Genomic DNA, 115,343 nt, shown 5'->3' on the forward strand with positions numbered 1-115,343 from the left:
AACCGGCGACGGTGTCGCCTGAGCGGCCTACGGCCGAAAACAAAGAGACTCAACCGACTAGGGTGCTTTACATGGATCGTTTATCCTATAGGTCATGCATCCGAATAAGCCCATCAAACAACTCTTCAATGCCAACGATACTTGGCTGAACTACCTCAATAAGTACCGAGAAACCCTCCGAACCGTCGTCATTGAAAACGTCACCAAGATGCTCGCTTGCAGTACCGCTGCTTTTGGCTCTAAAGAGTATCGATGCACTCATGCTGACTGCACCCATCACAAATACATTCACCAGACGTGTAAATCTCGCTTTTGCAGCAGTTGTGGCATAAAAGCCACAGAGCGGTGGATACGAAAGCAACAACATGTCTTTCCTGAGTGTGAGTATCAACACGTTACGTTGACGCTACCACACACGTTGTGGCCCATCTTTCGGGATAATCGTTTTCTTCTCAATCATCTCTTTAGCTGCGCAGCCAAAATCTTCTTAGGATGGGCAAAGCAACTCGATATCGATATTGGCGTGTTCTGTGCACTTCATACCTACGGCAGAAAGCTGAATTGGAATGTGCACATCCATTTGTCTGTCACCCGTGGGGGTTTATGTAAGAAGACTGGTCTATGGAAGCCGATTTTCTTTAAAGCTAAGACCACTGAGAAGTGTTGGCGCGGTGCCATCACTCAACTTCTCAGCTCCAATTACTCAGAGTTAGACTTGAGTGGAGAGGACTGCCCTTTCATTCGTAATGAGCAAGATTGGTCCCGATTTTTAACCAGCCAATATTGCCGTCGATGGAAGCTGCACTTTGCAAAGAAAACAGCCAACGTGACGCCAACCATGACTTACCTGGGTCGATACCTAAAACGGCCACCGATATCGGCGTCGCGTTTACGACATAACTTCCAGGGAGGCTTGGTGACGTTTGATTACCTCAACCATAGGAATGGTCGAACGGAATCCCTCATTTTGAGTCCAGAAGCTCTGATAGAACGCATGATTGAGCATATTCCAGATAAGCACTTCAAAATGATTCGATACTTCGGTTTTCTATCAAACCGACGTCGTGGTGAGATGCTCCCTAAGGTCTACGGTGCCTTGGGTGTCGCACCTAAAGACGCACCTGAAATGCCCGGTTACGCAGCTATGCTGAAAGGGTATGTGAAGGTTGATCCGTTTGAGTGCATTCTTTGTGGGCACCGTTTAACGTTTCTTCGCTTTAGGGCTGGGGAGCCGCTGTCAGAGCTGGTCCACCATGCTCTGGTTCAAGCCCAAATCAGGTCAATTTAGGCGTTTCACAGGATGGGTGTATCTGAAATAGCGAAAACAGCATGAAAGTGTTCAACAAACATCCGTGTTTAGATTGTAGAGCAGAAGTTAGGTCTGTCCGGGACTCATTCTGACGTGAGTTATGCCGCGATTGTTCAGGTCAGGAAACATTGAGATTCCTTACCTGAACCGGCGACGGTGTCGCCTGAGCGGCCTACGGCCGAAAACAAAGAGACTCAACCTACTAGGGTGCTTTACATGGATCGTTTATCCTATAGGTCATGCATCCGAATAAGCCCATCAAACAACTCTTCAATGCCAACGATACTTGGCTGAACTACCTCAATAAGTACCGAGAAACCCTCCGAACCGTCGTCATTGAAAACGTCACCAAGATGCTCGCTTGCAGTACCGCTGCTTTTGGCTCTAAAGAGTATCGATGCACTCATGCTGACTGCACCCATCACAAATACATTCACCAGACGTGTAAATCTCGCTTTTGCAGCAGTTGTGGCATAAAAGCCACAGAGCGGTGGATACGAAAGCAACAACATGTCTTTCCTGAGTGTGAGTATCAACACGTTACGTTGACGCTACCACACACGTTGTGGCCCATCTTTCGGGATAATCGTTTTCTTCTCAATCATCTCTTTAGCTGCGCAGCCAAAATCTTCTTAGGATGGGCAAAGCAACTCGATATCGATATTGGCGTGTTCTGTGCACTTCATACCTACGGCAGAAAGCTGAATTGGAATGTGCACATCCATTTGTCTGTCACCCGTGGGGGTTTATGTAAGAAGACTGGTCTATGGAAGCCGATTTTCTTTAAAGCTAAGACCACTGAGAAGTGTTGGCGCGGTGCCATCACTCAACTTCTCAGCTCCAATTACTCAGAGTTAGACTTGAGTGGAGAGGACTGCCCTTTCATTCGTAATGAGCAAGATTGGTCCCGATTTTTAACCAGCCAATATTGCCGTCGATGGAAGCTGCACTTTGCAAAGAAAACAGCCAACGTGACGCCAACCATGACTTACCTGGGTCGATACCTAAAACGGCCACCGATATCGGCGTCGCGTTTACGACATAACTTCCAGGGAGGCTTGGTGACGTTTGATTACCTCAACCATAGGAATGGTCGAACGGAATCCCTCATTTTGAGTCCAGAAGCTCTGATAGAACGCATGATTGAGCATATTCCAGATAAGCACTTCAAAATGATTCGATACTTCGGTTTTCTATCAAACCGACGTCGTGGTGAGATGCTCCCTAAGGTCTACGGTGCCTTGGGTGTCGCTCCTAAAGACGCACCTGAAATGCCCGGTTACGCAGCTATGCTGAAAGGGTATGTGAAGGTTGATCCGTTTGAGTGCATTCTTTGTGGGCACCGTTTAACGTTTCTTCGCTTTAGGGCTGGGGAGCCGCTGTCAGAGCTGGTCCACCATGCTCTGGTTCAAGCCCAAATCAGGTCAATTTAGGCGTTTCACAGGATGGGTGTATCTGAAATAGCGAAAACAGCATGAAAGTGTTCAACAAACATCCGTGTTTAGATTGTAGAGCAGAAGTTAGGTCTGTCCGGGACTCATTCTGACGTGAGTTATGCCGCGATTGTTCAGGTCAGGAAACATTGAGATTCCTTACCTGAACCGGCGACGGTGTCGCCTGAGCGGCCTACGGCCGAAAACAAAGAGACTCAACCGACTAGGGTGCTTTACATGGATCGTTTATCCTATAGGTCATGCATCCGAATAAGCCCATCAAACAACTCTTCAATGCCAACGATACTTGGCTGAACTACCTCAATAAGTACCGAGAAACCCTCCGAACCGTCGTCATTGAAAACGTCACCAAGATGCTCGCTTGCAGTACCGCTGCTTTTGGCTCTAAAGAGTATCGATGCACTCATGCTGACTGCACCCATCACAAATACATTCACCAGACGTGTAAATCTCGCTTTTGCAGCAGTTGTGGCATAAAAGCCACAGAGCGGTGGATACGAAAGCAACAACATGTCTTTCCTGAGTGTGAGTATCAACACGTTACGTTGACGCTACCTCACACGCTGTGGCCCATCTTTCGGGATAATCGTTTTCTTCTCAATCATCTCTTTAGCTGCGCAGCCAAAATCTTCTTAGGATGGGCAAAGCAACTCGATATCGATATTGGCGTGTTCTGTGCACTTCATACCTACGGCAGAAAGCTGAATTGGAATGTGCACATCCATTTGTCTGTCACCCGTGGGGGTTTATGTAAGAAGACTGGTCTATGGAAGCCGATTTTCTTTAAAGCTAAGACCACTGAGAAGTGTTGGCGCGGTGCCATCACTCAACTTCTCAGCTCCAATTACTCAGAGTTAGACTTGAGTGGAGAGGACTGCCCTTTCATTCGTAATGAGCAAGATTGGTCCCGATTTTTAACCAGCCAATATTGCCGTCGATGGAAGCTGCACTTTGCAAAGAAAACAGCCAACGTGACGCCAACCATGACTTACCTGGGTCGATACCTAAAACGGCCACCGATATCGGCGTCGCGTTTACGACATAACTTCCAGGGAGGCTTGGTGACGTTTGATTACCTCAACCATAGGAATGGTCGAACGGAATCCCTCATTTTGAGTCCAGAAGCTCTGATAGAACGCATGATTGAGCATATTCCAGATAAGCACTTCAAAATGATTCGATACTTCGGTTTTCTATCAAACCGACGTCGTGGTGAGATGCTCCCTAAGGTCTACGGTGCCTTGGGTGTCGCACCTAAAGACGCACCTGAAATGCCCGGTTACGCAGCTATGCTGAAAGGGTATGTGAAGGTTGATCCGTTTGAGTGCATTCTTTGTGGGCACCGTTTAACGTTTCTTCGCTTTAGGGCTGGGGAGCCGCTGTCAGAGCTGGTCCACCATGCTCTGGTTCAAGCCCAAATCAGGTCAATTTAGGCGTTTCACAGGATGGGTGTATCTGAAATAGCGAAAACAGCATGAAAGTGTTCAACAAACATCCGTGTTTAGATTGTAGAGCAGAAGTTAGGTCTGTCCGGGACTCATTCTGACGTGAGTTATGCCGCGATTGTTCAGGTCAGGAAACATTGAGATTCCTTACCTTCGAGAAGCAGCACAGGCTACACCTTTAGAATGCAAACAGGATCGTGCGGGCAGTAAACGCTACACCTTTGAAGAAAAGCCAGATAGTGAGTTGCAGTTTGGGATACACTCACAACAGTCTATATTACAGTAATGGTTACACCAGGTAGCCATTACTGCAATATAGATCAAGTAGGGGGGGTTACTTAATCTCAGGTAAAGCTTTGTTGCGTTTAGTGATCTTATAGGCCCACTCACCATGCCAGGTCGTTACTTGCCCATGCAAATAACCAATTGATTCCAAGCGTTTTATTGCGTTTTTAATCGCCCTATTTGCTTCTTTTGTACTCATGTTTAGGGCAAGGCGATCCCTCATACGACTGAGCGATACGGGAAAGGGATCTTCAGGAAGACAAGCAAAAAACAAGTATAAGCACTGAGCAGTTTCCGCCCTTGGTATCGATGACAGCGTTCGCATGCTAATTAATATTTGTCTATCAATACGGTAAAGCTCCCATAAATCTGGATCACCTTCCAATATGATCGTGTCTGTGTCGATGTCATAAACAAATTTCTTAAGCAATGAAGTTGAAGTTGCTTTAGAGCCATCTTTGGTGGCCATGCTTATCTTTTGGCTTTGAATCCTCTCTAGAGAGTCTTTTATTCGCTTGCGGAACTTCGTATTTAACATCTGAGTACTAAACCCACAAAACTTTGTAAATTCAGAGAGCTTCATTGTTATTCTGTCGGAGTCATACCCATACTTTGAGAAAGCAAAAACAACCCCACACCAAACCTTAAAGTCAGTCCGTACATTAAGCCTTTCACCTTTGAGCGAAGCGTATTCATATCCTTCACGCTTATATAAGGATATGTCCCGAAATTCGTCGCTTACATTATGCTTTACGACGGTAAGATCATCACTCTTGTTGCTGTTCTTAGCAATTGGGGTGAAAAGGGCTGTACGAATTAATATGTTAGGCTGAATAGAATGTGTATCAGATATTACTAGTCCATCACTAATCACCGATAAGAGTTTGTTTTCCATAGATAATATCCAAAATTAGTTACTAACATGCTTTGCAGTACATGCTACACCATACACAGTCTACGCTACACCGTCTACAGTAAAGGCTACACCCTTTACGGTTTATGCTACACCAATCACAGTTTACGCTACACCCCAAACCTTGATGAAGCCAGTTCTGGAAAGGCTTCAGAGCTACTAAGGATCATTTAGGATCTATTAGGTTCATATTAGGTTCAGTTTAGGATAATTAGTCCTGTGGATAAGTGGATAACTTTGATTTATAAAGCAAAAGCTGACGGGGAACGCTTTGGCGTTCCTGTGTCGGATTTGGGCGATGGACAACTATTCGCTCGTACCTCACGAAAGTTGACCACACACAAATCTAGAATACAGAATCAACACAATATTTGTGGAAGGTCTTTTAGTTTTGTTGTGTATTGAGGTGACAGAAATTCTCTACTCATTTGCCAATGTTGCGTAGTTCCTTGAGCTGCAAGAAAAACAGCATCACGTCCAAATTTAACGTTCAAGGTAAGGAATCTCAATGTTTCCTGACCTGAACAATCGCGGCATAACTCACGTCAGAATGAGTCCCGGACAGACCTAACTTCTGCTCTACAATCTAAACACGGATGTTTGTTGAACACTTTCATGCTGTTTTCGCTATTTCAGATACACCCATCCTGTGAAACGCCTAAATTGACCTGATTTGGGCTTGAACCAGAGCATGGTGGACCAGCTCTGACAGCGGCTCCCCAGCCCTAAAGCGAAGAAACGTTAAACGGTGCCCACAAAGAATGCACTCAAACGGATCAACCTTCACATACCCTTTCAGCATAGCTGCGTAACCGGGCATTTCAGGTGCGTCTTTAGGTGCGACACCCAAGGCACCGTAGACCTTAGGGAGCATCTCACCACGACGTCGGTTTGATAGAAAACCGAAGTATCGAATCATTTTGAAGTGCTTATCTGGAATATGCTCAATCATGCGTTCTATCAGAGCTTCTGGACTCAAAATGAGGGATTCCGTTCGACCATTCCTATGGTTGAGGTAATCAAACGTCACCAAGCCTCCCTGGAAGTTATGTCGTAAACGCGACGCCGATATCGGTGGCCGTTTTAGGTATCGACCCAGGTAAGTCATGGTTGGCGTCACGTTGGCTGTTTTCTTTGCAAAGTGCAGCTTCCATCGACGGCAATATTGGCTGGTTAAAAATCGGGACCAATCTTGCTCATTACGAATGAAAGGGCAGTCCTCTCCACTCAAGTCTAACTCTGAGTAATTGGAGCTGAGAAGTTGAGTGATGGCACCGCGCCAACACTTCTCAGTGGTCTTAGCTTTAAAGAAAATCGGCTTCCATAGACCAGTCTTCTTACATAAACCCCCACGGGTGACAGACAAATGGATGTGCACATTCCAATTCAGCTTTCTGCCGTAGGTATGAAGTGCACAGAACACGCCAATATCGATATCGAGTTGCTTTGCCCATCCTAAGAAGATTTTGGCTGCGCAGCTAAAGAGATGATTGAGAAGAAAACGATTATCCCGAAAGATGGGCCACAACGTGTGTGGTAGCGTCAACGTAACGTGTTGATACTCACACTCAGGAAAGACATGTTGTTGCTTTCGTATCCACCGCTCTGTGGCTTTTATGCCACAACTGCTGCAAAAGCGAGATTTACACGTCTGGTGAATGTATTTGTGATGGGTGCAGTCAGCATGAGTGCATCGATACTCTTTAGAGCCAAAAGCAGCGGTACTGCAAGCGAGCATCTTGGTGACGTTTTCAATGACGACGGTTCGGAGGGTTTCTCGGTACTTATTGAGGTAGTTCAGCCAAGTATCGTTGGCATTGAAGAGTTGTTTGATGGGCTTATTCGGATGCATGACCTATAGGATAAACGATCCATGTAAAGCACCCTAGTCGGTTGAGTCTCTTTGTTTTCGGCCGTAGGCCGCTCAGGCGACACCGTCGCCGGTTCATACAAAAGGTCAGTTTACAGATTATTGGTTGACAGAAAATGGGGCAATTGAAAGCGTAAAAGAAAGATCTATACAGAGTCATGTTGTTAGCCTCCTTATGAATATGGGGAATACACAGAGCATGGGGGCGCAATTAAGTAAAGAGTTTGATATTCCATTTTCATATCCTAAGCCTCTTTCTTTGTTGAAACACTTAATTTCAGTAGCTTGTGATGAAAAAGATAGTCTTATAATGGACTTTTTTTCTGGTTCAGGTACCACAGCTCACTCTGCAATGGAGCTTAATTGTACTGAAAATTCATCAAGAAAAACGATTTCAATTCAGCTTCCTGAGTTGACAGATGAAGAAAGTAACGCATATAAAGCTGGTTATAAAACCGTATTTGAAATAACCAAGCAAAGACTTGAAGGTAAGGAATCTCAATGTTTCCTGACCTGAACAATCGCGGCATAACTCACGTCAGAATGAGTCCCGGACAGACCTAACTTCTGCTCTACAATCTAAACACGGATGTTTGTTGAACACTTTCATGCTGTTTTCGCTATTTCAGATACACCCATCCTGTGAAACGCCTAAATTGACCTGATTTGGGCTTGAACCAGAGCATGGTGGACCAGCTCTGACAGCGGCTCCCCAGCCCTAAAGCGAAGAAACGTTAAACGGTGCCCACAAAGAATGCACTCAAACGGATCAACCTTCACATACCCTTTCAGCATAGCTGCGTAACCGGGCATTTCAGGTGCGTCTTTAGGTGCGACACCCAAGGCACCGTAGACCTTAGGGAGCATCTCACCACGACGTCGGTTTGATAGAAAACCGAAGTATCGAATCATTTTGAAGTGCTTATCTGGAATATGCTCAATCATGCGTTCTATCAGAGCTTCTGGACTCAAAATGAGGGATTCCGTCTGACCATTCCTATGATTAAGATAATCAAATGTCACTAATCCTCCTTGGAAATCATGTCGTAACCTAGACGCCGATATCGGTGGCCGCTTTAGGTATCGACCCATGTAGGTCATGGTGGGGGTCACATTGGCCGTTTTCTTAGCAAAGTGCAGTTTCCATCGTCGGCAATATTGGCTGGTTAAAAATCGGGACCAATCTTGCTCATTACGAATGAAAGGGCAGTCCTCTCCACTCAAGTCTAACTCTGAGTAATTGGAGCTGAGAAGTTGAGTGATGGCACCGCGCCAACACTTCTCAGTGGTCTTAGCTTTAAAGAAAATCGGCTTCCATAGACCAGTCTTCTTACATAAACCCCCACGGGTGACAGACAAATGGATGTGCACATTCCAATTCAGCTTTCTGCCGTAGGTATGAAGTGCACAGAACACGCCAATATCGATATCGAGTTGCTTTGCCCATCCTAAGAAGATTTTGGCTGCGCAGCTAAAGAGATGATTGAGAAGAAAACGATTATCCCGAAAGATGGGCCACAACGTGTGTGGTAGCGTCAACGTAACGTGTTGATACTCACACTCAGGAAAGACATGTTGTTGCTTTCGTATCCACCGCTCTGTGGCTTTTATGCCACAACTGCTGCAAAAGCGAGATTTACACGTCTGGTGAATGTATTTGTGATGGGTGCAGTCAGCATGAGTGCATCGATACTCTTTAGAGCCAAAAGCAGCGGTACTGCAAGCGAGCATCTTGGTGACGTTTTCAATGACGACGGTTCGGAGGGTTTCTCGGTACTTATTGAGGTAGTTCAGCCAAGTATCGTTGGCATTGAAGAGTTGTTTGATGGGCTTATTCGGATGCATGACCTATAGGATAAACGATCCATGTAAAGCACCCTAGTAGGTTGAGTCTCTTTGTTTTCGGCCGTAGGCCGCTCAGGCGACACCGTCGCCGGTTCAGCCAAGTATCGTTGGCATTGAAGAGTTGTTTGATGGGCTTATTCGGATGCATGACCTATAGGATAAACGATCCATGTAAAGCACCCTAGTCGGTTGAGTCTCTTTGTTTTCGGCCGTAGGCCGCTCAGGCGACACCGTCGCCGGTTCGAAATGTGTGTTCAGCGATATTCATTAGATCAAAGACGGCGATGCGCGTCTACCTCATTGTTTTTATGCCTAATTATGAGGGGATTCGTTCACTCTCAGAAACCGCGATGTATCGAATCAAACAGCTGCTTGATGGTCGTTTAAGTTTAAGAAATTACAATGCCCAGGTGGGTGAAACTTACGCGATGATAAAAGCGTTAAACAAGCTTACTGGGTTAGGTATGCCTGAAACTTGTCGTATTGACTAAGAAACACACGAAACGGGTGGCTCTGTCTCTAAACTGAATTACGCAACAAAGCCCAAAAAAACCTCAATCCCCTTAACCAATAATGAAGCTGAGCGATGTATTAGAGGCTTTGTCACTCAAAGGAAAATCAGCTTCGGAACGGCCTCGGATGCAGGCGATAAATTCCGTAGTCGCATCCATACACTTGTCGAAACCTGCAAAAATCGGGGTCTATCAGCAATGTCAGTGTTGAGTGAGATCATCACGTCAGTCGTTGAAAAGAAACGGTACCCAAACGTCTTTAATCTGTAGTATCGATCCTCTTAGTCATAAAAAGTCAAGCTGCCTCGGTGAACGGTTACGTTTGATTTTTAAGGGAAAAATTAAACAAAGCAAATCTAAGGTTAGTAGCTATACTAAAATTACTGGTTAAATGTAAAATAAATCTAATTTCATAATATGTAATCATTTAAAATATACAAAATATTAAAGGGCTCTTATGTTAAATGAAACTCAGCTTTTCCATAGTATTTCATATATTTCAACATTGAATCAATCTCACATAGAACATGTTCTCCTTAAAGAGGCAGTTGAGGAGTCAAAGTCTAAAGGAAATATTAAAGAAAGAATAAAAAAAATAGAGAGTTATATTAACATTAAGTCTTCTGAATGGAGAGAGGACTTTACGCCAGAAGTTCTTCCAATTATTTACTTTAAACCTCAACAAGATGGTAAAACCAACTCTATTTCATGCGGTGTTATATTTGGTACTGATTCTGACGGGAATTTAATAACTAAAAAGTGGTCACCTCATAATGGGCGATGGGAAGAAGAAGTGATTAATAAGTCTTCAGATTTGTTGTTTTATTCTCCTTCTTTTTATACATCATCAGAAAAAAACAAAAGCGAATCATTTACGCTAATAAAAAAAGCTTTTTTAAATGAGTCCAACCTTATTTTCAGCTTGATAGTTGTTGGTATCGTTATTAATTTTGTAGCGTTGGGAGTTTCCTTTTACACAATGCAAGTGTATGATAGAGTTTTACCAACTGGAGCTAATCAGACCCTTTTTGTTCTCAGTGTTGGTGTTTTTTTGGCTATTGTTTATGAGTTTATTTCTAAGTCACTGCGACTTCATGTTTCAGATAAAATAATAAATAAAGCTGACAAAAAAATAAGTCGCTCAGTGTTTTATCGGCTTCTGCAAATAAGGCTAGATCAATTACCTTGCTCTTTGGGTACTCTTTCATCCCAGATTAAGGGTTATGAAATTGTTAGAAACCTTTTATCAAATATGATTCAAAGAGCTTTTGTAGATATACCTTTTTCTATTTTGTTCTTATCTGTGATATTTTATATATCAGGTTTTTTGGTTTTAATTCCACTGTTTTTTTTAATTCTGACATTATCTTTTGGGTTAATTTGTAAAAGAAAGACAGATAAAATATCTTCTGACCTTACCAATGCAACTAATCTCAAAATGGGTTTGCTAGTTGAATCAATAGAAGGTGCTGAGAGTATAAAATCTGGTCAAGCCGGGTGGAGGATGCTCTCAAAGTGGACGAACCTATCAAATCAAGCCAGAGATGACGAGTCAACAATTCGCTTAATAAGCGACCGAACTTCAAATATTTCAGCATTGTTTCAGCATTGCTCATACATATCGCTAGTAGCAGGAGGAGCTCTTTTAGTTCAACAGGGTGGTTTAACTATGGGGGGGATAATTGCCTGCACGATATTATCAGGAAGGATATTTCAACCTTTATCAGCAGTCCCTTCCTTAATGGTTCAATGGTCTCACAGTAAAGCAGCTTTAAAAGGTTTAGACGAACTTTGGGCATTAGAATGTGATCATCACGGTCAAAATCAGCCTATTGCATTAGAAAATATATCAGGTGACTATTATTTAGAAGGTGTAAAGCACTCTTACAGCGACATGTTATCAATACAAGTAGATCAATTAAAAATAAATTCAGGAGAAAAAGTAGCAATACTAGGACCTATAGGTTCTGGAAAAACAACTTTCCTACGACTACTTTCAGGAATCTACAAACCAACCTCTGGTCGAGTATTAATTGATGATGTTGACATTAACTATATATCTAAAGTTCCTTTGTCTAAACATATTGGTTTTGTTATGCAAGATAGTCGGCTTTTCGCTGGTACGGTGAGAGAAAATCTTCTTTTAGGAATTCAAGATCCCGGAGATTCCACAATATTAAATGTAGCAAAGTTAACAGGGCTTTCATCCTCCTTACTGTCCAAGCATCCGAAAGGCCTTGAGATGGAAGTATCAGAAGGCGGTAGAGGGCTTTCCGGAGGACAGCGACAACTTATAAATCTTACTAGAATATTTCTAAGGTCCCCTTCAGTATGGTTACTTGATGAACCTACATCTTCTATGGATGGTGCATTAGAGGCTAGAGTTAAACAAGCTTTACGCTCTGAAATTAAAAAAGAACATACAATGATTCTTGTGACACATAAGTATGATATGTTAGATTTGGTCGATAGGATTATTGTATTGGTCAACAACAAAGTTGTATTAGATGGAGATCGCGACGCTGTTATAAAAAAATTAAATTCAGACAATAAAGGAGAAAGTAATGGTTTGGCATAATAAGAGAACATCAATTGAAATTTGGGTATTTATGCTTTTCATCTTCCTTTTTTTGTTTTTTTTATGGTCATTTTTTTTCAAAATAGATCAAACAGTAAGGAGTAGCGGTGTAATAATTTCGAGTGATAGAAATCAAATAATTCAAGTTGCTGATGGTGGGGTATTAGTCAAGTTATTAGTGAAAGAAGGTAGTTACGTCAAAAAAGGGCAATTATTGGCTACGCTAGAGAAAGAAAGGGCTAAAGCACTTTATGAAGAGAGCTTATCAAGACTACATTCTTTGAAAATACAGCTCAAGCGATATCGCTCCGAAATTTCTGGAACTCATCTTGAATATGGTGATGATTTTGAAGGTTATGATGATTTAATTAAATCTCAATATAAATTATATGAACAGAAAAAAAAGAGTCTAGATGATGAAATTAACCACCTAAAAGAACTTCTTTTTATAGCAGAGAAAGAGTTAGTTATGAACCAGAATCTACTATCGAGTGGCGATATTAGTCATTTAGAGGTGATGAGAACAAGAAGGCAGGTAATAGATTTAAAAGGTAAAATAAAAAATGTAAAAAACAAATATTTTGATGATTCTTATAATAGTGCTGCGGAAATTGAGTCAAAAATAGAAATAGAGAGACATAAGCTTTACGAAAGAGAGGATATATTAAATCATACTAATGTATTATCACCCGTTGAAGGGATTGTTAATTTCATTTCAGTAACTACGATAGGAGGTGTTTTACGACCAGGAGATGAGCTTATGCAATTATCTCCTACAAATGATGATATTTTTATAGAAGCTAAGATAAGACCAATGGATATCGGAAATATTAAGAAAGGGCAACGAGTTAATATAAAACTTAGTGCTTTTGATTTCGTTATCTATGGAAGTTTGTTAGGTAAACTTAACTATATTAGTTCAGATACTTTAACAGAAAGTATTGATGGTAAGTTAGAGTCATATTATACTGTTCATGTTCTTATAGATAAAGAACATAAAAATTCGCTTTCTAAGTTTTCTGATATTAAACTAAAACCAGGAATGGGAGCATCTATAGATGTAATTACTGGCGAAAGAACAGTGCTTTCGTATATTACAAAGCCTATTGTAAGGGCTTTCTCTGGCGCTTTGGGCGAAAAGTAAGGACACGAAGGGCAAGAGCATGAAAAACTCTTGTGGAACAAGAGTCTTGTCGTAAATTCTGATAAAGACGTTGCGGAGCCATTCTCCAGGCGTAATTATCCTACGAGTGGGCGTTGTTGATCAAATCAGGCAGAAGATCAACGACTCCATGTATAACTTACCGTTAGTTTCTTACGGGCATACCTAGTCCTATGACTTTGTTTATGGCTTTAACATTCGCCATGATTTCACCAACTTGAGCGTTGTAACATCTCAAGCTCAATTTACCGCTTGTTAGTCCTTTATATCGAGACATTGCAGTCTCAGATATTGAGCGATAGTGATAACCAGATTCGGCTTTCCACTTTGTTATTGTGCCATTTTTCAGAGCTATTACCGCTTCGTTTCTGGGATGGCCATCTTCCCAAAGTGCTGCATTCTTTCGAGGCGGGATCAACGGAGTACAACCTTTCTTTTTCAGGATCTCATGGCAATTTTTGGTGTCATAGGCTCCATCTGCGGATACGGCAACGATCTTTCTGCGTAGTGGATTGAGCAGCGTCGGTAACACTTCACTATCGCCAACATTTACAAGGCTGACTTCCGCACTAACAGCTTCGTGAGTATCCACATCTGTAAGCGTCTACGAACCGACTCATTGACTTTCTAATATCTACGCAGATACCGCCAACCGTCATTCCGCAGCCAATTCTAGATTTTAATCCGACATTCCGCACCTCATTTAGGAATAAATTGCTTCATATAGCTTACCTAGCAATTGAAGCAATCTCCTCTGATGGTCTTGAATGCCGGTGATAAACCATTGTTCGCCGAACTCAAGTGTATCGACCCCTTCAAATTTTAAAAACACCCAGCGAGCAGTTGGCTTAGATGTGGTTTTGTTCTTAACCATGCTTGGAAAAAATTCTTCAGTAACAGCCAACTCTTCACGTATCTTATGCTCGAGTCCAGCATAAACCATTAGGCTTAAGGTCATTATCATGAGTAAAGCTTCGATGCGTTGTGGTTTTTTTAAGAAGATAGATGATGTTAAAAACTCAGGGCTTTTAAGGAAGCGAAAACCTCGCTCGACTTTCTGTTGTGACTTGTAGTGTTCCAGTAACGCAGCCATATCGAGATCGGTACTTTCAGTATCATTGGTCGCAAGAATGAACATACCAACTTTAAGCTTCGCGAGTTTTACTTTTTCTAAATCAGTGAACGGATTTGCTTCAATTTTGTAGTGGTATCCAGTTGGAACCTCATCTTTTTTAGGGCGCCCTCGGCCAGCAAACTCGGGCACTTGCCGTATCTCACTTTGCTCGAAACTCAACAGTTGGCATTGACTCTGAAATTCATTCATAGCCTTTTGTGCATCAGTCGCACAGGCAAATTGTTTCTTAGCTAATTGAGCTAGAGATTTAAGCTCTTTGGTCAGATTTTTATCCAAATTTTTATAAAAAGTGGCTTCTTCTCGCTTTGTCGCTTGCTCGCTGTTCACTAACAACCATCGCTGCTTCACGTTGCCATAATCAGATTCAATCCAGTGCCCCGAATAACCATTACCGATAGGCTCTAATTGCGCTGGCGATAATGCCAGTAGAGCTTGTTTGGCCATTTTAATGGTCATTGGGACGCGTGTAATGAACTTCTGCTTTTGTTCATCAAGTGAGCAAATACTGTCTGACGTGTATAAAGCTGCATCAGCAATAAAGTAACGACTATTTTGCGCGGCTTTAAGACAGTGAATATGGCGCTTAGTGACCTCTGCAAATGCTTTTGCATCGTTCGTGTTTCCACTGAGAGCCTGCATATAAACAGGGAGCCCTGCTTGATTTTCACAAATTAATTCAAGGACAACCTGATTCAATTTAGGTCGGTGATCTCGACTATAACCTTTGACGAGTTGAATAGAATTAATGTCATCCTCTGCTGATTGAGCATATTCACCATCAACATGGAAACTCGTTATATCAAGGTGGACAGACTCTGTCTTGAGGCCCAATTTTTCAACGGTATGCTCTGCAATAACTTGATATAAAATAGATACACCCGAATTCAACCCCGAAGTGCGACACTCTCCAATATCAAGCAGCCAATACCATTTCTTTAAAGACAATCGCTGGTTGCTTGAAGTCTAAACACTTTTTCGGTCGATAATTTATCCGTGATACAGCGAATTCAATATCGCTGTCTGTTACCGTTGTTAAGTCGGTTCCTTTCTTCACATATTGCCTTAAAAGCCCGTTAGCATTCTCATTGGCTCCACGCTCCCAAGAACTATAAGGGTGGGCAAAGTACACATCAGCCTCCAACGCCTTTGCGATGGTTTCGTGGCCTGCAAACTCTCTCCCGTTATCTGCCGTGATGGTATGGACATGTTCCTTATAAGGCATGAGTAGCTCGATGGTGGCTTTGGTGACATCATCTGCTGACTTCGATGGCACTTTCTTGACCACGTAAAATCGTGTTTTACGCTCTAAAATTGTCACCATAGCACCAGTGCCATGTTTGCCTAATACGGTGTCGATTTCCCAATCACCCAATCGCTCCTTACTGTCAACGATGCTTGGCCTATCATCGATAGAAACAGCATTCTTGATCGCTGGCGCTTTCTCTTTTCTACCGCGACGATACCGCTTGTGACCTTGCCTCAAGTGGCGATATAACTTGCCTCCCAAGCGTTTATCCTGCGCAACAAATCGGTAGATCCACTCATGGCTGACAGCGGCACCGACTCTCGTTAATACACTGGAAATCTGCTCTGGACTCCAATCCGATTCCAAAAGGAGACGGATAAAATCAACACGCTCCTGAGGTATTCTGTATTTACGAGCTGATGTGCGTTTTTTGATTGAGAATACCTGAGCTTCGCTTGGGCAATAATGACTGCCTCTACTGCCGCGTTTAAGCTCACGATATACCGTAGAGCGATGGCACTGAACAGTTTTAGCTATTTCAGAAACCGAAATCCCCCGTTCCAAAAGAGCAGAAATCTGGTATCTTCTGCCCTCGGTCAACTGCTGATAATTCATGGTAGTACTGCTTGTTTCTTTGGCGAGAAGAGCGTACCACTTTCAGCAGTTGGCTTCCTCTTCTACACCTTTCCATGAATGTCGCACTTATTATCTGAAATCGGGCATCAGCTTCAAATAAAGCATCTAATGTGCGCCCAAGAACATCATCAGTTAAGTGGTGCGCTTCTATGTTTTTAGCAAGCAGCTTTGATATTGGCTTTGTCTCGAAAAAGTCAGAAAACATATGCAATGTTCGACTATGGAAGCCCAAACCGTTCAAAATCATGGCTAGAACGGCATCACCGTGTGAGACATTATGCTCTGAATACTTAGGAATTATGCGGTCGATAAGCCCGGGTAAATCAATCTCATGACAGAATGCAGCGATTAATCCAAGATGATCTAAGCGTTTTATGACAGGTTGAGGAGCAGACATCGCAAGTTACCGGCAAATAAAAGTAATAGATCAAAACGGGGGATCTGCGTCAAGTCTCAACTGCAATCATTATTGATAAATGATCGTGGGATCACACTAATTAAAATCTAGAATTGGCTGCGGAATGACGGGTATAGATACCCCGAACATGCGTAGGGCGATTGACATCACGTATATCTCGATGGCTAAGGGGTTCCTGTATTTAGTCGCCATTATCGACTGGTATAGCCGAAAGGTGCTGTCTTGGCGGCTATCCAACACGATGGACACGAGCTTTTGTATCGAAGTCCTTGAAGACGCGCTTAAACATTATGGGCCGCCAGATATCTTCAACTCAGATCAAGGAAGTCAGTTCACCAGCACCGAATTCACACAGAAGCTAATCGACCATGGAGTCAGGATAAGTATGGATGGGAAAGGACGCTGGGTCGACAATGTTTTCATCGAGCGATTATGGAGAAGCCTGAAATATGAGGAGGTTTACTTAAAAGCTTATACCACGCCCCGAGAAGCAGAGCTTGAAATCGACCACTACATGGTGTTTTATAATGAGGAGCGTAACCATCAGGGACTCATTGACCTCACCCCTGATGAAGCCTACTTTGGTAGGCAGAGATACGCTGCATGAGCTGGATCAACCTCTTAATAATTGGCATTCATCCACAGGTAAACACGTAGTTTTCTGTATTTACAGAATAAAGTTATTATTTTCCAAGTCATCTAGCGTTAGTGGTGATGCTATTGAAGTAATATAGTTGTCTAAATAGATTTCGACATCAGGTGACACAAAGTTATTACCACCATCACTATCTATTTTTAAAGTAATTCTTGTACCTTCATTGGTAAATTCAATAAAATCACTTAAGGTGTCACCGTGGCTAAAACTTAACAGTTCGCTTAAATCAATCTTATCCCCGTCAACACTAGCATCAAACTCATGTATTGTGTCCTTACCATCCAGTCCTTTATAAACAAAAATATCTTGGCCACCTCTTCGATCACCACTCCCCCCAAAGAGGTCATCATCCCCTTGATTACCATAGAACCAGTCATCATCACTTGATCCGAGCATCATATCATCTCCAATTGTGCCTCCTTCGACAATGTTTCGACCTTCAGTAAGGTTAGTTGTAGAAGCATCAGTGACTGATACCGTTACTGATTGAGTCTCTTCCTTATAACCAGAGTTCGAAAGGGTCACATCAAAAGTAATACTTGGTTCAGTATCAAAATCTAATGACTGCCCTGCCTTTAGCATTAACTTATCGCCAACAACTTCAAATCTCGAGTCAGATAACACCCAAGTATACCCTAATTTAGCATCTCCAGAGCCGTCAAAGGTAAGAGCACCAATCTCAGCTCCAAAAGAGTTGGCTTCACTAACACTCGCTCCCGTTGGCACTGTTACTTGTGTTTGGAGCTCATAACGTTCAGTTGCACCTCTACCATTTAACAAGTTTAAATCTATAAAGGTATTATCTGCGACGGAAATGGAAATAACACCATCAGACTCAGCAGTGCTCGCCAGTGGGGAAAGCATCGCAGTGTACTCAACTGTGCCGTCAGGATTTACAGTCTCAGCGCTTAATGTCGTTAAGTTCCCTCCAGTTACGACAATATCACTATCAGTAAACCCTTGAACAGGCTCAGAGAATTGGAATGTTATGGTCGCACTTTCTGATGGAAGGAATATGTTATCTGCGTCATCATCCAGGATGAACAATTGTGGAGGCGTATCAACATCTTTAACAATAGTCTTACTAACAGGAGAAGCTGGATTTCCAGCCTGATCCGAGACACTCGCTTCGACAGGTAGGGCGTTGTTATCTTTTAGTAAAGAGACATCAGCAGTACCTTCAAAAGTTCCATCAGCCTCAACCAAAGCATAATATAGCAACCCACCGATAGAAACCGTTACTGTTTGACCTACCTCAACACCTGTGGTAGTGCCGTCAAAGGTCACGCTCGTTAAATCGGTATCCCCACTATCGATGATGTCGTCGGTCGACACACTCACGCGGTCAATGCTTGGCGCGGCCGTGTCTTTCGCAATGGTGCTAGTAAAGGTTGGCGCCGCATTGCCTGCCACATCACTCACATTCGCCTGGACCGCTAAGGCCGCCCCATCGCTCACTTCCGTTAAATTCACCGTGCCGCTGAACGCGTCACCGCTCACAACGGCCGTCACTTCGACGCCCCCTATATCTAGCGTCACCGTCTGACCGTCCTCAACCCCAGTGGTCGTGCCGCTAAAGGCCACCGCCGCCACGTCACTACTGTTCACCACGTTATCGCTGGACACTACAACGCTGTCTATGCTCGGCGCGGTCGTGTCTTTCGCAATGGTGCTAGTAAAGGTTGGCGCCGCGTTGCCCGCCACGTCCTTCACGTCCGCCAGAACAGCAAGCGTGGCTCCATCGGCTAATGCGCTCAAGTCGGCGGTGCCGCTGAACGCATTACCGATCACTTCCGCCGTCACCGGGAGGCCCCCGATATCTAGCGTCACCGTCTGATCGTCCTCCACCCCAGTGGTGGTCCCTTCAAAACTCACGCGCGTTAAATCGGTATCCCCACTATCGATGAAGCCGTCGTCTGAGATCTTCAGCTCGGTAATCGTTGGCGCGGCCTTGTCTTTCATGATGGTGCTAGTAAAGGTTGCCGCATTCCCTAATGCATCACTCACGTCCGCCTGCACCGCTAAGGCCGCCCCATCGCTCACTCCCGTTAAACTCACCGTGCCGCTGAACGCGTCACCGCTCACAACGGCCGTCACTTCGACGCCCCCTATATCTAGCGTCACCGTCTGACCGTTCTCAACCCCAGTGGTCGTGCCGCTAAAGGCCACCGCCGCCACGTCACTACTGTTCACCACGTTATCGCTGGACACTACAACGCTGTCTATGCTCGGCGCGGTCGTGTCTTTCGCAATGGTGCTAGTAAAGGTTGGCGCCGCGTTGCCCGCCACGTCCTTCACGTCCGCCAGAACAGCAAGCGTGGCTCCATCGGCTAATGCGCTCAAGTCGGCGGTGCCGCTGAACGTATTACCGTTCATTTCCGCCGTCACCGGGAGGCCCCCGATATCTAGCGTCACCGTCTGACCGTCCTCCACCCCAGTGGTGGTCCCTTCAAAACTCACGCGCGTTAAATCGGTATCCCCGCTATCGATGAAGCCGTCGTCTGAGATCTTCAGCTCGGTAATCGTTGGCGCGGCCGTGTCTTTCACGATGGTGCTAGTAAAGGTTGCCGCATTCCCTAATGCATCACTCACGTCCGCCTGCACCGCTAAGGCCGCCCCATCGCTCACTCCCGTTAAATTCACCGTGCCGCTGAACGCATTGTCGATCACGACGGCCGTCATTGTGACGCCCTCGATATCCAGCGTCACCGTCTGACCATCTTCCACATTGCTGGTCGTGCCGTTAAACGTCACCTTATCCTCTGGGTCCTCTCGGTTCACGATATTGTTATCAGAGATCGTCAAATCATCAATACTTGGGGTGGTGGTGCCTTTCGTAAAGCTGCCTGTCTTCGTCGCCTCGTTGCCCGCCACGTCCATCACATCCACCTGAACAGGAAGGGTGGTCCCATCGGCTAAGCTGCTTAAATCGGCGGTGCCGCTGAACGCGTCACTGCTCACGACCGCCGTTGCTTGGATGCCCCCTATATCAAGGGTCACCGTCTGGCCGTCTTCGACCCCGGTAGTGGTACCGCTAAAGGCCACTGCCGCCACGTCATCCTCAAGGTTCACCACGTCATCGGTGGACACCACAAGGCTGTTTATGCTCGGCGCGCTCGTGTCTTTATCGATGCTGCCACTGAAGGTGGGCGCCGCATTGCCCGCCACGTCCATCACATCCACATGAACAGGAAGGGTGGTCCCATCGGCTAAGCTACTCAAATCGGCGGTGCCGCTGAACGCGTCACTGCTCACGACCGCCGTCGCTTGGATGCCACCAATATCTAGCGTCACCGTCTGGCCGTCTTCGACCCCGGTAGTGGTGCCGCTAAAGGTCACCGCCGCCACGTCATCCTCAAGGTTCACCACGTTATCGCTGGACACCTCCAGCGTCGCAATCGTTGGCACGGTCGCATCTCTATTAGTCGCATCTCTATTGGTCGTATCTTGATTGCTACTGCCATTAGAACTAATTGCTAATGCGGCGATGCCCAGCGATGCAGCGCCAACACCAATTTCTATGATATTGCTTCCAAAAGCAGGGGTACTAGTGAGCAATGAACTAGGGTTATACAGTAATTGCCCCCCTCCTATATCGCTCCCTTGAAGAAGGCTTAGAGAGAAGGATCATTAACTAATCCAGTTATAAGCTCACTATCGCCTGAAGCATATACCAAACTTTCCCCACTGATTCCTAAGGGCTCCCCGACACTATCAGGAGAGAGAGAAATAGCCTCCCCGGCTCCATCGGGAAGTAGCACTTGACAACTACTTGCCGCTTCTCCAGAACAAACCAAATAGTAATCTTTTATAACGACTTCGCTTCCATCTGCATATTTTAAGATTAAATCATCGCCTTTTCTTATCGCTATCACATTTTTTTTCAGCAAATTGTTACTGTTTACAGCTTCAACAGTTAGAGGCGAATTTTCTAAAGTCGGCGGCAGCTGTTTATCTAAAACAACATAGTTTTGATTTTCTTGAGCATTTATAACTGTTTTTAATACTTCACCGCTAATAGCTAGCTGGTTATTGTTGGAAATACTAGCATCCATAGTGACCTCTAAAATAAAAAATATTACTACTGATTAACATTGTTAGTTATAGGCGCCAAAAAGTAAAAAGTAAAAGGTCAAAGTAGATACCCCCATGCATGCCCGGGGTACTTACTGTTACAACTCCATGCGGAGTTGAACAGAATCCTTTTCGCCCTGTGTGTCGTGTAAGGAATCGTTTTTATTTTTTTATTTTTTTATAGACATTTACTCTGCTATAGTTATCTTTGATTCCATGGGCAAATCTTAAAGGTAACTCAACAGTGGCGGTATAACCGATAATTTCAAGTTGGAATACTCCTATCAACTTCTCTTTATCATATATTTCTTGTTGACCTTGTAAATCTATATAAGGTGAGTATCTAGAGTATAATTCTAAATAATAATCATAATTGTTGTTAACATGATCGTTTATTGTGACTTGGTATCTAAATACGAATTCATTACTACCTATTAGGAATTTAGAGCTATGCGGTATTTTTTTTGAACCTTCTATATCAAAAATATTAGTATGTGTCATTAAGTCTTGGCGCATATAGCCCCAAATTCGTAATCTTAAAAAATTCTGGTCATAATATCTATCATTAATTTCATGATTATCAGATAAGTAATCATAAAGCATAATCTCTATATTAGGTGTTTTTTTTGTTATCATTCCAAATAAACCAGCCATTATTAGACTAGTATGACTACCTGCGTCTCTTATAATATGAAATGACTTTTCTGAATCTACCCACTCATCAACAGCATAACGCTCCCTTTCTGAAATTAAAGAATCAGCATCTCTAAATATGACACGGGATATATCTGGGTCATCTGCAGCTAAAAACCTCCATGTTGTGCCTGGTAGTTTTTTTTGGTTACTATTAACTAAAATCAATTCTGCACCCAAATCAATTAGCCTTTCTCTGATACTCATTGGTACTGTGTTATCTATATAAAATCTACATATCCAATCCGGATATATCCTCTTAGACAATATAACATTGAAAATGGCGGTGATATTATATTTAGGGTCAGTGCCGTAAAGAGAAAATGAGATAACATTAATCCCATTCTTTTTTGATTTATTGTCAATTAAATTGTATCTTGCGTTTTTATTTTCTTTAATGTGTATTTCATCTTTAATTTTTAGTGACTTTGAACCATATTTTCTAACTGAATACATATCTTTTTTAACATGTGAGGCATGACTCAAACCGTCCAGTGCATTTCTATGCTCGAAACTTAACCTGTCTGAGTTTTTAAGTATTATCTTTGATTTTTTTATAACCTCATCCCATTCTCCTAAAAATGTCATACATGTAACAGCATCACTAAGGTGTACTAATCTATTAGTTCTATAAAAAAGTTCTAAAGCGTTTTTTTTTGCGTGAGAATAATTTTTTTTTAAAAATTCTGTAATTAATTCGTTTTTAATTTTTTCTAAATATTTTTCAGGCATGAATATCTCCTTTGTTTTTCAAGGTAGTTGTCATCATTTGCTTACTTATTAAGCAACTTCTCTTTCTGGATTTAGGTGAACGTCACCAACAGGCGCACAGTTTCTGATATCACCTGGCCAGCGTTCAGGATTTAGCTCTTTTGCAGCGAGTAGTACCTCTGCTCGGAGCTTCAAGATCTCTTTATCTTTTCCATTGTGACGCTCTGAAGGCGTAACGTAATTTAGCTTACTGTGCTTGTGCTCGGTGTTGTACCAGCGTACGAAGGCTTCAACCCAACTTCGGCTACTATCGAGAGTTTCAAAGCCCTTTGTTGGCCAGTTAGGCATGTACTTTACTGTACGGAACAATGACTCGACATACGGGTTATCATCACTGACTCTTGGGCGGCTATACGATGAGGTAATACCTAACTCTTCCATTTTGGCTTTGAACGTCAACGACTTCATCGGCGCACCATTATCTGAGTGAAGAACCAGCGCTTGATTGAAGCACTGCTCTCGCATCATCGTTCGTTGCAGAAGCTGTGACGCCAGCTCACCGCATTCATGCTCATACACCTCATAACCCACGATTTTTCGACTGTAGATATCCTCGATGACATACAGGTAATAGTGTTGGCCTTGAACTTTTGAAGGTAAGTAAGTGATATCCCATGTATAGACTTGGTTCGAGTCTGTAGCTGTATAACTTGTTGGTTTCGCACGCTTCTGCCTACTTCTATGACGACCTCGTTTGTTTAGTTGCCCCTGTGCACTCAGTATCCGATAGTAACTTGACTCAGAGGCGATATACTCACCTCTATCAAGCAGTGTCGGGACTATTTGAGTCGGAGGTAAGCTTGCGAACTCAGAGCGGTTACACACCTCAATAATCGCATCACGCTCTTGTTGAGATAGCTTGTTAGCAGGCTCAGGCCTGAGACATATTGTCCTTTTGTCAGCTTGCACTTCACCTTGTTGGTACCAGCGGCGATACGTTCTCAAGTCGATTTGAACTTCATGGCAAGCTGGCTCTAAACGACATCCGCATTGCTTCGCTTCAAGGATAAGAGTCACTATGGTCTGCCTTTCATCGGTTGAGGTTAGTCGTCCTCTGGCTCTTCCCCGTAAAAGGCTCTCAGCTTTTTTCTTAGCACCAAGAGGGCGGCCGTTTCAGCGAGTGCTTTTTCTTTGAGTCGTAAATCTTTCTTCAACTCTTTGATTTCAAGTTTGTCAGCTTTAGTCTGCTTCTTTGCTTCAGCTTCCTGCTCTTTACTCGACTTAAACCCTTGCATACATTCGCTGCGCCAGCTTTGGATTTGTTCTGGGAAAAGACCTTTTTCACGACAATATTGGCTGAGTTCACTTTCTGTCATTGAGTAGGTTTCAGCGACAATGGCAAGTTTAGTTTGAGCAGACCACTGCTCTGATGAAGTATGGCTATTTGGCACGGCGGCTCCTGAACGTCTGAGTTGCTGACGCCAATGATACAAGGTCGCAGTGCTAATTCCTTCCTCTTCCGATACTTCTTTCACTGACATCGAATAGGGAGGCAACAGCTTCTTAATATAGCTTCTTTTCTTTCTACTGAGATACGAGACACAATTACTCTTTATCGCCCAAACTGGTTAAATTTTAACAGTGACAACTACCCTGCCAGATAGGGATCTCCTTTGTTTTTCTTTGAATATATATTAATTAGGTATAGCTACATGTACTATTGAAGTCAATGTTGAGTAATGACTCCAACCCGTTGATTGCATGATAGAATCTTCCTGAACTTTTTATAGGTGTTTCAAGGCCTTGTTGCTTAAATCGATGGAACTAAATCAGGAAGCTACGATCTGATCGGATACACCCATCAATCGTCGTAGTCTCATGCCTAAACCTCGTTACAAAACAACTAACTGGAAGCAGTATAATAAAGCCTTAATCAACCGTGGCTCTCTGACCTTTTGGATTGATGAGGAGACGTTAGCCGAGTGGAAGCAAAACAAACAAGGCAAGCGTGGTAGACCTCGCCGATTCAGCGACTTAGCCATTACTACCGCTCTGATGGTGAAACGCGTTTTCTCTATGCCATTGAGAGCGCTGCAAGGTTTTCTAGACTCCGTCTTTAAGCTGGCTAACATCCCTCTGGTTTGCCCACACTACACCTGTATAAGTCGTCGATCTAAGGATGTTGAGGTTTCATTTAAAACTAAAACCAGAGGTGCGATACAACACCTAGCCATTGATGCCACTGGTCTCAAGGTTTATGGCGAAGGTGAATGGAAGGTCAAGAAGCATGGAACTGATGGGAAGCGAAGAGTCTGGCGTAAGCTGCACATCGCAGTAGATACAAGCACCCACGAAATAGTCGCAGCAGAGCTGAGCTTATCTAACGTAACCGATGCCGAAGTGCTCCCCAACTTACTCAATCAGACACGTCGGAAAATCATTGAGATATCAGGTGATGGCGCTTATGACACAAGGAATTGCCATGATGCCATACGGATCAAGCGAGCTGTTCCGCTCATCCCACCAAGAGAAGGGGCTGCCTTCTGGGAGCGTGGTCACCCCCGAAATCTCGCCGTGGGTTGCCAGAAGTTATATGGCTCAAATAAGTATTGGAAAGAGCGGTATGGCTATCATAAGCGCTCTCTATCAGAGACCGCGATGTACCGAGTAAAACAGCTGCTAGGTGGGAAATTAAGCCTGAGGAACTACAACGCTCAAGTTGGCGAGACTTACGCTATGATTAAAGCCCTGAATAAGCTTACAGGGCTTGGTATGCCTGAAACACAGTATATCGATTAAGAATTAAGCACAATGGGGCAGGCATGCCTTCTCTCTGAATTAAGCAACAAAGCCGTGTTTCAATGGCTATCATCCAAGTAAACTGCCGTTTTTGCAATCAAACTGAGCATGAACGGAAACATGGTACTGGGGCTGCTGGCTTTCAGCGATTAGTTGCCTTGAAGGTAAGGAATTTGAATGATTTCTTACCTGAACGATCGCGCCATAACTCACGTCAGAATGAGTTGCTGACTGATCTAACTTCTGCTATTGAATATAAACACGGGTTTTTGTTGAACACTTTCATGCTGTTTTCGGAATTTTAGATACACTCATCCTGCGAAATGCCTAAATTGACCTGATTTGGACTTGAACCCGAGCATGGTGGACCAGCTCTGACAGTGGCTCCCCAGCCCTAAAGCGAAGAAACGTGAACCGGCGACGGTGTCGCCTGAGCGGCCTACGGCCGAAAACAAAGAGACTCAACCTACTAGGGCGCTTTGGATGAATCGTTTATCCTATAGGTCATGCATCCGAATAAGCCCATCAAACAACTCTTCAATGCCAACGATACTTGGCTGAACTACCTCAATAAGTACCGAGAAACCCTCCGAACCGTCGTCATTGAAAACGTCACCAAGATGCTCGCTTGCAGTACCGCTGCTTTTGGCTCTAAAGAGTATCGATGCACTCATGCTGACTGCACCCATCACAAATACATTCACCAGACGTGTAAATCTCGCTTTTGCAGCAGTTGTGGCATAAAAGCCACAGAGCGGTGGATACGAAAGCAACAACATGTCTTTCCTAAGTGTGAGTATCAACACGTTACGTTGACGCTACCACACACGTTGTGGCCCATCTTTCGGGATAATCGTTTTCTTCTCAATCATCTCTTTAGCTGCGCAGCCAAAATCTTCTTAGGATGGGCAAAGCAACTCGATATCGATATTGGCGTGTTCTGTGCACTTCATACCTACGGCAGAAAGCTGAATTGGAATGTGCACATCCATTTGTCTGTCACCCGTGGGGGTTTATGTAAGAAGACTGGTCTATGGAAGCCGATTTTCTTTAAAGCTAAGACCACTGAGAAGTGTTGGCGCGGTGCCATCACTCAACTTCTCAGCTCCAATTACTCAGAGTTAGACTTGAGTGGAGAGGACTGCCCTTTCATTCGTAATGAGCAAGATTGGTCCCGATTTTTAACCAGCCAATATTGCCGTCGATGGAAGCTGCACTTTGCAAAGAAAACAGCCAACGTGACGCCAACCATGACTTACCTCGGCCGATACCTAAAACGGCCACCGATATCGGCGTCGCGTTTACGACATAACTTCCAGGGAGGCTTGGTGACGTTTGATTACCTCAACCATAGGAATGGTCGAACGGAATCCCTCATTTTGAGTCCAGAAGCTCTGATAGAACGCATGATTGAGCATATTCCAGATAAGCACTTCAAAATGATTCGATACTTCGGTTTTCTATCAAACCGACGTCGTGGTGAGATGCTCCCTAAGGTCTACGGTGCCTTGGGTGTCGCTCCTAAAGACGCACCTGAAATGCCCGGTTACGCAGCTATGCTGAAAGGGTATGTGAAGGTTGATCCGTTTGAATGCATTCTTTGTGGGCACCGTTTAACGTTTCTTCGCTTTAGGGCTGGGGAGCCGCTGTCAGAGCTGGTCCACCATGCTCTGGTTCAAGCCCAAATCAGGTCAATTTAGGCGTTTCACAGGATGGGTGTATCTGAAATAGCGAAAACAGCATGAGAGTGTTCAACAAACATCCGTGTTTAGATTGTAGAGCAGAAGTTAGGTCTGTCCGGGACTCATTCTGACGTGAGTTATGCCGCGATTGTTCAGGTCAGGAAACATTGAGATTCCTTACCTTCAAGGCCGGCTGCATATTCAAGTTGATTCGGTATATGTTCCAGTAATTTTCGATACTATCAAAATAGATCAATCACTTAAAGTCATGTCAGAAAACCGGGGCTACTTCTCACTTTACAAGTTAATTTATTAGAAAAAGTCATATTATGTTGTTTGCCTATCAAAAAAGTACTAAAAATATTTGTATGCTTTTAAAGCACACTGTAAGGTTATAAAATATTGATAAATATGATTTTAACAAGGAGGTGTTGATATGAATAATGGTAAAAGTTTTTACTATTCCAGTCTATTTGTGCTGGTAAGTTCTGCTTTTTTGTTTGAAGCATATGCTGAACCATATAGTTGTGAATCATACTTAAATCCACAATCAGGCTTGGAAGAATTAGCTACCAACTGCCCAGTAGGTAAGTTTTTTGCTGAGAGAAGTAAAGAAAGAATACAGCTTGAAAGTGAGTTGTTCTGGGTACAATGTGGTTTTTTTAAAAACTCTTTAAAAAAAGAAAGCATAATAAAAGTTTATGATGCTTTTCCTCGCTCTACATGGTTAAAAAAGGAAAAAGGTTACTCTCGTTGCTTATTAGGCCCGTACAAAGGGGTTAATGATGCAAAGAATGCTTTAAAAAGAACATCGACTATTTCCGGATTTGAAAAGGCCTTCTTAAGAAACATAGATGGCTACTCAGATATAAAAATAAAAAGAAAAGAAGAAGTTGAGTATGAAGTTGAGTATAAAGAAAACATCTTTGATAGTAATCTTGTTGTCTTTTATGAGGAAGAAAATTCTGAAGAAATTAATGAATTAAATGGTTTACATGAATTTATTCTGCAGACTATAGAAAAACATCCTATTGTTAAAAGTTCACAAGCTAGAGTCGAATCATATCGTTCAGCCTTAAAAAGCGCCGACTGGGGCTACTTCCCGACGCCGGACTTGTCTATTGTTGGGGGCTCTTCATCTACAAGAAACTCAATGCCCGGTGTTGACTATGAGGTTGTCTTTGGGTTAAATCAACCAATATGGACTGGCGGAAGAATAACATCAGGAAGAGAGCTTGCTCTTGCTGAACTAAACTCATCTATTGCAGTAGCCGATAAAGAAAAACAAGATCTAACTCTCAAGGTTATTGGAATATTCGGCGAGTGGTATTCTGCCAACCTAACTTTAAAAGCGCTGAATAACAGTCGTAGAGAGCATCTGGAATTTATACAGCAATTAGAACGCAGGTTGAAGCAAGGGGTAGCATCTGAAAGTGATCTTGTGCTTGCAAAATCAAGGTATTCATCAGTTTTAGCTAGTGTGTTAACAGCAAAAACATCACTAGACTCATCAAGAGAACGATTGTCACAACTCTCAGGTCGTAGTTTATCTAATGCTGAATTGAGTAAATTTATTTCAAAGCCGCTCTCTCTATCAAAGGAAGATAGCGTGTTGGTCAATAGTGCTTTAAAGCTAGACCCGAATATAAAGTTAGCTGAGGCACAATTATTGGTAGCCGAATCTGAACTATATAGGGAAAAATCAAACTTATATCCAGATATATTTTTTAGAGCGGAGCACCAAGTTGGGAGTTTATATTCCACATCACTACCTGATGAAAGCCGCTTTTTTATCAACTTTAGAAGTAAGTTAGGTCCTGGGCTATCTAACTTTTCTAATGTGAAAAATTATTCTTTTAGATTAGATAGTGCAATAGTTGACGTTGAAGAAAGAAAGCGAGAGGTTGTTGAGATTCTTAGCTCAGATCTATTAGTAGTTAAAAAGTTCGAAGAAGAGATTGAAGAGCTAGAAAGCTCTATAGTTCTAATGAACAATCTCTCCAGTTCATATAAAAAACAGTTTCTTGCTGGGAAAAAAAGTGGTTTAGATGTTATGAACCATGTACGAGAGGCATCAAACATAGAAGTTAGGCTTGGTCGGCAGAAAGCCATCTATTTTACTAAAACTTGGGAAATAGGGGTCGCTACCTTAGGTTTTGATAATATTTAAAAACGGAAAATAACTCTATATGGCTCTGTTGCAAATACTGATAAAAGACGTGGCAGAACCATTCTTCAGGCGCAATTATTCTGCGAGTGCATAAAATCGCTCACAGGCTGTTTGGCTTTCAGCGATTTCGCTGCCTTGATTGCAAACGTTCAAAGGTAAGAAATCTGAATGATTCCTTACCTGAATGATCGCGGCATAACTCACGTCAGAATGAGTCGCTGACTGATCTAACTTCTGCTCTACAATCTAAACACGGATGTTTGCTGAACACTTTCATGCTGTTTTCGGGGTTTTAGATACACTCATCCTGCGAAATGCCTAAATTGACCTGATTTAAGCTTGAACCAGAGCATGATGGACCACCTCTGACAGCGCTTCTCCAGTCCTAAAACGAAGAAACCTTAAACGATGCCCACAAAGAATGTACTCAAACGGGTCAACCTTCACATACCCTTTACATGGCGGCGTAGCCGGGCATTTCAGGTGCGTCTTTAGGGGGCATCGTAGACCTTAGGGAGCATCGTAAGCGCTCCATAATACCGGTGTTTTTCAAGGTAGTTGTCATCATTTGCTTACTTATTAAGCAACTTCTCTTTCTGGATTTAGGTGAACGTCACCAACAGGCGCACAGTTTCTGATATCACCTGGCCAGCGTTCAGGATTTAGCTCTTTTGCAGCGAGTAGTACCTCTGCTCGGAGCTTCAAGATCTCTTTATCTTTTCCATTGTGACGCTCTGAAGGCGTAACGTAATTTAGCTTACTGTGCTTGTGCTCGGTGTTGTACCAGCGTACGAAGGCTTCAACCCAACTTCGGCTACTATCGAGAGTTTCAAAGCCCTTTGTTGGCCAGTTAGGCATGTACTTTGTAAGCGTCTTTAAATCGACTCATTCAATCCTTTTAATAAACGTCGTAACCTTTAACTTTTATCGTTAAAGGTACTCGAAAATGTCTCAGCATAGATCTCAGCAAGAATGGCTACGCCTTGTTCAGAAGTATTACAATAGTGAGCAGTCTGCCGCTCAGTTTTGTTTAGAGCACAATCTTCATCCAAAAACATTTGATAACAACCGTCGCAAACTACACCACTTAGTCAACCTGCCTAAAAAACGAGAAGATTCACTTTCTGAATGCATATTTCGGAGCTATCCGACCGCCTATTTCGGTTTTAATCGACCACCAAATCCGTTTTTAACCGACCACTCATTTCGGTTTTAATCATCCACTTTTCGGTGTGTTTCCGAAATCGATGGTCGATTTACCGAAATAAACCTCTTTTCTCTTTTAAATCAATAGGTTTAACCTGAGTCTTTCATGTTGAGAGCACTAAGGATAAATCATGCCGAAAAAGAGAATGCCAATGAATAAAATTAAGGAAATATTACGCCTCCGATACGAGTGCAATCTTTCTAATCGACAGATCGCCGCTTGCCTCAATATTGCTCATTCCACTGTATCCCAGCATCTATCCCGATTTAAATCCAGTGGACTCACGTGGCCACTGGAAGAGACTCATCATGAAAATCAAGTCACCCAAGCTTTGTTTGATGGTCGCTCATCTTCTCAGCATAAAGTGATGCCTGATTTCACTCTCTGCTACTTAGAATTGAAGCGTAAAGGGATGACTAAAGCTTTGCTTTGGGAAGAGTATTGTCATCAGCATCAAGACAAAGCCTATGGCTATACACAGTTCTGCGAACTGTATAGACGTTGGCTAAAGACACAAAAACGCAGTATGCGCCAACTTCACCATGCTGGTGACAAGCTCTTCATTGACTACTGTGGCCCAACGATCCCTGTTGTGAATCCAGATACAGGAGAATGCAGACATGCTCAGGTATTTGTCGCCACTTTAGGGGCGTCAAATTACACCTATGTCGAGGCGAGTGAGAGCCAAGGGCTTGAACACTTCCTCATGGCTCATGTGAATACCTTTAATCACTTTGGTGGTGCTCCGAATCTACTTGTACCTGATAATCTGAAATCTGCTATAACGAAAGCAGACCGTCATAGCCCTATCCTCAATGAGAGCTACCGAAAACTGGCACAACATTACGGCGTTGCTGTGATGCCAGCCAGGCCCTACAAGCCTAAAGATAAAGCCAAAGCTGAGAACGCAGTTCTCATCGTAGAGCGCTGGATAATGATGCGCCTTCGCCACCAAGTGTTCTATACAATGGCTGAGCTGAACCTGGCTATCCGAAAGCTGATGCATGACTTAAACCAACGAGAGATGAAGCAGCTTGGTGTCAATCGACATGACTTGTTCAACAAAGTTGACCGTCCAGCGTTAAAACCACTGCCATCGCAACCATATGTGTATATCGAAACTAAACGAGCAACCGTCTCCCCTGATTATCACATTCAATATAAAAAGCACTTCTATACCCTTTCAACTTGAAGATGCAGGTATCAGTACCTGAAAATTATCTGTAATTCTGGATACAAGTGAGCCTGCAACTTCTGGTAACGTCACATCGAAAAACTTTTTGATAGCAGAGGTGAATGCTGTTTTGGAGGGAAAATAGACATTGTTCCTCACATGCTCATTCATTACTTTCCAAAGCCGCTCTATTGGATTTAAGTTTGGGCTGTATGGGGGTAAGTAATGAAGCTCTATATTGAGTACTTTTGCCGCATTCCTAAACATTTCTGACCGATGGTAGGCTGCACCATCAAGCACAATATGCACGGTTTGCTCTAGTGGATAATGCTCTTTCTTGAGTTTCCAAAAGAAGCGAACAATACTCTCGCTATCTATCGTTTCATAAGTATCTGTGATCGTTGCGCTGATGTTTTTCAATGACAGAGCACCGATTAGATTCACTCGAGTGCGGCTACCTGTCGTTTCAATTAGCTTATCCTGTCCCTTACGGATCCAGCCACAGCTAAGTTTTGTTGATTGAGTTGGATGAACGGCGTCCATGAAAAGTACAGGCGCATCCTTGGGCTTAAGTACCTCGTTGTAATACTCGATAAATGCTTGCTGCTCTTCAGGCTTTAGTTTATGTGGTACACCTTTGGGCTTTTTGTATGCAAAACCGTGGTGATGTAACCACTTATTAATCCCAGAAACGGTGTAGCTCACACCGAATTCAGCTTCGACGTAAGTAACGATTTGACGCGTATGAAAATAGGTTTTCTCAGTCAAATGCTCGATGAGCTGCATCGTCTGAGTATCAGAAAGTAGACTCTGGCTCCCGCCATTCTCAGGTTTAAGTTTTTCAGATAGAGCATAATCACTAAGATGACGAGCAACTGTAGATTCATGGATACGAAGGGCTTGAGAGATCATAGGCGGGCTCCAACTTTCGGAAGCTAGCAAGACCGCTTTTATACGGTCGCATACTCGACGATCACGCTCAGTATTGTGCATCTGTTCGAGTTGTTGTTTTTGCTCAGGAGTTAGTACCATTTTCATGGTGAGTAGCATGATCCTGATTTCATTGAAAATCAAGCATCTTCAATGATCACGGGTATACTCTGTGCCGCACCAACTTGTTGGGCAACAAGTTGAGCTTGAAGCAACGCATCAAATAATACGTATCTACCACAAAGGGAGCATTGTTGCTCACCACTGCACAAGCCAAAAAGAATATGGTCTCTCTACCGTTTACGAGCATATGCCAAGCAACCATCAATACCAATCATGGACACCCGAGCGTTTTATCCGTTGGGGAAAATCTATTGGGCCAGCCACAGGTGAACTGACTCAGATGTTGCTCAAACGCCCAGAGCATGAAGCATTGGCCTTTAGAAGTTGCTTTGGGTTACTAAGTCTTGCCAAAAAGCACTCAGACGCACGGTTAGAACAAGCTTGCCGAGATGCCTTAGTGACAGAGAAGCCATACCTTGGCTTCGTCAAAAACTTATTGAAGAACCATCGTGAAGGCACTCTCTCTCAGCCTTCCACTGATACACCAAACCTTAAACACACTAATGTTCGTGGTTCCAACTACTACCACTAGGAGAAACAATATGGACGCAATAATCCAACAGTTAAAATCACTACGCCTAAGTCATGCTTCTGATGCACTGGAACAGCAAAGAATACACCCCGCGACCTATGCTGAACTTGGCTTTGAAGAAAGGTTAGGACTCATCCTTGATCATGAGATAGTGAACCGAGATCAAACCAAAATCCAACGACTTAAACGGCAAGCCAAGCTGCGCCTAAGCGCTAGCGGTAATCAACTGGACTACCGCCCAGAACGAGGCTTAAAAAGAGCAATGATGGGAGAGTTATTATCAGGCACTTATTTACAAAAGCGACAGAATGTCCTGATTACAGGTGCAACAGGTGCAGGTAAAACCTATGTTGCTTGTGCGCTCGCCGAGCAGGCGTGTGAGCAACACTGCCCAAGTCGTTATTATCGCCTAAATCGTTTACTTGATGACCTGAGTAGTAGCCGCCTTGATGGCAGCTATCAAAAGCTACTACTGAGCTTGTCTAAGAAAAAACTGTTGGTTATCGATGACTGGGGAATGGAAAAACTCAGCCAAGAGCATGCAAGTAATCTTCTCGAAGTGCTAGAAGATAGATACCAAGAGTGCAGTACGATCATTATCAGCCAACTACCTGTAAAAGAATGGCACGAGATGATCGACAACTCGACGATCGCTGATGCGATCTTAGATAGGTTGGTTCATCAAAGTCATAGAATCGAGTTACGAGGGGAATCAATGAGAAAACTGGCTTAAATCGACCACTTGGAGTAAAACTAAGGAAGAGAAAAGAGAGGCTTAAAAAGGTGGTCGATTAAAAACGAAACTAGGGGTCACATCAGCCGAAATACGCACTGAATTCGTTGTTGTTGAAAAAATAGCCATACTAAATACCAAAACCGAGCAACTGCCTCCCTCTACGTTACCTACGGAATTACGCCTTGAAGCGGGAGCATGCTCTCTTCATGTACCTCGTGATGTAGCACCTCAGTGGCTCGGTCTTCTATTGAAGGAGCTTGCTGTTGTATGAAAATGTTCCCTGATATCTCTGTTATCTATCTCCACAAGGCGCCCGTCGATTTTAGAAAGGGCGTTAACGGCTTGAGCTTTATTGTTGAACAGAATATGAACCTTAATCCCTTCTCCGAAGCGCTATTCGTCTTCTGTAATCGCACGCGGGATAAGCTCAAAGTTCTCTACTGGCAGCGTAATGGCTTTTGCCTCTGGCAAAAGCGACTCGAAAAAGACAAGTTCGCTTGGCCAAGAAGAACCGGCGACGGTGTCGCCTGAGCGGCCTACGGCCGAAAACAAAGAGACTCAACCGACTAGGGTGCTTTACATGGATCGTTTATCCTATAGGTCATGCATCCGAATAAGCCCATCAAACAACTCTTCAATGCCAACGATACTTGGCTGAACTACCTCAATAAGTACCGAGAAACCCTCCGAACCGTCGTCATTGAAAACGTCACCAAGATGCTCGCTTGCAGTACCGCTGCTTTTGGCTCTAAAGAGTATCGATGCACTCATGCTGACTGCACCCATCACAAATACATTCACCAGACGTGTAAATCTCGCTTTTGCAGCAGTTGTGGCATAAAAGCCACAGAGCGGTGGATACGAAAGCAACAACATGTCTTTCCTGAGTGTGAGTATCAATACGTTACGTTGACGCTACCACACACGTTGTGGCCCATCTTTCGGGATAATCGTTTTCTTCTCAATCATCTCTTTAGCTGCGCAGCCAAAATCTTCTTAGGATGGGCAAAGCAACTCGATATCGATATTGGCGTGTTCTGTGCACTTCATACCTACGGCAGAAAGCTGAATTGGAATGTGCACATCCATTTGTCTGTCACCCGTGGGGGTTTATGTAAGAAGACTGGTCTATGGAAGCCGATTTTCTTTAAAGCTAAGACCACTGAGAAGTGTTGGCGCGGTGCCATCACTCAACTTCTCAGCTCCAATTACTCAGAGTTAGACTTGAGTGGAGAGGACTGCCCTTTCATTCGTAATGAGCAAGATTGGTCCCGATTTTTAACCAGCCAATATTGCCGTCGATGGAAGCTGCACTTTGCAAAGAAAACAGCCAACGTGACGCCAACCATGACTTACCTGGGTCGATACCTAAAACGGCCACCGATATCGGCGTCGCGTTTACGACATAACTTCCAGGGAGGCTTGGTGACGTTTGATTACCTCAACCATAGGAATGGTCGAACGGAATCCCTCATTTTGAGTCCAGAAGCTCTGATAGAACGCATGATTGAGCATATTCCAGATAAGCACTTCAAAATGATTCGATACTTCGGTTTTCTATCAAACCGACGTCGTGGTGAGATGCTCCCTAAGGTCTACGGTGCCTTGGGTGTCGCTCCTAAAGACGCACCTGAAATGCCCGGTTACGCAGCTATGCTGAAAGGGTATGTGAAGGTTGATCCGTTTGAGTGCATTCTTTGTGGGCACCGTTTAACGTTTCTTCGCTTTAGGGCTGGGGAGCCGCTGTCAGAGCTGGTCCACCATGCTCTGGTTCAAGCCCAAATCAGGTCAATTTAGGCGTTTCACAGGATGGGTGTATCTGAAATAGCGAAAACAGCATGAAAGTGTTCAACAAACATCCGTGTTTAGATTGTAGAGCAGAAGTTAGGTCTGTCCGGGACTCATTCTGACGTGAGTTATGCCGCGATTGTTCAGGTCAGGAAACATTGAGATTCCTTACCTTCGAGCGCACAGCACGTTCAACGATCGGACTAGAGATATCATTTTTTGGTGAGCTTTCGTGCCCAGCGGCGAAACGCTGGTCGCTGAGCATGGGTTTAGAGAGAGTTGGGCTTGAGTGTCGTTGTGCCATGAGGAGTTCCCTTTTTGTTTGAGTATCACTTTTATGGAGCCGCTTGGCTGTCCCTGCTTCAAACAGGGTTCTTCTCTGCAGGGGCGCGCAGCGTTCATTTACCCTTGATTTACCCTTGCAGATAAGGTTCTGATTGAGGAGGGTTAACAGCCTGCGAGCACCATCAAAAGATGCCAATCGAAAGGGAAATCGGCACATAAGGCAACACGCCCTTACTCGAACTTAATCTATGTCAGTGAAAGGAGTGAGGAGGCACGACGAACAGTAACGTGGAAGAATGACGAGGCGCAACGAACGCAGTGAGAGAAGTGCGTTTCGGATTGCAGCGATATCTTTTGAGATAGGGTCTGTAGAGAGGCACATCCAGGTGCGGCACGCAGTGACTCACCAGAGTGATGCCGCTCTTAGGCCATAACTGAAAGATACGAGCGGGATGCCGCCCAGCGAAAATCCTTGCCCGAAGGGTAAGGCTCAAAGTAAAGCTTGCTTCAATGAAAGGCGACTTGTAGCGTTGATAGCTGCGAGCGGCCTCTCATTGTGATGTTCATAACTACTAAAGAAAAACTAACACGTTAAAAACAAAAAAAAGTGTCGTAACCAATTGCTTTTAAAGGAAAATAAACATTTCACATTTATAAATGTGAAACACTTTTACTACCATTAACAAGTTTCTCTATCGCCTCTAATACATCCTTTTCGAGATCTCTAGGTAAACCCTGTAGGGTAATATGACTTCCTTTTTTCGTTCGTTTCACAAAAGCTTTCGTTTCTCCAGACTCAAAGACTGGTGTAACACTTTTTGCTTTCTTAGCACTGAGTTTTTTTGCCAGTTCATGCCACTTATCAACCACCATCTTAGACTGTTTATCTAACGACACTGTTTCGATACCAAGCATTGCCTCTTTTAGATCTTCTATTGTTTCATTGAGCAAATTTTTACTCAGCACAGCTTTTGTCGCTGAATTAAATTTTAATACATATGCCTGCGGCAGTGTTTTAACAGGTAGCAACTCAAGCAAAGGTGTTGGACAGGAATAATAAGCAATACTGAGGCTTATATCTTGTTGGGTATACCCACGTTCCCTTTCCAGTTCGGCTTGAGTCCAATTGTGTGTTTCCATCAGTTTAGTGTAGAGCTTACCTTTTTCGTAATAGGAGAATCCTTTCTTTCTATCTGAAGTTTCAACCACCCACCTAATCGTTTCTAGATTTGGTTTGCAGTCAAATATATCTACCGTTAAACCTACCTTACGATGCAAAGCAGAAGCGAAGCGTCGAGAGCCTTCCATAATTGAGTGCTTTCCGTTTTTATCAACATAAGCGATGATTGGCATTAGTTGAAGCCCCATACCTATTTCATCAATAATGTCAGATAATGCTTCTTCTGTACGTTCGGAGATATCTCTAACGTTATCGCTATCAATAATGCAAAGCTCTTTTAACTGCTCATACGACATGTACGATGTAGCGACTGTATAAATTTCACCAGAAGGGGTGGTCAGTTTTCTCTCTGGTTTAGACAAGACAATACCGGAATGTTCTTGGAGAAAAACACTAAATGAGGTGCCGGCTTTATCCAAACTATCAGATAACTTCGAGTAATTAAGCTCTACATCAATCTTTGCTTCAGATACACTATCGATATCCCCAGAAGGCATGGAAGGCACTTTGGTTGGCTTCGCAGCATTTTTGCTGGCTAGGGCTGCTTGAATAGCCGCTCGTCGTTTGCTCATTTTAATTATCCCATATTTTTCTAACTTGAAGCATTATATCCATAAGTATCTGGTCAGCATTCAGCTTCGCATTCTTAAACGTGCTTTTATGACCTGAATACATAGATTTAGATAAATCGTAAACCGTATTTCTATCTAACGAACATAATCTAACTGCTTCTGATTTCTTAAAGGTTGTAGAAAATAAGTATCCGTTGAATTGCTCGTTAAGTTCCTCTCTTACTTCGAGTGAGGAAGCACTATTTTCCTCATAATTGGTCAACAAGAACTTGATAAAATCATAGCCCTGATGACCTTGTGCAATAAGATTTTTATAAATTTTAGGTAGGTAACTGAGATACTGAAACGTTGCATCTGTATCGTTTTGGTTTGCACCGAGAGGGACTATTACACTAGTAGCAGCATTGTAAGCATTAATTGAGGCGTAGCCCAACGAAGGGGGGGTATCGATCAAAACGATATCCACGTCATCACTGATTGCATCGATGACCGATTTCAAACGCGAGTATGGTGAAGATATTGAGTTAGAAAATACACCTTCATGAAAAATAGCTTCGATATCCCTATCACCCTGAGCCGCAGGTATAATTTTAAGATTAGGGATTGTCGTGTCAGAAACTGACGCTCGAATTAGTTCACGATAACCTTCTGTTTGAGGGGCAATTTGAATTAGCTCACCGATTGTAGTTCGCTCTTCTCCGTCTAAGGAAGGTTGGTAGGAGCTCAATGTACTTTGACCGTCCATATCAATGACTGCAATGCGATATCCTTCGTGGTATTCCATCGCTATACCAGTAGCAATTGTGATACAACTTAGAGTTTTTCCCACGCCGCCCTTTTGGTTCTGCACGACTAAGACTTGTGCTTTCTGGTTTTTCTTGCGATTAAAAGGTTTTAATTTTTTTTTAAGGATGGTGCTTTCTGGTAAGGCATCACGAATTTTATAGATTTGATTAATATCGAGCATCCAATTAATTCCACTCGATACGTGCGCCTTTGGATCAAAGCCAAGTTCAGCAGCATGTTTTTCAATAGTACGATAATCACATTTCAAATATTCAACCGCATCTGGTCTGTCAAACGTTCTAGGAAGTTTTGGCCGAATATCTTCACGTTGAGCGAGTAGATCTGACGCTCCTTGCGCTATGATTTCCAATTCTTTCAGTGTCTCAATCTGTCGGCTCATATTACCTACTCCATCTTAGTCAGCAGCATTACCAATTGATTGTTACAATGACACACAAAACAACCAATGTAAACAAAAAACAAGGAATCCAATAAAAACACTACATGATCATATTTGTAACACATGGGAATTACAATTAAACCTGACAAAGTAATCCACCAAAATCACCATAAACTACTGATAATAAACAAAAATTCAAGATTTACATTTATAAATGTATATTTAAAAGAAATGAAGCTTTTGGAGGAAAAAACTCTTTGAGAGGTTAATCGTTTATGGCCGTTTTACACCAACTTTATTGAAAGCTAAAAGAGACGTTATGGGTAATTTACAAAGAATACGTACATTGATAGAAAAAAAGCATCAGATATAGGTGCTTTTTAGAGTGTTATAGGTTACTTACAAAACATCCCTGAGATTTTTACGTTCTTCAATTTCTTCTTGTTCTGGGATAGTCCCAGGTAGCGTAATTTTTTTGGGAGTCTGTTTTATGCTTTGCGCTGAATGCACTGTTTTGGATACCTTCGATTTCAAACTGAATACCTGTGGATTAATAGTAAGATTTTGTCTCACTTCAACCGCGAACTCTAGATTTTCATTCTCAGCTAAGTAATTACTCTTAAGGTATTTAATCGACAATGATTCCTTTTTATTCTTTAACGTAAACAAGCATTTTGTTAGACGCATTATTGAGGTTAAACCAGCGCCTGATGCCATCGTAATTTATTGGTTACCGCGGATTTCATCTTTGTTCACATGATGAACAAGCAACAAACTGGTACCAGATTCACTGGCAAGTTTCTGAAAAACATTTTTGATTAAGCGATCGTGTTTTACCTCCTCACAACGGCCAATTGATTCCGTTACAGTGTCGACGATCACCAAGTCGAATTCAGAGAAGGTTTGTTTGAGTTTGTCTAAATACTGTTCATGTTCTGCCAGTTCTTGGACTGAGCTATCGGGTGGAATCACTATTGACTCAAGATCAGTAAGAAAGTGGAGATTATTTTTTAGCTCTGATTTTATAGTGCTAGTGCTAGTGCTAGTGCAATTGGCAAGCTTTTCTTTCATGCGCGATTGAATAATACCAGCACCATCCTCTGAACTTAAAACCAACGTCTTTTCAGGTTTGTCAGCAGCGCTCATCCCGAGTAGAGACATTGAAGAAGAATGTTCCATTGCTATGCAAAGAGCTAGGTGAGATTTACCAACATTAGGGGCTGCAATCAACATGCCTACATGACCTTTAAGCAAACCTTTCAAACTGAAGCTTAGGTTCAAGGTAAGGAATCTCAATGTTTCCTGACCTGAACAATCGCGGCATAACTCACGTCAGAATGAGTCCCGGACAGACCTAACTTCTGCTCTACAATCTAAACACGGATGTTTGTTGAACACTTTCATGCTGTTTTCGCTATTTCAGATACACCCATCCTGTGAAACGCCTAAATTGACCTGATTTGGGCTTGAACCAGAGCATGGTGGACCAGCTCTGACAGCGGCTCCCCAGCTCTGACAGCGGCTCCCCAGCTCTGACAGCGGCTCCCCAGCTCTGACAGCGGCTCCCCAGCTCTGACAGCGGCTCCCCAGCTCTGACAGCGGCTCCCCAGCCCTAAAGCGAAGAAACGTTAAACGGTGCCCACAAAGAATGCACTCAAACGGATCAACCTTCACATACCCTTTCAGCATAGCTGCGTAACCGGGCATTTCAGGTGCGTCTTTAGGAGCGACACCCAAGGCACCGTAGACCTTAGGGAGCATCTCACCACGACGTCGGTTTGATAGAAAACCGAAGTATCGAATCATTTTGAAGTGCTTATCTGGAATATGCTCAATCATGCGCTCTATCAGAGCTTCTGGACTCAAAATGAGGGATTCCGTTCGACCATTCCTATGGTTGAGGTAATCAAACGTCACCAAGCCTCCCTGGAAGTTATGTCGTAAACGCGACGCCGATATCGGTGGCCGTTTTAGGTATCGGCCGAGGTAAGTCATGGTTGGCGTCACGTTGGCTGTTTTCTTTGCAAAGTGCAGCTTCCATAGACCAGTCTCCTTACATAAACCCCCACGGGTGACAGACAAATGGATGTGCACATTCCAATTCAGCTTTCTGCCGTAGGTATGAAGTGCACAGAACACGCCAATATCGATATCGAGTTGCTTTGCCCATCCTAAGAAGATTTTGGCTGCGCAGCTAAAGAGATGATTGAGAAGAAAACGATTATCCCGAAAGATGGGCCACAACGTGTGTGGTAGCGTCAACGTAACGTGTTGATACTCACACTCAGGAAAGACATGTTGTTGCTTTCGTATCCACCGCTCTGTGGCTTTTATGCCACAACTGCTGCAAAAGCGAGATTTACACGTCTGGTGAATGTATTTGTGATGGGTGCAGTCAGCATGAGTGCATCGATACTCTTTAGAGCCAAAAGCAGCGGTACTGCAAGCGAGCATCTTGGTGACGTTTTCAATGACGACGGTTCGGAGGGTTTCTCGGTACTTATTGAGGTAGTTCAGCCAAGTATCGTTGGCATTGAAGAGTTGTTTGATGGGCTTATTCGGATGCATGACCTATAGGATAAACGATCCATGTAAAGCACCCTAGTCGGTTGAGTCTCTTTGTTTTCGGCCGTAGGCCGCTCAGGCGACACCGTCGCCGGTTCGTTAGTCGCTTGGTGATCACCAAGCGATTCTGTCGTACCTTAATTACCAAGCGACTTTGTCATATGTTCGCATTTTAGAGGGCTATGGCGCATTGGATCTTTCGCTGAAATGCCCCCTAAAGCATTCTGAAAGTTAATTTCAGAATTTTACTAAATGTTAAAAGGTTGTAACTCGCTTTGGTTTCACCTAGTTTGTTGATCCTAATACTCAAAATGATCAGTTTTCTCTAAATTAATGATGCTGACTCTACATGTAAGCATATAGCTGCCAATAAGCACGGGTATAGCAAAACTAGCTAAAAGAACAGATGAGAGCTAAAATGTCTTTATCAAGATTGTAGCGCGAAGCGCAACGCGCTATAATGCCTACATGATAAAATCATTTAAGCATACAGGTCTGGAAAAGTTCTTTGTTAAAGGGACTGCAGCGGGTATCCAAGCCAAACATATCAAAAAGCTAAGGTTACAGTTAGCTGTAATCAATACCGCAAGTGTTATCGCTGATATTAATAAACCTGGCTGGAGACTGCATCAGCTAAACCCAAAGAAAGATGATATTTGGGCTATTGATGTTAACGGCAACTGGCGCGTTACGTTTCAGTTTAGAAATGGAAACGCTTTTATACTCGACTATAGGGACTATCACTAATGATTATGCACAACCCTCCACATCCGGGCGAACTAATTCACGATGTGTACCTTGAACCGTTTAACCTTAGTTCTAGAGCCGTAGCCAAGAACTTGGGTGTGAGTCCATCTACTTTCAACCGCATCGTGAAAGGCCAAAGCTCTATCAGCCCTGAGATGGCACTAAAGCTACAGGTTGTACTGGGCGGAACTCCTGAGAGTTGGTTAGCGATGCAACACCAGTATGATTTATGGAAAGCAAAGCAGACTATTAACCTCAAGGCTGTTAAAACTATAGATTTTGACCAGCTAGCTTTGGCTTAGTCAGATTAGCAAGTGATCATTGGGCTCTGAGCTGCACTAGAGAAGATATTACAGAGGCTCGTAGAGTTATAAACATTTTTTTAATCCTAACTACTCCCCCGAATGATCGCTCCAGTCAGAGACTGGACACTGAACTTAAGTGAATTTCCCATACTTGATTCATTTGCAATAATTGAATTAGTGCGCGCCCAAACACAAACCAACCTTTTTGCTAGAGCCTCTTAATCATTGTTGCAATGGTTAAGAGGCTCTTTTAATAAGTGTTCATTAAGGGTAAGCGTCTTTAAATCGACTCATTCAATCCTTTTAATAAACGTCGTAACCTTTAACTTTTATCGTTAAAGGTACTCGAAAATGTCTCAGCAGAACCGGCGACGGTGTCGCCTGAGCGGCCTACGGCCGAAAACAAAGAGACTCAACCGACTAGGGTGCTTTACATGGATCGTTTATCCTATAGGTCATGCATCCGAATAAGCCCATCAAACAACTCTTCAATGCCAACGATACTTGGCTGAACTACCTCAATAAGTACCGAGAAACCCTCCGAACCGTCGTCATTGAAAACGTCACCAAGATGCTCGCTTGCAGTACCGCTGCTTTTGGCTCTAAAGAGTATCGATGCACTCATGCTGACTGCACCCATCACAAATACATTCACCAGACGTGTAAATCTCGCTTTTGCAGCAGTTGTGGCATAAAAGCCACAGAGCGGTGGATACGAAAGCAACAACATGTCTTTCCTGAGTGTGAGTATCAACACGTTACGTTGACGCTACCACACACGTTGTGGCCCATCTTTCGGGATAATCGTTTTCTTCTCAATCATCTCTTTAGCTGCGCAGCCAAAATCTTCTTAGGATGGGCAAAGCAACTCGATATCGATATTGGCGTGTTCTGTGCACTTCATACCTACGGCAGAAAGCTGAATTGGAATGTGCACATCCATTTGTCTGTCACCCGTGGGGGTTTATGTAAGAAGACTGGTCTATGGAAGCCGATTTTCTTTAAAGCTAAGACCACTGAGAAGTGTTGGCGCGGTGCCATCACTCAACTTCTCAGCTCCAATTACTCAGAGTTAGACTTGAGTGGAGAGGACTGCCCTTTCATTCGTAATGAGCAAGATTGGTCCCGATTTTTAACCAGCCAATATTGCCGTCGATGGAAGCTGCACTTTGCAAAGAAAACAGCCAACGTGACGCCAACCATGACTTACCTCGGCCGATACCTAAAACGGCCACCGATATCGGCGTCGCGTTTACGACATAACTTCCAGGGAGGCTTGGTGACGTTTGATTACCTCAACCATAGGAATGGTCGAACGGAATCCCTCATTTTGAGTCCAGAAGCTCTGATAGAACGCATGATTGAGCATATTCCAGATAAGCACTTCAAAATGATTCGATACTTCGGTTTTCTATCAAACCGACGTCGTGGTGAGATGCTCCCTAAGGTCTACGGTGCCTTGGGTGTCGCTCCTAAAGACGCACCTGAAATGCCCGGTTACGCAGCTATGCTGAAAGGGTATGTGAAGGTTGATCCGTTTGAATGCATTCTTTGTGGGCACCGTTTAACGTTTCTTCGCTTTAGGGCTGGGGAGCCGCTGTCAGAGCTGGTCCACCATGCTCTGGTTCAAGCCCAAATCAGGTCAATTTAGGCGTTTCACAGGATGGGTGTATCTGAAATAGCGAAAACAGCATGAGAGTGTTCAACAAACATCCGTGTTTAGATTGTAGAGCAGAAGTTAGGTCTGTCCGGGACTCATTCTGACGTGAGTTATGCCGCGATTGTTCAGGTCAGGAAACATTGAGATTCCTTACCTTTGAACTAACGATGCGCGATATTCAGATTTTACAACAAACCATACAAAACCAATGCCCCTCCATTCACAAAAAACGCGTTAGTTCTCTGATACTTGCTACAAAAAGTGTACTTGACGGCTCAGACTTAACGCTAACTAAACTAGGTCGCAAACTGGAAACTAATACCACGGTAAAACATGCGATCAAACGCGTTGATAGACTGCTTGGAAATCGCCAACTACATCGTGAAAAAGACCTAATTTATAAATGGCATGCCTACTTAATAACGGGCGCCAACTCATGCCCTGTGATCCTTGTGGATTGGTCTGATGTTCGTGAACAACTTCGTTATATGACGTTAAGAGCATCCGTTGCACTTGATAGTCGAGCCATCACAATCTTTGAACAAGTTTTTGAGTATGGCCAATATAATTCACCGAAAAGTCACCAAACATTCCTCGATAAATTGCAGAGTATTTTACCGAATAAAATCAGCCCGATCATCGTTTCTGATGCGGGTTTTAGAAATACTTGGTTTCGCCAAGTTCAGGAGAAAGGCTGGTTTTGGTTAGGTCGTGTCCGAGGAGAAGTATCAATCAAACAACCTCATAAACCTTGGGTCTCAAATAAAACCTTTTATCCAACCGCTGTCCATAAACCCAAATATCTTGGCCATGATCTGCTCCAGTCAGACTGGACACTTAACTAAGCGACATTTTGTTTTTCAAAGTTCATTGGGCTTAGATACCCAAGAGCACTGTGCCTTCTCGTTCGATTATAATCAACCTCAATGTACTCGAAGATCGTTTGACGCATCTGCTCTCTCGTCATGATCGGTTCATATTGGATTGCTTCTACTTTCATAGAATGAAAGAAGCTCTCAACACAAGCATTATCCCAGCAATTTCCTTTCCTACTCATACTTTGCCTTAGATTATAATTACTTATGAGGTCTCGATAGTCTTTCGAACAGTACTGACTACCTCGATCGCTATGAGTAATAACCTGCTCAGGGAAACCTCGGCGAAATAAAGCCATTGATAAGGCATCGCAGACCAGTGAGGCCGTCATTCTCGTATTCATTGACCAACCAATAACTTGTCTTGAATAGAGGTCAATAATGACAGCTAAGTACAGCCAGCCTTCGCTTGTGGCCACATAGGTGATGTCTCCTGCCCATTTTTGATTTGGAGCCGTTGCGTTAAAATCTTGAGCGAGCAAGTTCGGAGCAACGGGCATTTTATGTTTACTGTCTGTTGTACACTTAAACTTGCGTGCTGCTTTCGCTACTAAATCCTGACGTTTCATACTGGCGGCAATGGTCTTAACATTATGGTTATCACCGCTCTCTGCCAGTTCTTTCTGAATACGTCTTGAGCCATCTCGTTCTTTGCTAACGTCAAAGGCTTCTTTTACTTTGATATCAATCTTTTGGCGCTCTGTCTCACGTTGAATCGCCTTGTGGCGATTCTCAACCCAATAATAAAACCCACTTCGAGAAACTCTGAACACCTTAGCCATACGGGAAATACTGAAACTCAGCAGGTGTTCGAGCATAAATTCATAGCAATTTACTTTAGATTTTTCGCGAAGTAGGTGGCGGCCTTTTTTACGATTTCTAGCTCTTCTGCTTGCTCTGACAACTGCCTCTTTAGCTTAGCGACTTCAACGGCCAATTCTTGTTCTCGTTGGCTAATATTAGAATTCTTCTTTGTGGCTTTTCGCCAACCGTAGATCTGAGATTCATGTAATGAGAGCTGTCTTGCGGCTGCAGCGACTCCCACTTTCTCCGCCAGCTTCAGGGTTTCTGCTTTAAATTCAGGAGAATGGATAATACGTTTCTTCTTGCTTGTCATGGTTCACCTCATTAGTGATTGTACTCACTTAACTCAGTGTCCAAAACTGCTGGTGCGGATCACCCCGTGCATGCACCTGTCTTTCATACACAAATCCTGCGATGAAAATCGCAGGATTTTTTTGAATCATTTAGCATATTTCCGATTACGGCAAGATCATTATAAATTTGAACTTTTCCTGATTTAGCGGATCAGATCTGATAATTATTATCCATATATAACATTTTCCATGTCTGACTCGTTTCTAGAACACTTCGAAAACTATGCATTAGATGCTAGATATGACTTTTAGAGAAGATGAGTGCCGTATTCGGAAAGGAAATGGAGCCTTAGCTTTCAATGCACTAAGAAAGATAGCTCTTAACTTATTTAAGTTCGATACGAAGAAGAAGATAAGCATGGCTCGGAAGAAAAAGAATGCAGCCCTGAACGATGAATACCGCTCAGTGCTTTTAGAGTCTGCGATTAAAATGCGCTAGCCTTAACACACGGGGCGCATACCGATCAAATATGGGAGGGAATAGTTAGAATTCAACTCTTATTGTAAACACTATTGCATTCCAAGTAAGTCCCACTGTTGGTTGAATTGGATACTCAGAGTACGACAAGTAGGCCACACCAAGAGGTAACCATTTATTCGTATGGCAGCCATACTCTGTTTTATAGTTAGCTTTCTGATTTTTCCCGCAGTATCCGTAACTTGCTCCTAACACAGCTCCGTAAGTCAAATAAACATTATTTTGGTTTAAGTCATAGCCAGCAAAGTATGTTTGGTCGTCATAGGAATTTTTCAGTGTTCCAATAGTTAGCCCTTTGTAGCCAATCGCCAAAAGGTTGTGATTTTCGTTATAGTCCTCCCCCCTGATGTGTATTGATCCCCCTCCGAGGTAGGCCGTGTATTCTTTACCTACAGCGGGATAGCAGAACAATGCGCTTAAAAGAACAATTCGATCTATCATAAAGCATCCTTTATTTTTCTATCTTGTGAACTTGTTAAACTTTATCAATAGCTTATATGCAGTATAGCTCATACTTCAGATGTGTGTGTCTTACCCTGATTTAACGTAACGTCACTTAGAGCGAAGTGGATCTCTGACGAAAAGTCGCCTCCTGATTGTGGAGGAGGCGACTGTTCACAACGAAGAAAACCTGAGAAATCCTTTGTTGTTAATAATATTATAGTCTTAATTTTTAATGGCTTATGGATGGAAATGAAACTATTATGCAACTTGTTGTTTTTTTGAGCTAAAATCGACTTACTCACTCTTTCTGTGGATAAAAATGTATCCATTTAACTCAAAGGCACTGTATCCGCACGACTTACGCTCAAGCCATGCAGCAACTTACTTGGGAGGGGCTTGTTGCAAAAAAGGAAGATGTGTCTGAGGCGCCAATATGAGCACTTCATTTCATGCGTATATTCCGAAGATATTGAAGAGTTCATTGAGGAAGACGGATCTCCCCTACACCCTCAGTTTTGGCTCATCGCGACGTAACCAAAAATCAAACTGGCCTTTATTCAACATTCGGCTCCCTTCAAAACCTTGAATCGTTGACCAGGCCCGCTTTCGCACCTTGAATCCACCTGTGGCTTCGATAAGCTTTTTAATCGGAGCGTGGTCAGATCCAATGCCATTGTTGAGATATTTCACTTGCCGATGTTCTACATCTTGTCGTAAACGGCCTTCACGCTTGAGGCGAGCAATGGCGTTACCATAAGACGAATGTTTATCAGTATTCAATGTTTGGGGTTGAAAGGACGTTTTATAGCGGCGTAAGCAGCGTTTTAGGAATTGATAAGCCGCCTCTTTATTGCGTTTACGAGAGAAAAAGAAATCCAGGGTTTCCCCACGTTTATTGATGGCTCGGTAGAGATAATGCCATTTGCCTTTCACCTTGACGTAAGTTTCATCAAGCTGCCAGGAGGTGTCGACACGAGTGAATGGATAACGGCGTAACTTATTATGTAGGATAGGCCCATAGTGAATGAACCAACGATAAATCGTGGAGCGATTAACGAAGACACCTCGATCGGACAACCTATCACTGAGGTTTGCATAGCTCATTGCGGTAGTGCCATACCAACGGACACACCATAAGATAAGTTCGGGGGGTGAAATGTTGCCATTTGAATTCAGACTTGACCATAACGTATTGCTCAGTGATGAATCATAGTTAAAGTCTGGCTGCTCGTGAGGTTTTTGCAACAAGCCCACATCACAAACACTGAAAAGACAGGATTGATAGTGATGGCTTAAACCGATCTCAAGTTAATTAGTAAGGTAGGGTGCGATATAACAAACCTAACTCGCACTTTCTCCCCTTTCGATCTAAATTCAATAGAGCTCGTTGTCTCTCAGCAACACTTCCAGCTCGTTAGTATTACTCCTACTTGGCTGCCCAACCATTTCATCGTAGGCACTTTTCTGGCGAAGCACCTGTTTGTTCGCTTTCAAATTACGACATTGCTTTTGCAACTCCAATATCGAATGCGCCCTTAAAAATTTCCCTTTATCGTCAGTAACAAAGTGTTCCTTTCCGTCGACTACAACCGAGACTTGATACAGAGCAAGATCGAGAGAGTGGATGACTAGCTTGTCGAAATAGAAAAATTTTTCCAGTTTATTGAGTGGCATAGACATTAGGAACCTCCTTGATCCGTGGCTTTGTGTCTGCCGTAATAAAGTCGATCACCGAGTGAGAAACTTGCCTCTCTCACGCGTAGAAATCGGAAAACCAGTGAGAACTCCTATGCAAACATTCAACTTCGAATGGCTAAAAAGCGACTTACGCCTGACCGATCAACTCCTGTTGGAGAACAATTAAAGTCTGATCGTTATTTGCTGACTCATAGCCGATTTAAAGGTCATAAGGTCATAAGGTCATAAGGTCATAAGGTCATAAGGTCATAAGGTCATAAGGTCATAAGGTCTTTAAATTTAGTCTTTTTTAGAGCGTGTTGCTACTAGTAACACTACATAAGTGCCAATATATTTGATCGATTTCAAGCAAATTTTGGAAATTTCCGTGTTTGGTCATGTACTAATTTAGCTTCATCCGGATAAATTTTCGTATTGAAAAATCACTTAGTGAGTTGTCCAGTATTGCAGGAGCAGTTCATTATTATGCGCCCCCAATATTGACACAAGAACCATCCTTACTAACATCTTCAACACAATCCAGAAAGAATCTAGCTACATCAGGTCGTGGTATAGGTTTAGCGAAGTGTGCCGTCTGTCCTGGTAGTACCTTGAAGGTAAGGAATCTCAATGTTTCCTGACCTGAACAATCGCGGCATAACTCACGTCAGAATGAGTCCCGGACAGACCTAACTTCTGCTCTACAATCTAAACACGGATGTTTGTTGAACACTTTCATGCTGTTTTCGCTATTTCAGATACACCCATCCTGTGAAACGCCTAAATTGACCTGATTTGGGCTTGAACCAGAGCATGGTGGACCAGCTCTGACAGCGGCTCCCCAGCCCTAAAGCGAAGAAACGTTAAACGGTGCCCACAAAGAATGCACTCAAACGGATCAACCTTCACATACCCTTTCAGCATAGCTGCGTAACCGGGCATTTCAGGTGCGTCTTTAGGTGCGACACCCAAGGCACCGTAGACCTTAGGGAGCATCTCACCACGACGTCGGTTTGATAGAAAACCGAAGTATCGAATCATTTTGAAGTGCTTATCTGGAATATGCTCAATCATGCGTTCTATCAGAGCTTCTGGACTCAAAATGAGGGATTCCGTCTGACCATTCCTATGATTAAGATAATCAAATGTCACTAATCCTCCTTGGAAATCATGTCGTAACCTAGACGCCGATATCGGTGGCCGCTTTAGGTATCGACCCATGTAGGTCATGGTGGGGGTCACATTGGCCGTTTTCTTAGCAAAGTGCAGTTTCCATCGTCGGCAATATTGGCTGGTTAAAAATCGGGACCAATCTTGCTCATTACGAATGAAAGGGCAGTCCTCTCCACTCAAGTCTAACTCTGAGTAATTGGAGCTGAGAAGTTGAGTGATGGCACCGCGCCAACACTTCTCAGTGGTCTTAGCTTTAAAGAAAATCGGCTTCCATAGACCAGTCTTCTTACATAAACCCCCACGGGTGACAGACAAATGGATGTGCACATTCCAATTCAGCTTTCTGCCGTAGGTATGAAGTGCACAGAACACGCCAATATCGATATCGAGTTGCTTTGCCCATCCTAAGAAGATTTTGGCTGCGCAGCTAAAGAGATGATTGAGAAGAAAACGATTATCCCGAAAGATGGGCCACAGCGTGTGAGGTAGCGTCAACGTAACGTGTTGATACTCACACTCAGGAAAGACATGTTGTTGCTTTCGTATCCACCGCTCTGTGGCTTTTATGCCACAACTGCTGCAAAAGCGAGATTTACACGTCTGGTGAATGTATTTGTGATGGGTGCAGTCAGCATGAGTGCATCGATACTCTTTAGAGCCAAAAGCAGCGGTACTGCAAGCGAGCATCTTGGTGACGTTTTCAATGACGACGGTTCGGAGGGTTTCTCGGTACTTATTGAGGTAGTTCAGCCAAGTATCGTTGGCATTGAAGAGTTGTTTGATGGGCTTATTCGGATGCATGACCTATAGGATAAACGATCCATGTAAAGCACCCTAGTCGGTTGAGTCTCTTTGTTTTCGGCCGTAGGCCGCTCAGGCGACACCGTCGCCGGTTCTATTGTCCCTTGGCAGGTTTATTGGTTAGAGCGTAAGGTCTGACAACTATAAATGGCACATCCGTCTCATTACGAACACGCGCCTCTGCGTCTTCATAATCCTTGAATCCTGCACGCCCATTAGCAAGCGTTAACGCTATTTTGATCAACCAAGAAGAGCCTCCTGATCCAACACTAGAAATCATCAAGCACCGTGGTTGATTAGGCTGCTTTGCTGCAGCTTTCATTATATTTTCTGTTGCTTTCAACATAATATGTACACCACGACTTGGGTAAGGGTTACCAAGAGTACTGACTACAACATGAGATCCAGAGACAACGGCAGTTACATCTTCGGCATTGGTAGCATCCCCTTCAATAACCTCAACACGATTATCAATATTTAGCTCAAAACTGCTACGTTTTCTAACCAATACTCGTAGGAAGTAGCCAGAATCGAGAGCCATTTTGACAAACTCACGTCCAACCTTCCCAGTAGCACCAAATACAGCAATACATTTATTCTCCGTCATATAGGACCTCTTTTCGATGTTTTAGCTTGACATTGATGTCAATACCTTTGGGTGCACGTGTTGCACCTAACACATATCAGTCAGCGATTTGCACGTATAAAATCACCAAACTCTGTCAAAACGACTCAACCATACCTATGAACAGACTAGCAAGTGTTGTATTTATAAGCAGCCTTTTAGGCACTTTTTGCAACGATAATTGTAAGCGTCTTTAAATCGACTCATTCAATCCTTTTAATAAACGTCGTAACCTTTAACTTTTATCGTTAAAGGTACTCGAAAATGTCTCAGCATAGATCTCAGCAAGAATGGCTACGCCTTGTTCAGAAGTATTACAATAGTGAGCAGTCTGCCGCTCAGTTTTGTTTAGAGCACAATCTTCATCCAAAAACATTTGATAACAACCGTCGCAAACTACACCACTTAGTCAACCTGCCTAAAAAACGAGAAGATTCACTTTCTGAATTCGTTGTTGTTGAAAAAATAGCCATACTAAATACCAAAACCGAGCAACTGCCTCCCTCTACGTTACCTACGGAATTACGCCTTGAAGCGGGAGCATGCTCTCTTCATGTACCTCGTGATGTAGCACCTCAGTGGCTCGGTCTTCTATTGAAGGAGCTTGCTGTTGTATGAAAATGTTCCCTGATATCTCTGTTATCTATCTCCACAAGGCGCCCGTCGATTTTAGAAAGGGCATTAACGGCTTGAGCTTTATTGTTGAACAGAATATGAACCTTAATCCCTTCTCCGAAGCGCTATTCGTCTTCTGTAATCGCACGCGGGATAAGCTCAAAGTTCTCTACTGGCAGCGTAATGGCTTTTGCCTCTGGCAAAAGCGACTCGAAAAAGACAAGTTCGCTTGGCCAAAATTACAAACAGCTCACGCTGTAATTTTGGAATTGGCATTCATCCACAGGTAAACACGTAGTTTTCTGTATTTATAGAATAAAGTTATTATTTTCCAAGTCATCTAGCGTTAGTGGTGATGCTATTGAAGTAATATAGTTGTCTAAATAGATTTCGACATCAGGTGACACAAAGTTATTACCACCATCACTATCTATTTTTAAAGTAATATTTGTGCCATCGTTATTAAACGAAATAAAATTACTCAAGGTATCACCTGGATTGAAACTTAATAACTCTCTTAAATCGACTTGGTCTCCGCCAACACTGGCATCAAAGTCTGTTATCGTATCTGAACCGTCTAACCCTTTATAAACAAAAACATCTCTACTAGCACCACCAGTTAAAATATCATTCCCTTGATTACCATAGATCCAATCATCATCAGTGGTTCCCACTATCGTATCGACTCCAGTGCTACCTTCAGCGACGTAGTTGATACGATCTTTAACCTGAATTGTAATGACTTGAGTTGGGTTCTCATATATATCCGTTTGTAACGTCACCGACAAATTGATTGTCGAATCACTAATATAATCTAAAGTTTCTCCCACTTTAAGTTTCAACTCGTTACCAACCACTTCGAAGCGTGTATCACTCAGCTCCCATTGGTAAGTCGATGTCGTAGCGATATCTACAAAACTAAGCGTCGCAATAGTTTCACCGCCTGAAATATCGTCAAACACTTGATAAGTAAATGGTGGTGTCACGATTACCTGGCCTGTTTGAGATGCGACTCCACTGAGCTTCCAACTCACGACAACGCTACTCATATCGTCAATTTCTACCGCACTAACTATTGGAACGTCGTAGCTATTATTTTTGTTTACACCACTTATGCTTAGCTCCATTTCCTCACCATTAAGCGAGCCATCGGCGTTAAAGTATTGACCACGTAATACGCCTGACGTGTTGTTATTAAAACCACCGTCATACCATGTAATGAAAAAACCACCATTTGATAATGCAATAGTTAATGGTGGTGAGGGCTGCGTTCCCACCTCTTCAACAACCACTCGTGGACTTGGGTCATACGTATCACCGTCTATTACAGCAAACTCAACGACATGATTACTCCTACTTACTTGGCTTATCACAATATCTCCATTGCTAAGCTCTACTATGTTAACATATGGCAAATCACCTTCGTCGCTACCTTGAACAGCGTTCATACCAGCCAAAACAAAATTTGTGGTCCCATTAATGGGGACTTGGGTTCCGTCTGAAGCATAAACTTCATAGACCAGCGAACCAGCATCATCTGAACCAGCGCGTCCATAAAAAGAGATAATGAAGTTACCATTGGAAAGCTCTTGTGTCACTGGCGGCCCGGCATTACTAACGTTATCTACGACTACCCTGCCACTTTCTGCTATTAAAGTATCAGTACTTGCATCGTAATTGAATACTTGGAATTGAACAACTTGGGATACCCCGACTTCACTAACCACAATATTATGATTACCCGAAGCATTTAACTGATTCAAAGATAAAGGAGGAAGGTCAAAGCCATCACTTCCGTGTGGAAAGTCTAGTGCAGTAATCTCTTCATTTTGCAACAGGACACCTTCAGAGTCAAAAATCGCTAAGTAAGGTCTTGCGGTTACATTTCCTCCGCTTGCATTTGAATAATAAGCGACAGCAAAACCGCCATCATTCAATGGTTGAGTGACAGGGCCGGAAAGAACTGAACCAGTATCAGCGATATCAAATTCAGGTCCGGCAGTTTTGAGTTCGGTATCGACAATAACACCCTGCAAATTGTCATTATCACCTACCCAAGTTATCAATACATTATTATTAGTAAGTGTCACTGCGGTCACTGTGTCGACATCGAGACCATCTCGACCACTAACCCCTGTTGTACCGATAGAGATTACGCTTCCTGAAGTATTGCCATCTTCGTCAAAATACTGACCACTCAATTGCCCGGCTGGCGCAAGAGTCCCATTTTCATACCAAACCGTAAAGTATCCGCCACCCATGCCATGTAAGGCAGTATTAATAGGGGGAGAGACATTAGACGTGGTTGATACTTGGCTTTCTGAGAAGCTAACAATTTCAGTAATTTTAGTTGTAGAAGCATCAGTGACTGATACCGTTACTGATTGTGTCTCTTCCTTATAACCAGAGTTCGAAAGGGTCACATCAAAAGTAATACTTGGTTCAGTATCAAAATCTAATGACTGCCCTGCCTTTAGCATTAACTTATCACCAACAACTTCAAATCTCGAGTCAGATACCACCCAAGTATACCCTAATTTAGCATCTCCAGAGCCGTCAAAGGTAAGAGCACCAATCTCAGCTCCAAAAGAGTTGGCTTCACTAACACTCGCTCCCGTTGGCACTGTTACTTGTGTTTGGAGCTCATAACGTTCAGTTGCACCTCTTCCATTTAACAAGTTTAAATCTATAAAGGTATTATCTGCGACGGAAATGGAAATAACACCATCAGACTCAGCAGTGCTCGCCAGTGGGGAAAGCGTCGCAGTGTACTCAACTGTGCCGTCAGGATTTACAGTCTCAGCGCTTAATGCCGTTAAGTTCCCTCCAGTTACGACAATATCACTATCAGTAAACCCTTGAACAGGCTCAGAGAATTGGAATGTTATGGTCGCACTTTCTGATGGAAGGAATATGTTATCTGCGTCATCATCCAGGATGAACAATTGTGGAGGCGTATCAACATCTTTAACAATAGTCTTACTAACAGGAGAAGCTGGATTTCCAGCCTGATCCGAGACACTCGCTTCGACAGGTAGAGCGTTGTTATCTTTTAGTAAAGAGACATCAGCAGTACCTTCAAAAGTTCCATCAGCCTCAACCAAAGCATAATATAGCAACCCACCGATAGAAACCGTTACTGTTTGACCAACCTCAACCCCGGTGGTGGTGCCATCAAAGGTCACGTTCGTTAAATTGGTAGAATCCCCACTATCGATGATGTCGTCGGTCGACACACTCACGCGGTCAATGCTCGGCGCGGTGGTGTCTTTAACAAATTCACCTCCGAACTCTGTCGCCGCATTCCCTGCCACATCACTCACATTCGCAGTAAATGGAAGGTTTGTGCCCGTCAGCCCCGTTAAATCCACCGTGCCGCTGAACGCATTGTCGCTCACCGCCACCAACACGCTTTGCCCCGCAATGTTGACCGTCACCGTCTGACCATTTTCCACATTGCTGGTTGTGCCGTTAAACGTCACGGCGCTCTCTGGGTCCGATAGATTCACGATGTTGTCACCAGAGATCGTCAAATCATCAATACTTGGGGTGGTGGTGCCTTTCGTAAATTTGCCGGTCCCCGTCGCCTCATTACCCGCCGCATCACTCACGCGAGCTTGAGTCGGGATATCGACCCCATCGGCCAACGTACTGAGGTTTACGTTTCCACTGAACGCGTTGCTATTGACCTCGGCCTGCGCAAGGATCCCCCCGATATCGAGGGTCACCGTCTGGCCGTCATCCACCCCGGTGGTGGTACCACTAAAGGTCACGGAATTAAGATTGGTATCGGTGTTGTCAATGACATTATCCCCCGAAACCTTAATGGTCTCCACCGTCGGTGCCGCGCGGTCTTTCACGAAGGTGCTAGTAAAGGTTGGCGCCGCATTCCCTGAGGCATCACTCACGTCCGCCTGCACCGCTAAGGCGGCCCCATCGCTCTGTGTCGTCAAGTCCACCGTGCCACTGAACGCGTTATCGCTCACCGCCACCAATACGCTTTGCCCCGCAATGTTGACCGTCACCGTCTGACCATTTTCCACATTGCGGGTTGTGCCGTTAAACGTCACGGCGCTCTCTGAGTCCGATAGGTTCACGATGTTGTCACCTGAGACCGTCACACCCTCAATCGTCGGCACGGTGCTGCCTTTCGAAATCGTGTCTGGAATCGTGGCGCTTTGGGTCGCCTTATTGCCCGCTCGGTCTGTCACCTCCACATTGACGGGAATACTCGCCCCATCGGCTAAGGTGCTCAAATCGACGGTGCCGCTGAACGCATTACTGAACACTAATGCCGTCACTGTGATGCCACCAATATCTAGCGTCAACGTTTGACCGTCGTCAACCCCAGTGGTGGTGCCTTCAAAAGGCACGGCTGTAACCGTGTCGGTTACCCCAATATTGCCGTCGCCTGAGATCTGCAGAGTGGCAATCGTTGGCGCGGCCGTGTCTTTCACTATGGTGCTGTTAAAGGTTGGCGCCGCATACCCTGAGGCATCACTCACGTCTGCCTGCACCGCTAAGGCAGCCCCATCGCTCTCCGCCGTCAAATCCACCGTGCCGCTGAACGCATTGTCGCTCACCGCCACCAACACGCTTTGCCCCGCAATGTTGACCGTCACCGTCTGACCGTCCTCAACCCCGGTGGTAGTGCCGCTAAAGGCCACCGCCGCCACGTCACTGCTGCTCACTACGTTATCGCTGGACACCACAACGCTGTCTATGCTCGGCGCGGTCGTGTCTTTCGAGATAGTGCCATTAAAGCTTGGCGCCGCATTGCCTGCTGCGTCTTGCACATCAGCCTTGACGGAGATCGCCTTCCCATCGGCTAAGGTGCTCAAGTCGGCGGTGCCGCTGAACGTATTACTGAACACTAACGCCGTCACTGTGATGCCACCAATATCTAGCGTCACTGTTTGACCTTCATCAACCCCAGTGGTGGTGCCTTCAAAGGTCACGCTCGTTAAATTGGTATCCTTACTATCGATGACGCCGTCAGTCGACACCTTCACGCTGACAATGCTCGGCGCAGCCGTGTCTTTCACGAAGGTGCTGTTAAAGGTTGGCGCCACATTACCTAATGCATCACTCACGTCCGCCTGCACCGCTAAGGCGGCCCCATCGACCTCTGTCGTCAAATCCACCGTGCCACTGAACGCATTGTCGCTCACCGCCACCAACGCGCTTTGCCCCGCGATGTTGACCGTCACCGTCTGACCATCATCAACCCCAGTGGTGACACCGCTGAAATTCACAATAAGCAATGTGTCGCTCATATTCACCACGTTATCCGTGGACACCACGACACGGTCTATGCTCGGCGCGGTGGTGTCTTTATCGATGGTGCTATTAAAGGTGGGCGCCGCATTGCCTGCTGCGTCTTGCACATCAGCCTTGACGGGGATCGCCGTCCCATCGGCTAAAGTGCTCAAATTGGCGGTGCCGCTGAACGCGTTACTGAACACTAACGCCGTCACTGGGATGCCACCAATATCTAGCGTCACCGTCTGGCCGTCATCTACCCCGGTGGTGGTGCCATCAAAGGTCACGTTCGTTAAATTGGTAGAATCCCCACTATCGATGATGTCGTCGGTCGACACACTCACGCGGTCAATGCTCGGCGCGGTGGTGTCTTTAACAAATTCACCTCCGAACGTTGTCGCCGCATTCCCTGCCACATCACTCACATTCGCAGTAAATGGAAGGTTTGTGCCCGTCAGCCCCGTTAAATCCACCGTGCCGCTGAACGCATTGTCGCTCACCGCCACCAACACGCTTTGCCCCGCAATGTTGACCGTCACCGTCTGACCATTTTCCACATTGCGGGTTGTGCCGTTAAACGTCACGGCGCTCTCTGGGTCCGATAGATTCACGATGTTGTCACCAGAGATCGTCAAATCATCAATACTTGGGGTGGTGGTGCCTTTCGTAAATTTGCCGGTCCCCGTCGCCTCATTACCCGCCGCATCACTCACGCGAGCTTGAGTCGGGATATCGACCCCATCGGCCAACGTACTGAGGTTTACGTTTCCACTGAACGCGTTGCTATTGACCTCGGCCTGCGCAAGGATCCCCCCGATATCGAGGGTCACCGTCTGGCCGTCATCCACCCCGGTGGTGGTACCACTAAAGGTCACGGAATTAAGATTGGTATCGGTGTTGTCAATGACGTTATCCCCCGAAACCTTAATGGTCTCCACCGTCGGTGCCGCGCGGTCTTTCACGAAGGTGCTAGTAAAGGTTGGCGCCGCATTCCCTGAGGCATCACTCACGTCCGCCTGCACCGCTAAGGCGGCCCCATCGCTCTGTGTCGTCAAGTCCACCGTGCCACTGAACGCGTTATCGCTCACCGCCACCAATACGCTTTGCCCCGCAATGTTGACCGTCACCGTCTGACCATTTTCCACATTGCGGGTTGTGCCGTTAAACGTCACGGCGCTCTCTGAGTCCGATAGGTTCACGATGTTGTCACCTGAGACCGTCACACCCTCAATCGTCGGCACGGTGCTGCCTTTCGAAATCGTGTCTGGAATCGTGGCGCTTTGGGTCGCCTTATTGCCCGCTCGGTCTGTCACCTCCACATTGACGGGAATACTCGCCCCATCGGCTAAGGTGCTCAAATCGGCGGTGCCGCTGAACGCATTACTGAACACTAATGCCGTCACTGTGATGCCACCAATATCTAGCGTCAACGTTTGACCGTCGTCAACCCCAGTGGTGGTGCCTTCAAAAGGCACGGCTGTAACCGTGTCGGTTACCCCAATATTGCCGTCGCCTGAGATCTGCAGAGTGGCAATCGTTGGCGCGGCCGTGTCTTTCACTATGGTGCTGTTAAAGGTTGGCGCCGCATACCCTGAGGCATCACTCACGTCTGCCTGCACCGCTAAGGCAGCCCCATCGCTCTCTGCCGTCAAATCCACCGTGCCGCTGAACGCATTGTCGCTCACCGCCACCAACACGCTTTGCCCCGCAATGTTGACCGTCACCGTCTGACCGTCCTCAACCCCGGTGGTAGTGCCGCTAAAGGCCACCGCCGCCACGTCACTGCTGCTCACTACGTTATCGCTGGACACCACAACGCTGTCTATGCTCGGCGCGGTCGTGTCTTTCGAGATAGTGCCATTAAAGCTTGGCGCCGCATTGCCTGCTGCGTCTTGCACATCAGCCTTGACGGAGATCGCCTTCCCATCGGCTAAGGTGCTCAAGTCGGCGGTGCCGCTGAACGTATTACTGAACACTAACGCCGTCACTGTGATGCCACCAATATCTAGCGTCACTGTTTGACCTTCATCAACCCCAGTGGTGGTGCCTTCAAAGGTCACACTCGTTAAATTGGTATCCTTACTATCGATGACGCCGTCGGTCGACACCTTCACGCTGACAATGCTCGGCGCAGCCGTGTCTTTCACGAAGGTGCTGTTAAAGGTTGGCGCCACATTACCTAATGCATCACTCACGTCCGCCTGCACCGCTAAGGCGGCCCCATCGACCTCTGTCGTCAAATCCACCGTGCCACTGAACGCATTGTCGCTCACCGCCACCAACGCGCTTTGCCCCGCGATGTTGACCGTCACCGTCTGACCATCATCAACCCCAGTGGTGACACCGCTGAAATTCACAATAAGCAATGTGTCGCTCATATTCACCACGTTATCCGTGGACACCACGACACGGTCTATGCTCGGCGCGGTGGTGTCTTTATCGATGGTGCTATTAAAGGTGGGCGCCGCATTGCCTGCTGCGTCTTGCACATCAGCCTTGACGGGGATCGCCGTCCCATCGGCTAAAGTGCTCAAATTGGCGGTGCCGCTGAACGCGTTACTGAACACTAACGCCGTCACTGGGATGCCACCAATATCTAGCGTCACCGTCTGGCCGTCATCTACCCCGGTGGTGGTGCCATCAAAGGTCACGTTCGTTAAATTGGTAGAATCCCCACTATCGATGATGTCGTCGGTCGACACACTCACGCGGTCAATGCTCGGCGCGGTGGTGTCTTTAACAAATTCACCTCCGAATTCTGTCGCCGCATTCCCTGCCACATCACTCACATTCGCAGTAAAGGCTAAGTTTGTGCCCGTCAGCCCCGTTAAATTCACCGTACCGCTGAACGCATTGTCGCTCACCGCCACCAATACGCTTTGCCCCGCAATGTTGACCGTCACCGTCTGACCATTTTCCACATTGCTGGTTGTGCCGTTAAACGTCACGGCGCTCTCTGGGTCCGATAGATTCACGATGTTGTCACCAGAGATCGTCAAATCATCAATACTTGGGGTGGTGGTGCCTTTCGTAAATTTGCCGGTCCCCGTCGCCTCATTACCCGCCGCATCACTCACGCGAGCTTGAGTCGGGATATCGACCCCATCGGCCAACGTACTGAGGTTTACGTTTCCACTGAACGCGTTGCTATTGACCTCGGCCTGCACAAGGATCCCCCCGATATCGAGGGTCACCGTCTGGCCGTTATCCACTCCGGTGGTGGTACCACTAAAGGTCACGGAATTAAGATTGGTATCGGTGTTGTCAATGACGTTATCCCCCGAAACCTTAATGGTCTCCACCGTCGGTGCCGCGCGGTCTTTCACGAAGGTGCTAGTAAAGGTTGGCGCCGCATTCCCTGAGGCATCACTCACGTCCGCCTGCACCGCTAAGGCGGCCCCATCGCTCTGTGTCGTCAAGTCCACCGTGCCACTGAACGCGTTATCGCTCACCGCCACCAATACGCTTTGCCCCGCAATGTTGACCGTCACCGTCTGACCATTTTCCACATTGCGGGTTGTACCGTTAAACGTCACGGCGCTCTCTGAGTCCGATAGGTTCACGATGTTGTCACCTGAGACCGTCACACCCTCAATCGTCGGCACGGTGCTGCCTTTCGAAATCGTATCGCTTTGGGTCGCCTTATTGCCCGCTCGGTCTGTCACCTCCACATTGACGGAAATACTCGCCCCATCGGCTAAGGTGCTCAAATCGGCGGTGCCGCTGAACGCGTTACTGAACACTAACGCCGTCACTGTGATGCCACCAATATCTAGCGTCACCGTCTGGCCTTCTTCGACCCCGGTGGTGGTGCCTTCAAAAGGCACGGCTGTCAACGTGTCGGTTGCCCCAATAATGCCGTCGCCTGAGATCTGCAGAGTGGCAATCGTTGGCGCGGCCGTGTCTTTCACTATGGTGCTGTTAAAGGTTGGCGCCGCATAACCTGAGGCATCACTCACGTCTGCTTGCACCGCTAATGCGGCCCCATCGCTCTCCGCCGTCAAATCCACCGTGCCGCTGAACGCATTGTCGCTCACCGCCACCAACACGCTTTGCCCCGCAATGTTGACCGTCACCGTCTGACCGTCCTCAACCCCGGTGGTAGTGCCGCTAAAGGCCACCGCCGCCACGTCACTGCTGCTCACTACGTTATCGCTGGACACCACAACGCTGTCTATGCTCGGCGCGGTCGTGTCTTTCGAGATAGTGCCATTAAAGCTTGGCGCCGCATTGCCTGCTGCGTCTTGCACATCAGCCTTGACGGAGATCGCCTTCCCATCGGCTAAGGTGCTCAAGTCGGCGGTGCCGCTGAACGTATTACTGAACACTAACGCCGTCACTGTGATGCCACCAATATCTAGCGTCACTGTTTGACCTTCATCAACCCCAGTGGTGGTGCCTTCAAAGGTCACGCTCGTTAAATTGGTATCCTTACTATCGATGACGCCGTCAGTCGACACCTTCACGCTGACAATGCTCGGCGCAGCCGTGTCTTTCACGAAGGTGCTGTTAAAGGTTGGCGCCACATTACCTAATGCATCATTCACGTCCGCCTGCACCGCTAAGGCGGCCCCATCGACCTCTGTCGTCAAATCCACCGTGCCACTGAACGCATTGTCGCTCACCGCCACCAACGCGCTTTGCCCCGCGATGTTGACCGTCACCGTCTGACCATCATCAACCCCAGTGGTGACACCGCTGAAATTCACAATAAGCAATGTGTCGCTCATATTCACCACGTTATCCGTGGACACCACGACACGGTCTATGCTCGGCGCGGTGGTGTCTTTATCGATGGTGCTATTAAAGGTGGGCGCCGCATTGCCTGCTGCGTCTTGCACATCAGCCTTGACGGGGATCGCCGTCCCATCGGCTAAAGTGCTCAAATTGGCGGTGCCGCTGAACGCGTTACTGAACACTAACGCCGTCACTGGGATGCCACCAATATCTAGCGTCACCGTCTGGCCGTCATCTACCCCGGTGGTGGTGCCATCAAAGGTCACGTTCGTTAAATTGGTAGAATCCCCACTATCGATGATGTCGTCGGTCGACACACTCACGCGGTCAATGCTCGGCGCGGTGGTGTCTTTAACAAATTCACCTCCGAATTCTGTCGCCGCATTCCCTGCCACATCACTCACATTCGCAGTAAAGGCTAAGTTTGTGCCCGTCAGCCCCGTTAAATTCACCGTACCGCTGAACGCATTGTCGCTCACCGCCACCAATACGCTTTGCCCCGCAATGTTGACCGTCACCGTCTGACCATTTTCCACATTGCTGGTTGTGCCGTTAAACGTCACGGCGCTCTCTGGGTCCGATAGATTCACGATGTTGTCACCAGAGATCGTCAAATCATCAATACTTGGGGTGGTGGTGCCTTTCGTAAATTTGCCGGTCCCCGTCGCCTCATTACCCGCCGCATCACTCACGCGAGCTTGAGTCGGGATATCGACCCCATCGGCCAACGTACTGAGGTTTACGTTTCCACTGAACGCGTTGCTATTGACCTCGGCCTGCATAAGGATCCCCCCGATATCGAGGGTCACCATCTGGCCGTCATCCACCCCGGTGGTGGTACCACTAAAGGTCACGGAATTAAGATTGGTATCGGTGTTGTCAATGACGTTATCCCCCGAAACCTTAATGGTCTCCACCGTCGGTGCCGCGCGGTCTTTCACGAAGGTGCTAGTAAAGGTTGGCGCCGCATTCCCTAATGCATCACTCACGTCCGCCTGCACCGCTAAGTCCTTCCCATCGCTCACTCCCGTTAAATTCACCGTGCCGCTGAACGCGTCGCCGCTCACGACGGCCGTCACTTCGACGCCCTCGATATCCAGCGTCACCGTCTGACCATCCTCCACATTGCTGGTCGTACCGTTAAACGTCACCTTATCCTCTGGGTCCTCTAGGTTCACGATGTTGTTATCAGAGACCGTCAAATCATCAATACTTGGGGTGGTGGTGCCTTTCGAAATCGTATCGCTTTGGGTCGCCTTATTGCCCGCTCGGTCTGTCACCTCCACATTGACGGGAATACTCGCCCCATCGGCTAAGGTGCTCAAATCGGCGGTGCCGCTGAACGCGTTACTGAACACTAACGCCGTCACTGTGATGCCACCAATATCTAGCGTCACCGTCTGGCCTTCTTCAACCCCAGTGGTGGTGCCTTCAAAAGGCACGGCTGTAACCGTGTCGGTTACCCCAATATTGCCGTCGCCTGAGATCTGCAGAGTGGCAATCGTTGGCGCGGCCGTGTCTTTCACTATGGTGCTGTTAAAGGTTGGCGCCGCATACCCTGAGGCATCACTCACGTCTGCCTGCACCGCTAAGGCAGCCCCATCGCTCTCTGCCGTCAAATCCACCGTGCCGCTGAACGCATTGTCGCTCACCGCCACCAACACGCTTTGCCCCGCAATGTTGACCGTCACCGTCTGACCGTCCTCAACCCCGGTGGTAGTGCCGCTAAAGGCCACCGCCGCCACGTCACTGCTGCTCACTACGTTATCGCTGGACACCACAACGCTGTCTATGCTCGGCGCGGTCGTGTCTTTCGAGATAGTGCCATTAAAGCTTGGCGCCGCATTGCCTGCTGCGTCTTGCACATCAGCCTTGACGGAGATCGCCTTCCCATCGGCTAAGGTGCTCAAGTCGGCGGTGCCGCTGAACGTATTACTGAACACTAACGCCGTCACTGTGATGCCACCAATATCTAGCGTCACTGTTTGACCTTCATCAACCCCAGTGGTGGTGCCTTCAAAGGTCACGCTCGTTAAATTGGTATCCTTACTATCGATGACGCCGTCAGTCGACACCTTCACGCTGACAATGCTCGGCGCAGCCGTGTCTTTCACGAAGGTGCTGTTAAAGGTTGGCGCCACATTACCTAATGCATCACTCACGTCCGCCTGCACCGCTAAGGCGGCCCCATCGACCTCTGTCGTCAAATCCACCGTGCCACTGAACGCATTGTCGCTCACCGCCACCAACGCGCTTTGCCCCGCGATGTTGACCGTCACCGTCTGACCATCATCAACCCCAGTGGTGACACCGCTGAAATTCACAATAAGCAATGTGTCGCTCATATTCACCACGTTATCCGTGGACACCACGACACGGTCTATGCTCGGCGCGGTGGTGTCTTTATCGATGGTGCTATTAAAGGTGGGCGCCGCATTGCCTGCTGCGTCTTGCACATCAGCCTTGACGGGGATCGCCGTCCCATCGGCTAAAGTGCTCAAATTGGCGGTGCCGCTGAACGCGTTACTGAACACTAACGCCGTCACTGGGATGCCACCAATATCTAGCGTCACCGTCTGGCCGTCATCTACCCCGGTGGTGGTGCCATCAAAGGTCACGTTCGTTAAATTGGTAGAATCCCCACTATCGATGATGTCGTCGGTCGACACACTCACGCGGTCAATGCTCGGCGCGGTGGTGTCTTTAACAAATTCACCTCCGAATTCTGTCGCCGCATTCCCTGCCACATCACTCACATTCGCAGTAAAGGCTAAGTTTGTGCCCGTCAGCCCCGTTAAATTCACCGTACCGCTGAACGCATTGTCGCTCACCGCCACCAATACGCTTTGCCCCGCAATGTTGACCGTCACCGTCTGACCATTTTCCACATTGCTGGTTGTGCCGTTAAACGTCACGGCGCTCTCTGGGTCCGATAGATTCACGATGTTGTCACCAGAGATCGTCAAATCATCAATACTTGGGGTGGTGGTGCCTTTCGTAAATTTGCCGGTCCCCGTCGCCTCATTACCCGCCGCATCACTCACGCGAGCTTGAGTCGGGATATCGACCCCATCGGCCAATGTACTGAGGTTTACGTTTCCACTGAACGCGTTGCTATTGACCTCGGCCTGCACAAGGATCCCCCCGATATCGAGGGTCACCGTCTGGCCGTCATCCACCCCGGTGGTGGTACCACTAAAGGTCACGGAATTAAGATTGGTATCGGTGTTGTCAATGACGTTATCCCCCGAAACCTTAATGGTCTCCACCGTCGGTGCCGCGCGGTCTTTCACGAAGGTGCTAGTAAAGGTTGGCGCCGCATTCCCTAATGCATCACTCACGTTCGCCTCGACCGCTAAGTCCTTCCCATCGCTCACTCCCGTTAAATTCACCGTGCCGCTGAACGCGTCGCCGCTCACGACGGCCGTCACTTCGACGCCCTCGATATCCAGCGTCACCGTCTGACCATCCTCCACATTGCTGGTCGTACCGTTAAACGTCACCTTATCCTCTGGGTCCTCTAGGTTCACGATGTTGTTATCAGAGACCGTCAAATCATCAATACTTGGGGTGGTGGTGCCTTTCGAAATCGTATCGCTCTGGGTCGCCTTATTGCCCGCTCGGTCTGTCACCTCCACATTGACGGGAATACTCGCCCCATCGGCTAAGGTGCTCAAATCGGCGGTGCCGCTGAACGCATTACTGAACACTAATGCCGTCACTGTGATGCCACCAATATCTAGCGTCAACGTTTGACCGTCGTCAACCCCAGTGGTGGTGCCTTCAAAAGGCACGGCTGTAACCGTGTCGGTTACCCCAATATTGCCGTCGCCTGAGATCTGCAGAGTGGCAATCGTTGGCGCGGCCGTGTCTTTCACTATGGTGCTGTTAAAGGTTGGCGCCGCATACCCTGAGGCATCACTCACGTCTGCCTGCACCGCTAAGGCAGCCCCATCGCTCTCTGCCGTCAAATCCACCGTGCCGCTGAACGCATTGTCGCTCACCGCCACCAACACGCTTTGCCCCGCAATGTTGACCGTCACCGTCTGACCGTCCTCAACCCCGGTGGTAGTGCCGCTAAAGGCCACCGCCGCCACGTCACTGCTGCTCACTACGTTATCGCTGGACACCACAACGCTGTCTATGCTCGGCGCGGTCGTGTCTTTCGAGATAGTGCCATTAAAGCTTGGCGCCGCATTGCCTGCTGCGTCTTGCACATCAGCCTTGACGGAGATCGCCTTCCCATCGGCTAAGGTGCTCAAGTCGGCGGTGCCGCTGAACGTATTACTGAACACTAACGCCGTCACTGTGATGCCACCAATATCTAGCGTCACTGTTTGACCTTCATCAACCCCAGTGGTGGTGCCTTCAAAGGTCACACTCGTTAAATTGGTATCCTTACTATCGATGACGCCGTCGGTCGACACCTTCACGCTGACAATGCTCGGCGCAGCCGTGTCTTTCACGAAGGTGCTGTTAAAGGTTGGCGCCACATTACCTAATGCATCACTCACGTCCGCCTGCACCGCTAAGGCGGCCCCATCGACCTCTGTCGTCAAATCCACCGTGCCACTGAACGCATTGTCGCTCACCGCCACCAACGCGCTTTGCCCCGCGATGTTGACCGTCACCGTCTGACCATCATCAACCCCAGTGGTGACACCGCTGAAATTCACAATAAGCAATGTGTCGCTCATATTCACCACGTTATCCGTGGACACCACGACACGGTCTATGCTCGGCGCGGTGGTGTCTTTATCGATGGTGCTATTAAAGGTGGGCGCCGCATTGCCTGCTGCGTCTTGCACATCAGCCTTGACGGGGATCGCCGTCCCATCGGCTAAAGTGCTCAAATTGGCGGTGCCGCTGAACGCGTTACTGAACACTAACGCCGTCACTGGGATGCCACCAATATCTAGCGTCACCGTCTGGCCGTCATCTACCCCGGTGGTGGTGCCATCAAAGGTCACGTTCGTTAAATTGGTAGAATCCCCACTATCGATGATGTCGTCGGTCGACACACTCACGCGGTCAATGCTCGGCGCGGTGGTGTCTTTAACAAATTCACCTCCGAATTCTGTCGCCGCATTCCCTGCCACATCACTCACATTCGCAGTAAAGGCTAAGTTTGTGCCCGTCAGCCCCGTTAAATTCACCGTACCGCTGAACGCATTGTCGCTCACCGCCACCAATACGCTTTGCCCCGCAATGTTGACCGTCACCGTCTGACCATTTTCCACATTGCTGGTTGTGCCGTTAAACGTCACGGCGCTCTCTGGGTCCGATAGATTCACGATGTTGTCACCAGAGATCGTCAAATCATCAATACTTGGGGTGGTGGTGCCTTTCGTAAATTTGCCGGTCCCCGTCGCCTCATTACCCGCCGCATCACTCACGCGAGCTTGAGTCGGGATATCGACCCCATCGGCCAACGTACTGAGGTTTACGTTTCCACTGAACGCGTTGCTATTGACCTCGGCCTGCGCAAGGATCCCCCCGATATCGAGGGTCACCGTCTGGCCGTCATCCACCCCGGTGGTGGTACCACTAAAGGTCACGGAATTAAGATTGGTATCGGTGTTGTCAATGACGTTATCCCCCGAAACCTTAATGGTCTCCACCGTCGGTGCCGCGCGGTCTTTCACGAAGGTGCTAGTAAAGGTTGGCGCCGCATTCCCTAATGCATCACTCACGCTCGCCTCGACCGCTAAGTCCTTCCCATCGCTCACTCCCGTTAAATTCACCGTGCCGCTGAACGCGTCGCCGCTCACGACGGCCGTCACTTCGACGCCCTCGATATCCAGCGTCACCGTCTGACCATCCTCCACATTGCTGGTCGTACCGTTAAACGTCACCTTATCCTCTGGGTCCTCTAGGTTCACGATGTTGTTATCAGAAACCGCCACCCCCTCAATCGTCGGAACAGTGCCGCTTTTCGAAATCGTATCGCTCTGGGTCGCCTTGTTGCCCGCTCGGTCTGTCACCTCCACATTGACGGGAATACTCGCCCCATCGGCTAAGGTGCTCAAATCGGCGGTGCCGCTGAACGCGTTACTGAACACTAACGCCGTCACTGTGATGCCACCAATATCTAGCGTCAACGTTTGACCGTCGTCAACCCCAGTGGTGGTGCCACTAAAGGTCACGGCTGTAACATCATCGCCTGGTCTAATATTGCCGTCGTCTGAAATCTTCAGCTCGGTAATCGTTGGCGCGGCGGTGTCTTTCACGATTGTACTCGTAAAAGTTGGCGCCGCATTCCCTAATGCATCACTCACGTCTGCCTGCACCGCTAAGGCGCTACCATCGCTCACTCCCGTTAAATTCACCGTGCCGCTGAACGCATTGTCGCTCACTGCCACCAACGCGCTTTGCCCCGCAATATCAAGGGTCACCGTCTGGCCATCCTCCACCCCAGTAGTGGTGCCGCTAAAGGCCACCGCCGCTGCGTCATCTTCAAGGTTCACCACGTCATCGATGGACACCACAAAGCTGTTTATGCTCGGCGCGCTCGTGTCTTTCGAGATAGTGCTATTAAAGGTGGGCGCCGCATTGCCCGCCACGTCCATCACATCCACCTGAACAGGAAGGGTGGTCCCATCGGCTAAGCTGCTCAAATCGGCGGTGCCGCTGAACGCGTTATCGCTCACCGCCACCAACACGCTTTGCCCAGCAATATCAAGGATCACCGTCTGACCGTCTTCGACCCCAGTGGTGGTGCCGCTAAAGGCCACTGCCGCCACGTCATCCTCAAGGTTCACCACGTTATCGGTGGACACCACAAGGCTATTTATGCTCGGCGCGCTCGTGTCTTTATCGATGCTGCCACTGAAGGTGGGCGCCGCATTCCCTGAGGCATCACTCACGTCCGCCTGCACCGCTAAAGCAGCCCCATCGGCCTGTGCCGTCAAGTCCACCGTGCCGCTGAACGCATTGTCGCTCACCGCCACCAACACGCTTTGCCCCGCAATGTTGACCGTCACCGTCTGGCCGTCTTCGACCCCGGTAGTGGTGCCGCTAAAGGCTACCGCCGCTGTGTCATCTTCAAGGTTCACCACGTCATCGGTGGACACCACAAGGCTGTTTATGCTCGGCGCGCTCGTGTCTTTATCGATGCTGCCACTGAAGGTGGGCGCCGCATTGCCCGCCACGTCCATCACATCCACCTGAACAGGAAGGGTGGTCCCATCGGCTAAACTGCTCAAATCGGCGGTGCCGCTGAACGCGTCACTGCTCACGACCGCCGTTGCTTGGATGCCACCAATATCTAGCGTCACCGTCTGGCCGTCTTCGACCCCGGTGGTGGTGCCGCTAAAGGCAACTGCCGCCACGTCATCCTCAAGGTTCACCACGTTATCGGTGGACACCTCTAGTGTCGCAATCGTTGGCGCTACCGTATCTTTATCGAAATAATGGGTAAATACAGGCGCCGCGTTACCCGCTACGTCCTTTACTTCCCCTATGATCCTTAAACCGCTACCATTGACACGACTTAAATCCACAGTGCCGCTGAACGCGTTATCGCTCACCGTCACCAACACGCTTTGCCCCGCAATATCAAGGGTCACCGTCTGGCCATCCTCCACCCCAGTAGTGGTGCCGCTAAAGGCCACCGCCGCTGCGTCATCTTCAAGGTTCACCACGTCATCGATGGACACCACAAAGCTGTTTATGCTCGGCGCGCTCGTGTCTTTCGAGATAGTGCTATTAAAGGTGGGCGCCGCATTGCCCGCCACGTCCATCACATCCACCTGAACAGGAAGGGTGGTCCCATCGGCTAAGCTGCTCAAATCGGCGGTGCCGCTGAACGCGTTACTGAACACTAACGCCGTCACTGGGATGCCACCAATATCTAGCGTCATCGTCTGACCGTCTTCGACCCCAGTGGTGGTGCCGCTAAAGGCCACTGCCGCCACGTCATCCTCAAGGTTCACCACGTCATCGATGGACACCACAAGGCTGTTTATGCTCGGCGCGCTCGTGTCTTTATCGATGCTGACACTGAAGGTGGGCGCCGCATTCCCTGAGGCATCACTCACGTCCGCCTGCACCGCTAAAGCGGCCCCATCGCTCACTCCCGTCAAGTCCACCGTGCCGCTGAACGCATTGTCGCTCACTGCCACCAACACGCTTTGCCCCGCAATGTTGACCGTCACCGTCTGGCCGTCTTCGACCCCGGTAGTGGTGCCGCTAAAGGCCACCGCCGCTGCGTCATCTTCAAGGTTCACCACGTCATCGATGGACACCACAAGGCTGTTTATGCTCGGCGCGCTCGTGTCTTTATCGATGCTGCCACTGAAGGTGGGCGCCGCATTGCCCGCCACGTCCATCACATCCACATGAACAGGAAGGGTGGTCCCATCGGCTAAACTGCTCAAATCGGCGGTGCCGCTGAACGCGTCACTGCTCACGACCGCCGTTGCTTGGATGCCCCCTATATCAAGGGTCACCGTCTGGCCGTCCTCCACCCCAGTGGTGGTGCCGCTAAAGGCCACTGCCGCCACGTCATCCTCAAGGTTCACCACGTTATCGGTGGACACCACAAGGCTATTTATGCTCGGCGCGCTCGTGTCTTTATCGATGCTGCCACTGAAGGTGGGCGCCGCATTCCCTGAGGCATCACTCACGTCCGCCTGCACCGCTAAAGCAGCCCCATCGGCCTGTGCCGTCAAGTCCACCGTGCCGCTGAACGCATTGTCGCTCACCGCCACCAACACGCTTTGCCCCGCAATGTTGACCGTCACCGTCTGGCCGTCTTCGACCCCGGTAGTGGTGCCGCTAAAGGCTACCGCCGCTGTGTCATCTTCAAGGTTCACCACGTCATCGATGGACACCACAAGGCTGTTTATGCTCGGCGCGCTCGTGTCTTTATCGATGCTGCCACTGAAGGTGGGCGCCGCATTGCCCGCCACGTCCATCACATCCACCTGAACAGGAAGGGTGGTCCCATCGGCTAAACTGCTCAAATCGGCGGTGCCGCTGAACGCGTCACTGCTCACGACCGCCGTTGCTTGGATGCCACCAATATCTAGCGTCACCGTCTGGCCGTCTTCGACCCCGGTGGTGGTGCCGCTAAAGGCCACTGCCGCCACGTCATCCTCAAGGTTCACCACGTTATCGGTGGACACCTCTAGTGTCGCAATCGTTGGCGCTACCGTATCTTTATCGAAATAATGGGTAAATACAGGCGCCGCGTTACCCGCTACGTCCTTTACTTCCCCTATGATCCTTAAACCGCTACCATTGACACGACTTAAATCCACAGTGCCGCTGAACGCGTTATCGCTCACCGTCACCAACACGCTTTGCCCCGCAATATCAAGGGTCACCGTCTGGCCATCCTCCACCCCAGTAGTGGTGCCGCTAAAGGCCACCGCCGCTGCGTCATCTTCAAGGTTCACCACGTCATCGATGGACACCACAAAGCTGTTTATGCTCGGCGCGCTCGTGTCTTTCGAGATAGTGCTATTAAAGGTGGGCGCCGCATTGCCCGCCACGTCCATCACATCCACCTGAACAGGAAGGGTGGTCCCATCGGCTAAACTGCTCAAATCGGCGGTGCCGCTGAACGCGTTATCGTTCACCGCCACCAACACGCTTTGCCCAGCGATATCAAGGGTCACCGTCTGGCCGTCCTCCACCCCAGTGGTGGTGCCGCTAAAGGCCACTGCCGCCACGTCATCCTCAAGGTTCACCACGTCATCGGTGGACACCACAAGGCTGTTTATGCTCGGCGCGCTCGTGTCTTTATCGATGCTGACACTGAAGGTGGGCGCCGCATTCCCTGAGGCATCACTCACGTCCGCCTGCACCGCTAAAGCGGCCCCATCGCTCACTCCCGTCAAGTCCACCGTGCCGCTGAACGCATTGTCGCTCACTGCCACCAACACGCTTTGCCCCGCAATGTTGACCGTCACCGTCTGGCCGTCTTCGACCCCGGTAGTGGTACCGCTAAAGGCCACTGCCGCCACGTCATCCTCAAGGTTCACCACGTCATCGGTGGACACCACAAGGCTGTTTATGCTCGGCGCGCTCGTGTCTTTATCGATGCTGCCACTGAAGGTGGGCGCCGCATTGCCCGCCACGTCCATCACATCCACATGAACAGGAAGGGTGGTCCCATCGGCTAAGCTACTCAAATCGGCGGTGCCGCTGAACGCGTCACTGCTCACGACCGCCGTCGCTTGGATGCCACCAATATCTAGCGTCACCGTCTGGCCGTCTTCGACCCCGGTAGTGGTGCCGCTAAAGGTCACCGCCGCCACGTCATCCTCAAGGTTCACCACGTTATCGCTGGACACCTCCAGCGTCGCAATCGTTGGCACGGTCGCATCTCTATTAGTCGCATCTCTATTGGTCGTATCTTGATTGCTACTGCCATTAGAACTAATTGCTAATGCGGCGATGCCCAGCGATGCAGCGCCAACACCAATTTCTATGATATTGCTTCCAAAAGCAGGGGTACTAGTGAGCAATGAACTAGGGTTATACAGTAATTGCCCCCCTCCTATATCGCTCCCTTGAAGAAGGCTTGAGAGAGAAGGATCATTAACTAATCCAGTTATAAGCTCACTATCGCCTGAAGCATATACCAAACTTTCCCCACTGATTCCTAAGGGCTCCCCGACACTATCAGGAGAGAGAGAAATAGCCTCCCCGGCTCCATCGGGAAGTAGCACTTGACAACTACTTGCCGCTTCTCCAGAACAAACCAAATAGTAATCTTTTATAACGACTTCGCTTCCATCTGCATATTTTAAGATTAAATCATCGCCTTTTCTTATCGCTATCACATTTTTTTTCAGCAAATTGTTACTGTTTACAGCTTCAACAGTTAGAGGCGAATTTTCTAAAGTCGGCGGCAGCTGTTTATCTAAAACAACATAGTTTTGATTTTCTTGAGCATTTATAACTGTTTCTAATGCTTCACCGCTAACAATTAGTTGGTTATTGTTGGAAATACTAGCGTCCATAGTGACCTCTAAAATAAAAAACATAACTACTGATAAAATTGTTATTTATAAGTTATAGGTACCAAAAATCAAAAAATCAAAAAATCAAAAATAAAAAAAGATTTCCCCGAGCATGCACCTGTCTTTCATACATAAATCCTGCGATGAAAATCGCAGGATTGTTTTGTATCTTTTAGCATATTTCCGATCTCAACTATAAATAAACAGTTGAGGGTGGATATGATGTTTTCAGTTAATGCAGAACAATGGGCTACAGAGACATTTTCGGACACAGAGTTAGGCGACCTAAGACGAACCAAGCGACTCGTTAAAATAACGACATCCCTGCCAATCATATAGGTCAATCTATTGTGCAATCTCTAGAGGGGCTTGTTGCAAAAATCTCATGAGCAGCCAGACTTTAACTATGATTCATCACTGAGCAATACTTTATGGTCAAGTCTGAATTCAAATGGCGACATTTCTCCCCCCGAACTTATCTTATGGTGTGTCCGTTGGTATGGCACTACCGCAATGAGCTATGCAAACCTCAGTGGTAGGTTGTCCGAACGAGGTGTCTTCGTTAATCGCTCCACGATTTATCGTTGGTTCATTCACTATGGGCCTATCCTACATAAGAAGTTACGCCGTTATCCATTCACTCGTATCGACACCTCCTGGCAGCTTGATGAAACTTACTTCAAGGTGAAAGGCAAATGGCATTATCTCTACCGAGCCATCAATAAACGTGGGGAAACCCTGGATTTCTTTTTCTCTCGTAAACGCAATAAAGAGGCGGCTTATCAATTCTTAAAACGCTGCTTACGCCGCTATCTTGCGAATCCCCTCATAATTAGGCATAAAAACAATGAGGTAGACGCGCATCGCCGTCTTTGATCTAATGAATATCGCTGAACACACATTTCGAACAAGTGAACCGGCGACGGTGTCGCCTGAGCGGCCTACGGCCGAAAACAAAGAGACTCAACCTACTAGGGTGCTTTACATGGATCGTTTATCCTATAGGTCATGCATCCGAATAAGCCCATCAAACAACTCTTCAATACCAACGATACTTGGCTGAACTACCTCAATAAGTACCGAGAAACCCTCCGAACCGTCGTCATTGAAAACGTCACCAAGATGCTCGCTTGCAGTACCGCTGCTTTTGGATCTAAAGAGTATCGATGCACTCATGCTGACTGCACCCATCACAAATACATTCACCAGACGTGTAAATCTCGCTTTTGCAGCAGTTGTGGCATAAAAGCCACAGAGCGGTGGATACGAAAGCAACAACATGTCTTTCCTGAGTGTGAGTATCAATACGTTACGTTGACGCTACCACACACGTTGTGGCCCATCTTTCGGGATAATCGTTTTCTTCTCAATCATCTCTTTAGCTGCGCAGCCAAAATCTTCTTAGGATGGGCAAAGCAACTCGATATCGATATTGGCGTGTTCTGTGCACTTCATACCTACGGGAGAAAGCTGAATTGGAATGTGCACATCCATTTGTCTGTCACCCGTGGGGGTTTATGTAAGGAGACTGGTCTATGGAAGCTGCACTTTGCAAAGAAAACAGCCAACGTGACGCCAACCATGACTTACCTCGGCCGATACCTAAAACGGCCACCGATATCGGCGTCGCGTTTACGACATAACTTCCAGGGAGGCTTGGTGACGTTTGATTACCTCAACCATAGGAATGGTCGAACGGAATCCCTCATTTTGAGTCCAGAAGCTCTGATAGAACGCATGATTGAGCATATTCCAGATAAGCACTTCAAAATGATTCGATACTTCGGTTTTCTATCAAACCGACGTCGTGGTGAGATGCTCCCTAAGGTCTACGGTGCCTTGGGTGTCGCTCCTAAAGACGCACCTGAAATGCCCGGTTACGCAGCTATGCTGAAAGGGTATGTGAAGGTTGATCCGTTTGAGTGCATTCTTTGTGGGCACCGTTTAACGTTTCTTCGCTTTAGGGCTGGGGAGCCGCTGTCAGAGCTGGTCCACCATGCTCTGGTTCAAGCCCAAATCAGGTCAATTTAGGCGTTTCACAGGATGGGTGTATCTGAAATAGCGAAAACAGCATGAAAGTGTTCAACAAACATCCGTGTTTAGATTGTAGAGCAGAAGTTAGGTCTGTCCGGGACTCATTCTGACGTGAGTTATGCCGCGATTGTTCAGGTCAGGAAACATTGAGATTCCTTACCTTGAACACTAAAAATCTGTTACCTGAAATTATTATTCCATAAGATCCATGCGATGGTAGAAGACCGAATCAAACTGCATGTCTGCAGGCATAGTGATAATCCCCATGCGCACGCTCTCTATTGCCAATTTATGTTGCTCAGTCAAATCACCATTCACCGGATACGATAGAACAATGTTGAATGCTTCTTTCGCCAGCTGCAACATTGGGTTGTCTGGCACTGTTTCTGCGGCAAGTTTAGCACGCTCTTGTGCTTCGCCTTTGTTATCACTTTTTTGCTTCCATTCAAATATGAACTCTAAAGCGACAATACTCTTACCTCGATAACGTGCTTTGTAGCCATACGAGCCTGAACCTTCGTCAACAAGAAAAGCGAGTTCCTTCTTTACCTCTTCATTAGAGGAGAGCTCTTCAATCGGTTTGCGGATACAGCGCTCTAGGAAAACCTTATTATTGCCATAACTCGACTTCGTTAGGGTCCCTTTCTCATCTAATAAGCCAAACAATCCATGCAGTTGCTCAATAGACTGCTCATGCAGTTTCATTCCAGGTTTCTTAAAACGAGACAAAATACTATACAGACGCTTAGAGTGTTCTGATTTCAAGCTTCTAAAAGAGAGATGGTTAATCTGAGCATGACCCGCCGATTGTGCTAAATAAGCATCCATAAGCTCTGCGTTTGGCACCATGATCAATGCCCCTTTCTTATAAGCAACGCGGCTAAAGAGTGGCATAAAATCAAACTCTTGCTCAGCATCGTTCATTAAACCGACTTTACGGGAGGAAAGGCGCTTGGCCATTGGCTTTAATGTTGGGTATAACTGCTTTGCAGATAAGCCAAACCACTCCTTAAGTACTTCGGACTGAAAGGTGTATTCAGGCGCATAAACATGACGACCTTCTTGGTAGGCTACCCAATGATCTTCGTGCAAACGCGATAAGAACAGCGCAAATGTATCGTGTTCACGAGCCGTTAAACCAAGCTGACTGAATACAAGTGCATGACTTTTCTTAAAAAAGTCGTTCGGCAACTCTCTATAGTCTTCTGTAGTTATCAGTTGGCGATGGTCTGTCATAGTAATTAGCTTCAGGTAAGAACCGGCGACGGTGTCGCCTGAGCGGCCTACGGCCGAAAACAAAGAGACTCAACCTACTAGGGCGCTTTGGATGAATCGTTTATCCTATAGGTCATGCATCCGAATAAGCCCATCAAACAACTCTTCAATGCCAACGATACTTGGCTGAACTACCTCAATAAGTACCGAGAAACCCTCCGAACCGTCGTCATTGAAAACGTCACCAAGATGCTCGCTTGCAGTACCGCTGCTTTTGGCTCTAAAGAGTATCGATGCACTCATGCTGACTGCACCCATCACAAATACATTCACCAGACGTGTAAATCTCGCTTTTGCAGCAGTTGTGGCATAAAAGCCACAGAGCGGTGGATACGAAAGCAACAACATGTCTTTCCTGAGTGTGAGTATCAATACGTTACGTTGACGCTACCACACACGTTGTGGCCCATCTTTCGGGATAATCGTTTTCTTCTCAATCATCTCTTTAGCTGCGCAGCCAAAATCTTCTTAGGATGGGCAAAGCAACTCGATATCGATATTGGCGTGTTCTGTGCACTTCATACCTACGGCAGAAAGCTGAATTGGAATGTGCACATCCATTTGTCTGTCACCCGTGGGGGTTTATGTAAGAAGACTGGTCTATGGAAGCCGATTTTCTTTAAAGCTAAGACCACTGAGAAGTGTTGGCGCGGTGCCATCACTCAACTTCTCAGCTCCAATTACTCAGAGTTAGACTTGAGTGGAGAGGACTGCCCTTTCATTCGTAATGAGCAAGATTGGTCCCGATTTTTAACCAGCCAATATTGCCGTCGATGGAAGCTGCACTTTGCAAAGAAAACAGCCAACGTGACGCCAACCATGACTTACCTGGGTCGATACCTAAAACGGCCACCGATATCGGCGTCGCGTTTACGACATAACTTCCAGGGAGGCTTGGTGACGTTTGATTACCTCAACCATAGAAATGGTCGAACGGAATCCCTCATTTTGAGTCCAGAAGCTCTGATAGAACGCATGATTGAGCATATTCCAGATAAGCACTTCAAAATGATTCGATACTTCGGTTTTCTATCAAACCGACGTCGTGGTGAGATGCTCCCTAAGGTCTACGGTGCCTTGGGTGTCGCACCTAAAGACGCACCTGAAATGCCCGGTTACGCAGCTATGCTGAAAGGGTATGTGAAGGTTGACCCGTTTGAGTGCATTCTTTGTGGGCACCGTTTAACGTTTCTTCGCTTTAGGGCTGGGGAGCCGCTGTCAGAGCTGGTCCACCATGCTCTGGTTCAAGCCCAAATCAGGTCAATTTAGGCGTTTCACAGGATGGGTGTATCTGAAATAGCGAAAACAGCATGAAAGTGTTCAACAAACATCCGTGTTTAGATTGTAGAGCAGAAGTTAGGTCTGTCCGGGACTCATTCTGACGTGAGTTATGCCGCGATTGTTCAGGTCAGGAAACATTGAGATTCCTTACCTTAAATATCGGTTATTCACATTATCCACAGTATCTATAACAGTATATAACCTCTATATGATCTATAGGGTATATAAGATATATAGAGAGAGAAAAAACCTTTATAATCATGTATATAAACACTTTCAGGTAACGTGTTTTTAGTGTTATTGATCTTATTTTTAGTCTGGTTGATCGTTTAATTAGTACATTGGTAACAGATTTTTAGTGTACACGATCGTTTTATTAGTGTTGGGGTCACATATTTTTAGTGTCTAAAACGTTTTTATCCCCTGCACGGGAATATTGGTCAAACAATGTTAGCATTTCTTTGAAGGTAACAGGAATTTAGTTAATTAATGCGATCTTTCTTCTTGAGGTTACGGAGATTTAGTCTTACTCTTATTTGAGACTAAAAACTTGAAGGTAAGGAATCTCAATGTTTCCTGACCTGAACAATCGCGGCATAACTCACGTCAGAATGAGTCCCGGACAGACCTAACTTCTGCTCTACAATCTAAACACGGATGTTTGTTGAACACTTTCATGCTGTTTTCGCTATTTCAGATACACCCATCCTGTGAAACGCCTAAATTGACCTGATTTGGGCTTGAACCAGAGCATGGTGGACCAGCTCTGACAGCGGCTCCCCAGCCCTAAAGCGAAGAAACGTTAAACGGTGCCCACAAAGAATGCACTCAAACGGATCAACCTTCACATACCCTTTCAGCATAGCTGCGTAACCGGGCATTTCAGGTGCGTCTTTAGGAGCGACACCCAAGGCACCGTAGACCTTAGGGAGCATCTCACCACGACGTCGGTTTGATAGAAAACCGAAGTATCGAATCATTTTGAAGTGCTTATCTGGAATATGCTCAATCATGCGTTCTATCAGAGCTTCTGGACTCAAAATGAGGGATTCCGTTCGACCATTCCTATGGTTGAGGTAATCAAACGTCACCAAGCCTCCCTGGAAGTTATGTCGTAAACGCGACGCCGATATCGGTGGCCGTTTTAGGTATCGACCCAGGTAAGTCATGGTTGGCGTCACGTTGGCTGTTTTCTTTGCAAAGTGCAGCTTCCATCGACGGCAATATTGGCTGGTTAAAAATCGGGACCAATCTTGCTCATTACGAATGAAAGGGCAGTCCTCTCCACTCAAGTCTAACTCTGAGTAATTGGAGCTGAGAAGTTGAGTGATGGCACCGCGCCAACACTTCTCAGTGGTCTTAGCTTTAAAGAAAATCGGCTTCCATAGACCAGTCTTCTTACATAAACCCCCACGGGTGACAGACAAATGGATGTGCACATTCCAATTCAGCTTTCTGCCGTAGGTATGAAGTGCACAGAACACGCCAATATCGATATCGAGTTGCTTTGCCCATCCTAAGAAGATTTTGGCTGCGCAGCTAAAGAGATGATTGAGAAGAAAACGATTATCCCGAAAGATGGGCCACAACGTGTGTGGTAGCGTCAACGTAACGTATTGATACTCACACTCAGGAAAGACATGTTGTTGCTTTCGTATCCACCGCTCTGTGGCTTTTATGCCACAACTGCTGCAAAAGCGAGATTTACACGTCTGGTGAATGTATTTGTGATGGGTGCAGTCAGCATGAGTGCATCGATACTCTTTAGAGCCAAAAGCAGCGGTACTGCAAGCGAGCATCTTGGTGACGTTTTCAATGACGACGGTTCGGAGGGTTTCTCGGTACTTATTGAGGTAGTTCAGCCAAGTATCGTTGGCATTGAAGAGTTGTTTGATGGGCTTATTCGGATGCATGACCTATAGGATAAACGATTCATCCAAAGCGCCCTAGTAGGTTGAGTCTCTTTGTTTTCGGCCGTAGGCCGCTCAGGCGACACCGTCGCCGGTTCCATAGCATTCATAAGTGATTCCCAATACTTGGGTATTCTCATGTCAAGTGTGGGTTCGTGTTCACGGTGCAATGGTTTAGATCTGTTTCGCCGTAATGCTAAGTTTTCCATACTTGATTACATATAATTACGGAAAAATCCGTCTATAAAGCGTTAAATGCCTTTAGATTTTGGCTCTTAGAAAAGCGAAAAGCACCCCGCGGGGTGCTCTCTAGAATGCTCAAGTTAGAGATATTGGCGAGAATTTTATTACCAACACTGTAGCCTAACGAGCTAGTGACTGAATTATGGTACAAAGCTGCTGTAGTGTCAACTATACAACCCCAGGGAGTATAGTAACTATGCCTCGCTTACCGATAACCTCATATACGTTTGAACTGTTTACTATAGTATTAAAACGTCTTTTCGCTTGCGTGGGGGTTAGTATATTACTGTATGAAAGAGACTTGTATACATCTAGAGCTTCAATGCTTGTAAGCCAATCAAAATGCGATTTGTAATGAGAGTCCAGATAGTCGTTTTTTCTATCTTCGGATACCCAGCCTAATATCCGGCACAATCGTTCATTTAAAGTTTTCATTCGTTGAATACTTTCTTCTGGCGTTGATGCTGCCGGATAAATCTCTTGGTTGGTGCTGTGGTGTCTAATCTGAGTGAACTTCCAGATAGGTTCGTGGTGAGCAATCCGGTTTCTTAGTTCATTTACCTGACTCAACCGCATTAAAAAGTCTTCTAATGCGTTTTGAGACCAATAAGTAGAGTGGAGGGCAAAGTGCCCTTTAAGTCCATTGAACAATGCGCTTTGCCAGTCTATTGAGTTGTTCGACGAAGTATCATTAATTAAAAATCCCCAGAAACCAAAACTTTGTGCAGCGATTACTTTTCCCGGTGTTGGTACCGGGTTTTTTGCTATTAATTGATTTCGACGTCTTCTTCCACGACCTCGTGATTGCAAATGGGTCACTTTGCGAATCATATTCACTGTCTTAGGCTTTAATTTATCTTGGGCAATCAAGTGCTCATACCAATCATTATCGAATGCATGCCCTTGCTGTCGGTGTGCATTGAATTGGTGAGATAGCTCCCTATGAATAGTATTGCGAAGAGCTACTTCAAAGATACTAATTAATTTAAAAAAGGAGGCAGAGAGAGCGTCATTCCACAAGTACAGCCCTAAGCACTCTTCATCTGAGTTCAGATTAAAGTAGCTACGGTAACTATTGAGACGATCGGAAGAGATCGTGTTAATGGTTTCAGTAATATTGTTAGGTTTCATATGCTTGTGGGTAGAAAAAGAAAGCTGCATTATAAGGTAGATTTACGTGTGCGTCTAAATGCATTTAACAGATAAGGATTAAGCGTTGCGCAGCCAACAAGCCCGAGCCTCTATATAAGTAAATTGTGAGATCTGCTCTAGAAGGGGGGCGGCCTTGATGCTTTTCTCAAGACTATTACGGTCTTCGTAAAGTAGGGATTTCGACACAACATCACCCGCTGCGTTCCGCATGTCATTTTCCTATTTGACATACTTTTAGTTATTCATGAATTGCTAATATTCGATTTTCCGAAAATAATTATTGTCCACAAATCACTTAGAACAAATACTCTAAAACATATTGAATGATTGATTCCAACCGCTCGGCGCAATCCCGTAGCTGGCGTAGACAGTCGAAGGGTGAGCAAGCGGAATGTCACGGTGTTAAGTTAGAATGCGGTCACTGTAGCCTTACTGTGATAAGGTCTAGCCTCATTCCGTATATGGAATCCACGTATTTACAAAGTGATTTTGGCAATAAAAGTTAAGATGCGGTCGTATATTCGGCTTCTTATTGAAGGAGCTACCCTCTAGCCTTTGATGTTTTGCGCACCTACTGTCCTTATCGCGTTAGCAGCTTTTTACAGCATGACAGAATGGCCAGGTTCTCAGTAGGTTGGTCTTACCTTTTATGCATCATCATTTTGTAAAATTTAAAAATTTGTTAATGATTAATTAGTGAGTAATACTGGTTTATATTCAGTCTCATACCGAAGCATTGCCCACGCAGTACGTACCACTTTGTTAGCCAGTGCAATACAGGCCTTCTTGAAGCCGATACGATCTATGATGCTCCTCAACCAAGCATCCTTCCGAGTCTTCGGTTTTTCGGGTAGTCGTCCAACGTAAGACATTGCGCCAAGATAAAGAAGCGAGCGTAGCTCCTTCACACCACCGCATTTATCGATCCCAATCATAAAAACTTTGCCACCTGAACTGTGCTGTTTAGGTGTAAGACCAACAAATGCTGAAGCTTGTCTTCCATTCTTGAAGTGCTTTCCATCACCAAGAGTTGTATAGAGCATCGCAGCAGTTGTTTCACCAACACCTTCAATGCCCATTAATCGTTGGCACGGTTCTATCTGACGGGTTAAAGCATTTTTCTCTTTTTCGAATGCGATAAGTTTTGCTTTAAGTTCTTGATATTGCTCCCACAGCATCGACAGAACGGATACGACATTAGAAGGTATTGGTGTATCTCCATCAAGCACGGTTTGAACCGACGCTTTTAAGCCTTTTTCACCTCTAGGGTTTGCTATCCCGTAGCCCAAAATTGTCCCTCTAATGTGAAGAGCTAGGGAAACAACACTACGAGATAAGAATCTACGACTAGTTTCTAAAGAATGCATAGCTTGTTGTTCCAATGACTTTGGACGGCTGTACTTGATACCAATTTGGATAGCAGCATTAGCGATAGCAAGGGCATCATTATGATCAGTTTTATGTCCTTCTAGGTAGCCTTTCACTTTCTTCGGATTGATAATCCGCACTTCGTGTCCAAACTTTTCAGCTAACTGACCCCAATAATGACATCCGCAACACCCTTCCATCGCGACAATGGAAGGCTTAGCCTTGGCAAGAAACTCTTTCATTTTCTGTCGACTTAAAGGTTTATTGGACAGCATCTCACCATGAACACTGATATGACAGACTTGTAGAACATTTTTAGCTAGGTCGATAGCGATAATATTATTGCTCAACATATTGGAACCCTCGTATTTATCTCATTCTCCTAAGTCTAGCTTGGCAAAGGAGGGAGTGGATTCCATACATCATGTTAAGATTATGACATGAAAAAGACAACCCCAACCCCACACGATGCGCTCTTTAAGCAGTTTATGACTCACCCAGAAACCGCTAAAGATTTACTGGATATTCATCTACCCGTTGAACTGCGCGAAATCTGTGATTTAACGACACTCAAGCTCGAGTCTGGCAGTTTTATCGAAGAAAACTTACGTCCTTACTATTCGGATGTGCTCTATTCTCTCAAAACCTCTCAGGGGATAGGGTACGTATTCGCGTTAATCGAACACCAAAGCCGACCAGATAAAAATATGGCCTTTCGCTTGATGAGATATGCTATCGCCGCTATGCAGCAGCATATCGATGCTGGCCACGAACATTTACCTTTGGTAATACCACTGCAGTTTTACCATGGCAAAGTCTCACCTTATCCCTATGAAATGAATTGGTTGAAAGGTTTTGCTAACCCTGACCAGGCTAAAGCACTTTATACTCAGGATTTTCCTTTGGTCGATGTTACCGTTATACCTGACGATGAGATAATGCAGCATCGTCGTATTGCTTTGCTTGAGCTCGTACAAAAGCACGCTCGGCATCGAGATATCATGGATTTCATTCAGCCTCTGGTCACATTGCTATTAACCGATTACACTACAGAGAAGCAAGTACAGTCATTGATGAGTTATCTACTTCAAGTAGGTGAAACAGACGATATAGAGGCGTTAATCACGTCACTGGCCTCATCAGTACCGAAACACGAGGACACACTTATGACGATTGCAGAGCAATTACGCCAACAGGGCGAACAAAGAGGCATTCAACGTGGACGCCAAGAAGGACGTCAAGAAGGACGCCAAGAAGGACGCCAAGAAGGGCGTCAAGAAACTCTAAAAGAGATGGCTCGAAAAATGATGCTCAATGGAATGGATCAACAATCCGTTGCAGAAGTCACAGGACTGAGTAAAGACGAAATAGCACAACTTTCTCACTAGACTGCCGAATAAACAAAGCAGCCTTGCCAGCTCGACGGCGAGGCTAACTTTCGCTTCGCTCTGCCCTCATTCTTTTAACGACACGAACAACCGTTCGTGGTGACACTCCCACAAACTTAGCTGTCTCATGAATACTCATTTCTTTCAACACCCTAAGTTTATAAATTTGTTCGTGTAACTCTAAATTGGGCCTTCTACCTAGATACTTGCCCATCTCCTTAGCTTTCTCAATACCTTCCTTTTGACGTCGACGTCTATCTTCATAATCTTTGCGAGAAATCGCCGCTAGCATATCCATCATCATGTTATTGATAGCCTTAATCATCGAGCTCGTAAACTCATCCGATATTTCTGGGGCTAGTGCGATGTGACTGGTCGGAAGATCTAAACTAATGACTTTCAATTCTTTCTCGTACAGCATTTCTTTCAATTGAGACCAACTTGCTTCATTTAAACGAGAAAGCCTATCTATCTGCTCAATAAGGATCACATCACCTTTTCTAGCATCACTGAGTAATTGCAGTAATTTAGGTCTTTGCAATGATGCACCTGATTGCTGCTCAACGTACCACGCAGCAACTCGAAGTCCTCTTTGCTCTACAAAGTTTGATAAGGTTTTTTTTGCTCTTTCTGCATCCTGTTCGACAGTTGATGCTCTTAGGTAGCCAAATATGTACATAATGATGATTTAAGACTTTTAGGTTATGATCTAAGTGGGTGTGACATTAATATTATGTCATTACTAAGTTGATAGCAATTTAATGCCTATGCTTTTCATCTATACCTATATGGCACAGCCAATTATCATAATTAGAAACTTATTCATTGCAACAATGGATAAGGATAGCATTATCCATTGTTGCTACAATGATTAAGGAGGAGAAGATGTCGGAAGTGAGAATGAGCCAAATTCAAAAAGCTGTCTTGAGTTGTTTGGCCAAAGCGTTCACCAAAGGTGTGAAAGAAGGTAAATCAACGGTCATCAACCAGGCCGTAAATCATTTACTTCAAAAAGATATCCACCCGAACAATTTTCGAGTCTCATGCAAAACACTAGAGGAGCGCGGGCTAATCATGCGTAAGAAAGTGGATTTAGATTGGTATATCAATATAACGCCAGAGGGATTTGAGATGGCGCTGTCTTGGCTAGACTGAAAAAGGTGGAGCTTTACTGTGCTGATTACGGGTTTTTAGGGCTTGAAAAGTCGGAAAATTTGAATTGAATTTCATTGGAATTATCGTACAAATCAGATAAAGGGCTACTATTTCAAAAAAAACCGACATATAATCACACCGTAGCACATTGGTAGGTTATGTTTTGAAGCGGTTAGATGCAAGTTCCTTAGTGTATGTTTTCAATGAAAACCAGTTAGAAAAGATGTTGTCTTCAGAATCAACTTCTGTGACGCACATATATTGCACCCTTAAACACGAAGACTTAAAGCCGTTATTAATCAATAAATTAATGTGCAGCACACTGACATCTATTAGCTTTAGCGATGCTTATACCCTCTATCCTAACAACGGGGTTTAATAACTGATTTCTATCGGTGCAAGTCCCCTCCCTCACGCAAAAGAATCGAAACATCACAAGTTAACTAACTTGCCGACTAAATAATTTTTGGTTTTCGAGCTAGAAAATGCCACGGGTAAAATTCAACCTGTGAAGGCTTTGGACATAAACGAGTTTCGAAAAATCGTACATTAGTGTGATCGTACATTAGCAAGAAATGAATAACTACAGTTATGGCAAGCTGAAAAAAGCCCACTACCAGAGATTAGGATAGTGGGCAAAATAAGGTAGACATGATGATATCAAGTGTTATGCAAGCTCATTATATGCAATCAGTTTAACTTTAGCAACAGTTTTGCTATGACCTAGAGCTCATTTTTGGACAATTATAAATCAGGGCCTTTGCTAAATTAGCAAACCATGAATAACTACAGGTATCGCATTCACTTGTGAAGAGCTAGTGCGATGAGTTACATCGCACTAGAAAAAGTATTGGTTTAGATTAGGTTTGCACTAAGTACCTTTACGGTAAATCACAGCTTTTGCCACGCCCCATTATTAAATTCATAGCAGTAACTCCCTCCAGTAGAAAGTGTGTCGGATGAAATACCAGGATAATCATAATAAATGAGCGAGTCATAAGCGGCTTGTGAGTCAAACACTACAACCTTACCCTCTTCGATATTTTCAGTGGGCAGTATGAATGAGTCAATCCATGAACCATTTTGAGTTGACACATGAACTTCATCATATTCTTGTAACCATAGATTAATGTTGGAATTGAAATCATTCAGGTCAGATTGAGTAGAGATACGCAAACTGAAACTCAATACACTCGATGCCATTTGTAATGAATCAGCAGTATAAAATGAAACGTAAACATCCGTTTTTGGAGTTTCTTCAAATTTAAGCTTTATCTTGTCACTTGAATTTTCACTAACAGTAGCTTTGATTGGTTCTGTGGATAGCAACCGAAGATTTACCGATTTATTAGATTTAGATGATAAGTTAATTTCATACTCCCTCGTATCGACCTTAACAATACTATTGATGAATACATCTGGATTTATGAGCTTATTGCCTAAGCTAGGTAAATATTCATAAACAACCTTTCGCCCAAAAACATCATCAATTCCATTAAATGATGGCCAACCACTTTCATGACTAAAACCATGATTATGGTAATACTCATGCACTAATCCCTGCCAAGCATCAATAGCTGTCGCATCAAAACTATCATGCACATTAGCCATCAATACTGGAGACATCCAAATATTTAAACTTTTATTTGGAGATTCTGATGAGTTGAAGTTTAGTGCTGGCTGGCTACCCAACCCCCAGACGTTGTCATTAATCCAAAACCGAGTCTTCATACTCGATACAGATTTAGCAAAATAAGTATCTGTAGCATACTGTTCTACAGGCTCGCCATAGTTATAACACTCTGGGTTATCGGGGCATATTGACCGTAGTTGCTCAGTTATTTCTGATAAGGTTGAAGGGGAGTTTGTCATGTATCGATCATATATTTGTACGAGTTCCGCAGTGTTTCTTTCGGCAGTATTTGCAAGTCTTGAGCCTGCCGGGTCGGCAGGTGGCGTGCTTGATTGATATTCAAATGTCGAATTTGCCAATATTGTAAAATTAACGACTTCATACCCCTCCCAAGAAATATTAAGATTTCCTTGAGTGTATTTAGGCAAACCGCCCTCGACTCCTACTAGGAAAAACTTTCCGTTTTCTTTTAAAATCAATTCAGATATTTCATAAGGGGTATTATTCTTAATAATTGTCCCAGATATTGAAACATCATTAAGGTTTACTTGACTTGGAGGAGAAAGTGACACTAATTTATTAACTTTCATATCCTTTTCCACATTAATAATCAGTGGGTACGTTTTATTAAGAGATATGACTTCAAGGCCATTGCTATCAATAAAAGTACTAGCTTCAGTCCTCTCTTCAGGCGACACAGTCCCAGCCCCTTCTCCACACCCCCACAATAGGAACATAGATAATATAAAAATAGTGCTTCGCATACATATACCAAAAAAATAATTAAACGAGATAATACAAGGAAAAAAATTAATATCAGGTATTCATAATTCCTACTATACAAACCCCGCGAGTTTTCTATCAGAAACAGTCCTCAGAATCCATCAGACGCTTTTTGTTCAAAGATTTATACATTAACTTCTATATGTTACACAAGCGATTTACAGGCAAAAATCAGCGAGCTTAACTGGAGCAAGAACAGAACCATGAGGCTATTTTTCGGATTTTGTGAGTTTTGGTTGTCAGATTAGCTCTATCAGGTCAAAAAAAACCAACTGTGATTGTGGACTTTTTAGCGATACAATTTAGGGGGTACTTTCGAGCTAGAAAGTGCCAAGGGTAAAAATTCAACCTGAGAAGCTCTTGGACAAAAATTAGCTAGTTTAATTACTCTAATAATGAGGTGGAAAAAGAGGATTTTGTATGGATATTCACTCATTGTGAATAGGGAGGATTACCTCCCTTAATTATAAACACTAAGCAATAGTAGATTTCTTGATTAAATCATAAATCACATCATCAGCATACTGTGTCTTAAACTCAACTTTTACGTCTTTACTAATTTGGTTGAACAGCTCTTTGGCGTGCTCAATTTTACGCTCTTCTTCTTTTCTTAAACTGTCTTTACCATCAACATTTTTTGTTTCAATGATGAAGTTTAAGTACTCCCCCTTGCTTGTTTTCACAACGTAAGCAAAATCGGGTGAATACGTATAACCGCCTGATACTGGTATCTTGATTGAATTCTTTGGTATCTTGGTGAAAACAGTAACGGATAATAAATCACCGTTGATCTCGCCCTGAGTGATGTTCATTTTCTCTAAATCAGAGTCATAGAACACATCTTCAAACAAATAGCTATCCAGTGGATTAACAGCGTCATCAGACTTAACCCCAAGATCGCTAGCTGCAACGTCTGCTAGTGGTTGGCCAGTTTCGTTTGTAAACTTAGTCGGATGCACGCTGTTAGATATTATGCTGTAACCTAAACCAAACTTACTAAACGAGTTATGGAGCAAGAATTTACTGAATCCAGACTTTATCTTTCGGATCGTTTGAATATTCAAATAGTCTGTAACATCAATAGTATCTTGTACCGCAACAAAAGCTTTGTGTATTGTAGACGGTTTAATAAAAGCAGCTTGTGATAGACGATTAACAAACTCTTTGTAAGTCATAGTGCAAAACTTAGTAAAGTCGTCGTCATCACCCAACAACGTTTGAGACATAGCAGTATCATTGCTGATATTCACCATCTCTTTACGTGTCTGAATACCTGTTTTCTTAAACTTGTCTGATTCTTCAACTAGGTAGCTTTTGAATAAGTTCAAGAACTCCTCTTCACTAGTGATTTTATACTCAAGAACCGCTTTTTGGTTGATCATATCCCAAAGCTGTTTTAGCTCGTCAAACTTGCCGACTCGCATCTTGGAACGGCTTTTTCCCTCTGTTGCTATTTTGATCTTGTTTGGTTTAACACCAGATGGGAAAGCATTTGGATATTCTTCTTTCAGCCTCGCGTAAGCTCCAGCACCAATGAAGTTTTCATTCTCATCAATGATACCTTTACTTACCAAGTCCATCATCACTTTCAATGAAGACAAATCAGGGTAATGAGCCGCTATCTTGTCTTTGATTTCTGTTGTTAGTTTTGATGGGACTGTTTCTTTAAACGATGTTTCGTTAACTTCCTGCACCAATGATGAAACAAAGTCTTTCTCTGTGAAATCAACAAAGTAGTTCAGACGAAACTCGCCATTTACACGAGCCATAAATTCGTTGACGGGTAAGCGCAAACCACGACCAACTTCTTGTAGTTTCGATGTTGTACTACCACTAGAACGTAGTTTACAAAGCGTAAAGATGTTGGGATTGTCCCAACCCTCTCGAAGGGTCCATTTAGAGAAGATAAATCGTCTAGGGTTATCAAGTGACAAAAGCAGTTCTTTATCATGCAAGATCTCATTGATTTCTTGCTCGATTTTTTCATCTTTGTCGCTGTTATCTTTAGAGAAGTAACCACCATGAACACTACTAATGTCAGCAATGGTTTTCTTAAGATATTGCTTGTAAAACGGGTCTTGTTCTTGTTTCAGAACTGATTTTGCTTCTGCTAATACCCATTCTTCAAACTTTGTTTTCAAACTACCAGAGTTGTTATTTCCATCACGGTAGCCTTCAATGTCATTTATGAAAAACAAAGTAAGAGGCTTGATACGTGGACGCTGCGTAAGCATTTCTTTTTCGACTTTGAAATGTTCTTTAATTGCTCTACGCATCATGTTTTCTTCGAGTGTTTCTGAGTAGGCGAAAGGATTTATAGACTTATTAAGTTTAAGGTCAACACCGTTACTCAAAAGAACAAACTTGTCTTTAACCGATATATTTTCAATGGTTAAATCGTGTAATTCTGAATGTGCATTTACTAAAGATTCACCTTTTCCGATCTTTATTGATTTCTTAGCGCCATTTTCATTAAGCTCAAATGTAACTTCTTTACTAGTTAACTTTTTGAGTGTCAGACTGGCGACATCATCACCGACCATTTCTTCAATAAATGCATTAATACCTTTTACAAGATCGTCATTAAACGCATCAACCGCAGTCAGACGATAAACAAGATTGGCGTATTTTTCATTGAATGTCGCACCATAACGAATAATGTTCTGTGCATTGAACTTGTTGATCGCAACCCATGTTTTACCGCCCTCGGGAAACTTATGCGGTTCATCAATAATGACAAACGGCTTAACTGCACCGATAGCTTCTATCGGTGTGTTGTATTTGTTATCAAGTAAGCCACGGTCATACACCTCTGTCATAGATGGTGACGTTACCATTCCAGAGTTAATAACCAAAACATGAATATATTTCTTGTTGAAGTTATTCGCTTCAACAAAATCATGAACGGCTTGCGGTATATATGATTTGGTGTTTCTCTTCGATGACTTTTTACTTTCAACAACGTATGTCTTCAATTCACGGTCTGTTTCTCTAAAGTGATCTTTCAGCGCATCACTTTTTAAGAAATTGACAGTACCCGCTTTGATTGAGAGTGTCGGTACAATGATAATAAACTTGTTGATACCAAATGCTTTGTTTAGCTCAAACATTGTCTTGGTATACGTGTATGTTTTACCCGTACCAGTCTCCATAGAGACATCAATCACATTACTATTGTCGTTGTAGTATTCTTTAGTATGCTCGATATTGTTGAATTCATGAATCTTCTTAATATTCAAAGAACGCTGTTGTTTAGTGATCACTAACTCAGGGTTAGCAAGCATACGAATACTTTGATCATCATCTAACTGTGGCTCTGCACCAACAAACATACTCAGAACCGAATCCACACCAGCTTTCTGGTGCGGCAAGTTCTTTTCAAATGTAAAGCCTTTACTTTTTTGAATAGACATTAGTTGCGTACCACCAAATCAATTTCGATAGACTTCTTGTTTGTGTAGCTCTTTAAAGCTTCGTTCAACTCCATCTGTTTACTGCTATCAAAGTTGTTTGAATAGTAAACAATCTTGTTAGGGTCAAAGTCTTTGTCGTCAGTATCATCAAGCTTATGAAGAAGTGCTTTCAGTGCATCAGCATTGAAATCTGGAGCAATCATATACAAATGTCTATCGCATAGATGTGCGGTATAACCAGCAAGATCAATATCAATAATCGGTGCTGTTAACTCGCTACCATCATACAAAGCCCAAGTTGTTAACAAAGTACGGTATTGTTCATCTGATAAAAGTACATCATTGAACATGGTGTAGTTTGATATAGAAAGTTCTTTGTCATCATCTTCAACACGGAAATCTTCGACAGTTTCAAAGATCTTAAAACCAAGATCGCCTTTATAATCTGGATAACGCTCAGATAGTTGCTCAGAAGCTTTAAGAACCGGCGACGGTGTCGCCTGAGCGGCCTACGGCCGAAAACAAAGAGACTCAACCTACTAGGGTGCTTTACATGGATCGTTTATCCTATAGGTCATGCATCCGAATAAGCCCATCAAACAACTCTTCAATGCCAACGATACTTGGCTGAACTACCTCAATAAGTACCGAGAAACCCTCCGAACCGTCGTCATTGAAAACGTCACCAAGATGCTCGCTTGCAGTACCGCTGCTTTTGGCTCTAAAGAGTATCGATGCACTCATGCTGACTGCACCCATCACAAATACATTCACCAGACGTGTAAATCTCGCTTTTGCAGCAGTTGTGGCATAAAAGCCACAGAGCGGTGGATACGAAAGCAACAACATGTCTTTCCTGAGTGTGAGTATCAACACGTTACGTTGACGCTACCACACACGTTGTGGCCCATCTTTCGGGATAATCGTTTTCTTCTCAATCATCTCTTTAGCTGCGCAGCCAAAATCTTCTTAGGATGGGCAAAGCAACTCGATATCGATATTGGCGTGTTCTGTGCACTTCATACCTACGGCAGAAAGCTGAATTGGAATGTGCACATCCATTTGTCTGTCACCCGTGGGGGTTTATGTAAGAAGACTGGTCTATGGAAGCCGATTTTCTTTAAAGCTAAGACCACTGAGAAGTGTTGGCGCGGTGCCATCACTCAACTTCTCAGCTCCAATTACTCAGAGTTAGACTTGAGTGGAGAGGACTGCCCTTTCATTCGTAATGAGCAAGATTGGTCCCGATTTTTAACCAGCCAATATTGCCGACGATGGAAACTGCACTTTGCTAAGAAAACGGCCAATGTGACCCCCACCATGACCTACATGGGTCGATACCTAAAGCGGCCACCGATATCGGCGTCTAGGTTACGACATGATTTCCAAGGAGGATTAGTGACATTTGATTATCTTAATCATAGGAATGGTCAGACGGAATCCCTCATTTTGAGTCCAGAAGCTCTGATAGAACGCATGATTGAGCATATTCCAGATAAGCACTTCAAAATGATTCGATACTTCGGTTTTCTATCAAACCGACGTCGTGGTGAGATGCTCCCTAAGGTCTACGGTGCCTTGGGTGTCGCACCTAAAGACGCACCTGAAATGCCCGGTTACGCAGCTATGCTGAAAGGGTATGTGAAGGTTGATCCGTTTGAGTGCATTCTTTGTGGGCACCGTTTAACGTTTCTTCGCTTTAGGGCTGGGGAGCCGCTGTCAGAGCTGGTCCACCATGCTCTGGTTCAAGCCCAAATCAGGTCAATTTAGGCGTTTCACAGGATGGGTGTATCTGAAATAGCGAAAACAGCATGAAAGTGTTCAACAAACATCCGTGTTTAGATTGTAGAGCAGAAGTTAGGTCTGTCCGGGACTCATTCTGACGTGAGTTATGCCGCGATTGTTCAGGTCAGGAAACATTGAGATTCCTTACCTTGAACAAGTGAACTAACGATGCGCGATATTCAGATTTTACAACAAACCATACAAAATCAATGCCCCTCCATTCACAAAAAACGCGTTAGTTCTCTGATACTTGCTACAAAAAGTGTACTTGACGGCTCAGACTTAACGCTAACTAAACTAGGTCGCAAACTGGAAACTAATACCACGGTAAAACATGCGATCAAACGCGTTGATAGACTGCTTGGAAATCGCCAACTACATCGTGAAAAAGACCTAATTTATAAATGGCATGCCTACTTAATAACGGGCGCCAACTCATGCCCTGTGATCCTTGTGGACTGGTCTGATGTTCGTGAACAACTTCGTTATATGACGTTAAGAGCATCCGTTGCACTTGATGGTCGAGCCATCACAATCTTTGAACAAGTTTTTGAGTATGGCCAATATAATTCACCGAAAAGTCACCAAACATTCCTCGATAAATTGCAGAGTATTTTACCGAATAAAATCAGCCCGATCATCGTTTCTGATGCGGGTTTTAGAAATACTTGGTTTCGCCAAGTTCAGGAGAAAGGCTGGTTTTGGTTAGGTCGTGTCCGAGGAGAAGTATCAATCAAACAACCTCATAAACCTTGGGTCTCAAATAAAACCTTTTATCCAACCGCTGTCCATAAACCCAAATATCTTGGCCACTGCTTACTAGCAAAGAGATCACCGATATCTTGTGAAGCCTATGTTTATAAGGGATTAGAAAAAGGCCGAAAAGCCCAACGCCATAGCAGAACCAGTCAAAAACACTCCGCTACACATCTCTATCAACGCAGTGCAAAGGAGCCGTGGTTACTCGCGACGAATGTCCCTAGACATATCTTAAATGAAGTACAAATTACCAATCTGTACGCCAAGCGTATGCAGATAGAAGAGGCCTTCCGCGATCTAAAGAGTACCGCCTATGGGATCGCACTTCGTCACAACAGAACTCGTTGTACTAAACGATTAGATATCCTGCTTCTTATTGCGTTGCTCGCTGAAATCTTGATGTGGTGGAATGGCCTCATTGCAGTACAGGCCAAATGGCATTTTGACTTCCAAGCCAACAGCATTAAACACCGCCGAGTTCTCTCCATACCTCGTCTAGGGAGAGAGGTTCGAAATCATCGGCGATATCAAATTAATGAATCCCAATATCAATGGGGAATGTTCGAATATCAAAGGCTCACACACAACGCAGGACTAGGGAAATTATGAGGGGATCCGTCAGCGCCCTTGTAACTGAGCAGCTTCAACCATGGTCAACGACAACTGCTGAGTTAGGGTTGATAAATGAAGCTTCATTTCATCTGAATCAGGGTTATCTTTCTGAACTAGCTTTAACGTCTCAAGAGACTTATTTAAGAAGTCTATTAATGTAACTCCAGCAGCTAATGTTACTGACATGAAAATTCCTTAAAATTAATACCATGGCAGGCATATAACAGTTTGTATGGATAATAGGCGTTGTTGCCTAAATCCATTGAACCTTTTCCAAGTCCTGCGATCTGATCCTTTGTGATGGTTAGGACGTTGGTAATATGGGTAAAGCAAAAAAGAAGATAACTAACTGGGCAGAGTACAATAAAGCACTGTGCAAGCGTGGGTCAGTTACGTTTTGGATAGATGACTCCGCCATAGATGCATGGCAATGCAAAACCCATCATGGTAAACGTGGTAGAGGCTTCTTGTATTCAGATACAGCGATTGAAACTGCCTTGATGATCAAGGGTATCTTCTCTCTGCCATTGCGTGCACTTCAAGGTTTTATCGACTCGGTCTTCGAGCTACTGGATGTTCCACTGACATCCCCTGACTACACCTGTATCAGTAAACGTTCGAAGACGGTTCAGGTTAAATATCGCAATAAATCTAGAGGAGCCATTCGGCATATAGCTATTGACTCAACTGGCCTCAAAGTCTTTGGCGAGGGTGAGTGAAAAGTGAAAAAGCATGGCGCAGAAAAACGCAGAACATGGCGTAAACTGCACTTAGCTGTAGATATGGATACTCACGAAGCTGTTAGTGCGGAAGTCAGCCTTGTAAATGTTGGCGATAGTGAAGTGTTACCGACGCTGCTCAATCCACTACGCAGAAAGATCGTTGCCGTATCCGCAGATGGAGCCTATGATAGTAAGCGTCTACGAACCGACTCATTGACTTTCTAATATCTACGCAGATACCGCCAACTAAGGCGGTATCTGTCATTCTGAGCGGTATTCTGTAGGGGCGGACTATTCCGTCTTTGGCATGTTCCAAGGTAGAAGATGACCATGGTCATCCTCACTCTTCAGTTTCGGGATTTCTCGTAACACGTATTCGAGGTACTCATACGGCTCACAGTCGTTAGCCTTCGCGGTTTCGATAAGACTGTACAACACTGCACTGGCGCGGGCTCCATTATGAGTCTTTGAGAACAACCAGTTGTTCCGTCCTACCGTGAACGGACGTACTGAACGTTCCGCTCGGTTATTATCCATGCTTAACCGGCCATCATCGATAACTCTTACTAGCTTCGACCATTGATTGAGACTGTAGCTAATCGCCTCACCCAATTTACTTTTAGGGGGCACCTGAGTGACCGATTTATCTAACCACGCCTTGAATTCATTGAGCAGAGACTGAGTCTTTGACTGGCGGGTAACATATCGCTCTTCCCTCGTCTTATCTTTGAGTGCTTGTTCAACACGATAGAGCTTTTGGAACCAACTCACTGCCCACTGGATTTTACCCCCTTTTCCTTGCTTGCCTTTTGGTTGGCTCTGCTCTGCCTCTATGAACTTACGTCTTGCATGAGCCCAGCAACCCACCAACTTCGCTTCTGTCTTTTCATACGCTTTATACCCATCAACATGAAGGTATCCAGTGTAGTTTGACAGGTACGATTCAGGGCAGTGGTGCCCCCGATTCCCTTCCTGGTAGTCGAACAAGACGATACCGGGAGATTGCGCATTACCGCCCCGGTCTGGACCACACCCATACAACCAGATGTAACTTTTCTTTCTTTCGTCATCGAGCACGGTCAACGTGGTCTCGTCCGCGAACAGAACATCTTGTGCAAGGAGGGTTTCTTTCAGTAAGGCGATTAACGGCTCTACCTTATCAGCGCAACGCAGTATCCATTGACTGATCGTTTTTCGGCTGAGCGCTAGCCCATATTGTCTGAACAGCGATTCTTGACGATAGAGAGGCAGGGCGTAGTGGTATTTGTTCGTGATAATTTGCGCAAGCAAAGAGGGAGTCGCGATGCTTTTCGGGATAATCGATGCTGGCGGTGGAGCCATTGCAACAACACCCTTCTCTCCTAACGCGTCACATTGACGACAGACGTATTTGGGTCTTTCAGTGACTTCGACATACAACTTGGCCGGGATATACACCAGTTTTTCACTGGTGCTTTGCCCCATCCTGCAGAGTATCGACTGACAACACGAGCAGGTTTTTTCTGATTCTGGTATGTCCACCACGACTCGCTCTCGTGGCAGGTCTTCAGGAAGCTTTGGGCGACCACGACGTTTTGTCTCGGATGAAGTGTTTTCCGCTTCCGAAGCGTCATCATTCGGATTATCGGGTGCTTCCTCTTCACCTGTCGTATCGGCATGAGTCTCCGCCTCATTGAACTCTAAGTCCTGAGGGGGCAGGGTTTCACTAGTGCTACCAAAGCGTTTACGCCGCGCTAGGTTGAGTTTTTCAACCAGCGATTGGATGGTTAATTCGCTCTCGCTTAGAGATTGGCGAAGTGTGAGTACCGTAGATTCAAGCTCAGTCACTTTTGAACGTAAGAGCGCTAGCTCATCTTCTTTATTTGTATTTGGCATATAAGGAAGATCGCAGAGAGCCGCGAAAGTTCCTTATCCGCTAATATTTTTTAATTTAATTAAGACTTTGGTAATTCAATGTTTGATGGGGTTTCATTTTTTCAATATCGAGCCCATCAAGCAACCAATGCCACTGCTCTTCCGTTAATGAGAGGGTTTTCCCTGGCATTTTTCTTGGCCAAGCGAACTTGTCTTTTTCGAGTCGCTTTTGCCAGAGGCAAAAGCCATTACGCTGCCAGTAGAGAACTTTGAGCTTATCCCGCGTGCGATTACAGAAGACGAATAGCGCTTCGGAGAAGGGATTAAGGTTCATATTCTGTTCAACAATAAAGCTCAAGCCGTTAATGCCCTTTCTAAAATCGACGGGCGCCTTGTGGAGATAGATAACAGAGATATCAGGGAACATTTTCATACAACAGCAAGCTCCTTCAATAGAAGACCGAGCCACTGAGGTGCTACATCACGAGGTACATGAAGAGAGCATGCTCCCGCTTCAAGGCGTAATTCCGTAGGTAACGTAGAGGGAGGCAGTTGCTCGGTTTTGGTATTTAGTATGGCTATTTTTTCAACAACAACGAATTCAGAAAGTGAATCTTCTCGTTTTTTAGGCAGGTTGACTAAGTGGTGTAGTTTGCGACGGTTGTTATCAAATGTTTTTGGATGAAGATTGTGCTCTAAACAAAACTGAGCGGCAGACTGCTCACTATTGTAATACTTCTGAACAAGGCGAAGCCATTCTTGCTGAGATCTATGCTGAGGCATTTTCGAGTACCTTTAACGATAAAAGTTAAAGGTTACGACGTTTATTAAAAGGATTGAATGAGTCGATTTAAAGACGCTTACGCTTCAACGAAAACTCTCACGACTGAAAACAACTGATGTAGTTATCGATTGTTTTCCTGAAGTGTGCCCTTGCTGTGCCCAGTCAGATATCGATATTCAAGGTGGTCCTTACTACCGCCATCAGGTCTTTGATATTCCAAAACCCAGTGTTGATATCACTGAATACCGTTTATTTTCAGGTTAATGCCGCCACTGTAAAGAAACAGTAAAAGCTCAAAAGCCCGACAATGCATCACAAGGTATTATCGGTCCATCTTCTTCAGGTAAAACCTCTTTGGCGCGTGCCTTGGTTGGCTTCTGGAAACCGGCAAACGGTGAGGTACGTCTGGGGGGGGGGCTGATTTGCATCAATATGAAAGTGACAGGCTGGGGCATTTGCTCGGTTATCTGCCTTAGGATATGAAAGTGTTCTCAGGTACGGTGGCAGAAAACATCGCACGTTTTGCAGAAAATGTCGACTCAGTTGAAGTTATCAACGCCAGCAAACTGGCTGCGGCGCATGAATTGGTGCTGGGCCTGCCTAAAGGTTATGACACTCAAGTCAGTGCGTGCGGTAAACTGTCAGGGGGGCAGCTTCAGCGTATCGGTTTGGCAAGAGCCTTTTATGGTGATCCTGTCATGCTGGTACTTGATGAGCCAAATTCTAGCCTGGATGAAGCGGGTGTCACGGCTGTGAATCAGGCAATTGCGAATGCGCGTTAACAAGGAAAAATTGTTCTAGTGATCTCACACCGGCCTTCAGCTTTGGCGGAATGTAACAAAGTCCTGATGCTTGATGATGGTCAGATGCGTGCCTTCGGACCGCGTGAAAAAGTGCTAAACCAGGTGGTCAGGCCGATGAGAAAAAGTAGTTAGGTATATGCAGGAAAATGCGATGACATCAGAATATCACTCAACAAAAAGCCATCTTGTCAAAGGTCTATTGGTGCTGCTGTTTGGTATCGGCGGTTTTGTGTTCTGGTCCCTGACAAGCAAAATCGAAGGAGCCATCGTTGCCTCTGGACAGGTCACCGTTGAAGCCAAACGCCAAGCGGTTCAACACCCCGATGGTGGTTTGGTTACTGAGTTACATGTTAAAGAAGGTTCGTCGGTTGAAGCTGGTGCACCTTTATTGACACTGGACGGCACAGAGCTCAATACGCAACAAGCGGTGCTGCAAAGAAAGATTGTTGAAACCCGTGCACGTATCGAACGGCTGTTTGCCGAAATCAAACAAGCCGAGGGGATTGGATTCAGCGATACGCTGCACTCGATGGGTGAAAATATTGAAGATATGCAAAGCATTTTGCAGAATGAACGACTACTGTTTGCAGCTCGCCGTACTATCATGCAGCAGACACATGCTCAACTTAAAGCAGTAGGCATGTACGCAAAGGATTATTTTCGGGTTGACGCGTCAACTCAGAGCCACCAGAAAGCAGCTCAGATTGATCAATGAAGATTTGCAAGCACAAGAAAGCCTGCGCGCGCAGAACTTTACCTCAAAAACGCAAGTTAGCGCTTTGCGCCGGGAAGTGACAGAACATGAAGGGGAACTTGGTAAGTTGGAAGCCAGCATTGCTGAAGCGCAAACACCATTGCCGGTTATGAAATTGAATGGTTGCGTCAAAAAGCTGCCTTTCAGGAAGAGGCGCAAAGCCAGTTGCATGAAATGCAACTGCATGAAGCCGAATTGCGTGAAAATCTTGAACTGTTAATAATCAAGGCCGGGCAGCTTGTGTTGCGTGCGCCGATGACAGGAAGAGTGTTGGCGCTGTCGGCCAATACGATCGGTGGTGTAATTCCAGCGGGTGCTGAAATTGCCTCTATTTAAGGTAAGGAATCTCAATGTTTCCTGACCTGAACAATCGCGGCATAACTCACGTCAGAATGAGTCCCGGACAGACCTAACTTCTGCTCTACAATCTAAACACGGATGTTTGTTGAACACTTTCATGCTGTTTTCGCTATTTCAGATATACCCATCCTGTGAAACGCCTAAATTGACCTGATTTGGGCTTGAACCAGAGCATGGTGGACCAGCTCTGACAGCGGCTCCCCAGCCCTAAAGCGAAGAAACGTTAAACGGTGCCCACAAAGAATGCACTCAAACGGATCAACCTTCACATACCCTTTCAGCATAGCTGCGTAACCGGGCATTTCAGGTGCGTCTTTAGGTGCGACACCCAAGGCACCGTAGACCTTAGGGAGCATCTCACCACGACGTCGGTTTGATAGAAAACCGAAGTATCGAATCATTTTGAAGTGCTTATCTGGAATATGCTCAATCATGCGCTCTATCAGAGCTTCTGGACTCAAAATGAGGGATTCCGTTCGACCATTTCTATGGTTGAGGTAATCAAACGTCACCAAGCCTCCCTGGAAGTTATGTCGTAAACGCGACGCCGATATCGGTGGCCGTTTTAGGTATCGACCCAGGTAAGTCATGGTTGGCGTCACGTTGGCTGTTTTCTTTGCAAAGTGCAGCTTCCATCGACGGCAATATTGGCTGGTTAAAAATCGGGACCAATCTTGCTCATTACGAATGAAAGGGCAGTCCTCTCCACTCAAGTCTAACTCTGAGTAATTGGAGCTGAGAAGTTGAGTGATGGCACCGCGCCAACACTTCTCAGTGGTCTTAGCTTTAAAGAAAATCGGCTTCCATAGACCAGTCTTCTTACATAAACCCCCACGGGAGACAGACAAATGGATGTGCACATTCCAATTCAGCTTTCTGCCGTAGGTATGAAGTGCACAGAACACGCCAATATCGATATCGAGTTGCTTTGCCCATCCTAAGAAGATTTTGGCTGCGCAGCTAAAGAGATGATTGAGAAGAAAACGATTATCCCGAAAGATGGGCCACAACGTGTGTGGTAGCGTCAACGTAACGTGTTGATACTCACACTCAGGAAAGACATGTTGTTGCTTTCGTATCCACCGCTCTGTGGCTTTTATGCCACAACTGCTGCAAAAGCGAGATTTACACGTCTGGTGAATGTATTTGTGATGGGTGCAGTCAGCATGAGTGCATCGATACTCTTTAGAGCCAAAAGCAGCGGTACTGCAAGCGAGCATCTTGGTGACGTTTTCAATGACGACGGTTCGGAGGGTTTCTCGGTACTTATTGAGGTAGTTCAGCCAAGTATCGTTGGCATTGAAGAGTTGTTTGATGGGCTTATTCGGATGCATGACCTATAGGATAAACGATCCATGTAAAGCACCCTAGTAGGTTGAGTCTCTTTGTTTTCGGCCGTAGGCCGCTCAGGCGACACCGTCGCCGGTTCAGATGTTACAACGCTCAAGTTGGTGAAATCATGGCGAATGTTAAAGCCATAAACAAAGTCATAGGACTAGGTATGCCCGTAAGAAACTAACGGTAAGTTATACATGGCGTCGTTGATCTTCTGCCTGATTTGATCAACAACGCCCTTCTTTTACCCTCGTAAACAGAACCATACGAATGTTTCTTGTATTTACTTTAGACACTTAGAGGGACTTGAATTGATAGATCAAATGTCATTAGATGTTCAGTATTTATCATAAATACGACCTCTATTTTTCATAACTTAGAGTAGCAGCTCCCAGCGAATATCAGTTAACATAGTTCTTGGCATGGTATTGTTTATAGTTTAACTTTTAGCGAAGGACATTATAACTCGTTACCATGCTATTCAAAAAAAATTCACAAAAGATCAACATGCCCTAGTTAAATTATGAAAAAAATATTTAAAACTTTACCTTTTATCGCAGCGGTATTTTCTGGATTTTCCAACGCAGCTATTGGTAATTATAAGGTGGTTCTTATCCACGGTTTCCAGCCTGAACAATTACAAACCAAACCTTCAGGCTCTCAAGTTGAAAAAGAGGGCGCTGATTACTGGAAAGACTACTGGATGCAATATGCCGACGCCCGGATCGACTGGCCTTCACATGAGCGCATAGAAGGAAAAATAACTAGCGACTATGTATGGCCGAAGCTTCAAGAATTATCGAGAAGAGGTACTTGCCAGCAAGGTTGTATCTTTGTGACTCACTCTACAGGAGATCTTGTCGCCAGGTATCTTCTCGACAACCAAGAGAATTGGTTAACAAATGCAGACCTTTCTCCACTCAATATTGTTGCAACTTTTGACTTCGCTGGAGCTGGCGGCGGTTCAGAGCTCGGTGATATCGCGGTTAATCTTACTGAAGGCTCTAACTGGACAAGTAGCGTTATTCGTAAAGCTATTTCATTCTGGCTCGGCGAAATACCGAACAAAAATAATGTCGGAGTCTTGAATGACCTTAAAGTATCAAATGCTCGCCAAATCGCGCGACTTCCAGATAACCGAATTCCGAGGATCCGCTTTGTTGGTAATGGTAGTGACTATTTTAAAATGACGGGAGTTTTACTACCAGGTAACGACGATGGTGTCGTTTCAGCGCACTCATCGTGCGGTTCTTCACTGCCTGGTCATTTTAACAGTTGTTCAACTAACTTAGCGATGGATGGAAAAGTCACGGTGCAAAGTAAAGGGGTTACAAGTTTGATGCCTAACCATTATCCCTTCATCATAGCCAACGGTTATAGCCATAGTGACCTGATAGGTGCAAAACATAAAGGGAAAGTTACTTCTGGTAATGCATCTCTTGTGCTAGCCGATGGGCAATCGGTAAAAGTTGAGAAGTATCAACAAAATGGATGGTTTGGATCTAAGTACGTTTATGTTGACGGTTCTCAGCAAGATACTGTATCCGAGATTGCAACAGGACTATGATTAAGTAAGTTCCCCAAAAAGTAAAGCCAAGCTGATTGGACGCTTGGCTCTTTATATGCCATAGAAGCTGATTAAAGAGGTTTAACTTGAACAATAAAAAATGCATTCTTCTTACTATAATTACAATGGTGAGTACAGCCGCTGTTATGATTTGGACGCATTTCCTCGATAAACAACAAGCTTTAGTTACGATAACAGTATCCGATGCTATAGAGGCGAATCAGAGACCCTCCTTAGATCTTGTGGAAAAAAAAGAAACGCCGTCAACTAATATTGCAACTAATAATACCTCCATTATAGATAACATTACTTCCACACAAGAGCTTAAGTTAATTGCTTCACAGCACGAGCAAGTTTTAAGATATCCACCGTATTCTCAACCGATCCTAGATAAAGAAAGTCCATTTTTAGACTGGAATCATTTCGAGGAAGTACCCGCTCCCGTTTTAGATGGAAAACATACCTCAACTCTAAGCCTAAAAAAATATCGACATTTCTTTCCTGATGAAATAGAAGTTAACTTAAAATCCTCTCTTGGGGTGATGACAGCTTTATTAGATGTTGAAGATGTGGTGAATAAAAAAAAGCTAGCCACTTTTTCAATGAAGGAATACGGGTGGCGTATTGTTCCAAAAAGTGATTGGCCAGAAGAATTAAGGCTGGTTGCTCATGTCAGCTTCGGGCAAGGTGACGATGTAATTAGTGCTGATTTACGCCTTTATCATTCTGTAGCAAGAATAATCGAAGTCGGAAGCAGTAGCTCAAACAATACAGATATGATTATTCCTATCAAATTGCAAATTGATAAAGCAGGTATCTACCGAGTCAGGGCCAATCTATATCAATTTAATGGCTCTCCTGTTGCGTCACTGATTATTAAGCAGTATTTATCGGAAGGGGAACAAACCGTTGATTTAAGAGCTTTTCACAGAGTCCTTACCGCAGGAGAATCAGAGTATGAGCTTCGTGATATCATGATAGAGCGGATGTCAGGCTTTCCTGGAGAAAAGGCACAGTATGGCCGAAGCCAAAAAATCGCCTATCCTATCGGTCTGTTCGATTCTAGTATTCTCTCTAATGAACCTTACACTATGAGTGACAAAGAGAGACAACAACTTGATTTTCTCAATCATAAATACAATTAACGTTTTTTTGAACAGGACAAGTTATCACTTCCGACAAAACGAGGCTCTTGAAAAATTTAGAGCATTAAATGCAAAGAACCGGCGACGGTGTCGTCTGAGCGGCCTACGGCCGAAAACAAAGAGACTCAACCTACTAGGATGCTTTACATGGATCGTTTATCCTATAGGTCATGCATCCGAATAAGCCCATCAAACAACTCTTCAATGCCAACGATACTTGGCTGAACTACCTCAATAAGTACGGCCCAGTTAACTTTGAACAACAAAATGTCGCTTAATGAAGGTAAGCGCTCCATAAAACCCGCATTCTAATCGCCTAGCGCGAAGAATAATATCAAGTCTCCAACCATGAGGAGATTTGAAATGGGAAAACGACACACTAATCAAGAATGGCAAACGCTCATCGAGCAGTCTGAATCGAGTTCATTGTCAACGCTTGCATTTTGTAAGCTTAATGAACTCAACCCCTCGACGTTTTATGCTAAGCGCCAGCAACTCAAAAAAGCAGATGTCTCTCAAGGCTTTGTACGGGCAGAGGTCGTCGAAAAGACAACGAAATATCAAGCTCAAATAGCCACCGCTAACATGACACTTCTCATCAATGATGTGGCGTTGAGCATTCCTCAAGGCACGCCCGCTGCCTACCTGGCAGAACTCATTGGAGCCTTGTCATGAAACATATGCTCAGCGCACCAGAGATTTATCTGTATCGTGAGAGTGTCGATTTTAGAAAGTCCATCAATGGCCTCGCGGCGATTATCGAAAGTGACACCGATTTACCCTTGGGAAGCGGCGCACTGTTCCTGTTCACCAATAAACAGCGCGACAAAATCAAAGTGCTGTACTGGGATAAAACTGGCTTTGCGCTTTGGTATAAACGCCTTGAAAAGCCAAGTATAAATGGCCTACAAAAGAGCAAAATGAAGTGTTTACCCTGACTCAATTCGAGCTTGATAGACTGCTTTCTGGCTTCACGATTATCGGCCATAAACCCGTTCAAATAAACGATTTTACAATGACTTAATCGATAATAAAGCCTTATCTACCAAGCGTTAACGGCATGATTTTTAGTATAGTAAATGCCATGAAAAAGACGCCAAATATTAACCCAGAAAGCCAAGATATTGCCGAGCTACAAGCGATGGTGAAAGCGCTGATGGCGTCAGAAAACCAATGGAAACAAGAGCGTCAATCTCTGCTTGAGCAACTCAAACTTGCTTTCGACCGCCAGTTCGCAAAACGCTCGGAGGCGTTAAAGCCTTACGATGAATCTCAAGGTGACCTCTTCAACGAAGTGGAATGTGAAGCCGCTAAGGGAGAGGTGGTTGAGGTAACAACGACCACAACGAAGAAGCGTGGTAAACGCAAGCCACTTCCAAAGACTTTGCCTCGTGAGGTTATCGAACTCGATTTAGACGACCATGAAAAACAGTGTGCATGCTGCCAACATAGTCTGCATAAAATCGGTGAAGACCGCAGTGAGAAACTTGAGTTCTCACCAGCCGTATCGTTCAAAAGCCAGCGCCCCAGAGCATCATCCCTAAAAGCTTCGCGACAGAAAGCTTGCTAGCCAACATCCATTCTTGGTAAATATCAATACGCAATGCCACTGTACCGCCAAGAGTCGCTATTTACTCAGTCGGGTATTGAGCTATCGCGAACTACTATGGCAAGGTGGGTTATCCAAGTCAGTGAGAAGTTCAAACCCCTCTATGCCGCCTTGAAAGAGCATCTACTCCAACAAGTGGTGGTTCAGGCGGATGAAACGCCGCTCAATGTCCTCAAAGAAGATAAACAGTGTTATATGTGGCTCTACTGCTCGGGCGCAGACTCGCCCGACGCCGCACTGCCGAATGTAAAGAATATCGTCTTGTACGATTATAAAAACAGTCGCGCGAGGGCATGCACTGTTGCCTTCTTGGGGGATTATAGTGGTTATCTGCAAACCGATGGCTATGGTGCCTATGATGGTCTTCATCACGTAACCAATGTTGGTTGCTTGGCACATGCACGGCGTAAGTTCATGGATGCTAAGAAGCTTCAAGGTAAAGGTAAGTCAGGCAAAGCAGGTAAAGCGCTAGCCAAAATCCAGAAGCTCTATGGGATAGAATCGCGCTTAAAAGGTGCGACTGTCGAAACACGAAAAGCAGAACGTCAACAACATGCCAAGCCGATACTGGATGAGCTGCACGACTGGATGACGTCTCAACAAGTAATAAGCTCTAGTCCATTAGGAAAAGCAATTAAGTATACGCTCGGCCAATGGCCGAAACTTATCCACTATATCGATGACGGTCATTTATCTATCGATAATAATCGTGCTGAACGCGCCATTAAACCGCTGGTCATTGGCAGAAAAAATTGCCTCTTCTCGAACACACCAAATGGTGCTGATGCGAGCGCGATGCTTTACAGTATCGTTGAGACAGCGAAAGCCAACGGCCTTATCCTCTACGACTACATGGTCAAGTGCATGAAAGAGCTCGCGAAAGCGGAGCCTGATATAGATGCGCTCATACCTTGGAACTTCAAACATTAACAACATCGCCCCGTGGGTTCATGGGGCGTTTACCTTTTATTCTCCTAAGGCCTCAAGCTCAGTTTCAAGCCAATCTCTTATAAAATTTATAGAGACAAAATAAGAATAACGTTCTAAATGAATAGCTTCATTCTTTTCAAGTAGAATCGGAGGTTCATAACCTATACCATGAATAACACCAACTAATTCTCCAGAACTGTTTATGACAGGTCCTCCGGACATTCCGGACATTTGAGGAGCTGTATTTAAGCTATAATTACATTCGGGATAAGTTGCAATTATGACATCAATAACATATATCCCTTCCCCTTTAACTATCTTTCCCGACATGTCATAACCATGGTTAGTCAGAGCTTCTCCAGAGCGTATCATTCCTAAACTCATCTTATTTCGATTCTGGTTATTTTCTTCAATTAATGCTACGTCACAAGTTGGATGGTAAGCGATAACATTACTATAGTCATACTTAGCCACATGTGCAGCCGTTAAACTTATGGAGTCTGTGATAGGAATTCCAGAACCATTCCCACCAAAGATGAAAGGTAGCAGTATTGGTAGATAGTTGATATCCGGTGGATTTTCATCAAAATGTAAATCACCGTTATGTACATGTAGACAACCTTGAATTAATAATAAACATGAAACAGTCCCACTAAAAAAAATTTTTTTTATCAGTAGTAAATTTCTTTTATTTCTAATTTTCAAACTGTGCAATATAAGAAATAAGACGTTTTTTAATTTGTAAATATTCAAATTGTTGATCATACACACCTCTCTTCATAATATTTTTAGCATAGTTTACCTCCCGATAACTTCCATATTTGGAAGGGAAATTGTAAGCGTCTACGAACCGACTCATTGACTTTCTAATTTCTACGCAGATACCGCCAACTAAGGCGGTATCTGTCGTTCGGGACCTCGTGGATTACATAATAGAATCTTCCTTAACTTTTTAGAGGTGTTTCGTAAACGCCCCATGAACCCACGGGGCGATGTTGTTAATATTTGAAGTTCCAAGGGAAAGGTCTAGATTACAATGGTCGGGTAGACGACACTTGTTACCAAGTGCCGTCCCCCTAAGAACCCAACGTGCAACTTTCACTGCACTAGGCTCAAGCCTTCACGAAGGCATCGTTTGATACCCAGCAACTTATAAAGCAGTGAGAATAGGCTCCTTCCAAGAGTTGCGAGCTTGCCTTTTTGACTTTCTCTTAGCCAAGTATTCTTGGTGTTGAGGGTCATATGGTGTCGCTGCACTTCGGATTTTTACATGCCTCTCGATCGGTACTTTGGCTATTTGGAAGAGATTGAACTGGCAATCCATATCCATGACCTTCTGCCAACCATGAAAATGCCATTGGCCTTTTCGGTTGACGAAGTATTTAAGGGCCACCCAAGTTTTGGATTTTGTCGGATGACGCCTCACTGCCCAGTGCCATAATGCAAGAAATAGCTTATGACCAACATATCCGAATACCTGTTTAGCCACGCAATGGCGATAATAATTAGCCCAACCCCTTACTTTCGGATTTATCAGTTTGATAAGATCGTTTACAGAGGTTGTTGCATGCTTTTTGATGAGTTCGCGCAGATTACTCAAGAACAGCAATGTGTTAGATTTACTCGGTTTAATGATCAATTTCCCTTTGTACTTCCTATGGTTGAATCCTAGAAAGTTAAAGCCGTTATCGATGTGTGTAATGTGCGTTTTCTCTTCGGATAATGTTAATCCTCTTTCCGCTAAAAAGTCAGCGTTCAACGGTTTAATATCGTTCTCCAACACTTCCTTTGAAGCGCAGGTGACGACGAAATCGTCGGCGTATCCGATGAAATTGGCTCTACTACCCTTTTTGAGGGCCGTAGACTTAATATGCTGCTCAAGTCCAGCAAGAGTCATTAGCATGAACCGGCGACGGTGTCGCCTGAGCGGCCTACGGCCGAAAACAAAGAGACTCAACCTACTAGGGCGCTTTGGATGAATCGTTTATCCTATAGGTCATGCATCCGAATAAGCCCATCAAACAACTCTTCAATGCCAACGATACTTGGCTGAACTACCTCAATAAGTACCGAGAAACCCTCCGAACCGTCGTCATTGAAAACGTCACCAAGATGCTCGCTTGCAGTACCGCTGCTTTTGGCTCTAAAGAGTATCGATGCACTCATGCTGACTGCACCCATCACAAATACATTCACCAGACGTGTAAATCTCGCTTTTGCAGCAGTTGTGGCATAAAAGCCACAGAGCGGTGGATACGAAAGCAACAACATGTCTTTCCTGAGTGTGAGTATCAACACGTTACGTTGACGCTACCACACACGTTGTGGCCCATCTTTCGGGATAATCGTTTTCTTCTCAATCATCTCTTTAGCTGCGCAGCCAAAATCTTCTTAGGATGGGCAAAGCAACTCGATATCGATATTGGCGTGTTCTGTGCACTTCATACCTACGGCAGAAAGCTGAATTGGAATGTGCACATCCATTTGTCTGTCACCCGTGGGGGTTTATGTAAGAAGACTGGTCTATGGAAGCCGATTTTCTTTAAAGCTAAGACCACTGAGAAGTGTTGGCGCGGTGCCATCACTCAACTTCTCAGCTCCAATTACTCAGAGTTAGACTTGAGTGGAGAGGACTGCCCTTTCATTCGTAATGAGCAAGATTGGTCCCGATTTTTAACCAGCCAATATTGCCGTCGATGGAAGCTGCACTTTGCAAAGAAAACAGCCAACGTGACGCCAACCATGACTTACCTGGGTCGATACCTAAAACGGCCACCGATATCGGCGTCGCGTTTACGACATAACTTCCAGGGAGGCTTGGTGACGTTTGATTACCTCAACCATAGGAATGGTCGAACGGAATCCCTCATTTTGAGTCCAGAAGCTCTGATAGAACGCATGATTGAGCATATTCCAGATAAGCACTTCAAAATGATTCGATACTTCGGTTTTCTATCAAACCGACGTCGTGGTGAGATGCTCCCTAAGGTCTACGGTGCCTTGGGTGTCGCACCTAAAGACGCACCTGAAATGCCCGGTTACGCAGCTATGCTGAAAGGGTATGTGAAGGTTGATCCGTTTGAGTGCATTCTTTGTGGGCACCGTTTAACGTTTCTTCGCTTTAGGGCTGGGGAGCCGCTGTCAGAGCTGGTCCACCATGCTCTGGTTCAAGCCCAAATCAGGTCAATTTAGGCGTTTCACAGGATGGGTGTATCTGAAATAGCGAAAACAGCATGAAAGTGTTCAACAAACATCCGTGTTTAGATTGTAGAGCAGAAGTTAGGTCTGTCCGGGACTCATTCTGACGTGAGTTATGCCGCGATTGTTCAGGTCAGGAAACATTGAGATTCCTTACCTTTCAAGCGGAGAGCCTTGCCCGAAGGGTAACGCCCAACTCAAGCTCATACCACAACGCAGCACTTAAAAGCCGCCTATCAAACCCTATAAGGCATAAATCCACAAAGTGGCACCATGACAAAGCAATATAATCAAACACAGAGCAAATGGGCGTACTGTGGTACTGAGAGCCGGTTTGACGACCGCTTGCGGTCGAGCCTTTGGCTCAACCTCTTTTAGCGCAGAAACCCAAGCGTACACAGCAATCACGAGGTAAAAAAAATGCCTCTAGGATAAGAGGCATTTCAGAAAACATATTTGTACATTAAACGTTGATATGACTACCAACCCAAAACGCGGCACCGGCTACCGTCGCAATCATCGCGAAGGCTGTTGCAATAATGAGATTTTTAACGGAACTCACCTCATTACGAACCCCCTGAATATCAGACTTCAACTCATTACGAACATCCTGAATTTCAGACTTCAGTTCATTACGAACCGTGTCGATTTTATCTGAAAGCTCATGACGAACAGCTTCGATCTTGTGATCGAGTTCTTTACGCGTATCATTTAACTGCTCTTGAGTGGCAGCATGCGCGGTAAGATTGATCAGCTCTTCAACGCTTAATGTGACTTTGCTTGATTCAGACATAGTAGAAACCTTATTTAATTGATTACAGTTTATAGCATTATGATGTGGAAGTCATTCACGCCAGAATAGGCGTGAATGAGAAACATTTTTCACTAATTAATGGTTATATCCAACCACGCTCCGCAAACGACACCACATCTTCAAAAGACACCACGAAGTGATCGAGTACTCGAATATCAACCAAGGCTAACGCGTCGGTCAGTCGTCGAGTAATACGTCGAGTAATACGTCGAGTAATACGTCGAGTAATACGTCGAGTAATACGTCGAGTAATACGTCGAGTAATACGTCGAGTAATACGTCGAGTAATACGTCGATCGGCTTGGCTGGGTGTGGCATCACCGCTGGGATGGTTATGATAAAAAATGACCGCGCTTGCATTTGTGGCCAGTGACTCTTTGACCACTTCACGCGGGTAAACGGATGCGGCGTCAATGGTGCCGTTAAACATCTCTTTTGTGCGTAAAACTCGATGCTGACTATCAAGAAATATCACCCCAAACACTTCGCTTTCATTGGAAGCGAGTGAAGTCTGACAAAATGACTTCACCAATTCAGGGGAATTGAGGGGCGTCTGCTCTGACACAAACAACTTAGATTTTAAAATGCTCGCGGCATGGTTCAAGATATCTTTTTCTTCGACTGAGAAGAGGCTGTGATTCGAGTAGTTAGCAAGTACAGACATAATAGATCCCTTTTAATATTTAAAGTCGTGATGGGTGGCGTCAGTTGGTGTTATTAGCCATACAAGCTAGTTAAAAAATCTGTCGCTATGGCTTGATGCTTAGCGGTCGTTTCAACGTTTTTCTCTTCTTTTTTCGCGTAGGCGTAATCTTCCCGCATCTGTTTTACCGTCGTCACTCGGTCACATACGCTAATGCTCACCCCTTTTCCTTTTAGGCTTTCTTCCAAGACCAAAGAGTCGGTATAGCCAAACTCCTTAAGTAAAATCTCATGCACTTTGACCGCTCGAACCGTCGAATTAAAGTCAGTGGAATTTACCCAGATAAGTCTTTTTGAAATAGTCGCTGAAACGGTCGAGCGCACAGCACGTTCAACGATCGGACTAGAGACATCATTTTTTGGTGAGCTTTCGTGCCCAGCGGCGAAACGCTGGTCGCTGAGTATGGGTTTAGAGAGAGTTGGGCTTGAGTGTCGTTGTGCCATGAGGAGTTCCCTTTTTGTTTGAGTATCACTTTTATGGAGCCGCTTGGCTGTCCCTACCTCAAACAGGGTTCTTCTCTGCAGGGGCGCGCAGCGTTCATTTACCCTTGCAGATAAGGTTCTGATTGAGGAGGGTTAACAGCCTGCGAGCCCCATAAAATGATGCGAGTCGAAAGGGAAATCGGCACATAAGACAACACGCCCTTACTCGAACTTAACCAATGTCAGTGAAAAGAGTGAGGAGGCACGACGAACAGTAACGAGGAAGAATGACGAGGCGCAACGAACGCAGTGAGAGAAGTGCGTTCAGGATTGAAGCGATATCCTTTGAGATAGGGGCTGTAGAGAGGCACATCCTGGGGCGGCACGCAGTGACTCACCAGGGTGATGCCACTCTTAGGCCATAACTGAAAGATACGAGCGGAAAGCCTGGCCGCGAAGCGGCAACGCCCGACGAAAGAGAAAGGGACACTTTATCGACCAAAGATACTCAAACCTTTGTCAGTAATACGCCAATAAATTTTTGCAGAGTTGCGGCCAAAACTATTACCAAATACAACCTCACCATCTTTATTGAGCACTCTTCTTTCTACAAATCCAGCGTCTAACAAAGCATAGAGCGCTTTGTGTGAATTACTCAGACTTGGAACATCGAGAAGGTTACTTTTCAGAGAGTTGGCTTCAAAGAACACCTTACCTTCATCATCACGATCTCTTTCTACCTTCCCTTTGTCCAGGTCTTGTTCACAAAGATTCATTAACGTTAGGAACTGAAAGCATAGAGAAACCCTAGTTAGCTGAGACATTTCCTGAAGGTTTTTGGTATAAGTTTCAAATTTTACACTCATGATTCACTCTCTTGTTTCATCTGTTGTATATCACGCACGGCTTCGACACATACCTTAAGCCACGCAAAGCCTAACTCTCCTTCTAGATTCACCGGCAGTTCTTTTGACAACTCATCATAATCTGGTTCATCACCACCACGTTCACGAACGAACATGGCAATCATTGCGAACCATTCAGACTGTTTAGTTGGTGCCCAACCTAGCTCCATCAAGCAAAGGTAAGCAGACTTAGCCAACCACTGCGGTAAATGTTTATACTTTTCTGGCTGATATACGCGGTTTCTCAACCAGTCAGCAGTCATAGACTCTTTATCAGTAAGTTGAAACTTCTTGGCCATATCAAAGAGCATTGCTGCACTTTTTTCTCGATCTTCTCTCGATTTTTCTACGGCATTTAGAAAAGCCACAACCAATGTTCTGTACTCGCCTTTTAGGCGTTCATTGTAATTATCAATTTTCATTTTTTTTCCATTCGTCAAAAACGTATCACTTAGTTTTACGTTAGCGACTTTGATTCTTTATCGGCTTCTAGAGCAATATTGAGCCAAGACCCAATAGCCCTCTCCCACTCCTTGGTAACAGTGTGTCCGTTTAGAAGTAAGTATCGTGCCGCGATGGCTTTGCTTAGGTCGTCATGTGGCCGCCACTCTTTTTCAACCAGGTAATCGAAAGCTGCACGGCATGCCCACTGCGGTGCTTTTTTAGCTTTAACCCAACATTTCAAAGATTCACCAGGAGGGGCGTGCCTAACGGTTATATATTTTCTATCAGTTGCTATTTTAGTTAGACACTCTGCTGCCTGAGTGCTCGTTCCATCGAACTGATAAGAAAACCATTTAATCAAATAGGCTCGCTTGGGATTAACCACGCGAGCCAAAGTATTTTTAGCTGTCATATCAAGTTATGTGGTAACCAATCAGATCAATATCTGACACGGATACACTCCGTGCCTCTGGACTACCGTCTAGCAACACCATGAGTTCTCCATCTTCAGTATCCCCTGAGATATCGATAACACCGTATGCACCATCAACTTTCACTCGAATCGCTTTAGGACTAGCTTTAGCTTTGCGATCTTTTTTTGCAGGAACTCGGCTAGTTGGCCCGCTTTCTGAAGCGCCAACGGTGTTACCGCTTTTGAGTTCTCTTGTCAGTTCTTGCGCTTGTTTACGTGAAACACCATCTCCACTAGAAAGCATGCTTTCTGTAGCTTTAGGATCTAAGTCGTGAGCAATTCGAAGTGAGTTGATTGTATCGACGTCACCAATGGTCCCCTCACTGTAAGCCTTTATCACAACTTCAGGTGCTTCAATCGCCTTTAAGTATGCGCTGACTTTAGGTGTGGAAATACCAAGTTTCTTGGCCACGCCCTTATTATCAAGGTCATGCTCTTTCTTACCTTGCTCGATGGCCATGCCGATTTCAAAAGGCGTCAAATCCTCACGAATGATATTTTCAGCAAGTTGGCCCCAGATGGAACCAGGCGCACGCACGAGACAATCTAAATGCGTGATCTTGTCACTCATCTTAGCGCCTCTCCAACGGCGCTCTCCCTTTTGAATACAGTAACCACGAGAATCACGTTCACTGACAACAATAGGTTGGATTTGCCCTTCTTGCTCCAAGCTAAAAGCCATTTCTTCAATACTTTCGGCATTAAAGTTCTTTCTTACTTGTTCGGTACTGTAAATATCTGTCTTAGGAATTCGGACTATCTGTTCACCAGGGAGTATCTGGACGGCCGATTCATCTAACAGGTCGACGCCTTCTAATGCTTTAGCTCTTTCTCTTAAGCTCATGCACTCATCTCCAAACGAGTTTGAAATTCATCGACAAAGGCATTAAATCCAAAGTCTTCAGCATGCTTAGGGGAGAACTCGACCAATGCTTGCCCTGTTTCAATCGCCTCGGAAACACGAACGGTTTTATATAGTTTGTTTTCAAAAACCAATGATGGGTAATGTTTTCGTAAGTCGTGCTCTTTCTCAGCTTGGTTCTTAGGCGCTGGTCGCTCGGCAAGATTGATAACGATACCGATAATTTCAAGGTCTGGATTTAGGCGCTTTTTAATTTGGGCTTGTGTCGTCATCACCTTATCGACACCTTTAATGGATTGTCCTTGAGCCTGAGAGACAATCAAACCTTTGTTAGATACAGCTAACGCTGTGTGTTGTAATGCACCAACGCTAGGCGGACAGTCAATAAATATGTAGTCGTAGTTATCTTTAATAGCATCTAAGCTGTCAGCGAAGTCAAACATGTTGTCTTGGGTTACGCTAGCTAACTTTTTCGAACTGCTCATAACATGAATATTCTCATTCACGGCATACGGTTTGGCTTCTACAACGCCGCTAAACATGTACATAACATTGCTTGGGTGCTCGCCACTTTCAAAACCCTCCATTGAGGCAAGTTCTGGGGCTAATGCTTCACCTAAGTTATTTTGAGGGTCGAAGTCCAAAAACAGACAACGCTTGCCTTGTAAGGCAAGTGTTTTTCCTAGATTGACACATACTGACGTTTTACCCACGCCACCTTTTTGGTTTGCTATACAAATGATAGTGCTCATTGTTGATACTCCTTTGAGAATGGCGTTAACGCCTGATTACCTAAGTCATATTACGCTTTGAAAATAAAAAGTCAATAGGGAAATATATAATTTTGCATGCAAAATTGATGAGTTACAGTAACCACTCTTAACCAATTCACAAGTGAAAATTTCAATATATCGACTTACCATAGCTCATGTATCGAAGACTGCTGCATGCAAACTTCCAAATCGAATTTTGCATGCAAAACTGCCCATCCTTATCTTATTTGGAAAACTGCAATTTGAGGTCATTGTGCAAAAATACCTTTAGGAATTTTGCATGCAAAACCTTTAAAGGTTTTTTGTATCAGGTTTTATTAAATCACCTACTACAGTCTAGGCTACACCATCAATACAATTAAGAGACAAGAAAACATTAATAGATACCTTTCCACCATATAGTCTTACCAAGGGAGTAGGGAACAAAAGGGGAGGGGAGGTAGGAAAGTGTTAATTGACAGTTTAGGCTACACCATAGGTCAAAAGTGGGTTTAACAACTTAAAGGGCAAAGGCAATAATTACAGTTTAGGCTACACCACTATGACTACGTACTGCCCATAAAGGTATCAACGAAATATGCAAACTGCCGACTGAAGAAGCCGATTAAAATTTTGCATGCAAAATTTGAAGCTTGTATATCACATCCAAGATGCAGTCTGTGCTACACCAACAAGTTGAACGAAGCAACCATATAGA

The 115,343-nt window shown here is 45.1% G+C and carries 77 protein-coding genes and 21 pseudogenes; 47 read left to right on the forward strand and 51 right to left on the reverse strand.

The features are described from left to right. Window positions 1–94: 94 nt before the first annotated feature. The 3 genes from ACMAZD_RS25655 to ACMAZD_RS25665 all read left to right on the forward strand — a co-directional run bounded on the left by ACMAZD_RS25655 (window position 95) and on the right by ACMAZD_RS25665 (window position 4,196). Window positions 95–1,288, forward strand: a complete 1,194-nt coding sequence (locus ACMAZD_RS25655; protein WP_435247018.1) for an IS91 family transposase — start codon at window positions 95–97, stop codon at window positions 1,286–1,288. Window positions 1,289–1,548: 260 nt separating this feature from the next. Further along, window positions 1,549–2,742: an IS91 family transposase gene (locus ACMAZD_RS25660; RefSeq protein ID WP_435247018.1), complete on the forward strand. Its 1,194-nt coding sequence runs from the start codon at window positions 1,549–1,551 to the stop codon at window positions 2,740–2,742. Window positions 2,743–3,002: 260 nt separating this feature from the next. Further along, a complete protein-coding gene (locus ACMAZD_RS25665; protein ID WP_435247018.1) occupies window positions 3,003–4,196 on the forward strand; it encodes an IS91 family transposase in 1,194 nt (397 codons plus the stop codon). Between the two features lie 346 nt (window positions 4,197–4,542). Here ACMAZD_RS25665 and ACMAZD_RS25670 read toward each other — a convergent pair whose 3' ends face one another. The 3 genes from ACMAZD_RS25670 to ACMAZD_RS25680 all read right to left on the reverse strand — a co-directional run bounded on the left by ACMAZD_RS25670 (window position 4,543) and on the right by ACMAZD_RS25680 (window position 7,258). Then, entirely contained in the window at window positions 4,543–5,388 is an 846-nt protein-coding gene (locus ACMAZD_RS25670) for a RepB family plasmid replication initiator protein (RefSeq protein WP_435250605.1), read from the reverse strand. Between the two features lie 377 nt (window positions 5,389–5,765). Continuing rightward, complete coding sequence (locus tag ACMAZD_RS25675) at window positions 5,766–5,915, reverse strand: DUF4113 domain-containing protein (RefSeq protein WP_435250606.1); 150 nt, start codon at window positions 5,913–5,915, stop codon at window positions 5,766–5,768. Between the two features lie 149 nt (window positions 5,916–6,064). Further along, on the reverse strand, window positions 6,065–7,258 hold the full coding sequence (locus ACMAZD_RS25680; protein WP_435247018.1) for an IS91 family transposase: 1,194 nt from the start codon (window positions 7,256–7,258) through the stop codon (window positions 6,065–6,067). Between the two features lie 124 nt (window positions 7,259–7,382). Here ACMAZD_RS25680 and ACMAZD_RS25685 point away from each other — a divergent pair, with 124 nt between their 5' ends. After that, on the forward strand, window positions 7,383–7,793 hold the full coding sequence (locus ACMAZD_RS25685) for a DNA methyltransferase (protein WP_435250607.1): 411 nt from the start codon (window positions 7,383–7,385) through the stop codon (window positions 7,791–7,793). 134 nt (window positions 7,794–7,927) lie between these two features. Here the strand turns inward: ACMAZD_RS25685 and ACMAZD_RS25690 are convergent, their stop codons facing one another. After that, complete coding sequence (locus ACMAZD_RS25690; protein WP_435247073.1) at window positions 7,928–9,121, reverse strand: IS91 family transposase; 1,194 nt, start codon at window positions 9,119–9,121, stop codon at window positions 7,928–7,930. 329 nt (window positions 9,122–9,450) lie between these two features. On the opposite strand from ACMAZD_RS25690, the pseudogene ACMAZD_RS25695 reads away from it, so the two are divergent. The 4 genes and pseudogenes from ACMAZD_RS25695 to ACMAZD_RS25710 form a co-directional block, all read left to right on the forward strand. Further along, window positions 9,451–9,612 (forward strand): annotated as a pseudogene (locus ACMAZD_RS25695) (IS5/IS1182 family transposase); the annotation flags it as partial. A 63-nt stretch (window positions 9,613–9,675) separates the two neighbouring features. Continuing rightward, a pseudogene (locus tag ACMAZD_RS25700) lies at window positions 9,676–9,903 on the forward strand (IS66 family transposase); the annotation flags it as partial. Window positions 9,904–10,090: 187 nt separating this feature from the next. Continuing rightward, window positions 10,091–12,211: an ATP-binding cassette domain-containing protein gene (locus ACMAZD_RS25705; protein WP_435250608.1), complete on the forward strand. Its 2,121-nt coding sequence runs from the start codon at window positions 10,091–10,093 to the stop codon at window positions 12,209–12,211. Further along, window positions 12,198–13,355: an HlyD family efflux transporter periplasmic adaptor subunit gene (locus tag ACMAZD_RS25710; protein ID WP_435250609.1), complete on the forward strand. Its 1,158-nt coding sequence runs from the start codon at window positions 12,198–12,200 to the stop codon at window positions 13,353–13,355. The genes ACMAZD_RS25705 and ACMAZD_RS25710 overlap by 14 nt, the downstream gene beginning before the upstream one ends. Before the next feature lie 163 nt (window positions 13,356–13,518). On the opposite strand, the pseudogene ACMAZD_RS25715 reads toward ACMAZD_RS25710, so the two are convergent. The 4 genes and pseudogenes from ACMAZD_RS25715 to ACMAZD_RS25730 all read right to left on the reverse strand — a co-directional run. Continuing rightward, a pseudogene (locus ACMAZD_RS25715) lies at window positions 13,519–13,968 on the reverse strand (IS5 family transposase); the annotation flags it as partial. A gap of 108 nt (window positions 13,969–14,076) precedes the next feature. Next, a pseudogene (locus tag ACMAZD_RS25720) lies at window positions 14,077–15,384 on the reverse strand (IS1634 family transposase); the annotation flags it as partial. A gap of 37 nt (window positions 15,385–15,421) precedes the next feature. Further along, the gene (locus ACMAZD_RS25725; protein ID WP_435248156.1) at window positions 15,422–16,369 is read right to left on the reverse strand and encodes an IS30 family transposase; all 948 of its coding nucleotides are present in this window, start codon (window positions 16,367–16,369) and stop codon (window positions 15,422–15,424) included. Window positions 16,370–16,436: 67 nt separating this feature from the next. Next, window positions 16,437–16,787: pseudogene (locus ACMAZD_RS25730) on the reverse strand (DUF4277 domain-containing protein); the annotation flags it as partial. Between the two features lie 133 nt (window positions 16,788–16,920). Between ACMAZD_RS25730 and ACMAZD_RS25735 the strand changes: the two are divergent. Beyond that, window positions 16,921–17,415 (forward strand): annotated as a pseudogene (locus tag ACMAZD_RS25735) (IS3 family transposase); the annotation flags it as partial. Between the two features lie 60 nt (window positions 17,416–17,475). Here ACMAZD_RS25735 and ACMAZD_RS25740 read toward each other — a convergent pair. From ACMAZD_RS25740 to ACMAZD_RS25755, 4 genes are all read right to left on the reverse strand, one after another. Then, window positions 17,476–21,021, reverse strand: a complete 3,546-nt coding sequence (locus ACMAZD_RS25740) for an Ig-like domain-containing protein (protein ID WP_435250610.1) — start codon at window positions 21,019–21,021, stop codon at window positions 17,476–17,478. A 56-nt stretch (window positions 21,022–21,077) separates the two neighbouring features. Further along, window positions 21,078–21,518, reverse strand: a complete 441-nt coding sequence (locus ACMAZD_RS25745) for a hypothetical protein (RefSeq protein ID WP_435250611.1) — start codon at window positions 21,516–21,518, stop codon at window positions 21,078–21,080. Between the two features lie 181 nt (window positions 21,519–21,699). Beyond that, the gene (locus ACMAZD_RS25750) at window positions 21,700–22,962 is read right to left on the reverse strand and encodes a hypothetical protein (protein WP_435250612.1); all 1,263 of its coding nucleotides are present in this window, start codon (window positions 22,960–22,962) and stop codon (window positions 21,700–21,702) included. 48 nt (window positions 22,963–23,010) lie between these two features. Further along, window positions 23,011–24,482 (reverse strand): IS3 family transposase gene (locus ACMAZD_RS25755; protein WP_435250549.1). Its coding sequence is split into 2 segments (ribosomal slippage): window positions 23,011–24,092 and window positions 24,092–24,482, totalling 1,473 coding nucleotides; the frame shifts between segments, so codons are not numbered across the junction. 337 nt (window positions 24,483–24,819) lie between these two features. On the opposite strand from ACMAZD_RS25755, the gene ACMAZD_RS25760 reads away from it, so the two are divergent. From ACMAZD_RS25760 to ACMAZD_RS25775, 4 genes and pseudogenes are all read left to right on the forward strand, one after another. Further along, entirely contained in the window at window positions 24,820–25,740 is a 921-nt protein-coding gene (locus tag ACMAZD_RS25760) for an IS5 family transposase (RefSeq protein WP_435246996.1), read from the forward strand. A gap of 62 nt (window positions 25,741–25,802) precedes the next feature. Continuing rightward, window positions 25,803–25,910 (forward strand): annotated as a pseudogene (locus tag ACMAZD_RS25765) (IS1 family transposase); the annotation flags it as partial. Window positions 25,911–26,246: 336 nt separating this feature from the next. Then, on the forward strand, window positions 26,247–27,440 hold the full coding sequence (locus tag ACMAZD_RS25770) for an IS91 family transposase (protein WP_435250613.1): 1,194 nt from the start codon (window positions 26,247–26,249) through the stop codon (window positions 27,438–27,440). Between the two features lie 418 nt (window positions 27,441–27,858). Beyond that, on the forward strand, window positions 27,859–29,592 hold the full coding sequence (locus tag ACMAZD_RS25775; RefSeq protein WP_435250614.1) for a TolC family protein: 1,734 nt from the start codon (window positions 27,859–27,861) through the stop codon (window positions 29,590–29,592). 333 nt (window positions 29,593–29,925) lie between these two features. Here the strand turns inward: ACMAZD_RS25775 and ACMAZD_RS25780 are convergent. Further along, window positions 29,926–30,113, reverse strand: a pseudogene (locus tag ACMAZD_RS25780) (IS91 family transposase); the annotation flags it as partial. Between the two features lie 58 nt (window positions 30,114–30,171). Next, window positions 30,172–30,450, reverse strand: a complete 279-nt coding sequence (locus tag ACMAZD_RS25785) for an integrase core domain-containing protein (protein ID WP_435250615.1) — start codon at window positions 30,448–30,450, stop codon at window positions 30,172–30,174. Window positions 30,451–30,538: 88 nt separating this feature from the next. Between ACMAZD_RS25785 and tnpA (ACMAZD_RS25790) the strand changes: the two genes are divergently transcribed. Together tnpA (ACMAZD_RS25790) and istA are read left to right on the forward strand one after the other, a co-directional pair. After that, entirely contained in the window at window positions 30,539–30,808 is a 270-nt protein-coding gene (tnpA, locus tag ACMAZD_RS25790; protein WP_435250616.1) for an IS66 family insertion sequence element accessory protein TnpA, read from the forward strand. A gap of 121 nt (window positions 30,809–30,929) precedes the next feature. Beyond that, window positions 30,930–31,982 (forward strand): annotated as a pseudogene (gene istA / locus ACMAZD_RS25795) (IS21 family transposase); the annotation flags it as partial. Here the strand turns inward: istA and ACMAZD_RS25800 are convergent. After that, window positions 31,983–33,011, reverse strand: coding sequence for an IS630 family transposase (locus tag ACMAZD_RS25800; RefSeq protein ID WP_435248897.1), 1,029 nt, complete (start codon window positions 33,009–33,011; stop codon window positions 31,983–31,985). A 64-nt stretch (window positions 33,012–33,075) separates the two neighbouring features. Here ACMAZD_RS25800 and ACMAZD_RS25805 point away from each other — a divergent pair. From ACMAZD_RS25805 to ACMAZD_RS25825, 5 genes and pseudogenes are all read left to right on the forward strand, one after another. Beyond that, window positions 33,076–33,171 (forward strand): annotated as a pseudogene (locus ACMAZD_RS25805) (Mu transposase domain-containing protein); the annotation flags it as partial. Between the two features lie 186 nt (window positions 33,172–33,357). Beyond that, window positions 33,358–33,558: pseudogene (locus tag ACMAZD_RS25810) on the forward strand (IS21 family transposase); the annotation flags it as partial. A gap of 10 nt (window positions 33,559–33,568) precedes the next feature. Next, complete coding sequence (gene istB / locus ACMAZD_RS25815) at window positions 33,569–34,291, forward strand: IS21-like element helper ATPase IstB (RefSeq protein ID WP_286291966.1); 723 nt, start codon at window positions 33,569–33,571, stop codon at window positions 34,289–34,291. 270 nt (window positions 34,292–34,561) lie between these two features. Continuing rightward, window positions 34,562–34,825 carry an IS66 family insertion sequence element accessory protein TnpB gene (tnpB, locus tag ACMAZD_RS25820; RefSeq protein WP_435250617.1) on the forward strand — a complete coding sequence of 88 codons (264 nt, stop codon included), beginning with the start codon at window positions 34,562–34,564 and terminating at the stop codon, window positions 34,823–34,825. 72 nt (window positions 34,826–34,897) lie between these two features. Further along, window positions 34,898–36,091, forward strand: coding sequence for an IS91 family transposase (locus ACMAZD_RS25825; RefSeq protein WP_435250577.1), 1,194 nt, complete (start codon window positions 34,898–34,900; stop codon window positions 36,089–36,091). A 927-nt stretch (window positions 36,092–37,018) separates the two neighbouring features. Here ACMAZD_RS25825 and ACMAZD_RS25830 read toward each other — a convergent pair. The 4 genes and pseudogenes from ACMAZD_RS25830 to ACMAZD_RS25845 all read right to left on the reverse strand — a co-directional run. Beyond that, window positions 37,019–38,119, reverse strand: coding sequence for a hypothetical protein (locus tag ACMAZD_RS25830; RefSeq protein WP_435250618.1), 1,101 nt, complete (start codon window positions 38,117–38,119; stop codon window positions 37,019–37,021). 1 nt (window position 38,120) lies between these two features. Next, entirely contained in the window at window positions 38,121–39,305 is a 1,185-nt protein-coding gene (locus ACMAZD_RS25835) for a ParA family protein (RefSeq protein WP_435250619.1), read from the reverse strand. A gap of 723 nt (window positions 39,306–40,028) precedes the next feature. Further along, on the reverse strand, window positions 40,029–40,601 hold the full coding sequence (locus ACMAZD_RS25840) for an AAA family ATPase (protein ID WP_435250620.1): 573 nt from the start codon (window positions 40,599–40,601) through the stop codon (window positions 40,029–40,031). A 291-nt stretch (window positions 40,602–40,892) separates the two neighbouring features. Next, window positions 40,893–41,873: pseudogene (locus ACMAZD_RS25845) on the reverse strand (IS91 family transposase); the annotation flags it as partial. 465 nt (window positions 41,874–42,338) lie between these two features. Between ACMAZD_RS25845 and ACMAZD_RS25850 the strand changes: the two are divergent. From ACMAZD_RS25850 to ACMAZD_RS25865, 4 genes are all read left to right on the forward strand, one after another. Then, entirely contained in the window at window positions 42,339–42,617 is a 279-nt protein-coding gene (locus ACMAZD_RS25850) for a type II toxin-antitoxin system RelE/ParE family toxin (protein WP_016786836.1), read from the forward strand. Continuing rightward, a complete protein-coding gene (locus tag ACMAZD_RS25855; RefSeq protein WP_016786835.1) occupies window positions 42,617–42,919 on the forward strand; it encodes a HigA family addiction module antitoxin in 303 nt (100 codons plus the stop codon). Before ACMAZD_RS25850 ends, ACMAZD_RS25855 begins: the two co-directional genes overlap by 1 nt. A 460-nt stretch (window positions 42,920–43,379) precedes the next feature. Continuing rightward, window positions 43,380–44,573, forward strand: coding sequence for an IS91 family transposase (locus tag ACMAZD_RS25860; RefSeq protein ID WP_435247018.1), 1,194 nt, complete (start codon window positions 43,380–43,382; stop codon window positions 44,571–44,573). 176 nt (window positions 44,574–44,749) lie between these two features. Next, entirely contained in the window at window positions 44,750–45,427 is a 678-nt protein-coding gene (locus tag ACMAZD_RS25865; RefSeq protein ID WP_435250621.1) for an IS4 family transposase, read from the forward strand. Here the strand turns inward: ACMAZD_RS25865 and ACMAZD_RS25870 are convergent. Beyond that, a protein-coding gene (locus ACMAZD_RS25870) for an IS3 family transposase (RefSeq protein ID WP_435250622.1) occupies window positions 45,424–46,574 on the reverse strand; the annotation gives its coding sequence in 2 pieces (ribosomal slippage) (window positions 45,424–46,331 and window positions 46,331–46,574; 1,152 coding nt in all). The two genes, ACMAZD_RS25865 and ACMAZD_RS25870, sit on opposite strands and share 4 nt — an antisense overlap. Before the next feature lie 272 nt (window positions 46,575–46,846). Here ACMAZD_RS25870 and ACMAZD_RS25875 point away from each other — a divergent pair. Beyond that, a pseudogene (locus ACMAZD_RS25875) lies at window positions 46,847–47,053 on the forward strand (transposase); the annotation flags it as partial. A 45-nt stretch (window positions 47,054–47,098) separates the two neighbouring features. On the opposite strand, the gene ACMAZD_RS25880 reads toward ACMAZD_RS25875, so the two are convergent. The 5 genes and pseudogenes from ACMAZD_RS25880 to ACMAZD_RS25900 form a co-directional block, all read right to left on the reverse strand. Continuing rightward, window positions 47,099–47,533, reverse strand: coding sequence for a hypothetical protein (locus tag ACMAZD_RS25880; protein ID WP_435250623.1), 435 nt, complete (start codon window positions 47,531–47,533; stop codon window positions 47,099–47,101). Between the two features lie 504 nt (window positions 47,534–48,037). Further along, window positions 48,038–48,722 (reverse strand): annotated as a pseudogene (locus ACMAZD_RS25885) (IS6 family transposase). Window positions 48,723–48,910: 188 nt separating this feature from the next. Continuing rightward, entirely contained in the window at window positions 48,911–49,216 is a 306-nt protein-coding gene (locus tag ACMAZD_RS25890; protein ID WP_435250624.1) for a DUF6482 family protein, read from the reverse strand. A 777-nt stretch (window positions 49,217–49,993) separates the two neighbouring features. Then, window positions 49,994–51,187, reverse strand: coding sequence for an IS91 family transposase (locus ACMAZD_RS25895; protein WP_435247073.1), 1,194 nt, complete (start codon window positions 51,185–51,187; stop codon window positions 49,994–49,996). Window positions 51,188–51,281: 94 nt separating this feature from the next. Beyond that, window positions 51,282–51,794, reverse strand: a complete 513-nt coding sequence (locus ACMAZD_RS25900) for an NAD(P)H-binding protein (RefSeq protein WP_435250625.1) — start codon at window positions 51,792–51,794, stop codon at window positions 51,282–51,284. A 282-nt stretch (window positions 51,795–52,076) separates the two neighbouring features. Between ACMAZD_RS25900 and tnpA (ACMAZD_RS25905) the strand changes: the two genes are divergently transcribed. Together tnpA (ACMAZD_RS25905) and tnpB (ACMAZD_RS25910) are read left to right on the forward strand one after the other, a co-directional pair. Next, a complete protein-coding gene (tnpA, locus tag ACMAZD_RS25905) occupies window positions 52,077–52,430 on the forward strand; it encodes an IS66 family insertion sequence element accessory protein TnpA (protein WP_435248589.1) in 354 nt (117 codons plus the stop codon). Then, a complete protein-coding gene (gene tnpB / locus ACMAZD_RS25910) occupies window positions 52,427–52,717 on the forward strand; it encodes an IS66 family insertion sequence element accessory protein TnpB (RefSeq protein ID WP_435250626.1) in 291 nt (96 codons plus the stop codon). The genes tnpA (ACMAZD_RS25905) and tnpB (ACMAZD_RS25910) overlap by 4 nt, the downstream gene beginning before the upstream one ends. Window positions 52,718–52,735: 18 nt before the next feature. On the opposite strand, the gene ACMAZD_RS25915 is transcribed toward tnpB (ACMAZD_RS25910), so the two are convergent. Then, complete coding sequence (locus tag ACMAZD_RS25915) at window positions 52,736–73,021, reverse strand: hypothetical protein (protein ID WP_435250627.1); 20,286 nt, start codon at window positions 73,019–73,021, stop codon at window positions 52,736–52,738. Window positions 73,022–73,621: 600 nt separating this feature from the next. Here ACMAZD_RS25915 and ACMAZD_RS25920 point away from each other — a divergent pair. The 3 genes and pseudogenes from ACMAZD_RS25920 to ACMAZD_RS25930 all read left to right on the forward strand — a co-directional run bounded on the left by ACMAZD_RS25920 (window position 73,622) and on the right by ACMAZD_RS25930 (window position 75,430). Further along, window positions 73,622–73,738, forward strand: coding sequence for an IS4/Tn5 family transposase DNA-binding protein (locus ACMAZD_RS25920; protein WP_435250574.1), 117 nt, complete (start codon window positions 73,622–73,624; stop codon window positions 73,736–73,738). Window positions 73,739–73,830: 92 nt separating this feature from the next. Continuing rightward, a pseudogene (locus tag ACMAZD_RS25925) lies at window positions 73,831–74,212 on the forward strand (IS6 family transposase); the annotation flags it as partial. Between the two features lie 195 nt (window positions 74,213–74,407). Continuing rightward, window positions 74,408–75,430: an IS91 family transposase gene (locus tag ACMAZD_RS25930; RefSeq protein WP_435250575.1), complete on the forward strand. Its 1,023-nt coding sequence runs from the start codon at window positions 74,408–74,410 to the stop codon at window positions 75,428–75,430. Window positions 75,431–75,625: 195 nt separating this feature from the next. Here ACMAZD_RS25930 and ACMAZD_RS25935 read toward each other — a convergent pair whose 3' ends face one another. After that, on the reverse strand, window positions 75,626–76,732 hold the full coding sequence (locus ACMAZD_RS25935; protein ID WP_435250576.1) for a replication initiation protein: 1,107 nt from the start codon (window positions 76,730–76,732) through the stop codon (window positions 75,626–75,628). Window positions 76,733–76,783: 51 nt separating this feature from the next. On the opposite strand from ACMAZD_RS25935, the gene ACMAZD_RS25940 reads away from it, so the two are divergent. Further along, window positions 76,784–77,977 (forward strand): IS91 family transposase, encoded by a 1,194-nt coding sequence (locus tag ACMAZD_RS25940; RefSeq protein WP_435250577.1) that lies wholly within the window; start codon window positions 76,784–76,786, stop codon window positions 77,975–77,977. Between the two features lie 731 nt (window positions 77,978–78,708). On the opposite strand, the gene ACMAZD_RS25945 is transcribed toward ACMAZD_RS25940, so the two are convergent. The 4 genes from ACMAZD_RS25945 to ACMAZD_RS25960 form a co-directional block, all read right to left on the reverse strand. Further along, the gene (locus ACMAZD_RS25945; RefSeq protein ID WP_435250577.1) at window positions 78,709–79,902 is read right to left on the reverse strand and encodes an IS91 family transposase; all 1,194 of its coding nucleotides are present in this window, start codon (window positions 79,900–79,902) and stop codon (window positions 78,709–78,711) included. A gap of 408 nt (window positions 79,903–80,310) precedes the next feature. Next, on the reverse strand, window positions 80,311–81,273 hold the full coding sequence (locus ACMAZD_RS25950; RefSeq protein ID WP_435250578.1) for an Abi family protein: 963 nt from the start codon (window positions 81,271–81,273) through the stop codon (window positions 80,311–80,313). A 78-nt stretch (window positions 81,274–81,351) separates the two neighbouring features. Further along, a complete protein-coding gene (locus ACMAZD_RS25955) occupies window positions 81,352–81,504 on the reverse strand; it encodes a hypothetical protein (protein WP_435250579.1) in 153 nt (50 codons plus the stop codon). A gap of 479 nt (window positions 81,505–81,983) precedes the next feature. Beyond that, the gene (locus ACMAZD_RS25960) at window positions 81,984–83,015 is read right to left on the reverse strand and encodes an IS110 family transposase (protein ID WP_435247183.1); all 1,032 of its coding nucleotides are present in this window, start codon (window positions 83,013–83,015) and stop codon (window positions 81,984–81,986) included. A gap of 87 nt (window positions 83,016–83,102) precedes the next feature. On the opposite strand from ACMAZD_RS25960, the gene ACMAZD_RS25965 reads away from it, so the two are divergent. Beyond that, window positions 83,103–84,050: an Rpn family recombination-promoting nuclease/putative transposase gene (locus tag ACMAZD_RS25965; protein ID WP_435250580.1), complete on the forward strand. Its 948-nt coding sequence runs from the start codon at window positions 83,103–83,105 to the stop codon at window positions 84,048–84,050. A 43-nt stretch (window positions 84,051–84,093) separates the two neighbouring features. Here the strand turns inward: ACMAZD_RS25965 and ACMAZD_RS25970 are convergent, their stop codons facing one another. Next, window positions 84,094–84,729: a recombinase family protein gene (locus ACMAZD_RS25970; RefSeq protein ID WP_435250581.1), complete on the reverse strand. Its 636-nt coding sequence runs from the start codon at window positions 84,727–84,729 to the stop codon at window positions 84,094–84,096. 206 nt (window positions 84,730–84,935) lie between these two features. Here ACMAZD_RS25970 and ACMAZD_RS25975 point away from each other — a divergent pair, with 206 nt between their 5' ends. Then, window positions 84,936–85,205, forward strand: a complete 270-nt coding sequence (locus ACMAZD_RS25975; RefSeq protein ID WP_435250582.1) for a hypothetical protein — start codon at window positions 84,936–84,938, stop codon at window positions 85,203–85,205. 891 nt (window positions 85,206–86,096) lie between these two features. Here ACMAZD_RS25975 and ACMAZD_RS25980 read toward each other — a convergent pair. The 3 genes and pseudogenes from ACMAZD_RS25980 to ACMAZD_RS25990 all read right to left on the reverse strand — a co-directional run. Beyond that, complete coding sequence (locus ACMAZD_RS25980) at window positions 86,097–87,602, reverse strand: hypothetical protein (protein ID WP_435250583.1); 1,506 nt, start codon at window positions 87,600–87,602, stop codon at window positions 86,097–86,099. A 492-nt stretch (window positions 87,603–88,094) separates the two neighbouring features. Then, window positions 88,095–91,034, reverse strand: a complete 2,940-nt coding sequence (locus ACMAZD_RS25985) for a type III restriction-modification system endonuclease (RefSeq protein ID WP_435250584.1) — start codon at window positions 91,032–91,034, stop codon at window positions 88,095–88,097. Then, a pseudogene (locus tag ACMAZD_RS25990) lies at window positions 91,034–91,483 on the reverse strand (site-specific DNA-methyltransferase); the annotation flags it as partial. The pseudogene ACMAZD_RS25990 and the gene ACMAZD_RS25985, both read right to left, overlap by 1 nt. 127 nt (window positions 91,484–91,610) lie before the next feature. On the opposite strand from ACMAZD_RS25990, the gene ACMAZD_RS25995 reads away from it, so the two are divergent. Continuing rightward, window positions 91,611–92,804 carry an IS91 family transposase gene (locus ACMAZD_RS25995; protein WP_435247073.1) on the forward strand — a complete coding sequence of 398 codons (1,194 nt, stop codon included), beginning with the start codon at window positions 91,611–91,613 and terminating at the stop codon, window positions 92,802–92,804. Window positions 92,805–92,987: 183 nt separating this feature from the next. Continuing rightward, window positions 92,988–94,187 (forward strand): IS4 family transposase, encoded by a 1,200-nt coding sequence (locus tag ACMAZD_RS26000; RefSeq protein WP_435250585.1) that lies wholly within the window; start codon window positions 92,988–92,990, stop codon window positions 94,185–94,187. Window positions 94,188–94,196: 9 nt separating this feature from the next. Here ACMAZD_RS26000 and ACMAZD_RS26005 read toward each other — a convergent pair whose 3' ends face one another. Further along, window positions 94,197–94,376: a hypothetical protein gene (locus tag ACMAZD_RS26005; protein ID WP_435250586.1), complete on the reverse strand. Its 180-nt coding sequence runs from the start codon at window positions 94,374–94,376 to the stop codon at window positions 94,197–94,199. A 134-nt stretch (window positions 94,377–94,510) separates the two neighbouring features. Between ACMAZD_RS26005 and ACMAZD_RS26010 the strand changes: the two are divergent. Further along, window positions 94,511–95,107, forward strand: a pseudogene (locus ACMAZD_RS26010) (IS5 family transposase); the annotation flags it as partial. Window positions 95,108–95,203: 96 nt separating this feature from the next. Here ACMAZD_RS26010 and tnpC (ACMAZD_RS26015) read toward each other — a convergent pair. Genes tnpC (ACMAZD_RS26015) through tnpA (ACMAZD_RS26025) form a run of 3 tightly spaced genes read right to left on the reverse strand, consistent with a single transcriptional unit; the run spans window position 95,204 to window position 97,549 of the window. Then, window positions 95,204–96,787 (reverse strand): IS66 family transposase, encoded by a 1,584-nt coding sequence (tnpC, locus tag ACMAZD_RS26015; RefSeq protein ID WP_435250587.1) that lies wholly within the window; start codon window positions 96,785–96,787, stop codon window positions 95,204–95,206. A gap of 55 nt (window positions 96,788–96,842) precedes the next feature. Then, window positions 96,843–97,199, reverse strand: coding sequence for an IS66 family insertion sequence element accessory protein TnpB (gene tnpB / locus ACMAZD_RS26020; RefSeq protein WP_102481560.1), 357 nt, complete (start codon window positions 97,197–97,199; stop codon window positions 96,843–96,845). Further along, a complete protein-coding gene (gene tnpA / locus ACMAZD_RS26025) occupies window positions 97,196–97,549 on the reverse strand; it encodes an IS66 family insertion sequence element accessory protein TnpA (protein ID WP_435250588.1) in 354 nt (117 codons plus the stop codon). Before tnpA (ACMAZD_RS26025) ends, tnpB (ACMAZD_RS26020) begins: the two co-directional genes overlap by 4 nt. Window positions 97,550–97,634: 85 nt before the next feature. On the opposite strand from tnpA (ACMAZD_RS26025), the pseudogene ACMAZD_RS26030 reads away from it, so the two are divergent. The 5 genes and pseudogenes from ACMAZD_RS26030 to ACMAZD_RS26050 form a co-directional block, all read left to right on the forward strand. Next, window positions 97,635–97,886: pseudogene (locus ACMAZD_RS26030) on the forward strand (IS66 family transposase); the annotation flags it as partial. Between the two features lie 18 nt (window positions 97,887–97,904). After that, window positions 97,905–98,033, forward strand: a complete 129-nt coding sequence (locus ACMAZD_RS26035) for a hypothetical protein (protein WP_435250628.1) — start codon at window positions 97,905–97,907, stop codon at window positions 98,031–98,033. Continuing rightward, window positions 98,030–98,332: an ATP-binding cassette domain-containing protein gene (locus ACMAZD_RS26040; protein WP_435250589.1), complete on the forward strand. Its 303-nt coding sequence runs from the start codon at window positions 98,030–98,032 to the stop codon at window positions 98,330–98,332. The genes ACMAZD_RS26035 and ACMAZD_RS26040 overlap by 4 nt, the downstream gene beginning before the upstream one ends. A 172-nt stretch (window positions 98,333–98,504) precedes the next feature. Next, entirely contained in the window at window positions 98,505–99,068 is a 564-nt protein-coding gene (locus ACMAZD_RS26045) for a biotin/lipoyl-binding protein (RefSeq protein WP_435250590.1), read from the forward strand. A 162-nt stretch (window positions 99,069–99,230) separates the two neighbouring features. Further along, window positions 99,231–99,443: a hypothetical protein gene (locus ACMAZD_RS26050; RefSeq protein WP_435250591.1), complete on the forward strand. Its 213-nt coding sequence runs from the start codon at window positions 99,231–99,233 to the stop codon at window positions 99,441–99,443. Window positions 99,444–99,607: 164 nt separating this feature from the next. Here ACMAZD_RS26050 and ACMAZD_RS26055 read toward each other — a convergent pair whose 3' ends face one another. Further along, window positions 99,608–100,801: an IS91 family transposase gene (locus ACMAZD_RS26055; RefSeq protein WP_435250592.1), complete on the reverse strand. Its 1,194-nt coding sequence runs from the start codon at window positions 100,799–100,801 to the stop codon at window positions 99,608–99,610. 319 nt (window positions 100,802–101,120) lie between these two features. Continuing rightward, window positions 101,121–101,226 (reverse strand): annotated as a pseudogene (locus ACMAZD_RS26060) (IS5/IS1182 family transposase); the annotation flags it as partial. Between the two features lie 99 nt (window positions 101,227–101,325). On the opposite strand from ACMAZD_RS26060, the gene ACMAZD_RS26065 reads away from it, so the two are divergent. The 5 genes and pseudogenes from ACMAZD_RS26065 to tnpC (ACMAZD_RS26085) all read left to right on the forward strand — a co-directional run bounded on the left by ACMAZD_RS26065 (window position 101,326) and on the right by tnpC (ACMAZD_RS26085) (window position 106,053). Then, window positions 101,326–102,369, forward strand: coding sequence for a hypothetical protein (locus ACMAZD_RS26065; protein ID WP_435250593.1), 1,044 nt, complete (start codon window positions 101,326–101,328; stop codon window positions 102,367–102,369). A gap of 86 nt (window positions 102,370–102,455) precedes the next feature. After that, window positions 102,456–103,514: a hypothetical protein gene (locus ACMAZD_RS26070; protein ID WP_435250594.1), complete on the forward strand. Its 1,059-nt coding sequence runs from the start codon at window positions 102,456–102,458 to the stop codon at window positions 103,512–103,514. Window positions 103,515–103,877: 363 nt separating this feature from the next. After that, the gene (tnpA, locus tag ACMAZD_RS26075) at window positions 103,878–104,189 is read left to right on the forward strand and encodes an IS66 family insertion sequence element accessory protein TnpA (RefSeq protein ID WP_435250595.1); all 312 of its coding nucleotides are present in this window, start codon (window positions 103,878–103,880) and stop codon (window positions 104,187–104,189) included. Beyond that, window positions 104,186–104,452 (forward strand): IS66 family insertion sequence element accessory protein TnpB, encoded by a 267-nt coding sequence (tnpB, locus tag ACMAZD_RS26080; protein WP_435250596.1) that lies wholly within the window; start codon window positions 104,186–104,188, stop codon window positions 104,450–104,452. The genes tnpA (ACMAZD_RS26075) and tnpB (ACMAZD_RS26080) overlap by 4 nt, the downstream gene beginning before the upstream one ends. A 146-nt stretch (window positions 104,453–104,598) precedes the next feature. After that, window positions 104,599–106,053: pseudogene (gene tnpC, locus ACMAZD_RS26085) on the forward strand (IS66 family transposase). Window positions 106,054–106,089: 36 nt separating this feature from the next. On the opposite strand, the gene ACMAZD_RS26090 reads toward tnpC (ACMAZD_RS26085), so the two are convergent. Together ACMAZD_RS26090 and ACMAZD_RS26095 are read right to left on the reverse strand one after the other, a co-directional pair. Then, complete coding sequence (locus ACMAZD_RS26090) at window positions 106,090–106,818, reverse strand: trypsin-like peptidase domain-containing protein (RefSeq protein ID WP_435250597.1); 729 nt, start codon at window positions 106,816–106,818, stop codon at window positions 106,090–106,092. 385 nt (window positions 106,819–107,203) lie between these two features. Next, a pseudogene (locus ACMAZD_RS26095) lies at window positions 107,204–107,956 on the reverse strand (group II intron maturase-specific domain-containing protein); the annotation flags it as partial. Between the two features lie 95 nt (window positions 107,957–108,051). Here ACMAZD_RS26095 and ACMAZD_RS26100 point away from each other — a divergent pair. Beyond that, a complete protein-coding gene (locus tag ACMAZD_RS26100) occupies window positions 108,052–109,245 on the forward strand; it encodes an IS91 family transposase (RefSeq protein WP_435247018.1) in 1,194 nt (397 codons plus the stop codon). A gap of 469 nt (window positions 109,246–109,714) precedes the next feature. Here the strand turns inward: ACMAZD_RS26100 and ACMAZD_RS26105 are convergent, their stop codons facing one another. The 8 genes from ACMAZD_RS26105 to ACMAZD_RS26140 form a co-directional block, all read right to left on the reverse strand. After that, window positions 109,715–110,044, reverse strand: coding sequence for a DUF1640 domain-containing protein (locus tag ACMAZD_RS26105; RefSeq protein ID WP_435250598.1), 330 nt, complete (start codon window positions 110,042–110,044; stop codon window positions 109,715–109,717). A gap of 103 nt (window positions 110,045–110,147) precedes the next feature. Next, window positions 110,148–110,729 (reverse strand): JAB domain-containing protein, encoded by a 582-nt coding sequence (locus ACMAZD_RS26110; protein ID WP_435250599.1) that lies wholly within the window; start codon window positions 110,727–110,729, stop codon window positions 110,148–110,150. 53 nt (window positions 110,730–110,782) lie between these two features. Continuing rightward, the gene (locus tag ACMAZD_RS26115) at window positions 110,783–111,211 is read right to left on the reverse strand and encodes a hypothetical protein (RefSeq protein ID WP_435250600.1); all 429 of its coding nucleotides are present in this window, start codon (window positions 111,209–111,211) and stop codon (window positions 110,783–110,785) included. Between the two features lie 470 nt (window positions 111,212–111,681). After that, entirely contained in the window at window positions 111,682–112,056 is a 375-nt protein-coding gene (locus ACMAZD_RS26120) for a hypothetical protein (protein WP_137408109.1), read from the reverse strand. After that, entirely contained in the window at window positions 112,053–112,517 is a 465-nt protein-coding gene (locus ACMAZD_RS26125) for a hypothetical protein (protein ID WP_435250601.1), read from the reverse strand. The genes ACMAZD_RS26120 and ACMAZD_RS26125 overlap by 4 nt, the downstream gene beginning before the upstream one ends. 35 nt (window positions 112,518–112,552) lie before the next feature. Continuing rightward, window positions 112,553–112,900 carry a hypothetical protein gene (locus tag ACMAZD_RS26130; protein WP_435250602.1) on the reverse strand — a complete coding sequence of 116 codons (348 nt, stop codon included), beginning with the start codon at window positions 112,898–112,900 and terminating at the stop codon, window positions 112,553–112,555. A gap of 52 nt (window positions 112,901–112,952) precedes the next feature. Beyond that, complete coding sequence (locus ACMAZD_RS26135; protein WP_435250603.1) at window positions 112,953–113,855, reverse strand: ParB/RepB/Spo0J family partition protein; 903 nt, start codon at window positions 113,853–113,855, stop codon at window positions 112,953–112,955. After that, complete coding sequence (locus ACMAZD_RS26140) at window positions 113,852–114,625, reverse strand: ParA family protein (RefSeq protein WP_435250604.1); 774 nt, start codon at window positions 114,623–114,625, stop codon at window positions 113,852–113,854. Before ACMAZD_RS26140 ends, ACMAZD_RS26135 begins: the two co-directional genes overlap by 4 nt. Window positions 114,626–115,343: the final 718 nt, after the last annotated feature.

Origin of the sequence: Vibrio sp. nBUS_14 (genome assembly GCF_051201655.1) — a bacterium.
Classification (GTDB): domain Bacteria; phylum Pseudomonadota; class Gammaproteobacteria; order Enterobacterales; family Vibrionaceae; genus Vibrio.

Coding starts and splice junctions, on each gene's coding strand:
- ACMAZD_RS26065 (WP_435250593.1), top strand. CDS start 101,326: ATGAAAAAAATATTTAAAACTTTACCTTTTATCGCAGCGGTATTTTCT.
- ACMAZD_RS26115 (WP_435250600.1), bottom strand. CDS start 111,211: ATGGCACAACGACACTCAAGCCCAACTCTCTCTAAACCCATACTCAGC.
- ACMAZD_RS25785 (WP_435250615.1), bottom strand. CDS start 30,450: ATGCCTAACTGGCCAACAAAGGGCTTTGAAACTCTCGATAGTAGCCGA.
- ACMAZD_RS25775 (WP_435250614.1), top strand. CDS start 27,859: ATGAATAATGGTAAAAGTTTTTACTATTCCAGTCTATTTGTGCTGGTA.
- tnpA (WP_435250595.1), top strand. CDS start 103,878: ATGGGAAAACGACACACTAATCAAGAATGGCAAACGCTCATCGAGCAG.
- ACMAZD_RS26040 (WP_435250589.1), top strand. CDS start 98,030: ATGAAAGTGTTCTCAGGTACGGTGGCAGAAAACATCGCACGTTTTGCA.
- ACMAZD_RS25725 (WP_435248156.1), bottom strand. CDS start 16,369: ATGAATTATCAGCAGTTGACCGAGGGCAGAAGATACCAGATTTCTGCT.
- ACMAZD_RS25940 (WP_435250577.1), top strand. CDS start 76,784: ATGCATCCGAATAAGCCCATCAAACAACTCTTCAATGCCAACGATACT.
- ACMAZD_RS25750 (WP_435250612.1), bottom strand. CDS start 22,962: ATGCCTGAAAAATATTTAGAAAAAATTAAAAACGAATTAATTACAGAA.
- ACMAZD_RS25970 (WP_435250581.1), bottom strand. CDS start 84,729: ATGTACATATTTGGCTACCTAAGAGCATCAACTGTCGAACAGGATGCA.
- istB (WP_286291966.1), top strand. CDS start 33,569: ATGGACGCAATAATCCAACAGTTAAAATCACTACGCCTAAGTCATGCT.
- ACMAZD_RS25945 (WP_435250577.1), bottom strand. CDS start 79,902: ATGCATCCGAATAAGCCCATCAAACAACTCTTCAATGCCAACGATACT.
- ACMAZD_RS25900 (WP_435250625.1), bottom strand. CDS start 51,794: ATGACGGAGAATAAATGTATTGCTGTATTTGGTGCTACTGGGAAGGTT.
- ACMAZD_RS25770 (WP_435250613.1), top strand. CDS start 26,247: ATGCATCCGAATAAGCCCATCAAACAACTCTTCAATGCCAACGATACT.
- tnpB (WP_435250617.1), top strand. CDS start 34,562: ATGAAAATGTTCCCTGATATCTCTGTTATCTATCTCCACAAGGCGCCC.
- tnpB (WP_102481560.1), bottom strand. CDS start 97,199: ATGAAAATGTTCCCTGATATCTCTGTTATCTATCTCCACAAGGCGCCC.
- ACMAZD_RS25665 (WP_435247018.1), top strand. CDS start 3,003: ATGCATCCGAATAAGCCCATCAAACAACTCTTCAATGCCAACGATACT.
- tnpA (WP_435250588.1), bottom strand. CDS start 97,549: ATGCCTCAGCATAGATCTCAGCAAGAATGGCTTCGCCTTGTTCAGAAG.
- ACMAZD_RS25955 (WP_435250579.1), bottom strand. CDS start 81,504: ATGCGGAACGCAGCGGGTGATGTTGTGTCGAAATCCCTACTTTACGAA.
- ACMAZD_RS25800 (WP_435248897.1), bottom strand. CDS start 33,011: ATGAAAATGGTACTAACTCCTGAGCAAAAACAACAACTCGAACAGATG.
- ACMAZD_RS25655 (WP_435247018.1), top strand. CDS start 95: ATGCATCCGAATAAGCCCATCAAACAACTCTTCAATGCCAACGATACT.
- tnpB (WP_435250626.1), top strand. CDS start 52,427: ATGAAAATGTTCCCTGATATCTCTGTTATCTATCTCCACAAGGCGCCC.
- ACMAZD_RS25895 (WP_435247073.1), bottom strand. CDS start 51,187: ATGCATCCGAATAAGCCCATCAAACAACTCTTCAATGCCAACGATACT.
- ACMAZD_RS25710 (WP_435250609.1), top strand. CDS start 12,198: ATGGTTTGGCATAATAAGAGAACATCAATTGAAATTTGGGTATTTATG.
- ACMAZD_RS26000 (WP_435250585.1), top strand. CDS start 92,988: ATGCGCGATATTCAGATTTTACAACAAACCATACAAAATCAATGCCCC.
- ACMAZD_RS25960 (WP_435247183.1), bottom strand. CDS start 83,015: ATGTTGAGCAATAATATTATCGCTATCGACCTAGCTAAAAATGTTCTA.
- tnpA (WP_435248589.1), top strand. CDS start 52,077: ATGTCTCAGCATAGATCTCAGCAAGAATGGCTACGCCTTGTTCAGAAG.
- ACMAZD_RS25950 (WP_435250578.1), bottom strand. CDS start 81,273: ATGAAACCTAACAATATTACTGAAACCATTAACACGATCTCTTCCGAT.
- ACMAZD_RS26045 (WP_435250590.1), top strand. CDS start 98,505: ATGACATCAGAATATCACTCAACAAAAAGCCATCTTGTCAAAGGTCTA.
- ACMAZD_RS25745 (WP_435250611.1), bottom strand. CDS start 21,518: ATGGATGCTAGTATTTCCAACAATAACCAGCTAGCTATTAGCGGTGAA.
- ACMAZD_RS25965 (WP_435250580.1), top strand. CDS start 83,103: ATGAAAAAGACAACCCCAACCCCACACGATGCGCTCTTTAAGCAGTTT.
- ACMAZD_RS25865 (WP_435250621.1), top strand. CDS start 44,750: ATGCGCGATATTCAGATTTTACAACAAACCATACAAAACCAATGCCCC.
- ACMAZD_RS26125 (WP_435250601.1), bottom strand. CDS start 112,517: ATGAAAATTGATAATTACAATGAACGCCTAAAAGGCGAGTACAGAACA.
- ACMAZD_RS26135 (WP_435250603.1), bottom strand. CDS start 113,855: ATGAGCTTAAGAGAAAGAGCTAAAGCATTAGAAGGCGTCGACCTGTTA.
- ACMAZD_RS25860 (WP_435247018.1), top strand. CDS start 43,380: ATGCATCCGAATAAGCCCATCAAACAACTCTTCAATGCCAACGATACT.
- ACMAZD_RS25880 (WP_435250623.1), bottom strand. CDS start 47,533: ATGATAGATCGAATTGTTCTTTTAAGCGCATTGTTCTGCTATCCCGCT.
- ACMAZD_RS25890 (WP_435250624.1), bottom strand. CDS start 49,216: ATGTCTATGCCACTCAATAAACTGGAAAAATTTTTCTATTTCGACAAG.
- tnpB (WP_435250596.1), top strand. CDS start 104,186: ATGAAACATATGCTCAGCGCACCAGAGATTTATCTGTATCGTGAGAGT.
- ACMAZD_RS26055 (WP_435250592.1), bottom strand. CDS start 100,801: ATGCATCCGAATAAGCCCATCAAACAACTCTTCAATGCCAACGATACT.
- ACMAZD_RS25825 (WP_435250577.1), top strand. CDS start 34,898: ATGCATCCGAATAAGCCCATCAAACAACTCTTCAATGCCAACGATACT.
- ACMAZD_RS25705 (WP_435250608.1), top strand. CDS start 10,091: ATGTTAAATGAAACTCAGCTTTTCCATAGTATTTCATATATTTCAACA.
- ACMAZD_RS25855 (WP_016786835.1), top strand. CDS start 42,617: ATGATTATGCACAACCCTCCACATCCGGGCGAACTAATTCACGATGTG.
- ACMAZD_RS25985 (WP_435250584.1), bottom strand. CDS start 91,034: ATGTCTATTCAAAAAAGTAAAGGCTTTACATTTGAAAAGAACTTGCCG.
- ACMAZD_RS26005 (WP_435250586.1), bottom strand. CDS start 94,376: ATGTCAGTAACATTAGCTGCTGGAGTTACATTAATAGACTTCTTAAAT.
- ACMAZD_RS25835 (WP_435250619.1), bottom strand. CDS start 39,305: ATGAGCCGACAGATTGAGACACTGAAAGAATTGGAAATCATAGCGCAA.
- ACMAZD_RS26110 (WP_435250599.1), bottom strand. CDS start 110,729: ATGTCTGTACTTGCTAACTACTCGAATCACAGCCTCTTCTCAGTCGAA.
- ACMAZD_RS25995 (WP_435247073.1), top strand. CDS start 91,611: ATGCATCCGAATAAGCCCATCAAACAACTCTTCAATGCCAACGATACT.
- tnpC (WP_435250587.1), bottom strand. CDS start 96,787: ATGCCAAATACAAATAAAGAAGATGAGCTAGCGCTCTTACGTTCAAAA.
- tnpA (WP_435250616.1), top strand. CDS start 30,539: ATGTCTCAGCATAGATCTCAGCAAGAATGGCTACGCCTTGTTCAGAAG.
- ACMAZD_RS25975 (WP_435250582.1), top strand. CDS start 84,936: ATGTCGGAAGTGAGAATGAGCCAAATTCAAAAAGCTGTCTTGAGTTGT.
- ACMAZD_RS26120 (WP_137408109.1), bottom strand. CDS start 112,056: ATGAGTGTAAAATTTGAAACTTATACCAAAAACCTTCAGGAAATGTCT.
- ACMAZD_RS25980 (WP_435250583.1), bottom strand. CDS start 87,602: ATGCGAAGCACTATTTTTATATTATCTATGTTCCTATTGTGGGGGTGT.
- ACMAZD_RS26140 (WP_435250604.1), bottom strand. CDS start 114,625: ATGAGCACTATCATTTGTATAGCAAACCAAAAAGGTGGCGTGGGTAAA.
- ACMAZD_RS26100 (WP_435247018.1), top strand. CDS start 108,052: ATGCATCCGAATAAGCCCATCAAACAACTCTTCAATGCCAACGATACT.
- ACMAZD_RS25690 (WP_435247073.1), bottom strand. CDS start 9,121: ATGCATCCGAATAAGCCCATCAAACAACTCTTCAATGCCAACGATACT.
- ACMAZD_RS25920 (WP_435250574.1), top strand. CDS start 73,622: ATGTTTTCAGTTAATGCAGAACAATGGGCTACAGAGACATTTTCGGAC.
- ACMAZD_RS25930 (WP_435250575.1), top strand. CDS start 74,408: ATGCATCCGAATAAGCCCATCAAACAACTCTTCAATACCAACGATACT.
- ACMAZD_RS26105 (WP_435250598.1), bottom strand. CDS start 110,044: ATGTCTGAATCAAGCAAAGTCACATTAAGCGTTGAAGAGCTGATCAAT.
- ACMAZD_RS25830 (WP_435250618.1), bottom strand. CDS start 38,119: ATGAGCAAACGACGAGCGGCTATTCAAGCAGCCCTAGCCAGCAAAAAT.
- ACMAZD_RS25850 (WP_016786836.1), top strand. CDS start 42,339: ATGATAAAATCATTTAAGCATACAGGTCTGGAAAAGTTCTTTGTTAAA.
- ACMAZD_RS25680 (WP_435247018.1), bottom strand. CDS start 7,258: ATGCATCCGAATAAGCCCATCAAACAACTCTTCAATGCCAACGATACT.
- ACMAZD_RS25760 (WP_435246996.1), top strand. CDS start 24,820: ATGCCTAAACCTCGTTACAAAACAACTAACTGGAAGCAGTATAATAAA.
- ACMAZD_RS25670 (WP_435250605.1), bottom strand. CDS start 5,388: ATGGAAAACAAACTCTTATCGGTGATTAGTGATGGACTAGTAATATCT.
- ACMAZD_RS26090 (WP_435250597.1), bottom strand. CDS start 106,818: ATGATCAACAATTTGAATATTTACAAATTAAAAAACGTCTTATTTCTT.
- ACMAZD_RS25660 (WP_435247018.1), top strand. CDS start 1,549: ATGCATCCGAATAAGCCCATCAAACAACTCTTCAATGCCAACGATACT.